The 102,916-nt window shown below is 62.4% G+C and carries 96 protein-coding genes and 1 pseudogene; 46 read left to right on the top strand and 51 right to left on the bottom strand.

Annotated features, from left to right (window positions below):
- Both hutU and DBZ45_RS09255 read left to right on the top strand, forming a co-directional pair.
- The coding region (gene hutU, locus DBZ45_RS09260) for a urocanate hydratase (protein ID WP_111903622.1) at positions 1 to 1,689 on the top strand (1,689 nt) is incomplete at its 5' end.
- 44 nt (positions 1,690 to 1,733) lie between these two features.
- On the top strand, positions 1,734 to 3,203 hold the full coding sequence (locus tag DBZ45_RS09255) for an aromatic amino acid lyase (RefSeq protein ID WP_111903621.1): 1,470 nt from the start codon (positions 1,734 to 1,736) through the stop codon (positions 3,201 to 3,203).
- A 500-nt stretch (positions 3,204 to 3,703) separates the two neighbouring features.
- Here the strand turns inward: DBZ45_RS09255 and DBZ45_RS09250 are convergent, their stop codons facing one another.
- From DBZ45_RS09250 to DBZ45_RS09240, 3 genes are all read right to left on the bottom strand, one after another.
- Positions 3,704 to 4,006 carry a DUF4193 domain-containing protein gene (locus tag DBZ45_RS09250; protein ID WP_111903620.1) on the bottom strand — a complete coding sequence of 101 codons (303 nt, stop codon included), beginning with the start codon at positions 4,004 to 4,006 and terminating at the stop codon, positions 3,704 to 3,706.
- A 179-nt stretch (positions 4,007 to 4,185) separates the two neighbouring features.
- On the bottom strand, positions 4,186 to 4,512 hold the full coding sequence (locus tag DBZ45_RS09245) for a hypothetical protein (RefSeq protein WP_190243069.1): 327 nt from the start codon (positions 4,510 to 4,512) through the stop codon (positions 4,186 to 4,188).
- A 565-nt stretch (positions 4,513 to 5,077) separates the two neighbouring features.
- Entirely contained in the window at positions 5,078 to 5,620 is a 543-nt protein-coding gene (locus DBZ45_RS09240) for a DUF2306 domain-containing protein (RefSeq protein ID WP_223256995.1), read from the bottom strand.
- A gap of 658 nt (positions 5,621 to 6,278) precedes the next feature.
- On the opposite strand from DBZ45_RS09240, the gene DBZ45_RS09235 reads away from it, so the two are divergent.
- The gene (locus tag DBZ45_RS09235; RefSeq protein ID WP_111903619.1) at positions 6,279 to 6,845 is read left to right on the top strand and encodes a TetR/AcrR family transcriptional regulator; all 567 of its coding nucleotides are present in this window, start codon (positions 6,279 to 6,281) and stop codon (positions 6,843 to 6,845) included.
- Between the two features lie 970 nt (positions 6,846 to 7,815).
- Here the strand turns inward: DBZ45_RS09235 and DBZ45_RS09230 are convergent.
- Together DBZ45_RS09230 and DBZ45_RS09225 are read right to left on the bottom strand one after the other, a co-directional pair.
- Positions 7,816 to 8,367 (bottom strand): AMIN-like domain-containing (lipo)protein, encoded by a 552-nt coding sequence (locus DBZ45_RS09230; RefSeq protein WP_111903618.1) that lies wholly within the window; start codon positions 8,365 to 8,367, stop codon positions 7,816 to 7,818.
- Positions 8,368 to 9,130: 763 nt separating this feature from the next.
- Entirely contained in the window at positions 9,131 to 9,973 is an 843-nt protein-coding gene (locus DBZ45_RS09225; RefSeq protein WP_111903617.1) for a spherulation-specific family 4 protein, read from the bottom strand.
- A gap of 748 nt (positions 9,974 to 10,721) precedes the next feature.
- Here DBZ45_RS09225 and DBZ45_RS09220 point away from each other — a divergent pair.
- On the top strand, positions 10,722 to 11,600 hold the full coding sequence (locus DBZ45_RS09220) for a lytic transglycosylase (protein WP_111903616.1): 879 nt from the start codon (positions 10,722 to 10,724) through the stop codon (positions 11,598 to 11,600).
- A 488-nt stretch (positions 11,601 to 12,088) separates the two neighbouring features.
- Here DBZ45_RS09220 and istB (DBZ45_RS09215) read toward each other — a convergent pair.
- The 11 genes and pseudogenes from istB (DBZ45_RS09215) to glnT form a co-directional block, all read right to left on the bottom strand.
- A pseudogene (istB, locus tag DBZ45_RS09215) lies at positions 12,089 to 12,603 on the bottom strand (IS21-like element helper ATPase IstB); the annotation flags it as partial.
- Between the two features lie 260 nt (positions 12,604 to 12,863).
- The gene (locus tag DBZ45_RS09205; protein WP_223256993.1) at positions 12,864 to 13,238 is read right to left on the bottom strand and encodes a hypothetical protein; all 375 of its coding nucleotides are present in this window, start codon (positions 13,236 to 13,238) and stop codon (positions 12,864 to 12,866) included.
- Positions 13,239 to 14,318: 1,080 nt separating this feature from the next.
- Entirely contained in the window at positions 14,319 to 14,717 is a 399-nt protein-coding gene (locus DBZ45_RS09195; RefSeq protein WP_223256992.1) for a hypothetical protein, read from the bottom strand.
- Between the two features lie 21 nt (positions 14,718 to 14,738).
- A complete protein-coding gene (locus DBZ45_RS09190) occupies positions 14,739 to 15,329 on the bottom strand; it encodes a hypothetical protein (RefSeq protein WP_190243068.1) in 591 nt (196 codons plus the stop codon).
- Between the two features lie 739 nt (positions 15,330 to 16,068).
- Positions 16,069 to 16,689: a helix-turn-helix domain-containing protein gene (locus DBZ45_RS09185; protein ID WP_111903612.1), complete on the bottom strand. Its 621-nt coding sequence runs from the start codon at positions 16,687 to 16,689 to the stop codon at positions 16,069 to 16,071.
- A complete protein-coding gene (locus DBZ45_RS09180; RefSeq protein WP_111903611.1) occupies positions 16,689 to 17,975 on the bottom strand; it encodes an allantoate amidohydrolase in 1,287 nt (428 codons plus the stop codon). The genes DBZ45_RS09185 and DBZ45_RS09180 overlap by 1 nt, the downstream gene beginning before the upstream one ends.
- Before the next feature lie 42 nt (positions 17,976 to 18,017).
- Positions 18,018 to 19,172, bottom strand: a complete 1,155-nt coding sequence (locus DBZ45_RS09175; protein WP_111903610.1) for an FAD-dependent oxidoreductase — start codon at positions 19,170 to 19,172, stop codon at positions 18,018 to 18,020.
- The gene (locus DBZ45_RS09170) at positions 19,169 to 20,530 is read right to left on the bottom strand and encodes an FMN-binding glutamate synthase family protein (protein ID WP_111903609.1); all 1,362 of its coding nucleotides are present in this window, start codon (positions 20,528 to 20,530) and stop codon (positions 19,169 to 19,171) included. The genes DBZ45_RS09175 and DBZ45_RS09170 overlap by 4 nt, the downstream gene beginning before the upstream one ends.
- A gap of 12 nt (positions 20,531 to 20,542) precedes the next feature.
- Positions 20,543 to 21,268 (bottom strand): protein glxC, encoded by a 726-nt coding sequence (locus DBZ45_RS09165; protein ID WP_111903608.1) that lies wholly within the window; start codon positions 21,266 to 21,268, stop codon positions 20,543 to 20,545.
- Positions 21,256 to 22,164: a glutamine amidotransferase gene (locus DBZ45_RS09160; RefSeq protein WP_111903607.1), complete on the bottom strand. Its 909-nt coding sequence runs from the start codon at positions 22,162 to 22,164 to the stop codon at positions 21,256 to 21,258. Before DBZ45_RS09160 ends, DBZ45_RS09165 begins: the two co-directional genes overlap by 13 nt.
- Before the next feature lie 59 nt (positions 22,165 to 22,223).
- Positions 22,224 to 23,597, bottom strand: coding sequence for a type III glutamate--ammonia ligase (glnT, locus tag DBZ45_RS09155; protein WP_111903606.1), 1,374 nt, complete (start codon positions 23,595 to 23,597; stop codon positions 22,224 to 22,226).
- Between the two features lie 207 nt (positions 23,598 to 23,804).
- On the opposite strand from glnT, the gene DBZ45_RS09150 reads away from it, so the two are divergent.
- The 9 genes from DBZ45_RS09150 (at position 23,805) to DBZ45_RS09110 (ending at position 30,961) form a co-directional block, all read left to right on the top strand.
- Positions 23,805 to 24,182 carry a cupin domain-containing protein gene (locus tag DBZ45_RS09150; RefSeq protein ID WP_223256991.1) on the top strand — a complete coding sequence of 126 codons (378 nt, stop codon included), beginning with the start codon at positions 23,805 to 23,807 and terminating at the stop codon, positions 24,180 to 24,182.
- A gap of 7 nt (positions 24,183 to 24,189) precedes the next feature.
- The gene (locus DBZ45_RS23450; protein WP_111903604.1) at positions 24,190 to 24,675 is read left to right on the top strand and encodes a dimethylamine monooxygenase subunit DmmA family protein; all 486 of its coding nucleotides are present in this window, start codon (positions 24,190 to 24,192) and stop codon (positions 24,673 to 24,675) included.
- A complete protein-coding gene (locus DBZ45_RS09140) occupies positions 24,672 to 25,649 on the top strand; it encodes a PDR/VanB family oxidoreductase (protein WP_111903603.1) in 978 nt (325 codons plus the stop codon). Before DBZ45_RS23450 ends, DBZ45_RS09140 begins: the two co-directional genes overlap by 4 nt.
- Positions 25,646 to 26,647 carry a heme-dependent oxidative N-demethylase family protein gene (locus DBZ45_RS09135; RefSeq protein ID WP_223256990.1) on the top strand — a complete coding sequence of 334 codons (1,002 nt, stop codon included), beginning with the start codon at positions 25,646 to 25,648 and terminating at the stop codon, positions 26,645 to 26,647. The genes DBZ45_RS09140 and DBZ45_RS09135 overlap by 4 nt, the downstream gene beginning before the upstream one ends.
- A 124-nt stretch (positions 26,648 to 26,771) precedes the next feature.
- Positions 26,772 to 27,278, top strand: coding sequence for a dimethylamine monooxygenase subunit DmmA family protein (locus DBZ45_RS09130; protein ID WP_146617475.1), 507 nt, complete (start codon positions 26,772 to 26,774; stop codon positions 27,276 to 27,278).
- The gene (locus tag DBZ45_RS09125; RefSeq protein WP_111903601.1) at positions 27,275 to 28,273 is read left to right on the top strand and encodes a PDR/VanB family oxidoreductase; all 999 of its coding nucleotides are present in this window, start codon (positions 27,275 to 27,277) and stop codon (positions 28,271 to 28,273) included. Before DBZ45_RS09130 ends, DBZ45_RS09125 begins: the two co-directional genes overlap by 4 nt.
- Positions 28,270 to 29,259: a heme-dependent oxidative N-demethylase family protein gene (locus DBZ45_RS09120; RefSeq protein ID WP_111903600.1), complete on the top strand. Its 990-nt coding sequence runs from the start codon at positions 28,270 to 28,272 to the stop codon at positions 29,257 to 29,259. Before DBZ45_RS09125 ends, DBZ45_RS09120 begins: the two co-directional genes overlap by 4 nt.
- Positions 29,260 to 29,336: 77 nt before the next feature.
- Positions 29,337 to 30,581 (top strand): ammonium transporter, encoded by a 1,245-nt coding sequence (locus DBZ45_RS09115; protein WP_111903599.1) that lies wholly within the window; start codon positions 29,337 to 29,339, stop codon positions 30,579 to 30,581.
- A 41-nt stretch (positions 30,582 to 30,622) separates the two neighbouring features.
- Complete coding sequence (locus DBZ45_RS09110; protein ID WP_111903598.1) at positions 30,623 to 30,961, top strand: P-II family nitrogen regulator; 339 nt, start codon at positions 30,623 to 30,625, stop codon at positions 30,959 to 30,961.
- A gap of 431 nt (positions 30,962 to 31,392) precedes the next feature.
- Here DBZ45_RS09110 and DBZ45_RS09105 read toward each other — a convergent pair whose 3' ends face one another.
- Genes DBZ45_RS09105 through DBZ45_RS09075 form a run of 7 tightly spaced genes read right to left on the bottom strand, consistent with a single transcriptional unit; the run spans position 31,393 to position 36,925 of the window.
- Positions 31,393 to 32,460, bottom strand: coding sequence for an LLM class flavin-dependent oxidoreductase (locus DBZ45_RS09105; RefSeq protein WP_111903597.1), 1,068 nt, complete (start codon positions 32,458 to 32,460; stop codon positions 31,393 to 31,395).
- 60 nt (positions 32,461 to 32,520) lie between these two features.
- Positions 32,521 to 32,721 (bottom strand): tautomerase family protein, encoded by a 201-nt coding sequence (locus DBZ45_RS09100; protein ID WP_111903596.1) that lies wholly within the window; start codon positions 32,719 to 32,721, stop codon positions 32,521 to 32,523.
- An 11-nt stretch (positions 32,722 to 32,732) separates the two neighbouring features.
- Complete coding sequence (locus tag DBZ45_RS09095; RefSeq protein ID WP_111903595.1) at positions 32,733 to 34,214, bottom strand: aldehyde dehydrogenase; 1,482 nt, start codon at positions 34,212 to 34,214, stop codon at positions 32,733 to 32,735.
- On the bottom strand, positions 34,211 to 34,951 hold the full coding sequence (locus DBZ45_RS09090) for an alpha/beta fold hydrolase (protein ID WP_190243067.1): 741 nt from the start codon (positions 34,949 to 34,951) through the stop codon (positions 34,211 to 34,213). Before DBZ45_RS09090 ends, DBZ45_RS09095 begins: the two co-directional genes overlap by 4 nt.
- Positions 34,948 to 35,499 (bottom strand): amino acid synthesis family protein, encoded by a 552-nt coding sequence (locus DBZ45_RS09085; protein ID WP_111903594.1) that lies wholly within the window; start codon positions 35,497 to 35,499, stop codon positions 34,948 to 34,950. Before DBZ45_RS09085 ends, DBZ45_RS09090 begins: the two co-directional genes overlap by 4 nt.
- Positions 35,496 to 36,164, bottom strand: a complete 669-nt coding sequence (locus DBZ45_RS09080; protein WP_111903593.1) for an amino acid synthesis family protein — start codon at positions 36,162 to 36,164, stop codon at positions 35,496 to 35,498. Before DBZ45_RS09080 ends, DBZ45_RS09085 begins: the two co-directional genes overlap by 4 nt.
- Positions 36,165 to 36,217: 53 nt before the next feature.
- Positions 36,218 to 36,925: a GntR family transcriptional regulator gene (locus tag DBZ45_RS09075; RefSeq protein WP_111903592.1), complete on the bottom strand. Its 708-nt coding sequence runs from the start codon at positions 36,923 to 36,925 to the stop codon at positions 36,218 to 36,220.
- Between the two features lie 118 nt (positions 36,926 to 37,043).
- Between DBZ45_RS09075 and DBZ45_RS09070 the strand changes: the two genes are divergently transcribed.
- The 9 genes from DBZ45_RS09070 (at position 37,044) to DBZ45_RS09040 (ending at position 45,280) form a co-directional block, all read left to right on the top strand.
- Positions 37,044 to 37,994 carry a flavin reductase gene (locus DBZ45_RS09070; RefSeq protein ID WP_111903591.1) on the top strand — a complete coding sequence of 317 codons (951 nt, stop codon included), beginning with the start codon at positions 37,044 to 37,046 and terminating at the stop codon, positions 37,992 to 37,994.
- Positions 37,995 to 38,112: 118 nt separating this feature from the next.
- Positions 38,113 to 39,792 carry a BCCT family transporter gene (locus tag DBZ45_RS09065; RefSeq protein WP_111903590.1) on the top strand — a complete coding sequence of 560 codons (1,680 nt, stop codon included), beginning with the start codon at positions 38,113 to 38,115 and terminating at the stop codon, positions 39,790 to 39,792.
- Between the two features lie 86 nt (positions 39,793 to 39,878).
- A complete protein-coding gene (locus DBZ45_RS09060; protein ID WP_111903589.1) occupies positions 39,879 to 41,384 on the top strand; it encodes an NAD-dependent succinate-semialdehyde dehydrogenase in 1,506 nt (501 codons plus the stop codon).
- A 46-nt stretch (positions 41,385 to 41,430) separates the two neighbouring features.
- The gene (locus tag DBZ45_RS23380; RefSeq protein WP_262982849.1) at positions 41,431 to 41,553 is read left to right on the top strand and encodes a hypothetical protein; all 123 of its coding nucleotides are present in this window, start codon (positions 41,431 to 41,433) and stop codon (positions 41,551 to 41,553) included.
- A gap of 76 nt (positions 41,554 to 41,629) precedes the next feature.
- The gene (locus DBZ45_RS22920; RefSeq protein WP_190243066.1) at positions 41,630 to 41,803 is read left to right on the top strand and encodes a hypothetical protein; all 174 of its coding nucleotides are present in this window, start codon (positions 41,630 to 41,632) and stop codon (positions 41,801 to 41,803) included.
- 476 nt (positions 41,804 to 42,279) lie between these two features.
- On the top strand, positions 42,280 to 42,789 hold the full coding sequence (locus tag DBZ45_RS09055; RefSeq protein WP_111903588.1) for an SRPBCC family protein: 510 nt from the start codon (positions 42,280 to 42,282) through the stop codon (positions 42,787 to 42,789).
- Between the two features lie 124 nt (positions 42,790 to 42,913).
- On the top strand, positions 42,914 to 43,807 hold the full coding sequence (locus DBZ45_RS09050) for an oxygenase MpaB family protein (protein ID WP_111903587.1): 894 nt from the start codon (positions 42,914 to 42,916) through the stop codon (positions 43,805 to 43,807).
- An 85-nt stretch (positions 43,808 to 43,892) separates the two neighbouring features.
- Entirely contained in the window at positions 43,893 to 44,276 is a 384-nt protein-coding gene (locus DBZ45_RS09045; protein WP_146617474.1) for a hypothetical protein, read from the top strand.
- Positions 44,276 to 45,280, top strand: coding sequence for a hypothetical protein (locus DBZ45_RS09040; protein WP_146617473.1), 1,005 nt, complete (start codon positions 44,276 to 44,278; stop codon positions 45,278 to 45,280). The genes DBZ45_RS09045 and DBZ45_RS09040 overlap by 1 nt, the downstream gene beginning before the upstream one ends.
- A gap of 320 nt (positions 45,281 to 45,600) precedes the next feature.
- On the opposite strand, the gene istB (DBZ45_RS09035) is transcribed toward DBZ45_RS09040, so the two are convergent.
- Both istB (DBZ45_RS09035) and istA read right to left on the bottom strand, forming a co-directional pair.
- The gene (istB, locus tag DBZ45_RS09035) at positions 45,601 to 46,389 is read right to left on the bottom strand and encodes an IS21-like element helper ATPase IstB (protein ID WP_111903584.1); all 789 of its coding nucleotides are present in this window, start codon (positions 46,387 to 46,389) and stop codon (positions 45,601 to 45,603) included.
- Positions 46,389 to 47,606, bottom strand: coding sequence for an IS21 family transposase (istA, locus tag DBZ45_RS09030; RefSeq protein ID WP_111903583.1), 1,218 nt, complete (start codon positions 47,604 to 47,606; stop codon positions 46,389 to 46,391). The genes istB (DBZ45_RS09035) and istA overlap by 1 nt, the downstream gene beginning before the upstream one ends.
- Before the next feature lie 106 nt (positions 47,607 to 47,712).
- Between istA and DBZ45_RS09025 the strand changes: the two genes are divergently transcribed.
- From DBZ45_RS09025 to DBZ45_RS09010, 3 genes are all read left to right on the top strand, one after another.
- Positions 47,713 to 48,741, top strand: coding sequence for a DUF4192 domain-containing protein (locus tag DBZ45_RS09025; protein WP_111903582.1), 1,029 nt, complete (start codon positions 47,713 to 47,715; stop codon positions 48,739 to 48,741).
- A 1,398-nt stretch (positions 48,742 to 50,139) separates the two neighbouring features.
- A complete protein-coding gene (locus DBZ45_RS09015; RefSeq protein ID WP_111903581.1) occupies positions 50,140 to 51,315 on the top strand; it encodes a hypothetical protein in 1,176 nt (391 codons plus the stop codon).
- On the top strand, positions 51,312 to 51,776 hold the full coding sequence (locus tag DBZ45_RS09010) for a hypothetical protein (RefSeq protein WP_111903580.1): 465 nt from the start codon (positions 51,312 to 51,314) through the stop codon (positions 51,774 to 51,776). The genes DBZ45_RS09015 and DBZ45_RS09010 overlap by 4 nt, the downstream gene beginning before the upstream one ends.
- Positions 51,777 to 51,852: 76 nt before the next feature.
- Here DBZ45_RS09010 and DBZ45_RS09005 read toward each other — a convergent pair whose 3' ends face one another.
- Positions 51,853 to 52,767, bottom strand: a complete 915-nt coding sequence (locus tag DBZ45_RS09005) for a hypothetical protein (RefSeq protein ID WP_223256989.1) — start codon at positions 52,765 to 52,767, stop codon at positions 51,853 to 51,855.
- Positions 52,768 to 54,452: 1,685 nt separating this feature from the next.
- Here DBZ45_RS09005 and DBZ45_RS09000 point away from each other — a divergent pair.
- The 4 genes from DBZ45_RS09000 (at position 54,453) to mcrC (ending at position 61,647) form a co-directional block, all read left to right on the top strand.
- Positions 54,453 to 54,746, top strand: a complete 294-nt coding sequence (locus tag DBZ45_RS09000; protein ID WP_190243065.1) for a helix-turn-helix domain-containing protein — start codon at positions 54,453 to 54,455, stop codon at positions 54,744 to 54,746.
- Between the two features lie 2 nt (positions 54,747 to 54,748).
- Positions 54,749 to 56,518 (top strand): phage/plasmid primase, P4 family, encoded by a 1,770-nt coding sequence (locus tag DBZ45_RS08995; RefSeq protein ID WP_111903577.1) that lies wholly within the window; start codon positions 54,749 to 54,751, stop codon positions 56,516 to 56,518.
- Positions 56,519 to 58,354: 1,836 nt separating this feature from the next.
- Positions 58,355 to 60,598, top strand: coding sequence for an AAA family ATPase (locus tag DBZ45_RS08985; RefSeq protein WP_223256988.1), 2,244 nt, complete (start codon positions 58,355 to 58,357; stop codon positions 60,596 to 60,598).
- Positions 60,595 to 61,647 carry a 5-methylcytosine-specific restriction endonuclease system specificity protein McrC gene (gene mcrC / locus DBZ45_RS08980; protein WP_111903575.1) on the top strand — a complete coding sequence of 351 codons (1,053 nt, stop codon included), beginning with the start codon at positions 60,595 to 60,597 and terminating at the stop codon, positions 61,645 to 61,647. The genes DBZ45_RS08985 and mcrC overlap by 4 nt, the downstream gene beginning before the upstream one ends.
- Before the next feature lie 183 nt (positions 61,648 to 61,830).
- Here the strand turns inward: mcrC and DBZ45_RS08975 are convergent, their stop codons facing one another.
- The 9 genes from DBZ45_RS08975 to DBZ45_RS08935 form a co-directional block, all read right to left on the bottom strand.
- The gene (locus DBZ45_RS08975; protein WP_111903574.1) at positions 61,831 to 62,115 is read right to left on the bottom strand and encodes a hypothetical protein; all 285 of its coding nucleotides are present in this window, start codon (positions 62,113 to 62,115) and stop codon (positions 61,831 to 61,833) included.
- Positions 62,116 to 62,254: 139 nt separating this feature from the next.
- Entirely contained in the window at positions 62,255 to 63,442 is a 1,188-nt protein-coding gene (locus DBZ45_RS08970; protein WP_111903573.1) for a Wadjet anti-phage system protein JetD domain-containing protein, read from the bottom strand.
- The gene (locus DBZ45_RS08965) at positions 63,439 to 66,831 is read right to left on the bottom strand and encodes an ATP-binding protein (protein ID WP_111903572.1); all 3,393 of its coding nucleotides are present in this window, start codon (positions 66,829 to 66,831) and stop codon (positions 63,439 to 63,441) included. The genes DBZ45_RS08970 and DBZ45_RS08965 overlap by 4 nt, the downstream gene beginning before the upstream one ends.
- A complete protein-coding gene (locus DBZ45_RS08960; RefSeq protein ID WP_111903571.1) occupies positions 66,828 to 67,601 on the bottom strand; it encodes a DUF4194 domain-containing protein in 774 nt (257 codons plus the stop codon). The genes DBZ45_RS08965 and DBZ45_RS08960 overlap by 4 nt, the downstream gene beginning before the upstream one ends.
- Positions 67,598 to 69,094: a DUF3375 family protein gene (locus DBZ45_RS08955; protein WP_111903570.1), complete on the bottom strand. Its 1,497-nt coding sequence runs from the start codon at positions 69,092 to 69,094 to the stop codon at positions 67,598 to 67,600. The genes DBZ45_RS08960 and DBZ45_RS08955 overlap by 4 nt, the downstream gene beginning before the upstream one ends.
- Before the next feature lie 43 nt (positions 69,095 to 69,137).
- Positions 69,138 to 69,695, bottom strand: coding sequence for a DNA-binding protein (locus DBZ45_RS08950; RefSeq protein ID WP_190243064.1), 558 nt, complete (start codon positions 69,693 to 69,695; stop codon positions 69,138 to 69,140).
- A 490-nt stretch (positions 69,696 to 70,185) separates the two neighbouring features.
- A complete protein-coding gene (locus tag DBZ45_RS08945) occupies positions 70,186 to 71,004 on the bottom strand; it encodes a hypothetical protein (protein WP_111903568.1) in 819 nt (272 codons plus the stop codon).
- Positions 71,005 to 71,212: 208 nt separating this feature from the next.
- Complete coding sequence (locus DBZ45_RS23640) at positions 71,213 to 71,518, bottom strand: tyrosine-type recombinase/integrase (protein WP_111903567.1); 306 nt, start codon at positions 71,516 to 71,518, stop codon at positions 71,213 to 71,215.
- Positions 71,519 to 71,959: 441 nt separating this feature from the next.
- Positions 71,960 to 72,205, bottom strand: a complete 246-nt coding sequence (locus tag DBZ45_RS08935; RefSeq protein WP_146617472.1) for a hypothetical protein — start codon at positions 72,203 to 72,205, stop codon at positions 71,960 to 71,962.
- Positions 72,206 to 72,321: 116 nt separating this feature from the next.
- Here DBZ45_RS08935 and mobF point away from each other — a divergent pair, with 116 nt between their 5' ends.
- The 5 genes from mobF (at position 72,322) to DBZ45_RS08915 (ending at position 77,656) form a co-directional block, all read left to right on the top strand.
- The gene (gene mobF, locus DBZ45_RS08930; RefSeq protein ID WP_111903565.1) at positions 72,322 to 75,891 is read left to right on the top strand and encodes a MobF family relaxase; all 3,570 of its coding nucleotides are present in this window, start codon (positions 72,322 to 72,324) and stop codon (positions 75,889 to 75,891) included.
- 19 nt (positions 75,892 to 75,910) lie between these two features.
- Positions 75,911 to 76,438, top strand: coding sequence for a hypothetical protein (locus tag DBZ45_RS08925; RefSeq protein WP_146617471.1), 528 nt, complete (start codon positions 75,911 to 75,913; stop codon positions 76,436 to 76,438).
- Positions 76,439 to 76,547: 109 nt separating this feature from the next.
- On the top strand, positions 76,548 to 76,676 hold the full coding sequence (locus tag DBZ45_RS23190) for a phage major capsid protein (protein WP_146617470.1): 129 nt from the start codon (positions 76,548 to 76,550) through the stop codon (positions 76,674 to 76,676).
- Positions 76,673 to 76,900: a hypothetical protein gene (locus DBZ45_RS08920; protein WP_111903562.1), complete on the top strand. Its 228-nt coding sequence runs from the start codon at positions 76,673 to 76,675 to the stop codon at positions 76,898 to 76,900. Before DBZ45_RS23190 ends, DBZ45_RS08920 begins: the two co-directional genes overlap by 4 nt.
- A gap of 354 nt (positions 76,901 to 77,254) precedes the next feature.
- Entirely contained in the window at positions 77,255 to 77,656 is a 402-nt protein-coding gene (locus tag DBZ45_RS08915) for a hypothetical protein (protein WP_111903561.1), read from the top strand.
- Between the two features lie 62 nt (positions 77,657 to 77,718).
- Here DBZ45_RS08915 and DBZ45_RS08910 read toward each other — a convergent pair whose 3' ends face one another.
- Positions 77,719 to 78,369, bottom strand: coding sequence for a hypothetical protein (locus DBZ45_RS08910; protein ID WP_111903560.1), 651 nt, complete (start codon positions 78,367 to 78,369; stop codon positions 77,719 to 77,721).
- A gap of 238 nt (positions 78,370 to 78,607) precedes the next feature.
- On the opposite strand from DBZ45_RS08910, the gene DBZ45_RS08905 reads away from it, so the two are divergent.
- Together DBZ45_RS08905 and DBZ45_RS08900 are read left to right on the top strand one after the other, a co-directional pair.
- Entirely contained in the window at positions 78,608 to 78,949 is a 342-nt protein-coding gene (locus DBZ45_RS08905) for a hypothetical protein (protein WP_111903559.1), read from the top strand.
- Positions 78,950 to 79,191: 242 nt separating this feature from the next.
- Positions 79,192 to 79,851, top strand: coding sequence for a hypothetical protein (locus DBZ45_RS08900; protein WP_111903558.1), 660 nt, complete (start codon positions 79,192 to 79,194; stop codon positions 79,849 to 79,851).
- Positions 79,852 to 80,515: 664 nt separating this feature from the next.
- On the opposite strand, the gene DBZ45_RS08895 is transcribed toward DBZ45_RS08900, so the two are convergent.
- The 8 genes from DBZ45_RS08895 to DBZ45_RS08860 form a co-directional block, all read right to left on the bottom strand.
- On the bottom strand, positions 80,516 to 81,025 hold the full coding sequence (locus tag DBZ45_RS08895; RefSeq protein ID WP_111903557.1) for a single-stranded DNA-binding protein: 510 nt from the start codon (positions 81,023 to 81,025) through the stop codon (positions 80,516 to 80,518).
- Between the two features lie 60 nt (positions 81,026 to 81,085).
- Positions 81,086 to 82,240, bottom strand: a complete 1,155-nt coding sequence (locus DBZ45_RS08890) for an ArdC-like ssDNA-binding domain-containing protein (RefSeq protein ID WP_146617469.1) — start codon at positions 82,238 to 82,240, stop codon at positions 81,086 to 81,088.
- Positions 82,241 to 82,328: 88 nt separating this feature from the next.
- A complete protein-coding gene (locus tag DBZ45_RS08885; protein ID WP_111903555.1) occupies positions 82,329 to 82,838 on the bottom strand; it encodes a hypothetical protein in 510 nt (169 codons plus the stop codon).
- On the bottom strand, positions 82,828 to 84,636 hold the full coding sequence (locus tag DBZ45_RS08880; protein ID WP_111903554.1) for a TraM recognition domain-containing protein: 1,809 nt from the start codon (positions 84,634 to 84,636) through the stop codon (positions 82,828 to 82,830). The genes DBZ45_RS08885 and DBZ45_RS08880 overlap by 11 nt, the downstream gene beginning before the upstream one ends.
- Positions 84,637 to 84,645: 9 nt before the next feature.
- On the bottom strand, positions 84,646 to 85,860 hold the full coding sequence (locus DBZ45_RS08875; protein WP_083706195.1) for a hypothetical protein: 1,215 nt from the start codon (positions 85,858 to 85,860) through the stop codon (positions 84,646 to 84,648).
- Positions 85,861 to 86,093: 233 nt separating this feature from the next.
- The gene (locus tag DBZ45_RS08870) at positions 86,094 to 87,599 is read right to left on the bottom strand and encodes an SCO6880 family protein (protein WP_111903553.1); all 1,506 of its coding nucleotides are present in this window, start codon (positions 87,597 to 87,599) and stop codon (positions 86,094 to 86,096) included.
- Positions 87,592 to 88,989, bottom strand: coding sequence for a hypothetical protein (locus DBZ45_RS08865; protein ID WP_111903552.1), 1,398 nt, complete (start codon positions 88,987 to 88,989; stop codon positions 87,592 to 87,594). Before DBZ45_RS08865 ends, DBZ45_RS08870 begins: the two co-directional genes overlap by 8 nt.
- 12 nt (positions 88,990 to 89,001) lie before the next feature.
- Positions 89,002 to 89,289 (bottom strand): hypothetical protein, encoded by a 288-nt coding sequence (locus DBZ45_RS08860; RefSeq protein ID WP_056345693.1) that lies wholly within the window; start codon positions 89,287 to 89,289, stop codon positions 89,002 to 89,004.
- Positions 89,290 to 89,960: 671 nt separating this feature from the next.
- Here DBZ45_RS08860 and DBZ45_RS08855 point away from each other — a divergent pair.
- The 5 genes from DBZ45_RS08855 (at position 89,961) to DBZ45_RS08835 (ending at position 93,268) form a co-directional block, all read left to right on the top strand.
- The gene (locus DBZ45_RS08855) at positions 89,961 to 90,503 is read left to right on the top strand and encodes a hypothetical protein (protein WP_111903551.1); all 543 of its coding nucleotides are present in this window, start codon (positions 89,961 to 89,963) and stop codon (positions 90,501 to 90,503) included.
- Positions 90,504 to 90,532: 29 nt separating this feature from the next.
- Positions 90,533 to 91,204, top strand: coding sequence for a hypothetical protein (locus tag DBZ45_RS08850; RefSeq protein WP_111903550.1), 672 nt, complete (start codon positions 90,533 to 90,535; stop codon positions 91,202 to 91,204).
- A 459-nt stretch (positions 91,205 to 91,663) separates the two neighbouring features.
- Positions 91,664 to 91,948 carry a hypothetical protein gene (locus tag DBZ45_RS08845; RefSeq protein ID WP_111903549.1) on the top strand — a complete coding sequence of 95 codons (285 nt, stop codon included), beginning with the start codon at positions 91,664 to 91,666 and terminating at the stop codon, positions 91,946 to 91,948.
- Positions 91,949 to 91,994: 46 nt separating this feature from the next.
- A complete protein-coding gene (locus DBZ45_RS08840) occupies positions 91,995 to 92,717 on the top strand; it encodes an adenylate/guanylate cyclase domain-containing protein (RefSeq protein ID WP_111903548.1) in 723 nt (240 codons plus the stop codon).
- Positions 92,717 to 93,268, top strand: coding sequence for a Pycsar system effector family protein (locus DBZ45_RS08835; protein WP_111903547.1), 552 nt, complete (start codon positions 92,717 to 92,719; stop codon positions 93,266 to 93,268). Before DBZ45_RS08840 ends, DBZ45_RS08835 begins: the two co-directional genes overlap by 1 nt.
- Positions 93,269 to 93,275: 7 nt before the next feature.
- Here DBZ45_RS08835 and DBZ45_RS08830 read toward each other — a convergent pair whose 3' ends face one another.
- Positions 93,276 to 94,226, bottom strand: a complete 951-nt coding sequence (locus DBZ45_RS08830) for a hypothetical protein (protein ID WP_146617468.1) — start codon at positions 94,224 to 94,226, stop codon at positions 93,276 to 93,278.
- Positions 94,227 to 94,681: 455 nt separating this feature from the next.
- Between DBZ45_RS08830 and DBZ45_RS08825 the strand changes: the two genes are divergently transcribed.
- The gene (locus DBZ45_RS08825) at positions 94,682 to 95,209 is read left to right on the top strand and encodes a hypothetical protein (RefSeq protein WP_111903545.1); all 528 of its coding nucleotides are present in this window, start codon (positions 94,682 to 94,684) and stop codon (positions 95,207 to 95,209) included.
- 14 nt (positions 95,210 to 95,223) lie between these two features.
- On the top strand, positions 95,224 to 95,829 hold the full coding sequence (locus tag DBZ45_RS08820) for a hypothetical protein (RefSeq protein WP_146617467.1): 606 nt from the start codon (positions 95,224 to 95,226) through the stop codon (positions 95,827 to 95,829).
- Positions 95,830 to 96,468: 639 nt separating this feature from the next.
- Here DBZ45_RS08820 and DBZ45_RS08815 read toward each other — a convergent pair.
- From DBZ45_RS08815 to DBZ45_RS23635, 3 genes are all read right to left on the bottom strand, one after another.
- Positions 96,469 to 97,281, bottom strand: coding sequence for a C40 family peptidase (locus tag DBZ45_RS08815; RefSeq protein ID WP_111903543.1), 813 nt, complete (start codon positions 97,279 to 97,281; stop codon positions 96,469 to 96,471).
- Positions 97,282 to 97,373: 92 nt separating this feature from the next.
- The gene (locus DBZ45_RS08810) at positions 97,374 to 97,586 is read right to left on the bottom strand and encodes a hypothetical protein (protein WP_111903542.1); all 213 of its coding nucleotides are present in this window, start codon (positions 97,584 to 97,586) and stop codon (positions 97,374 to 97,376) included.
- Positions 97,587 to 98,347: 761 nt separating this feature from the next.
- On the bottom strand, positions 98,348 to 99,133 hold the full coding sequence (locus tag DBZ45_RS23635) for a sigma factor (protein WP_223256994.1): 786 nt from the start codon (positions 99,131 to 99,133) through the stop codon (positions 98,348 to 98,350).
- Between the two features lie 313 nt (positions 99,134 to 99,446).
- Here DBZ45_RS23635 and DBZ45_RS23630 point away from each other — a divergent pair, with 313 nt between their 5' ends.
- Complete coding sequence (locus tag DBZ45_RS23630) at positions 99,447 to 99,770, top strand: ArsR/SmtB family transcription factor (protein WP_111903539.1); 324 nt, start codon at positions 99,447 to 99,449, stop codon at positions 99,768 to 99,770.
- On the opposite strand, the gene DBZ45_RS08790 is transcribed toward DBZ45_RS23630, so the two are convergent.
- Complete coding sequence (locus DBZ45_RS08790) at positions 99,724 to 100,227, bottom strand: hypothetical protein (protein ID WP_111903538.1); 504 nt, start codon at positions 100,225 to 100,227, stop codon at positions 99,724 to 99,726. The two genes, DBZ45_RS23630 and DBZ45_RS08790, sit on opposite strands and share 47 nt — an antisense overlap.
- A 39-nt stretch (positions 100,228 to 100,266) precedes the next feature.
- On the bottom strand, positions 100,267 to 100,608 hold the full coding sequence (locus tag DBZ45_RS08785) for a hypothetical protein (RefSeq protein ID WP_146617465.1): 342 nt from the start codon (positions 100,606 to 100,608) through the stop codon (positions 100,267 to 100,269).
- Positions 100,609 to 100,695: 87 nt separating this feature from the next.
- Here DBZ45_RS08785 and DBZ45_RS23625 point away from each other — a divergent pair, with 87 nt between their 5' ends.
- A complete protein-coding gene (locus DBZ45_RS23625) occupies positions 100,696 to 101,100 on the top strand; it encodes a winged helix-turn-helix domain-containing protein (RefSeq protein WP_111903536.1) in 405 nt (134 codons plus the stop codon).
- Positions 101,097 to 101,312 (top strand): helix-turn-helix domain-containing protein, encoded by a 216-nt coding sequence (locus DBZ45_RS08775; protein ID WP_111903535.1) that lies wholly within the window; start codon positions 101,097 to 101,099, stop codon positions 101,310 to 101,312. Before DBZ45_RS23625 ends, DBZ45_RS08775 begins: the two co-directional genes overlap by 4 nt.
- Positions 101,313 to 101,769: 457 nt before the next feature.
- Here the strand turns inward: DBZ45_RS08775 and DBZ45_RS08770 are convergent, their stop codons facing one another.
- Complete coding sequence (locus DBZ45_RS08770) at positions 101,770 to 102,900, bottom strand: tyrosine-type recombinase/integrase (protein ID WP_111903534.1); 1,131 nt, start codon at positions 102,898 to 102,900, stop codon at positions 101,770 to 101,772.
- Positions 102,901 to 102,916: the final 16 nt, after the last annotated feature.

The raw sequence follows: 102,916 nt of genomic DNA, 5'->3' as shown, positions 1-102,916 counted from the left end.
GCCGATTTCACCACCGGTGCCCGCCCGGTCAAAGCAGCCCGCGGCACCGAGCTCACCGCCAAGTCCTGGCAGACCGAGGCGCCGCTGCGCATGCTCATGAACAACCTCGATCCCGAGGTCGCCGAACGCCCGGATGACCTGGTGGTCTACGGCGGTACCGGCCGGGCGGTGCGCTCGTGGGCCGCGTTCGATGCCATCACCCACACCCTGGAAACCATGGAGAAGGACGAGACCCTGCTGGTCCAGTCCGGCAAGCCGGTGGGTGTTTTCCGCACCAACGAGTGGGCGCCGCGGGTGCTTTTGGCCAACTCCAACCTCGTGGGCGACTGGGCCACGTGGCCCGAGTTCCGCCGGCTCGAGGCCGAGGGCCTGATGATGTACGGGCAGATGACGGCCGGGTCCTGGATCTACATCGGCACGCAGGGCATCCTGCAGGGCACGTTCGAAACCTTCGCCGCGATCGCCCGGAAGCTCACCGGGGACAGCAACGGCACGCTCGCCGGCACCCTGACGCTGACCGGCGGCTGCGGCGGCATGGGCGGCGCCCAGCCCCTCGCCGTCACCCTGAACGAGGGCGCCTGCCTGATCATCGACGTCGACGAGACCCGCCTGCGCCGCCGGGCCGGCAAGCGCTACCTGGACGAGGTGGAGACCGACCTCGACGCCGCGATCGCCAAGGTCCTCAAGGCCAAGGAGGAGCGCCGCGGCTGGTCCGTGGGCTATGTGGGCAACGCCGCCGAGGTCTTCCCCGAACTCCTTCGCCGGCACAAGGCCGGTGAGCTGACCATCGACATCGTCACCGACCAGACCTCCGCCCACGACCCCCTGTCCTACCTGCCCGAAGGCATCTCCGTGGACGAATGGCACCGCGAAGCCGAGGCTGACCCGGAGGGCTTCACCAAAAAGGCCCAGGCATCGATGGCCCGCCACGTCCAGGCCATGGTCGAGTTCCAGGACGCCGGCGCCGAGGTGTTCGACTACGGAAACTCCATCCGCGACGAGGCCCGCAAGGGCGGGTACAGCCGGGCCTTCGAATTCCCCGGCTTCGTCCCGGCCTACATCCGCCCGCTGTTCTGCGAGGGCCTGGGCCCGTTCCGCTGGGTCGCCCTCTCCGGTGACCCCGAGGACATCGCCGTCACCGACAAAGCCATCAAGGAGCTCTTCCCGCAGAACCAGCACCTGCACCGCTGGATCGACGCCGCCGCCGAGCGCGTCGAATTCGAAGGCCTGCCGGCCCGCATTTGCTGGCTGGGCTACGGCGAACGCGCCAAGGCCGGGCTGCTCTTCAACCAACTGGTCAAGGAAGGCAAGGTCAAGGCCCCCATCGTGATCGGCCGCGACCACCTGGACTCCGGCTCCGTTGCCTCACCGTACCGGGAGACCGAAGCCATGGCCGACGGCTCGGACGCGATCGCCGACTGGCCCATGCTCAACGCCCTCCTCAACACCGCCTCCGGCGCCACCTGGGTCTCCCTCCACCACGGCGGCGGAGTAGGCATCGGCCGCTCCATCCACGCCGGCCAGGTCTCCGTTGCCGACGGCACCGATCTCGCCGCGCAGAAGCTCGAGCGGCTCCTCACCAACGACCCCGGCATGGGCGTGATCCGACATGTCGACGCCGGCTATGACCGCGCCCTCGACGTCGCCAAGGAACGCGGCGTCCGCATCCCCATGAACGAATCCCGCTGACGGCGGTCTCGCTTTCCACCAAGGACACCAGAAGGGATCATTCCGTGATCGAGATCGACGGACGCCAGCTTGACCTGCCCGCACTGGCAGCAGCAACCACCGCGGCAGCACAGGTGCGGCTGGCTCCGTCGGCCCTTGATCGAATGGCAGAATCACAGCGCTCCGCTCAGGCCACCGCAAAGACCCGGCCGGTCTATGGCCGCTCCACCGGCGTCGGCGCGAACCGCTCTGTGACCCTGAACCGGATGGGTGCGGGAGTCGACGTTCACGGGCTCAACCTGCTGCGAAGCCACGCGGTTGATGCCGGCAGAGCCCTGGATCGGGAAACCGTCCGGGCCATGCTGATCATCAGGCTCTCGCAGCTCGCCGCAGGTTCGTCAGGAATTAGCCCTGCAGTGGCCGAGGCTCTGGCGGGGTTGATAAACGCCGATGCCCTGCCCGAGGTGCGGGAGTTCGGGGGCATCGGAACTGCAGACCTTCCCGCACTGTCCGGGACGGCGCTCACAATGCTGGGCGAGCGGCCCACGATGGACGGAGAGAAGATCCCTGCTCCGCTGGCCAGCTGGGAAACGGAGGATGCCCTGCCGTTCATCAGCTCTAATGCGCTTACTATCGCGCAGGCTGTCGTAGCCCAGCAAAAGCTGGCGACACTGCTGGAGAACCTCACAGCCGTCAGCGCTCTGTCTTTCAATGCAATGGCCGGAAACCCGGAGGCGTTCGGCCCCGAGGTGGGCCGGGCCGCCGACACGCCTGCCGTGGCCGACATGGCCCGCGTGCTCCATGAACTCGTTGACGGTCACCACAGCCCGGCGCGAATCCAGGACCCCTACTGTTTGCGCACCCTCCCCCAGGTCCTTGGCTCCTTGCTGGAGGAAGTCAAGGCGCTTCAAGCCCTTCTTGAACGCCTCGTCGTCGCAGGCCATGAGAACCCGTTGGTGTTCGGCTCTGCCCGCGATGGCAGCAACGGCGTCGCCCACCATGGCCTTTTCCAGATGACCACCCTTGCCAGGCGGGTCGATGCGCTGCACCTCGCGCTCGGAGCGGCCTGCCCCACCATCCTTCGCAGGATTGATCTGCTTTGCGATCCGTCTCATACAGGCCTCAACCGGTTCCTCGCCGCCGACGACGCGGGCCAGTCCGGGGTCATGATGCTGGAGTATGTGGCAGCGGCGGCGGCGGGTCGGATTCGGGCTAACACCCAACCGGTAAGCCTGCAGACGGTGGTCCTGTCCCTGGGTGCCGAAGAGGATGCGAGCTTCGCAAGCGTCGGGACGTCCCAACTTTCATCCACAGTCGAGGCTTTTGCGACCATCATTGGCATCGAGTTCCTGTGCGCCACGCGCGCGCTCAGGCTGCAGGGCCGCACTGCCGCCTGGTTCCGCAGTGAGCGCCTCCGTGCAGCCTTCGACGCCGGACTGGAGTTGCCCTCCGATGTCCAGGACCGGGACCTCCGGGACGACGTAGACCGGGCAGTCCGGACGGTTCTCCGCCCGGGTTTCGGATGCTCGAGGTAGCCGGTTCCAAAATCACCGCGGCGCGCCCGGGGCAGACATCTCCATGAACACATCCACAGCCAACGAAACCGCTTACACCATCGGTCTGGATCTCCTCGGGGAGAGTACGGCGTCTGTATGTTCAATCCCGAATTCGGCCGGCGTGCACTCTAGGTCAAGGGCCATCCTGTCCGGACTCACAGGAGTCGTGGCCGGGATAACCTCAGCCGTTGCCGACGCTTTGCCAACCAAAATTTCAAATGCGTCCACGCTCGTCTGGATCGGGGCTTGGAAAATTAGAGGACATCGACACCCTCAGGGCTTTGGAGGTTGACACTCATCAGCCACCGGGCACGCGATGGCGCAAGCCCAACACAGAACGCCCAGCCAGTTATGGTTATGCCAGCGCACACCTTGAAGCTCCCTGAGAAGACGGGCCGGGAACTTACGCGACCGCCCAGCGTCGGCACCGGAGGATTGACTGCCTCCGCCAGTTTCACTGCACGCCGCTGGCAGCGGCCTTAGCCCTCGCACTCAATGCAGTATGAGTGGCCGTTGCTCTCGCGCACGAGTTGGGACCGGTGCCGGACCAGGAAGCAGGAATAGCAGGTGAATTCATCCGCGGCCTCTGGGATGACCTGGACGATGAGCTCCTCGGAGACGATCTCTCCACCGGGGGTCAGTCCTTCATCGAGTGCATCGGCTTCGTCCAGTTCCTTGACGACGCTGCGGGCGTCCGGAGCGTTCGCAGACTGCAATGCCTCCAGCGAACGGTCCTGGGATTCCTTGACGTCGGAACGGACTTCGTCGTAATCGGTTGCCACTTAGGTGATTCTCATTTCTGATGTTTTCGTTGATGTTCTTTTCTGACGACACTGCAACGCCTTCCAATGCGTCGTTGTTCCCATATCCAGGACCGTGAGGCAGTGCCGCCCCACACGGGAGTGCCGATGGAACCTCTGCCTCGTGTCGAAAGCAGGACACCGTGCCGGGCGCCCATAGGTCATGCGGTCAGGTTCAAGCTCCGCATCGGATCATGACTCGGCGAATAGTCTTGTATCGAATGATGCGCGTCAGCGGCCAGCATGGCGTCGAGCTGGGCCGTCTGGTGCGCCCGAAAGGCCTTATCAGCGTTGGCGTTCGTGCTGGCGAGGGGCGGTATGTCGAGGCCCGCATTGCATCCTCTGCAGCGAATCTCATCGGTGCCCACCCAGCTGTATGCCGGGTGCAGTTCTCGCACCTGTTGCATTGCTGCGGTGACAGCTTCGGTCTGGGCTGCAAAGTTCGCTTCGTCCTCATGACTGAGGATGAGCCCGATGTCGATGGTCATGGTGCCTCTTACTTCGTTCCCGATGGTCCATTGACAGTAATGGGTGCTGCGCCACCGAGGAACGCCCCGAGGGTCACGGTTGCCTAACCCTTTCTGGGCTCCTCGGGACGCGGCGTCCGCAGGAAGCTCGCTATGAAGCAAATGGTCAGCGGCGAGGATCCGCGGTCGGTCGCGGACGCGTCCTCCTGATCGGTGATGAATGACGCGTAGGTGTCCCCGTCGATGACGCGATGCAGGCTGATGGGACAGGGAGGGACGGGCTTCCTCCGAAGCACGCGCCGGGCAGACTTCCCGTGCCAACGGTCAGGACGACCAGCGGCTCACCGTGAAATTCGTCAGGGCCGAAGCCTGCTGCGTAGAGCCGCCGAATAAATGTCCAGCAAGTACATGAGGCCCCGGAACGTCCCGCGCTGTAGCAGTGTGTGGAGGTCGGTCGCGATCAGCGCGCCATCCTGCATGACGTTCGTTGTGTCGCGTCGGGGTGGTCTTCACCATGGGCCCAATTCCACGCGTTGCTGGTGACACGCTGGGACAACTGACCGTCCGCGAGTCACCTCGCAGTAACTCAACTCAACGGTACGCCTTCCTGGAAGTGGGAAGACGATTCAGTGTGCTTCTGTGGGCCGGGCCGGCAGGGCACGGGGTTCGCGCGGGCGCTTGGCCGCGCCGGTAAATGAAGTATTCGCCCACGACCCAGGCTAAGTACCCATGATGGCCCGATCAGCAGCTCCCTTGTCAGCACGTCAACCGGTCCCACGAGAAGAATCCAAGGGATGGTTACGACGACAATGGTTCCTTGGGCAATGCCGATGGCGTGCGCCCGGAACATCCATTCACTGTGACGAACGTAGTTCCGGCGCCGTACCGCGATGAATCCCAAGACAATGAAGGCAACCATGGCCGAGCCGAAGACCAGCCGAAGGACGAGCAGGAGCAACCCGTCCAGGGGCGGGAGGTCGTAGAAGACCGCCGTCCATAAACCGGAGAGAGCGGCGAGCAGTCCGGCGGGGACGATGATCCGTCCGGCGACTTTGTGCCAACTGAGCCTTCCGCATTTACCGCGGCGAAGCGAGGGCACGAACTGGAACGCCCCGAGCACCAGGTACACAGCCAAAAGCCGAGTTCGAAGTGACGCACGGCCCCAAGGGCCCGCAAGCCGAAAATATGCGCCCACTGTAAATTGGCCTGCCAGGGGCACTCGCTCCTTTGAGACTGCGGAGGTCAGTACCTGACTTCGATGTCGAAGTCAGGTCTGGGGCGGCCGGTCAATCTTGCTGCAGCACCCTTAACGGCATCAGGAATCTCGTCGACCCCTCGGGCCTGAACTACAAGCTCTGGCGCTTCGAGGACCCGCAGGTCTAACCTGCCATCGATGGCCTGAGCGGATGTTCAGTGAGCTTCAATGTTTCCCCTTCGGCTTCGACGGAGCTTACTTGCAGGAGGACTCGCGTGATTGTGTCAGCGTCCTTCAGGACCACTTAGGCGGCCCATCGGTCACTTGCTGAGACGCCTCGTAAGTCTAGCGTTTCGAGCCGCAAAGGTTTGTAAACACCAGAGGCGGGCTCTGCTTCCCCGGCAAAAAAGGAGCCTACGGTGCAGCGTCACCAGTGTGGGTCTTCTGATTTAGCCGGGATGTTTCCAAGAGTGTGTCCACGACAAACCAGTCGTGGGGCATGGCAAGCCCGCGGCAGGCCCAGACAGAACGGTCATTCTCGTGCTCGTGTATTATCCGGTTTGTGGACACCTCAGAGGGGACCGAACAGCCAATGCGACCTGCAACGGGCAGTCCCCCGGAGAAGATCCTTGCCGTCGCCTACGAACTGTTCGCCAGGCGGGGGATCCGCGATGTCGGAGTCGACGAACTGATACGTGCGTCAGGGGTGGCTAAGGCGACGTTCTACCGGCACTTTCACTCCAAGGACGACGTCGTCTTGGCCTTCCTCGAGCAGTGGTACCAGGAACGCACGGCAGCGATCGAGGACGCCATAGCCCGGAACGGGACCCGCGGCGAGGCGGCCATGCTGACCATCTTCGATGTCTTTGACGACTGGTTCCGCCAAGGCGCCGTCCAGGTCAGTTCCTTCCTGCACGTGATGATGGAAATGGGCCCGGACCACCCTCTCGGGAAGGCGAGCATCCAGTACTTGGAAAAGACGCGGGAGCAGATCGCCGATCTCGCAAGATCCGCCAGCCTCGATAACCCGTGCGATTTCTCCTGGTCCATCCACATCCTGATCAAGGGAGCAATCGTTGCCGCGGCGGAAGGCGACCCCCGCGCCGCTGCCCGCGCCAAGGACATGGCCACCCTGCTCATGGACAGCCACCGGCCCTGAACAACGCCGACATCCGCCGGCAAACCCTTCCTAAAGCCAAACGCCAAAGCGGCTCGAATTAAACCGCGGAGGGTTCTCCAACATTACTAATCTGGAGGAACTCTGGCCATGGGAGCCTGATGCCGCTGACCCGTTCCACCACTACCGAGGGCCAATCACACAGAAACCTCGGCCGGTTCGAATCCCAGGCGTCCGCATCGGGAATGATAGTGGATTGGTACGGTAGCCGCGGCTATCGCTGTAACGACATCGGCACCAACTCAAACTTCAATAAATTGGTCGTCCGAGTGGAAGTACGCTGAGCATCCACTAGAGGTTCCGTCTCCCCTGCGCCTGCGGCCAGGGCGCGGGGGCGCGGGGCCAGTAGGCGAGCCCTGCAGGGTTCGGAGATAATGGCGCTTTTCTTGATCCCCGTCCCGGTCAATTAACTTGACTTCATGGATGGTGATGAATCGTCGGTCGAACGCGCCCCCGGCAGCAGATATTCACGAGTTGATCAAGGTGGGCAGACTTCAACCGCGGCGAAACCTAGCGCGAAGTCTCTGCCACTGGCAGTGACCAGGCTCGGGAGGTCGCTCGCTCGCGGCCGAAACTGGCTGGTGGGCCAGCCTCTGCGACACCCCAATCCGATATGGACTCCCCAGGTTTACGGAAGGCAGGTTATCGGCTTAAGGCTGGACCAGAAAATGCAGGAGGCTGGCCTGTTCCGTGGCGTTCACCGAAGGTTCCGGTGGGACGACGTACAGGTCGTTCTGGGGTTCGCCTCGGCTCAGCGCTGGAGTGCGGAGGGCAGGGGCCCTGGAGTGGCGGACGCTTCCGACCCCACCCTCTCCGGGACAGGTGCGAGCGTCGGTCATAGACTTTGGAAAAACGCACGGTGCGCGCAAAGCGGTGCCCCGCCTCCGGTGGGAGCGGGCACCGCCATGCCTGAATTTTCGAGGCCGGGTTTTGTCGGCATTCACATCTGGTGTCACCAATGGTGGGCGACGTCGATCACGAGCTTGGATCCGTTGCCAGGGCCGGGAATGGTGTGGACGTTGAAGGGCAGCCGGGCGCGGACGCCGAGGCCTAGGGTAGTGTAACCCTCGTAGCTGCCGGCCCAGGCGACCTGCCGGAATGTCTGGTACTTCGAAACGTTGGTCACCTCGGAGCGGTTAGCCGGAGCGAAGGTGGCCCTGCCGGTAGCGTTGTCGTAGCTGGCTGAGTTGGCGGTGACCTGCAGGAAGGCGCCGCCCCTCAGTTTGATGGGCTGTCCGGATCCGTCCTGCACGACCTTGGAGACGTAGCGGACGTTGTAGCCGGCTGCCTTTCCCTTGATGTCGATGACCAACCGGTCAAAGCAGGTGTGTCGTCCTGAGCGTATGTTGGTTACTGATGCGCCGCTCATGGACTGGTTGGACTTGGACAGGGAGCTCCAGACCAGTCCGCAGTAGGAAGGGGTTGCGGAGGCGGGGCCGGGAGCCAGCAGGCCCAGCACGAGAGCCACAATGATGACCGTCAGCCAGGCGCTTAGTTTTTTCATATGGGGTACACCTTTCGGGTGTGTGTGATGGGATGACTCCAGAGTAGGAGCGCCACAAGCCCGAAACGAGGGGTGTTTCCGGTTCTTGGTGCAACCGTTAAGCGGCCAGGAATCCGGTCACGGGACCGTGATTCCGTTGTGCGTTTCGGGGCCGTCGAAAGACGTTCGTAGCCCTTTCTCCACACGGCCGTTACCGCCGGTAACGGCCGTTGCCGGTGGGCAAGGGTACGGCAAGTCCGGCTCCGTCATCGGCGAAGGTAGAACGAACAACGGTGGTCCTTGCCCTCCGATTCCCCGTCCCGGCAGCGCCGCCCGCCCCACGTGCTCCTGCGCCCGGGAGATGGCCGTCGGGAACGCAGAAGCGGCGATAAGGGTGCGGACAGGCGAGGCGAGAAGCGGGATCCCGAGGTCGCCGCGCTAAACCATCGGGTGAACGGCGCAGCTGAGAGGGGCTTCCTAGGCTTGTTGGTTCTACACGACGAAGTCGCCCGAGGCGACCCCGGTTTAGGCGTTCCCTCTAGCACATGGAGGAATACAAGCCCGGTAAGGTCGGGGCCGGATTAGGGGAGGTCGCCATCTACAGCAACGGGACTAAGATATCGGTCGTCTTTGCTCGAACGGAGCGGCAGCTGCGATGGTCTGGCTTCGCACCATGGATGGTCCGGGTCCGGGCGGGGGGTTAATGCAGACAATAACCGCAAATTATTGCGCCGCCCTAGTTGTCCTCCAGATGCTCACCGGCTCACAAGACTCCTCGTTGCTGTCAGATTGGGTTCGGCCAGGGCACCGGTAGCCGGGTCCACAACACGCCGTCACTCTCGCTCTGGTCAGTGACATAGACCCATCCGGCGTTACGGGATCTGGCCAGCGAGACCACATGCGCCGTGGCAGCGGCATCACAGCCGTAGACCAGGTGCCCGAACCGATGTGCCGGGTGCTTGGCGACCCAGGGCGGCTGCCTCCATGTTTCGTAGGTGGCGGCCGAGCCTTCGAAGATGACCAGCACATCGGCTACCGGAGCGTCGACCTGCCAGGCAGTAGCGGCGGCGTTTCCGGGATTGCCCGCCACAATTCCCCTCCTGTCATCATCAGTGTTTCTTACAGCAGCGTAGAGCTGCTTGTAGTAGGCCAACGCCGTCAAACCCCCGGCGGCAGCCATGGCTGGGTCATTCGGCATTTCGTCGAAGAAGATTCCATCCAGGGCGGGATACCAGCTGCGATAGGAGGCAACGTCCGTCTTGACGGCAGCCAAGGGACGTTCGCCGTAACGGGTCGAGACGTAGCCGATAACCTTGTGATGCCGGGCATGGCATTCAGAAATGGCCCTGGCATAGTCAGGATTTCCTGACGTTCCAGGTCCGCTGCCCGGGTTCATGATGGCTATTGACCCTTTTTTCATGGCGAGCACTTGGACCCAGTAATTCAGGGAACTGCTCCACGCGGGATAAAAGTAGCCGGGAACCAACTGCCGCTGGTTGACCGCGGCCGATTCCTCGGCTGAGGAGATGTTGCCGTTCTCAGCCAACGTGTCTAAGGGGTGTTCCACAATCTGCTCCCGGTTCCCTCCAACGCGTTTTTGATCATCATCCCTCAACAGATCGAGCATGTCATCGTAGGGCTGCTGCGCCGAAACCCAGACCGATCTCGCACACTGTCTCAGCGTTCATTTACGGGCTGCCCTTAGTCCAAACGATTCCCATCAGGGATTTCACGCTACGCACCTCCCTCCCCGGCAAACTCGGAAGGGACTGCTTCCAGTATGCGGCGCCCGACCTTGTCGAGGTCAGAGGCAGCAACCGACACGCCTTCTGACCCGCCCACGCGGACCCGTCGCCGCTGGGTGCCCAGGACAAGGAAAACGCGGGCCCAGCTTAAGCGATTGGCCGGGATCGGCCCGGTGCAGACCCGGCAGGTGGCGATAAGATCGGTCTTAGGCCGGGATGGAAACGCAATCGGTCCGGCCTCTGATCCTCACCCTGCCGCTGATGGCGATTATCGACCCATACGGTGGCAATCTGACAGCACCGCTGGCGTTTCTGTCTGGCCGCTCCCTGCAGTGGACTTTCCGTGCCCTTTGGTGTGCGTACAACTGCATGATTCCAAGTGATCCGTGCCGGCTGCGCCCTTCCGGAAGAGGGGCTCCGATCTCATCCATGCAGACGGCATATGCACCTATCGGGCTGCGTCCACTTAGAAGCCAGCACGCGGTGGAGCGGTTGTTCTCAGGGTGAGTGTCCGGTCCCGAGGACCGAAGTCAAAGTCGACGGTTCCGTAGCCCTGCGCTGCGGCCTGGCTTTGCCGCGCCCAAAAGCCAATGCCTGGCGGGCGGCAGCCACCACTGTGAGAAGAAAATCATGACCATAGCTAGACGGCGCACCAGCGCCACTCTGACCGCGGGAGCAATATCCGCAGCCATCCTTTCCACCCTGCTCAGCGGCCCAGCCGCGCAAACAGCCACCCCCTCGCAAATCCCGGCACCGGCACAAGTCCAGGCTCCGGTAAGGGTCCCGGCATCCGGCGTATACGTCATCAGAAGAGGTGACACCCTCAGCGGAATCGCCGCCCGCCACGGCGTCAGCCTGAGGACCATCCTGGCCCTCAACCGAATGCACATGCGCACCATCATCTATCCGGGCCAGAGGATCCGGATCGGCACCGGCACGCGTGTCGCAGTGCATGTTGTGAGGCGTGGGGATACCCTCAGCGGAATCGCGGCGCGGTATGGGATCAGCCTCAGGACGATTCTTGCCGTCAACCGGATGAACATTCGCACGATCATCTATCCGGGTCAGCGGATCATTATTAACCGGTCGGGCCAGGCATGGGCCCCGGCAACGAACCCGAGTGTTGCGCAGCTGAAGTCAATGGTTGCCAACACGGCCCGCCGGATGGGTGTCAGGCCGTCCCTGGTCCTGGCAATCGCCCTGCAGGAGTCCAGCTTCCGGCAAAACGTCACCTCCTGGGCAGGCGCGATCGGCACCATGCAGGTCATGCCAAGCTCGGGTGTCTGGGCGTCCCGGCTCGTCGGCCGGCCGCTGAACCTTCGCAACGCCCAGGACAACATCACCGCCGGGGTCGCCATCATCCGGGCATTGATTTGGACCAGCCCAAACCTGCGGATCGCGATCGCTTCCTATTACCAGGGACAGCGATCCGTCATGACCCGTGGCATGTACCGGGACACCCGCGCCTACGTCGCCTCCGTGCTAAACCACGAGAGGAGATTCCGCTAATCGGATAACCGAAGACCCGGACAGGGCCGCGATGACCCTTTGCTCACGAGACGAAACCTGCAGGACCTCATCCCCGCAACTGAGATTCCACGAGGAGAAAAGCCATAACTGATATTTGGCGGCTTTCATTTTCACCCATGGATTCCCCCAATGCAGCCGCTACGTCGAGGCTGAGAGTAGTTTCTAGAGACGAGGATCCGCAGATGGTCGCGTTGTGTCAATCATCGCCTTCACAATCGCGAAATCGAGGAAATGCTCCCACCCCCGCTAGGAACATCAGTTGGAAAGTCAATCCGTGCTGCGGACCATAGACCGGCTGGCACAGAACCTTGAGAAGTTCTGAGCCTTGGTGCAACGACTGGTCGGCGAAGGGGTGTCGCTGGAGGTTGCCAAGGAGGCCTTAATAACGGTGAACGTCTGAGGCTGTTAACGCCAACCGAAAATAGGGCCAGTTTTGCCAACTGAAAACAGGGCCACGGGTTGCTGTTCTATTGTGCCTTGAGCTGGGTTCTTGTCTTGTTCCGGAGCCGGTAGCTGCTGCCGGTGAGGTTCAGGACTTCTGCGTGGTGAACGATCCGGTCGATCATCGCCAAGGCCACTGTCGCGTCACTGAAGACCTCACCCCACCTACTGAAGGCGAGGTTGCTGGTAAGCACCAGGGATGCGTGTTCATAGCGGGATGAGACCAGCTGGAAGAACAGGTTGGCCGAGTCCTGGTCGAAAGGGATGTAACCGACTTCGTCAACGATGAGCAGCTTAAAACGGCGCAACTTGGCCAGTTCCTGGGGTATCCGTCCGCGGTCGTGGGCTTCGGCCAGTCTCGATACCCACCCGGTCGCTGTATCGAACAGGACGCGATGCCCGGCGCGTGCGGCCCGGATTCCGATCCCGACAGCCAGATGGGTTTTCCGGTGCAGGGCGGGCCGAGTAGGACTACGTTCTTTGCTTCTTCCAGAAAGACCCCAGTGCCCAGATGAGCGACGAGGTTCCGGTCAGCGGCAGGCGACCCTGTACGTCCTCTGGGGCCTGCCCAGAAGCCTGAAAGAGATCTCCGAGGCTCAGTTCGCCCGAGTTGCCGCTGTCCATGTCCTGCCTTCGTTTCGTTCATCTACACCGGGTGCCGGAACGCGGAGGACCTGGGCCACGGCCCGAGCATAGGGCTTCAGTGCCAGCCGCCGCTGGGGTTCCCTTTTCGGATTCAGGTCGGCGGAATGGCGTGGATGACATGGTCCCGCCCAGTGCCGTGCCCCCGGGACGCGTCGGTTAGTACTCCTCGCCGTATTCGTACTCCGGGAAGTCGAAGCAGGCACTGTAGCCCGCGACCCGCAGCTCTTCCGGGCCATCCCGAAAGGACACGAACAGGTGCGTGCCGTCGCTGTGCAGGAGGTCGATGCGCCGCGCCCCGTTCGGGGTCGTTCCGTCTTCCACCTTCCAGCCGTCCCTGGCCTCCATCAGCTCCACGACCTCATCGAGGATGGCATCGCGGTCCACGCCTGCCCCGACTTCGGCTACAGCGTTCCCGGTCCACTTGCGCCGGTCCCCGCCAGCGCAGGGCATCAGGCTGGAAGTATCGCGGGCGAACGTGGACAAGACCGCATTCTCAGGCAGCAGCCCCAGGATTTCCTGCTCCAAGGACATGACTTTGGACTTAGCTGATTCGAGGCTGACGTCCGTATTCTGTCCGGTTCCAGGCTGGCTGCAGGAAACCACCATCGCCAGAAGTGCTGCTGGTCCGGCCAGACGCCACGCCGGCGCGGGTCTGGACCTACTGTTCACGGACACTCGCTTCCCCAATTTTCAGCCCGGTGTTCCTTGACCGAATATACAAGACGGGGACGCAGAAAGTGGTGGGGAGAACTCCCACTTCACGGTTCCGGAGACGCCGGGCGCCTATCTCTGAGCGGATTCTAGCCCGTCCAGCCAGGATGAGATTGCCTCCATGGCCTTCTGGGGCTGGGGAGCAGCGGAGTACACGCGAACCTCAAGCTAGCGGCCGCTGGTGAACTCCAGCGGCGGCAGGTCATCTGCCCCGCAGCCGGACCACCGCCAGCAGGTGCATGCCCCCGTCAAACGGGGCACGCGTAGACTCACAGCAGGCGACTATTGGGGGAAACATGGACTCGTTGAAAGCACATGAGTGCGCGATGTGTGGGCGGCAGACGTCGGACCACGACAGAGACGTGCGCTTCCGACTGCCCGACCCGGTCCTGGTCAGCCCCGAACAGCACCGCGGCGAAGGTAGTTGGCAACCCTGGCCGACCTCAACCTTCGGGGCTGCCTTCTCGGCTTCGGGCTTCTTGCGGCCCTTGGCGGCACTGCGGCGGCGGCTGGCCTCCTCCCAGGCTTTCCAGTCCGCGGATGCCACGACGTTCTCGACGCGTTCGGTGAGGAACATGCGCATCTGCGGACCGTTCCGGTACATCGGGTTGCGAATCAGCTTGTCCGGCTCCCCGAGGAACTTCCTGATAGCCGCCGGTGTCCAGGCGGGGCTCCGATCTGCCAGTGTCCCGGGTCCGAGCAGCTCCCGCTTGCCTATCTGGGGCGTCCGGGCGCTTGGGCGGGTGTCAACGACAGGCGTCAGGGTCGCAGTCGGTTCAGAACGCGCACTGGCACTGAACTGACCGCCGACCCTAACCCCTTTGGGCTGGCGTAAAGCGTGTGTCTCCACACCTGCTTTGTGTGCGGCTGGTCAGCCGTCTTGGAGCTCGACCGGGGAACTTACCAGTCGAACTGCTTGGCGGTCGGCTCAGGCACGCCGCGCTCCTTGCGCAAGCGCCTCGCCTTGGCTGCTGTGCTGGCCATTCGTGCGCTGTAGGCCACGCCTCCGGCCGATGCTGCTGTCAGAAAAAGGGCGCCCCAAAGCGGGTCTTGGCCGCGGCCCGTCGGGGCAAACACCAGCAGGACCGAGCCCACCGCGAAGGCCACAAAGAAGACAGCCATCACGGTGAAGCCGACAGCCGAGCGCACTTGGGGCTGGGAGCTGGCGGTGACGATACCGATCTCGTCCTTGGCGTAGCTGTGAAGCCTGCCGTCCACGGCGCGGCTCAACACACGCTTCTCTCCCCGCGCCAGCGCCTCCTCGTGCGCGCCGCGGACCTGATCGTCAGTGCTTGGCATGTGTCCCCCCATGAAATCCAGTCAGCAGCCGTCCTCAGGCTGCCCGATCAAGTCTAATGTCGGCCATCCAGGCATTACCAGGCCGGCCTGGCCCTGATTGGGGTGCTCAGGCAGGGTCTCGATGGCGACGAAGTCCATGCCGGCGTTGGATGGCAGGTAGCGGCTGATGTCCATGAACAGTTCGTTGTGGCCGGACAGGATCGCGAGCACTATCGGGACGACGAGCAGCAGCCCGAGGGTCGTCATGATGGCGCCGGGGCTGTTGCGGAGCATGGCTCCGATGCCCAGGCCAAGGATGGCGATCATGGTCAGGAAGGCGCCGGTTCTGAGGATGCTTGGGATGACGCCGTCGGCCGTGATCGCGTAGTCGAGGTCCTTGGGCTCCAGCATCGGCTGGACGGCCACGTACAAGATGAGAGCCGCGACGACGCCGACAATGAAGGATGTCCCGGCGATGACGAGGGTCTTGGCCAGGATGGCGGTGATCCGGCGAGGCACGACAGTGAGGGTCGTGGAGATCATGCGGATGCCGTATTCGGACCCGATCTGCATGACGGCCAGGCAGGCGATCAGGAACTGGGCGATGGCGATGCCAGCCGCCCGCCCGGGCAATTTGCGGAAAACCCTGTGTCCCTGGGGCGGTCGCCGACTCTTCACCACTTGCAGGTCTCACTACAATCGGACCCATGATTACTTCAATCAGGGCCGCTTCATAGGCAAAGTGTTACAAAAGTGTTTATTCAGGGGATCGACTAATACAGAATGCCCTGCAATTTGTGGAGCTAAGGGGACTCGAACCAGCCGCTCCCCCTGAAAATCCGCCCCTCCCCCAAAAACATCCCCAATCCGGCCCAGTCCACACCCTCTTTTGTGAGCACTTTGCGCCCCAACCCATACAATCGTGACGATCCTTTTGCGGCACTGGGGATCCCTCTCCACCACCAGCAGCCGCGCAGGCCAGCTGCGACGAGAGGACGTTCCCGGGCTCAACCCAACTCACGAAATGCGCCGAGCAGTGATGTGCGGACCAAGCCGAGGACTCGGATTCATTGAACCTCATAGCGTTGCGGCCTCCCTTCGACCATCACATGGTGCAGACAGTGGAAGAGAGCATGACCAAGACTTCGCTCCACCGAGCACAGAACATCCAGCCAGTCCCGGACCAGCCACGACAATCCTCACAGGCGTTCAGAACGGGTCCGTGAGGAGGGGCAGGAGCTGCGGCGTCGGTCCCGTTTTTGTCTCCGCGGCCCCCCAACTGGCCCGCTGCACTCACCAGCGCCTTACCGGCACTCTGAAGGCGTCCCGCCAGGTTCGTGCCGACAAGCGGTGTCGCGCAAGGGAGATTCAATTACTTTGCTGCCACAGCCAGGAACCGGATGGGCAGCTCCAGCAGTTCGAGGGGACCGTGCGGCCCTTCCCCGTCCAGGAGCAGGGAGTCGCCGGGTTCCATCGAGTATTCGTACGCGCCGTGGCCGTAGGTCATTTTGCCGGCGAGCATGTAGATGAATTCCGTGCCGGGGTGCTGGAACAGCGGGAAGACGTCGGACGCGTCGGTCAGTGTCACCAGCGTCGGCTCCAAGGCGTCGGTCCGGCCCTTGAGCGTCCCGAGCACCCGGTATTCGTGCCCGTGCTGCGTTCCGCTGCGAACCGTCAGGCTGCCCTGGCCGTTCTTGGTGAAGGTGGCGTCCCGGTCTGTGTCCGCGCCGCGGAACAGCGCGGTGACCGGAATCTTGAGCCCGTCCGCCAGGCGCTGGAGCGTGGTGAGGGAACACGATGTGCTGGCGGTTTCAATCTTGGAGATCATCGCCTTGGACATGCCGGTCCGGGAGGCCAGCTCCGACGCGGAGAGCCCGTTCGCGGTCCGGTAGTGCCGGACCTGGCCGGCAATGATCCGCTCCAGCTTGCCGGCCACGCCGTCGTCGGTGTCCTCAGCGGCCATGTCCCTCACTTCACCAGCCTGATCCGTCATCAAGCCATCATAGGCGGAGCCTGCAGATCGGATCCGAGCACCCTGGCTGCTCTCAGCAGGCCCGCGAGGGTATCCGCCAGCGCCGCCGCGCCCGCCTCGGCATCAGTGTCCTCCACCAGTTCCTCGGGCGAATGCGAGATCCCGGTCGGGTTCCGGACGAACAGCATGGCCGTGGGAATGTGACTGGCGAGTACGCCCGCGTCGTGGCCCGCCCCGGTGTCCAGGACCGGCGCCTCCGGGAGCAGCATCTCGAGCTGGTCCCGTAGTCCGGCGTCGAAATGCACCGTGGGGCTGAGGGATTCGACGCCGAACGTCACCGTGCAGCTTTCCTCCGCCGCCATCACCTGGGCGTTGAGGTGGATGGATTCCACCAGGGCAGCGGTGACCTCATCACGCGGGTGCCGGACGTCGATCCACATATCAACCCGGGAGGCAATGACGTTGGTGCCGCCGGGGACTGGCCGGAGCCTGCCCACGGTGGCCCGTGCGTCCCGGTACTTCGCGGCGGTGTCCCGGATGCCCACCATGATCTTGGCGGCGGCAATCATGGGATCCCTGCGGTCCTTCATGAGCGTGGTTCCGGCGTGGTTACCCTGGCCGTGGACCGACAGTTTCCACCTGCCGTGGCCCAGGATCGAGGAGCCGATGGCCACCGGCTGGCCGAGATCGGCCAGCCCCCTCCCCTGCTCGACGTGCAGTTCGACGAACAGGCCCAGCTGGCTAAGCGCTTTGTGGTCGGCGCCGATGAACCGCGGGTCCTGGCCGTTGGCTGCAGCCACGTCGGCGTATGTGTTGCCGTCCACGTCCTTCAGGTTGCGGGCCTTGTTCGGGTCCAGCGCGCCGGTGAGCAGCCGCGACCCCAGACAGGCGACGCCGAAGCGGGAGCCTTCCTCCTCCGGGAAGACAGCAATGGCCAGGGGCCGCCGGGGACGGAACCCGCGGTTTTTCAGGAGGTCCACGGCGACAAGCGCTGAGGCCACCCCCAGCGGCCCGTCATACTCGCCGCCGCCGGGCACCGAGTCCAGGTGGCTGCCAGTGACGACGGCGTCCCGGCGGGTGCCGGTGGCCGTGTCCCACCAAGCCCAGATGATGCCGTTCTCATCGGTATTGACATCCAGCCCACGCCGTTCGGCCTGCTCCGTGAACCACGCCCGAAGCTCGGTTTCGGCTGTGGAGAAGACCGGCCTGGAGTAGCCGCCACGGTGGGCGTCGGTTCCGATGCCGGAGATGTCCCGCATGAGGCCGGTTACGGTGTCAGTTGCGGGTTTGGTCGCCCAGGAGGTCACTGGCTGGTCCGTTTCTCTTGGAGTGTTCGTGGATGTCAGGAATCAGCGGGTGCCTGCGCTGGCGCCGGCTTTGACGCCGCTCCCCGCCGGGCGGAACCGGCCGGGCAGGTCTGCCGCACGGGTGGCAAGATCCGCCGCCCACTGCCCGATCAGCGGCGCAAATTTGGCGCCGTGGCCTGAGCACGGCGAGACCACTGTGACGCCCCCCGCCCTGTCAATGATGAAATCCTCGTTGGGCGTGTTGGTGAAGAGGCACGTGGTTTCGGCGTAAGGCTCAGGGTCCAGTCCCGGGAGGTACTTCCGCACGTACTCCACCACCCGCCGGCGATTGGCCGGCTCCACGACGCCGGTCTGCCGGGCGGCGGAGGGAATGAGGCCGCCACCGTTGTACTCGGCCACTTTCTGGCCGGCGAAGCCCGCGTCCCGACCTCCGGGCAGTCCGTATGTCTGGATTTCCGGGCCCTTGTGTATGAACGTCGGCCAGGGACTGTCGTCGCGGTACCGGAAGTGGAAGGCCTGCTCCTGCCGGACGGTGATCTCCGGCATCCCCGCGAGGAACCCGGCCGGCAGCGAAAGGCGTCCCAGCAGATGCGGAAGCCAGCCGCCGGCGGTGACCACGACATTCCCGGCGAGTACCGACTCGCCGCCGTCGGACAGCACACGGTAGCCGGCGCCCTCCTCCTCCACGCCCGTGACGTTCCAGCCGGTCTTCAACACGGCCCCCTGCCCCACGGCTAGGTCGACCATGGCGCGAACCGAGGTCTCGGCGTCGATCACCCCGGCACCGGGGTGCCAGAGCACGGGGGTGTCGAAGGCGATGTGCGGCCACCGCGCCCGGGCCCCGGCCGCGGTAAGGAGTTCGTGTTCAACCCCGGCACCGGCGAGGACTCCGGCCAGCTGCTCCGGCTGCCGTCGGGACCCGTAGTCCACGGCGCCGAACGGCGTGATCAGGCTCAGGTCGCTGGCGCGGTCCAGCTCATCCCACAGCGTCTTGGACTCGAGGACTGCCCGCGTATAAAACGCATCGGGATAGGCGTAGCGGAAGATCCGCGCCGAGCCGTGGGAGCTGCCGTCGTGGCTGGCCGGAACGTTGCGCTCCACCAGGGTTACCTCGTGGCCGCGGGATGCGAGGTGCCAAGCGGTGGCGGCGCCGGCCAGGCCGGCGCCCACCACCACATACTCGGAGGATTCCGTCATTGCTTCGCTCCGGGGATCCAGCTGGTGCCGGCGAGCGGAACGCGGGCCATGGCCGACGCCTCGATGGTGAGGGCCACCAGGTCTTCCGGCTCGAGGTTGCGCAGGTGCGACTTTCCGCAGGCCCGGGCGATGGTCTGCGCTTCCATGGTCAGAACGCGCAGGTAGTTGGCCAGGCGTCGGCCGCCCGCGATGGGGTCAAGCCGCGAGGAGAGCTCAGGATCCTGGGTGGTGATGCCGGCGGGATCCCGGCCGTCCTGGAAGTCGTCGTAGAAGCCCGCGGCCGATCCCATTGCAGCGTATTCGGCGGCGTACCGGGGGTCGTTATCGCCCAGTGCGATCAGCGCTGCCGTGCCGATGGCTACAGCGTCGGCGCCGAGGGCCATGGCCTTGGCGACGTCGGCCCCGGTGCGGATGCCGCCGGAGACGATGAGCTGGACCTTGCGGTGCAGACCGAGTTCCTGCAGTGCCTGGACGGCCTGCGGGATGGCGGCTAGCGTGGGGATCCCGACGTTTTCGATGAAGACCTGCTGCGTGGCCGCGGTGCCGCCCTGCATGCCATCGACGACGACGACGTCGGCGCCGGCCTTCACGGCCAGGGCGGTGTCGTAGTAGGGCCGGGAGGCGCCGATCTTGACGTAAATGGGCGTTTTCCAGTCGGTGATTTCACGGAGTTCGCCGATTTTGATCTCCAGGTCGTCCGGCCCGGTCCAGTCGGGGTGCCGGCTGGCCGAACGCTGGTCGATTCCCACCGGCAGGGTGCGCATGCGGGCTACGCGCTCCGTGATCTTCTGGCCGAGGAGCATGCCGCCGCCTCCGGGCTTGGCGCCCTGGCCGAGGACCACTTCGATCGCGTCTGCCTTGCGGAGGTCGTCCGGGTTCATTCCGTAGCGCGACGGCAGGTACTGGTACACGAGGTGCTTGGACTGTCCCCGCTCCTCGGGGGTCATGCCGCCGTCACCAGTGGTGGTGGAGGTCCCCACCTCGCTGGCGCCGCGGCCCAGTGCCTCCTTGGCGTTGGCGGACAATGCACCGAAGCTCATGCCGGCGATGGTCACCGGAGTCTGCAGGTGCAGCGGCCGCGAGGCGTAGCGGTCACCGAGGACGACGTCGGTATCGCACTTTTCGCGGTAGCCCTCCAGCGGGTAGCGGGACATGGAGGCGCCGAGGAACAGCAGGTCATCGAAGTGCGGGACCTTGCGCTTCGCTCCCCAGCCGCGGATGTCGTAGACGCCGGTCGCGGCGGCCCGCTGGATGTCGGCGATGGTGGCGCGGTCGAACGTGGCCGATTCGCGCAGGCCCAGTTCTTCGACCTGCCGTGCGGGGAGGGTTGACGGGGCGCCCAGGGAGGTGATGGTCATGGCGTTGTCCTTCTAGTAAGACGTCGAGTTGTGGACGCTGAAGTGGTAGAGGTTCCGTGCCGAGCCGTAGCGCTTGAAGTCCGCAGGGTTGTCGGTGCGGCCGGCGGCGGCCAGCAGTTCGGCGAGTTCGTCCAGGTGCTCGATGCTCATTGGCTTCTCGATGCAGTCCGCGCCCAGGGAAGCAACGGTTCCCTTCACGTAGATGCGGGCTTCGTAGATGGAGTCTCCGAGCGCGTCCCCGGCGTCGCCGCAGACCACGAGCCGGCCGGCCTGGGCCATGAATGCGGACATGTGGCCGATGTTGCCGCCCACCACGATGTCCACGCCTTTCATAGAGATCCCGCAGCGGGCTCCGGCGTTCCCGTCGATCACCACGAGGCCGCCGTGGCCGGTGGCCGCGGCCGACTGGGAGGCATCCCCCTTCACATGGACCTTTCCGGACATGATGTTCTCGGCGAGTCCGACGCCGGCATTGCCGTAGATGGTCACCTCGCCTTTTTGGTGCATCCCGGCAGCGTAGTAGCCGGCATGGCCGTTGATGGTGACGGACACCTCGGCATCGATGCCGACCGCGAGGTTGTGCTTTCCGCCCGGGTTCTCGACGGTCCAGAACTGGCCGTGCGCTGCTCCGTGCAGAGCCTGGTTGAGGTTGCGGACCGGGCTGTCGGCAAGGTCCACGGTGGCCTCATCGGCGGCCGTGGGGTAGTCCTGCGTTTGGGATTGGATCAGAGTGACCATGTGTAGACCTTTCCGGGTTCCGGTTCAAAGATGCGGGCTGTTTCGATGCCGGGCAGGGATGCCAGGGCGCGGTATTCCGAGGCCATGGCCACGTAGTCGTCGGTTTCGGCGATGATGGCCGGCTTGCAGGCGATGGGATCGCGGACCACGGCCATGCTGTCGGCCGTGGTGACGACGAGCGTGTAGAAGCCGTCGAAGACCTTGCCCAGATTGGTCAGGGCTTCCTCCAGGGTGTCGCCCTGCTTCAGGCGGGAGGCGATGTAGCGGGCGCCTACCTCGGTGTCGTTGTCGGAGTCGAACACCACGCCTTCGCGCAGCAGGTCCCGCCGGATGGTGGCGTGGTTGGAGAACGAGCCGTTGTGGACCAGGCACAGGTCGTCGGCAACGGAGAACGGGTGGGATCCGCCGGCGGTGACGGCCGACTCGGTGGCCATCCTGGTGTGGGCCAGGCCCTGGCTGCCGGACATGGCCTCCAGCCCGTGCTCGGCGGCGATGTCCATCGGATGGCCCACGCTCTTCATCACGGCCACGTGTTCCCCGCGGCCGATGATGGTGGAGTCCGGGAGGGTCTCTCGGACCGCTTTGGCGAGCAGCCCGGTATCGACGGCGGAACTGACGAAGGTGGTATCGCCCACCACCTTCACTGCCGTCCCGGCGAAGGCCGGCAGCAGGCTTTCCAGCGCGGCGGCGATTCCCGCCGTCGGCAGGCCCTGATCTTTGCCGAGCAGGCTGAGCGTGGAGGTGTTGCCGGAAACGAGGCCCGGGGTGTCGTAGACGGCGAGGCCGGCCGAGTCCGGGCCGCGGTCCACGATCTGGCACATCATCGAGGACAGGAGGCTGCCCATTTGGGAATGCAGCAGGGGGTTGCGCAGCTGCAGCGCGGCGATTCCGCACATTTCAGGGTCCTTTGCTAGGTGGGCTGGTTGGTTGGGGCCGGTTCCTGATGGGAGCCGGTTCAGACCGAGGTCAGGTAGGTACGGATTTCCCAGTCACTCACCTGGTTGTGCCAGGTCAGGAACTCCTCTTCCTTGGCGTCGGCGTAGTAGTGGCCGATCGACTCGTCGCCGCTGAGGCTGGAGAGGATGACCGGGTCCCGGCGCAGGGCTTCGACGGCGTGAAGGAGCGTTGCCGGCAGCAGGTGGGCGTCGGGCCGCGCCTCGCCCGGCCCGGACGGGGCTCCCGGGTCTGTTCCCTTGCTGATGCCGTCCAGCCCGGCCTCGATGGCGGTGGCGATGGCGAGGTAGGGGTTGGCTGAGCCGTCCCCGGACCGCAGCTCGATCCGCTTTTCGTCCGGCACGCGGACCATGTGGGTGCGGTCATTTCCTCCGAAGGAGGCCTTCCGGGGTGACCACGTTGCCCCGGAGGAACTTGTGGTGGCACCGCTGCGCTTGTAGGAGTTAACCGTCGGCGCCAGGAAGGCCTGGAGCGCCGGGGCGTGTTGGAGGAGGCCGCCGATAAAGGAGTAGGCGAGCTCTGACAGCCCAAGGCCGCGGTCGCCGTCGTCCCCGGGGAAAAGGGCCTCCGAGCCTGACCACAGGGACAGGTGGAAGTGCAGGCCCGTGCCGGTGCGGTCGGTGAAGGGCTTGGGCATGAAGGTTGCCGTCATGCCGCGCTGCTCGGCGAGGATGTTCAGGATGTAGCGCAGGGAGACCACGCGATCGGCCGTGGTCAGCGCGTCGGCGTAGTTGAAGTTTTGCTCGAACTGGCCGGCGGCGTCCTCGTGGTCGCTGGCGTAGTTGCCCCAGCCCAGGCTGTTCATGGCCGTGGAGATCGCGGTGAGGTGCTCATACATGCGGGTGACGCCGCGCGCGTCATAGCAGGGACGGGTCGAGTCGTCGCGGGTGTCGGCGGTGCTGAGGGTGCCGTCGTCGTTCTTGTTGACGAGGAAGTATTCCACCTCGGCGCCGATCTTGGCCTGCATCCCCTGCTCAGCCAGGCGGGCGAGGGTGTTTTTGAGGATGACGCGCGGCGCGTAGGGCCAGGGCTTGCCGTCGACGTGGGGATCGCAGTGGATCAGCGCCAGGCCCTCTTTGATGAACGGCACGGGGGTGAAGGAGGCGAGGTCGGGAACGGCAATGAGGTCTGAATCCTGCGGCTTCTGGCCGATGAGGCCGGCCGCGTAGCCGGCAAATCCCATGGCCCCGGCCTCGAGTTCGTCGGCGGCTTCGACCGGCACCAGCTTGGCGCACGGCTTGCCGGTCATGTCCACGAAGGTGGCCAGCAGGAAACGGACATTGTGCGCCTTGGCGATGTCTGCAAGGGAAATACGATCGGCGCTCGCCGCCGCACGTGCATCTGTTGGTACTTCAGGTGTCGCGACACTTGTCATCGGAGCTGTCCTGTTCGCTTGCTGTTGCTTGTGGTGAAACTTTGTTGAACCACAGTAGTCAAAACTGTGTTTCGGATCTTCGCTTGGATTGTTAAATCTGGGTGACGGCAGTGCCGAAAGATGGCAACAGCAACTTAACGCGACGGTAACCCACCCTGGTTCACTCTCATGAATCATGGTTTCACGCCACTACCAACAGGAGGAACCGTGGAAGCACTGACAGGAACCGTAACCAAGGCTGGATCGATCCAGAAAGTGGAAGGCGGTTATACGGGCCTTCCCTCGATGAATGAGCCGGGCGTGGACGCCGCAATTGGTGATTCGTTCTCCAACCCCGGTGGCTCGGCGATCAGCGCTGGCTTCTTCGAACTCAGGGCCTCCGAGCCCCTGGTTTACGAGTACACCTACGACGAAATGAAGGTCGTAGTGCAGGGAGAGTTCATCCTGACTGACCAGGGAACCGGCGACGTTGTGCGGGCCAAGGAACGCGACGTGCTGTTCTTTCCTAAGGGCACCACAGTGAAGTTCGAGACGCCCGACTACGCCCTGGGGTTCTACACCGGTCACCGCTCCTTTGCACCGTAGGACCTTGATGAAACCCGCATCCGTAGATCCTTCAGCAGCGGCCGGCCGCGCCACGGGCTACCGGGGGGTTGTCTTGGTGTCCTTCGGACATGCAGAATCCCTTGCGGCTGAAAGCACGGACGGGCGACCGCGGCAAAACCTTCACTTCGAGTCAGCTGATCACGAAAGCCTCAGGCAGCTGAAGTCGGTGCTTGCATCAACGTTCGTGGGGGTTCGCCTCGTGCTCGCCGGGCCGCAATCCGACATTTGTGCAGCGGCCGCGGCCGCTGCACAATGCGGGCTTGTCCAGGAGGAGATCAGGCTGCTGAGCGAAGGAGCCGGAACATGGAGGGTGTTTTGCGGACATTGCCACGCAACGACTTCATCCGCTCGGGGGCCGGGATCGGAAGTTGATTGCCAGGGCTGCGCCACCACCCTGGCAATCACCGGCCACTTCTCCCGACGACAAGCCGCCTACCTTGGATTCGCAGCCCACGCCGAGGAGGCAGCATGACCACAACGGCACTCGAAGCGGGAGTCCACCCGGCAGTCCAGCAGGGCCTCCACCTCGAAGTCACCGATGTCTGCATTCAAACGGCGTCGGTCACCGGCATCACGTTCAGCGATCCGACCGGGGCCCCGCTGCCCCGTTACGTTCCTGGAAGCCACTTGGTGGTCCAGTACGGGGACGGTGCAAACGCGTACTCCCTGACCGGTTCAGGCAGCGTGCCCTCTGAATACACGATATCTGTACTCCGGGTTGAGGACGGTGCAGGCGGCTCTTTGGCGATGCACCGCCTCCGGATCGGTGACCGTGTCCGGACATCCCGGCCGCGCAGCGCCTTTTCGCCAGTAGCGACCGCCACCCATCATCTGCTCATTGCAGCAGGGATCGGCATCACACCCATGCTTTCGCATGCACGGGCGGCTGCCGAAAAAGGGGAAGCGGTGTCGCTGCTCTATGTCTACCGCCCAGGAGCGGGAGCACACGTTGGGGAGGCCCGCGAGCTGCTTGGACCTGCTCTGACGGAATGCACCGACCGCTATTCCTTCCATGAGGAATTACGGGAAAAGCTCAGCAGCCAGCAGATCGGTACACACCTTTACGTGTGCGGCCCGGCCGCCTTTATGGACACCGTCCTGGACGCGGCCGCGGAGCAAGGTTGGCCAAAGAGCCGCCTGCACTCGGAACCCTTCGGCGCCACCGAGCTGGACCCGGGCAAACCCTTCACGGCGCGCCTGGCGCGCAGCGGCACCACCGTGGACGTCCCGGAAGGAGTTTCGCTGCTGGAAGCCCTTGAAAAAACAGGAATAGGCATCCGCAACATGTGCCGCAAGGGCGTATGTGGCGAGTGCTCCCTTTCGGTTTTGAGGGGGGCACCAGAGCACCGGGATCTCTACCTGACCGACGCGGAGACAGCCGCAAACACCACCATCATGTGCTGCGTCTCGCGCAGCCTGGACCAGGAATTGGAGCTGGATCTTTGAGCACCGACATCATGCACGACCAACCCGGCTCCGCCGTCCTCCCCGCGCGAATCGCCCGGTTCCCTTTTCCTTTTCCCGCTGACAGCTACCGGTACAGCACCAATGTGGAGCCTGCCCCGAACCCTGTGCAGACAGAGGCCGGTACCTGGGGCACCTGCATCCTGGACATCGATGAACATTACCTGGAGGAATTGCAGGAGCGCGAAAAGGTACTGAACTTGGATCCATCCCGCGCGCAAGTGCTGCCCCATATGCGGTTCGCTGTCTGGGACGCCATTGCCACCCTGCTCCCCCTCTTGGCCGAGGAACATCCGGAAAGTTTCTCCTTCACAAGGAATGGAAACGCCTGCACCTGGCGGAACACTGTGCAGGACCTTGAACTGGAATTCACCTATGGAGATGACGCAACCCTGCCTGAAGGCCCCTTACGGTTCCTGGGCAGCCAAATACAGGACGACATCGCGCTCCTTGACCAGCGAGAGGACGCTCTCTGGCTTGACGCCGGCCTGGTCACATTCGCCGCAGACTGGTCCTTGGGGTTTGACGTGGGAATGAAATTCCTCGAAGTCCATGGCCCCGTCCCCCGCGTTCATGAAGAGCAGATCATGGCGCGTGCCCAGCAGTTCCTCATGCGCCTCCAGCCGGGGGAAAAGTACCGCAGAACCAACTGGACCATGACCGTAGACCGGCGCCTGGACACCTCCACCGAGACCTACGCTGAGTGGGCCAGCGACCGCAGCACCGTTTCAGCAGACCCCAGCCTGCCGGAGCGGCTGCACCTTCGTGTGGAAGTCCAGCACCTCATTCGCCTCCCCCACTCGGGCGCGGTTCTGTTCCTGGTCCGCACCCACCTCCTGCCCCTGTCGGACATTGCCCAGGTCCCGGCCTGGCGGGAACGCCTTGGCCGTGTCCTGGCAGAACTCCCCGAGGACATGGCCGACTACAAAGGCATCAACCGCTACCGCAGGGCCGCATCGGACTGGCTGCTCGCCGGATGACAACCGCCTTCCCATCAAGCCAACCCGGAACAGGAAGAGCCCAATGAAAACCATCATGAAGGTGGACATTCGGACCAGGATTGCCAGCGCCCCATCCCCGGCCCTCCGGCAAGCTGAAACAGCTGTGCAGAACCTGAACACCCGCACGGGCCGCCCGGACACAGCTGTCGACCGGAGCGGCAATTCATTTCTCATCGTTTCTTTTGGCTCCGGCGAGAATGCAGCCCTTGCCAGAGCGTGGATTGCCGAGGCTGCAGAACTAGGGCAGGTTCAATGGTTAACCTTCAGCGAAATCAACGCAGAAACCCGACGCCAGCTTCGCCAGGCCCTGGCTTCCAGCCTGAACGGCGTACGCATCATGATTGTGGGCCGGCAATTCGATGTGCTGCAAACCGTCGCCCTTGCCCGCGCCGCTGGAGCGCTGGAAAAGGAGGTCCTCAGTCTTGTCACCAACGCTGTCGACCTTCCCATCTACTGCGCACACTGCCGCGCGACGAGCAGTGTCGTCGGTGGCGTGGGTGATGTGGTGACCTGTCCGGCCTGCGACAGGACCGTCGAAATCCATGCCCACCTGTCCGGCGTGCGGGGAAGCTACCTCGCCTCAGATGCCCTGGCACGGGAACTGCCATGAGTACGGTGGTCGATACCTCAAGCCGGGCGTCGGGGCACCTGCACCACTCCTACCAAACGCACCCCCGGCAACTGGTCGTCCTGGCTGTTGAAACCCTTACCGCGGATATAACCCATTTCGTTTTTGGCGATCCCGCCGGGCGTGTTCTCACCAGTTATGAGCCGGGAAGCCACCTCATCATCCAAGCTGGCGGGAAGCGAAACGCGTACTCGCTCGTTGGAGACGGCGTCAATCCCCGCCATTATGGGATCTCGGTCCTCCGGCACGGCACAGGTGGAGGGTCGCAGTGGCTGCACGCCAACCTTGGCGTCGGCAGTACCGTCCTGGTTGAAGGGCCCCGGTCCCTGTTTTCACCGGATCCAGCAGCCAGGAAAGTGCTGCTCGTTGCTGCAGGCATCGGGGTCACGCCCGTGCTTTCCCACGCGCGCGCCGCCGCAAGGTGGGGGCGGGCCGCAGAGGCGATATACATTTATCGATCCGGGGCAGCGGCCCATTTGGACGATCTCAGGATTCTGGCTGCCGAAGGCCACTTGGACCTTCATGAAGCGGTGGGGAAACAGGCGGGCATAGAGCTGCTCCGCCAGCGACTGCACCTGCAACCCCTGGGGACCCACGCCTACGCCTGCGGTCCCGTGGACATGCTCGAGACCTATGGCGCGGAAGGCCTGCGTGCAGGATGGCCCTCAAACCGCCTGCACGTGGAGCGATTTGAGGCACCGAAACAGGACGCAGGCAGCGCGTTCCGGGTCAAAATCGCTTCCACCGGAGAATTCCTCTCGGTGGGGCCGGGGGTGAGCCTGCTGCAAAAGCTCCTTGACGCAGGGCACAACGTGGCCAACCTCTGCCGCCAAGGCGTGTGCGGCGAGTGCAGGATAGCCGTCCGATCCGGAACGATCGAACATCGTGACCTGGTCCTGAGCGAAGAAGAAAAGAGCACCAACACCACCATGCTCTGCTGCGTTTCGCGGGGCGAAGAAATTGAGGTCGACATATGAGCACCAACATTTCCGAAGGCACGAAATACACCACGACTTTGCCGTGGCCCTTCGCCGAAGACCAGCAGGACTTCCAGTACAGCGTCAACGTCGAGCCTGCGCGCATGCGCAAAAAGACCGCTGGAGGCGAATGGGGTGCCAACATCGTCGACCTTGGCGGAGATGACTACGCGCACATCATGAAGGAACGCCGCCGCATCCTTGCCGCCGACCCCGACAGGGTCCAAATCCTGCCCGGCATGATGCCGGCCTGCTGGGACCTGCTGATGTACTACCTCAGAGACCTGGCCATCACCCATCCGGAGCACATGCAACTGCACGAGGACGGCGACCTCGTCCGGTGGCAAAACCACCTCCTCGGCACGGACCAAACCTTCGTCGTAGGCGATGAATCGTCGCTGCAGCACGACCCGATGACCTTCCTGGGAAGGGAGATTCCGGACGATCTGCTCCTGGTCAAGGAGCGCGGCGGGCAAATGCACTTCGACGCAGGTCTTGTCACCTTTGCTGCCGCCTGGTCGGTCACCTTCGACGCCGGCATGAGTTTCACCGAAATCCACCAACCGGTGCCAAGACTCACCCGCGAGGGCATCACCTCGAGGGCGGAACAGTTCCTCATGCGGCTACCGGCAGACCAGGTGTTCCGCAGAGTCAACTGGACGCTCTCCGCCTCAGGCTCCCGCAAGCTGGACATCAGTCTCGAAGAGCTGCCGGAATGGGGCCAGGACATCCCGCGGCTCGTCGCGGAACGCAACTTCGGGAACTTGCAGCTCCGCATCGAATTGGAGCACTTCATTCGTCTTCCGATGTCAGGAGCGGTGACGTTCAGCATCCGCACCTACATGGCTTCACTTGAGGAGATCAAGGCCATTCCCGCATGGCGGGACCAGCTGGCCCAAATACTGATGTCCACTCCGGAAGACATTGCAGCCTACAAGGGAGTAAGCGACTACCGGGCCGCCGCTGCCGCCTGGTTGCTCAACTGACCAGGCCTCCGTGCCCGGGATTTGGACAACACCAAGGGCCCTGTCCCAACACTTCAACTTTCTGATCGGAGTACTCCATGCCACAGGCAGACCTCGCGTGGCTTCTGGCCGCCTTCGCCCTTGTAGCGCTCATGTTCCCCGGGCTTGCCTTCTATTACGGCGGGCTGCTCGGGAAAAACAACATTCTCAACATGTTCATGATGGTGCTGAGCACCCTCGCTGTCACTGCCATCCTCTACGTTCTGTACGGATACGGCATGGTTTCGGGAAACTCCGTTGCCGGCCTGGGCATTGTCGGCAACCCATTCGAATTTTTCGGGATGATCGGCTTTGAGAGTGACGACGGAAGCGGCGGTCCACAGTCGATATACTGGGCCGCCTTCTTCGTCCTGTTTGCCGCGATAACCGTAGCCATCGTTGCCAGCGGAGCCGCAGGGCGGATGAGATTCGGCGCGTGGATAATTTTCAGCGCCATTTGGCTGACGGTCGTCTACTTTCCCATCGCCCACTGGGTGTTCACCTACACGGACGAAGAGACCGGTTACGTCGGCGGGTGGCTGCGCAACGTCGTTCACCTCCACGACTTCGCTGGCGGCACTGCGGTGCACATGACGGCAGGTGTAGGCGCCCTCGCACTTGCCCTCGTCCTAGGAAAAAGCAAGGCCCCCCAAGCGAAGCCTCATAACCTTCCCTTCGCCATCCTGGGAGCAGGAATCCTGTGGTTTGGGTGGTTCGGATTCAATGGCGGGTCGGCTGCAGGAGCCAACTTCTTGTCCCAATACGTCGTGATGACCACACTCCTGGCAGGCTGCGCCGGCATAATCGGATACCTCGCAATCGAGCGGGTGCGGGATGGACGCCCGTCTGCTCTCGGACTCGCAACCGGCGCCATTGCCGGCTTGGTCGGCATCACTCCATCCGCCGATGCCGTAAATCCTCTCGGCGCACTCGCTGTTGGTGCCGCATCCGGGGCAGTTGTCTGCTGGGCCATTACATGGAAGCAGAAGTGGGGAGTCGATGACACCCTCGACGCCTTCGCAGTCCACGGCATCGGCGGCATCGTAGGGACACTGTGCGTAGTGCTGATTGGAGCAAAGTCAGCACCCGCAGGCGTGACAGGTCTCGTTTTCGGAGGGGACTGGAGCATTCTGTGGAGAGAACTGATCGCTATTGCAGCAACGTGTCTTTATGCGTTCATCGCCACGTACGCGATCGCCTGGACTTTAAACAAAGTTATGAACATCCGGGTCGATGAAGAAACCGAACACCGCGGCCTGGATCTGACACTACATGCTGAATCGGCTTACGCCGAGGTGGAATAGCCCCTGCAGTTCAAAACCCTGAGGATCATCCGAGGAGCACCATGAAGATCGTCACAGCAGTCATCCAGCCCTACAGGTTAGAGCAAGTCAAGAACGCTCTGGCCGACACCCTGCACACGGGCCTCACGGTCAGTGACGTAAAAGGCTACGGAGTGCAAAAGGGGCACACAGAAATGTACAGAGGCACGGAGTTTCAGGTGGACTTCCGCCCCAAGGTTCGTATCGACCTAATCGTCACGGACGAAGACGCAGAAGGAGTCATTCAAACCATTGTGATGGCAGCACGAACTGGAAGCCTTGGGGACGGGAAAATCTGGACACAGGACATCTCCAACGTCATTCGTGTCCGCACGGGAGAACGCGGTGTCGAGGCGATCTGACATCTCCGATCCGCACGGCAAAAGGATCCCTGCCTGGTGGAATTATCAACAGGCGGGGATCCTTTTGCTTGATATCTGATGATAGGGGATGCCGCCGAAGTCCAGGCCTTAGGTGCCCAGCAATTGATGCTGCTCACGCCACAGATCGGAGTCGGGCGCAGTTCGGGTTTTCGATCGCTTGGTGCATCGCTTTTAGACAAATCGCCAGCTTGGACAGAGGCGTCTGGTTACGATTCCGGCGGAAACGAGATCCTCATTTCCGCCGGTACCACCAGCCGAGAGAGGGAGTAAAAGTATCACACGGTCCAAAGACCGGGGTGTTAGTAATGACGGTGTTACTAATGACTCGGTTGGTTCAGCATGAAGGTTGTACCGACTCTCCGCAGCCTGGGGGGCGAAGGAATTAGCTCCTTACGGCTGTGTACGTAGTGTCAGATGGAAACGGCGGCGGGTTGTTCCTGGAAGGCCGGTACCACATGTTCGATGAAGAGCTCGAGTGAGCGCTTCTTTTCTTCGTGGGTGAGGCTGTTGTCAGACCAGACGCTGAATTCAGTGACGCCAAGTGCCTCGTAGCGACGGAGGCGTTCGATGACTTCGTCGGGCGTCCCGATCATGGCGGTCTTGTGGAGGGATTCGGGACTGAATTCCGGACGCTCGGCGAACTTTTCTTCGGGGCTGGGCTCGAGGAAGCCGTTGACGGGGGTGGTCTTGTTGCCGAACCAGGCGTCGAAGGTGCGGTAGAACTTGTTGATGCCTTCGGCGGGGCGGCGCCAGCCTTCGGGCTCGTCGGCGGAGTGGACGTGGGTGTGCCGGAGGACCATGAGGTCGGGGCGGGGGACGCCGGGGTTGTTCTCCACGGCGGTGTCGAACTTGCGTGCCAGGTCTTCGACTTCCTCGTCGCCCTTCATCAGGGGCGTGACCATGACGTTGCACCCGTTAGCGACGGCGAACTCGTGGGAGGAGATGTCGCGGGCTGCGATCCACATGGGCGGGGTCGGCTTTTGGACGGGCTTGGGGATGCTGGTGGAGGTGGGGAACTGCCAGACCTCGCCGTCGTGAGCGTAGTCGCCTTCCCAGAGGGCGCGGACTGCCGGGACGAGCTCGCGGAGGTGCTTGCCGCCGTCGACCGCTGACATGCCGCCCAGCATCCGGTCAAATTCGAACTGGTAGGCGCCGCGGGCCAGGCCCACTTCCATCCGGCCGTTGCTGATGACGTCCAGGAGCGCGCACTCGCCCGCTACCCGGAGCGGGTTCCAGAACGGCGCGATGATGGTCCCGGCGCCCAGACGGATTTTCGAGGTCCGCGCCGCCAGGTAGGCGAGCTGGGGCATGGGGCTCGGTGAGATGGTGTATTCCATGGAGTGGTGCTCGCCGATCCAGACGGTACTGAAGCCGCCGGCCTCCGCGATGAGGCTGAGTTCCGTCAGGTTCTCGAAGCATTCCTGGTAGGAGACGGAATCGTCCCATCGTTCCATGTGGACGAAGAGGGAAAAGCGCATTGTTACTCCTTCGTTCTGCGGCGATTTTCGCCTGCGCGTAAATTGGTGGCTGCAGCCTGCCTAGGTGGCAGCCGCGTTGCGTTCGGCGATGGTTTGGTTGCCGCGGGACCAGTGCTCGTGTTCGATTTCGCGGACGATGACGGTGGTGTTTTCAGGGACCGCCCCGACAGCTTTTTCTGCGGCCAGGTGCAGCTCGTTGATGAGCGAGCGGAGCTGCTCGGGGGTCCGGCCCCGGGCGATGGACACTTCGATGAGAGGCATTTCGGGTTCCTTTAGCTGCGCAGGACGAACGGGTCGGAGACGGGACCTTCGTCGGTGTTGATCCAGACGCTCTTGAGCCGGGTGTAGTCGTGCATGGACTCGAGTCCGTGCTCGATGCCAACACCGGAGTTCTTGAACCCCTGCCGCGGCGACATCGGGGACATGGCGCGGTAAGTGTTGACCCACACCGTGCCTGCTTCCAGCCGGCGGGCCATCCTGTGGGCCCGGGCCAGGTTCTGCGTCCATATGCCGGCAGCGAGCCCGTACTCGGTGTCGTTGGCGAGGCCGACAACCTCGTCCTCGGAGTCGAAGGGCATGATTGCGGCGACCGGTCCAAAAATCTCTTCCCGTACGACGCGCATGGAGTTGTCGACGTCGGTCAGGACGGTGGGTGCGAAGAAGTAACCCGGGAGTTCGATGTCTGGGCGCTTGCCTCCGGTCCGGACTGTCGCGCCCTCGCTGACGCCGATGTCCACGTAGGAGCTCACTTTGTCCAGCTGGGCGCCGAAGGCGAGGGGTCCGAGTTCGGTGGTGGCCAGCCGCGGGTCACCGATGATGATAGACGCCGCGCGTTCGGCGACGCGTTCGACGAGTTCGTCGTAGACGCTGCGGTGGGCGAAGACGCGGCTGCCGGCGATGCAGGTCTGGCCCGCTGCTGCGAAGATCCCGGCGATGACGCCCATCGCCGCGTTGGACACGTCGGCGTCCTCGAACACGATGTTGGGGCTCTTGCCGCCGAGCTCAAGGGTTGAACCGATAAAGCGCGACGCCGTTTCCGCGGCAATGCGGGCACCGGTCGCCGTAGATCCGGTGAAGGAGATCTTTGCCAGGTCGCGGTGGCTTACCAGCGCGGCGCCGGCTTCCTGCCCGAAGCCGGTGACGACGTTCACGACGCCGTCGGGGAACCCTGCTTGGGATGCCAGCTCGGCGACCCGCAGGATGGTCCGCGAGGTGTACTCGCTGGGCTTGATGACCACGGTGTTGCCGGCGGCCAGGGCCGGGGCCAGCTTGGACGTGGTCAGTGTCAGGGGCGAGTTCCAGGGGGTGATGGCCCCGACGACGCCGAGGGGTTCGCGCTGGGTGTAGTTCAGCATGGTGATCGAGTTGGTGGGGATCTGGCTGCCCTGGACCTTGTCCGCCAGCCCGGCGTAGTAGTAGAGGTACTCGGGCAGAGAGGCGAGCTGGCCGCGCATCTCGCGCAGCAGCTTGCCGTTGTCCAGGGTTTCCAGCTCCGCGAGCTCGTCTGCGTGCTCGCCGATCAGGTCGCCGAGGCGTCGGAGGAGGTGGCCTCGCTTGGTGGCCGTGAGGTCGCGCCACAGCGGGGATTCGAACGCTTCCTTGGCTGCTGCCACGGCGCGGCGGACGTCCTCTTCGGTTCCCCGTGCCGCTTCATACAGCAGCTCGAGCGTTGCCGGGTTGGTACTGGGGAAGTATTCCCCGCCGGCGGGAGCAGACCAGGTACCCCCGATGAAGTGGTCGAGTCGGAGCGTCATGCCCGTTCTCCTTCCGATTCTTGGATGAAGTCATTAATTGCCCCGGCCAAAACGTCAGCGTTCTGGACCGGCAGCATGTGCCGTGCGCCAGGAACCACGAGGCTCTTGGCACCCGGGATCGCTGCTGCCAGGCGCCGGGTCATCTCCGGCGTTGATCCGGGGTCCAGCTCACCGGTGACAGCGAGGGTGGGCACCTGGACGCTGCCAAGCTCCGGACCGATGACCGCGTCACCGACCGCGAACACGCGGTAGGCGTGCACAAAGGATTCGACGTCGTTCGCTTCCAGGGTGCGGCGCGTTGCTTCCACAACGCTTTCAGGCACGGACGTGCCGGTGTACCAGCGGTCGATGGAGGCTTCGACGGTGGCCGGGAAATCCGACTCTGCCGCCTCCAGCCTCTTGAGGACGGCCTTTGATTCGTCCTCGGTGCGCTGGCAGACGGAGTTCACGCAGGTCATAGTCGCGATCCGGTCGGGGTGGAACCTGGCGATGTACTGCGCGATCAGTGCTCCGAGCGAAAAGCCCACCAGGTGGCTTCGCTCCGGGAGGCGGCCCAGCACGTCTTCGGCAAGTTCGGCCAGGGTGGTTGGTTCCGCCAGGGCTGGCTGCCGTCCGTGGCCCGGCAGGTCGATGGCCACTGAGTCACGCTTGAGGGCATCCCTAACCGGGGCCCACATGCTGGCGTCAAGGCCGACGCCGTGCAGAAGGGCAATGGGCGTTTCAGACACTTGGGTCATTGCTCCGTGGACAGGGGCGCCAGGCGCTCCTGCGGCCGTCCCTGCGCGGACGCGGCCAGGGCGATGAGGATCTCGCCGGGGTGGGGTGCGTCGGCCACCCGGACCTCCACGCTTTGGTGGTGCGAGCGGATGGTTGCGTCGGTGATGTGCTTCATGGGGATGTCGAAGACCGTGCCGGCGGGTGCGCGCTTTTCGACGGCGGGCAGCAGCGTGGTGGCGGAAGCGGCCTTGCGGTAGTGGTCACCGAACTTCAGCGTGTGGATCAGCGCCGAGCCGTGCTCGATCTCGCCTTCGATGCCGACGATGGCGGCCTTGCCGTAAGCCTCTACGGGAGCGCCGAGCACCTCGATGACTTTGGGGGCGAGGAGCGCGCCGAGGTCCGAGGCGATGGCATCGATGCCTTCGGTCAGGTCCTCTACAAAGCCCTGGCCGGCCCACGGGTTTTCCACGACTGCAACGGCGATCGCGACCCGGGCTCCGGGGGTTACGGGGCGACCGCCCTCGGTCAGGATTTCTTCGGACAGGGTAACGATTTTGCGGATTTTCACGGCAGGATTCCCTCCAGGATTTCAGCGGTTACGGGTCGGTCGGTGGTTCGGTCACCGATGCGGGGATGCGGGCGCGAACCGGTTGAGGCGGCGGCGATGACAACTATCTCGTCGGGGTGGGGTGCATCGCTCAGGTTCAGCGTCAGGGTCTGGTAGTGGCTTCGTGTGGAGGCGGCTTCCTTGTGCCACATCGGCACGGCGATCGTGGTTCCGGGCTCTGCCCGTTCGTCCGAGAAGGAGAGGATTGATGTGCCTTCGAGGAACTCACGGACCAGGTTTCCGAAGTAGGGCGTGTGGATGAGCGCTGCGGCGTGTTCAACTTCGCCCTTCAGCCCGACAACGGCGGATTTGCCGAACGCCTCGATCTCGCCGGCGCCTCCGAGGGCTGCTGTGAGGCGGTCGGTGAGAACTTTGGCGAGAACGGGAGCTATGCGTTCGGTTTCGGGTGCCAGGTCAGTGGAGACAGCCGAGCCGCTCCATGGGTTGCGGATGACGGCGGCGGCGGCAGCCCTGGTCACGCTGGTGGCCAGGGCTCCCGACCCGTCACGGAGGATTTCCTCCGTCAGCACGGTGACCTTGCGGACCCCGACTTCCCGGGCGAGTTCTTCAATCGCCGACGCGAGGTTGGTTCCTTCGGCCACGGGGATGATTGTTGTCTCGGACACGGTTCAACCCTTCTTTGGGGAGCTAGTGGCAGTCATGGGGTTCCCTTCGGTGACTAAGCTTGTGTTTTTTCGCCGGCGGCGTTGCCGGTGTCTGCGCCCCGTGCCGCGGCCAAGCTGGAGGCGCTGACGTGGCCCCGCATGGCGAGCTCGGCGCCAACAGGGTCTTTTTCCATGAGGGCATCGACCACAGACTGGTGTTCGCGGATGGAAGCGCGCATCCGGGCCGGACGCTCAACGGTTTCGAGGACAATCCGGTGGTAGGCAAGCTGGTTCATGAGGCGCCCGTAGTGCTCGGCGAGCTTGGAGTTATCCGAACCCTTGACAATCGTCCAGTGGAACTCGTGGACGAGTTCGGCGTATGTCGCGGCGTCAGCACGTCGCTCAGCACGCTCTGATTCCTCGATGTTGCGCTTGAGGATGTCAAGCTCCGGCACCGTACCGCGCCGGGCGAGGAGGCTGGCGGCCAGACCTTCGAGGCTCTCCTTGAGCTGGAAGAGCTCAACGATCTCGCGCCGGGTCGGGATTCGGACGAAGGTCCCTACCTTGGGCCTGATCTCCACCAGGCCCTCGTTTTCCAGCTGCTTCAAGGCTTCACGCACCGGTGTCCGGCTCACCTCGAACTGGTCGGCAAGGAAGAGCTCCGGCAGAGGCGCTCCCGGAGGATACTCGCCGCTGAGGACCAGCTTCCGGAGCTTGTCCAAAATGCTGGCCTGGTTCGCGGACGCCGGAACGCCCTTTCGCAACTGAATGACTTCTTGCATGCATCAAACCTACGTTGCATACAACACGGCCGTCAAGAGACTGCTGTCTTTTAGGGGTCTAGTGGCGTTTTCGGGTGTAGCTATTGACGTAGATCACACCCGGCCTTACCGTTGTGGCATGCAAGAGACACTCAACGACGCCGTAACCGCCGCTTGGACCGCAGCTTGGGACGAGGGTGATGTCACCGCGTTCGACGCGATCGTGACCGCCGACTACCAGCGTGAGAGCACCGGCACGAAGAAGGTGTGCGGACTGAAGGAACTGCAGCAGGAAATCCTCGATGTCCGGGCCGCTTTTCCCGACCTGACCACCCGCATCGAGAAAGTCATCGCCAGCGGTGATGACATGGCCATCTTCTGGAAGTCGACTGGAACCTTCACCCACCCCCTTCGGGGTGTCCCGCCCACAGGCCGCGTCGTGGAAACCCGCGGCTCCAATGCGCTGACTCTCCGGGACGGGCGCATCGCCTACGAACAGGTGACCTGGGACGCCGTCGAACTTCTCGCCCACGTGGGCATCCCGTCCCTCGGCTCCGCCTTCGAGGATGAAACCCCGGATGTCATCGTTGACAACCTGTCCGGCAACCTTCCGCAGGACATCATGAAGGGATTCAACCGGCAGTTCATCACCGGCGTCACTGTCGTGACCACCGTTGACGAGGAGGGCACCCCCAAGGGTCTTGCCGCCAACTCCTACGCGTCCATTTCCCTGGACCCGCCGCTGGTTCTCGTCTGCGTCCAGAAGACGTCGTCGACGTACCCCGCGCTGTTCCAGTCCTCGCACTTTGGAATCAACATCCTCAGCAACAACCAGCTTGGGACGGTCAAGACCTTCGCTTCGAAGACCCAGGACAAGTTCGCCGATCTGGAATGGCATGCCGGCCCCAACGGCGTACCGCTCATCGACGGGTCTGCAGCATCGCTGGAGGCGGAAATAAAGGAGCGCTTCCAGGCCAAAACCCACACGATCTTCGTCGGCCGGGTCCGGCACGCCGAAGTCGCCGACGTGGACCCCATGATCTACAAGGCAGGCCTCTTCTTCGACGGTGCGCAGCTCGAGGAACTCTGACCCTCAGGTGCCATCATCGTCCTGACCCGGCCAGCAGCCGGCGGGCCAGACACCCGGGTCCCCCCCGCCCGGGAATCACCAACTTCAACCCCATGCAACCTTGCATCTGGAGTACGCCATGACCCACACACAAAATGCCGAGGACCTGATGGAAACGAAAAGCCCAGGCACGGACGAAAGCCCAACCATCCTTGCCTCCCCCAACGGCACCCGACCAATAACCGAAACATCCCTGGCCGAGGCGGACCGCCTTCGAAACAGGCCCGGGGCCGTCTTTTGGACGTCAGTCGGACTCATCGGCGCCTTCACGGCCTGGGCATCCCTCTCCTCCACAAGCCTCAATGGCGTGATGACCGCAGCCATGGACTGGGTAGCTCAGAGCGTCGGCTGGAGCTACCTGGTGGTTACCCTCGGCTGCATCGGACTGCTCATCTACGTCGCCGTCAGCCGGTTCGGACGCCTCCGCCTCGGCGCCCAGGACGCCAAGCCCGAGTTCAGCACCTGGGCATGGCTGGCAATGATCCTCTCAGCAGTCATGGGAATCGGACTCATCAGCTACGGCGTCGCCGAACCCATCTCCCACTTCGCTTCCCCGCCGCACGGCCTCGCCCAAGCCGGCACCATGGACGCCGCGATCCGCGCCATGCAGTTCTCCTACTTCGACTGGGGCCCGCACGCCTGGGCAGTCTTCGGGGTCTTCGGCCTCGCAATCGCTTACTCCACACACTGCCGCAACAACCCCGGCCTGGTGTCCCCCATGCTCCGCCCGATTTTCGGCAAGCTGGTCGATGGCTGGTTCGGCAAGATGATCGACGTCTTCGCCATCATCGCCACGCTGTTCGGAACCACCACGTCCCTGGGACTCGGCGCCTCGCAGATCGGCGAAGGAGTAAACCGTGTATTCGGCATTCCCTCCAGCCTGCTGGGACAGATCCTCATCATCGCCGTCATCACCGTGATCTTCACACTGTCAGCCCTGTCCGGCGTCAACCGCGGCGTCAAGTACCTCAGCCAGGGCACCATGGTTCTGTCCGTCGGGCTCGGACTCTATGTGCTATTCACCGGACCCACCAACTTCATCTCCAACCTCTTCTTCCGCTCCCTCGGCACATACCTCAGCGACTTCTTCGCCGTCAGCCTGCTCACCCCAGGCACACCCGAGGATGTCCAGTGGATGCAGTGGTGGACTTACTTCATGATGGCCTGGTGGCTGAGCTGGGGCGCCTTCGTCGGCGTATTCCTCGCCAAGATCTCCAAGGGACGAACCATCCGCGAATTCGTCGCAGGCGTCATGATCGTCCCCAGCGTCGTCTTCTTCGTCTGGTTCACCATCTTTGGCGGCACGGCCATCAAGTTCGACATGGAAAACGGCGGGAAGATCGGCGCCGCCGCCCTCGACGACGTCAACTCCGCCTTCTTCGCCACGCTCGCCGAACTTCCCCTGTCCGGCCTCACCTCCATCGTCGCCATCATCCTGGTAGTGATGTACTTCGTCTCCGGCGCGGACGCGAACACCTTCGTCCTGAGCATGATGTCCTCCCGCGGAACACTAAACCCCACCAAGCCTGTCCTGACTATCTGGGGGCTCTTGACCGGCCTGTGCGCCGTGGTGCTCCTCATCGTCGGCGGTCTGGGCGCCCTCCAGCAGGCCGCCATGCTCTCGGCCCTGCCGTTCACCGTGATCGTCGCCCTCCTAGGCGTGGGCCTGGTCAAGGAACTCAGGAACGACCCCCGGTTCGACCGGACTAAGTCCGTCACCCAAGGCGACCTCAACCGGATCCTCACACCCCAGCCATAACACCTCATTCCCCAGCGGGTGGTTGAGCCTCCGAAGTCATTCGGCAGGCTCAACCACCTGTTCACGACCATTCCCAATGGAGCACCATGTCTCTGACCCTTGCCCTTTCCCCTGCCATTACCCCCGAGCGTGAGTCATCCCTGCTGGCATCGGTGCCGACCGGCCTGCTCATCAACGGCCAGTGGCGGGATGCGTCCGACGGCGGCACGTTTGACGTGCACGATCCCGCCACCGGGGAGGTACTCGCCACCCTCGCCTCGGCCACCAGCGAGGACGCCGTCGCCGCGCTCGACGCGGCCGATGCGGTTCAGGCCTCCTGGGCCCGGACCGCACCCAGGGAACGCGCCGAGATTCTGCGCCGCGCCTTTGACCTGGTCACCGAACGCGCCGAGGACTTCGCGCTGCTGATGACCCTGGAGATGGGCAAGCCGCTCGCCGAGGCCCGCGGCGAAGTCACCTACGGGGCCGAATTCCTGCGCTGGTTCTCCGAAGAAACCGTCCGCGACTACGGCCGCTACCTCACCACCCCCGAGGGCAAGAACAAGATCCTCGTCCAGCACAAGCCCGTCGGCCCCTGCCTGCTCATCACCCCCTGGAACTTCCCGCTCGCCATGGCCACCCGCAAGGTCGCACCAGCTGTGGCGGCTGGCTGCACCATGGTCCTCAAACCCGCCAAACTCACCCCGCTCACCGCCCAGTACTTCGCGCAGACCATGCTCGACGCCGGCCTGCCCGCCGGCGTCCTGAACGTCGTCTCTTCCTCCAGCGCTTCGGGGATCTCCGGGCCGCTGCTGGCCGACCCGCGGCTCCGGAAAGTCTCGTTCACCGGCTCCACCCCCGTGGGCAAGCGCCTCATGGCCGACGCCGCCCAGAACGTCCTGCGCACCTCCATGGAACTCGGCGGCAACGCACCCTTCATCGTGTTCGAAGACGCCGACCTGGACAAGGCGGTCGAAGGGGCCATGGCCGCCAAGATGCGGAACATGGGCGAAGCCTGCACCGCCGCCAACCGCTTCCTCGTCCACGAAACCGTCGCCGCCGAGTTCACAGCCAAGTTCGCCGCCGCCATGGGCGCCCTGGCCACCGGCCGCGGAACCGAACCCGAAACCCAGGTCGGCCCCCTCATCGATGCCGGCGCCCGGGATGACGTGCACGCCCTGGTGAGTGCCGCCGTCGGCGCCGGAGCCACCGCCATCACCGGCGGCTCCCCCGTGGACGGACCTGGCTACTTCTACCAGCCCACCGTGCTGGGCGACGTCCCCAACGACGCCGAGATCCTCCGCCAGGAAATCTTCGGCCCCGTCGCCCCGGTCACCACGTTCAGCACCGAGGAAGACGCCATCCGGCAGGCCAACGCCACCGAATACGGCCTCGCCTCCTACCTCTACAGCCGCGACTTCAACCGCCTCCTGCGCGTGGCCGAACAAATCGAATTCGGCATGGTCGGCCTCAACGCCGGCATCATCTCCAACGCCGCAGCACCCTTCGGCGGCGTCAAACAATCCGGCCTCGGCCGCGAAGGCGGCACCGAAGGCATCGCCGAATACACCACCACCCAATACATCGGCATCAACGACCCCTACGCCAGTTAGCCGCACCGGTCGGAGCCGGTGCGTTGGGATGTACAAGGAGAGTTCCATGGCTAAAAATGCTTCCGATTGGAACACACTGGTCGGGCAAACTGTCGAGCTGCGGCAACAAGGACGCGTGGTTCGGCAGGGAAAGGTCGACATAGCCTCTGATGATTCGTCGATGATGTGACTTGAACCAGACGCTTCGCATGGCAGGCAGCTTTTCATGCATGCTGACGGCTACGTCATCACGATCCTGGGCCGCCATGACTAACGCGCCAAAGCTGCCCAAGTGGGCCCTGCAGCGGGTGTCCGCCTATCTGGATGACCAAAGCAGGGGCGGCGAGGGCAAGACCGACCCGCTGCATCTCGCTCAACGAACGGGAATGAGCAAGAGCCTAGCTCGCCTCTGCCTTCGCGAACTGCAGCAGCGCCCCTAGCGGTAACTTCTCCAGCTCAGACGCATGCTGTTGCGATGAAGACGACGACAGCCGGTGCCCCGGAACGCTAGGGGTACCGGCTGTTAAGTTGAAGCACACCCCAACCTGACGTCAGTTACATTGCCGAACGTCTGTGAGGATAGGCTCCGATTCGTCTTTTCTGACAGTGGGTCGGGCAAACTCTCAGACCAGAACCTGACACCACCGGCTCGGTCCCTGGCAGCAGGGGCAGCAGTGTGGCATCTGGTTCCTTTTTGCCTCTCCAGCGAATTGAGGTCAGCACACCCACCGACAGGGAATCTCTCGAACGACCATGCGAGCACAGAGACTGTGCACAAGCTGCTGATATTGGAACGCGATGCTTCTTCCGATGCCAGGGAGGTGGCGCCTTGTCTCGGGTCAGCGTCCTGCAATCCTCGGCACATGGAAGACCACGGTGCAGCCTGCCCGCATACACCTCGTGCCAAAATATCTACATGCCCGCGCGCCTCTTCGACCTCAGTTCCACCTGGCACCTCCCCATGCCGCCGGAGAAGGTGTGGGCCATCATTGCCGACATCAACATGAGCTGGCCCAGTTGGTGGCCACACTGCAGCTTCGCCGGGCCGCTGGTTCGCACTAAGCCCATGAGCAATTCCCAGGAAGACATCCTCAAGGCGACCACCGCCCACCTCAACTTCAAGGCATCGTTAGGTTACACGCTCACCATCAGCATTCACCCCACAGATGTCGTTGCGCCTCGGGAGATAGACTTCGACGCCGGCGGACATTTGAGTGGCACCGGGCGAGTAGTGCTCACCCCCGAAAAGCAAGGTGAAGCGACGCGTATGGACATCGAATGGCGCGTCCGCCCCACTCAACGCTGGATGAATCTCCTGACACCGATCGCCGCCCCTGCCTTCACGACCGCCCATGCGCTGATGATGCGTCAGGGAGAAAAGGGCTTGGTCAAGACGCTGGCAAAGCAGGCAACAGCGAACGCATAGTAGACCCGTCTACAATCGACTAGCCACGCGGATTCAACAGTCCTACCATGGAGGTGGTCAGCCGAGCTGGGGAGCTGAGGCCCCTCCTTCGAGCGCGGACTGTCAGGCACGGGAAAGGGGCACGATGAATCTTCATGAGTCGCCCGCCGCGAGCCTACGCCGTCAGGAAGATGCCCAGCCGCAGGACTGGGAAGCCACCTTCCGCAACATGGCTCTCTTCGATCTCGCCGCGGACATGGAACTCGGCTTCTTCCTCTCCTACTACCGCAATTTCGCCATCCCGACCATCGCGTCAACACTGCACAGCAACGCTGAGATCCAGCAGCGCCCCATGAAGCGCTCCTACGACACCGCCATCGTCATCTACGAGCTCATCGCCAGCGGACTGGACAGCGACCGCGGCCGCGACATGGTTGCCCTACTCAACAGGGTTCACCGCAATGTCCCAGGCAACAAAGACGATTTCCTCTACGTACTCCTCACGCTGCTCTTGGTTCCGATCCGCTGGACCCAGAAGCACTCCTGGCGCGAGCCCACAGCTGCGGAGCTCGCGGCCGCCGCACGCTTCTTCACCGAACTAGGCTCCCGGATGAACATCGACGGCATGCCTGCTACCTACGCTGAAGCCGAAGCCTTCTTTGACGCCTACGAGGCCGCGCATGTCGCGCCATCCCCCGAAGGCCAGCATCTCATGGACGCCACGGTCCAGGTCTTCCAAAGTCGGCTGCCCGCTCCGCTGCGCCCTTTGGCCAAACACATCATCAGCACAATGCTCGACGACGACCGCCTCACCGCGGCGCTCGGCCTCCCCAACTCGAGCCGGACTTCCCGAGCCGCCCTCAAAACTGGACTGATAATTCGCAACGCGATATGCCGTCGTCGGCCGCTAAAGGAGCAGCCCCATTTCACGCCCGGCAAAGCCGGTTCGTCCCTCTACCCGAACGGGTATTCTCTGGACCAAATCGGTCCCGTCAATGTTCCCCACTCCCCGGCGGCCCGAAGCAATGAACTATCGTGACGCCCGAAAGATAGCCCGGCGAGCGGAGCACGGCTTCGGTCTGCCCGACGACGCGACTCTTCTGTACATCCAAAACAAACTGGAAGTGCAACGCGGCCGGCCCATCATCGTTGACGAACTCCCTGGCATGTGCGGATCCGAATTGTGCGGCGTCTGGCTCATCTGTGCCGACCGCGACATAGTCCTGCATGCAACGGTGAAATCCAGCTGGCACCGGCAACAGATCATCCTGCACGAGTTCAGCCACATGATCCTTCAGCATGACCTCGCGGAACCGAGCGAAGACTTGGTCACCGCATTCCTTCCGGACCTCGGCGTCGAGGTCCTCCGGGCTCTCGGCCGCAGAAGCTACACAGACGACGCCGAATTCACAGCCGAGGCCCTCGCCGACCAACTTGCCATGCGGATCATCAACAGCGAGGTCTCCAGCCTGCCCGAGCCTCTGGCCTTTCGCCGGGTGTTTGGCTGATGGAAGCCGTGCCCGCAGCTGCGCTGTGGGTGCTTACTGTCCTTCGGCTGCCCATCGCCCAAGATCCTGACCGCGGCAGCGTATTTCGCGCGACTATCCTGGCCGCAATTGCCTGCACGCTGTATGTCCCCGCCGTCTACTACGGCATCGATTCGCTGCTCGGTGGCCAGAACCGCGTAGGGCTTGCCACTCTCCTGTCTCTACTTCTTGGGTTTTGGCAGTTCCGAACTGCCATCCTGCTGGCTGCGGTCGCGGATAAAGAAGTACGACGGCGGCAACTCACCTTGGGACGATGGGCTGTGGGGGCCACCTGTGCGGCAGTTACAGCAGGATTTCTCACCAGCCGCGTAGATGTCACCGATCCCAACCTGCCACTGACATACGGTGATCAGCCCGGGATGGCAGTCTTCCTCTGGACCGGCTCTTCCTTCATTATGTGGATCTGCGTCGACATAGCCCGGGTATGCAGGAGCAACGTTCCGCACATGCATACCCCGGCGTTTCGATCGGCGTTCACCCTCATCGCCGTCGGTTGTGTCTTGTTCGCTCTGGTCCTGCTCGACCGGCTGCTCTACGGGGCGGTCATCAAGGTTGAAGGCACTGCCAGCCCGACGGCTGCTGTCCTTACCAGCTTCTACTGGGCGGGTGAAACGTGCGCCGTTCTCCTCGTCAGTCTCGGGCTACTTCTCCCCCGGCTGGCAGGCCATTTCAAGCATGGCACCTTCGGGCTCCGCGCTAGGTTGTTGCTCTGGGAGACCACTCCGATATGGAACCGCATAGCCTTTGGCCAGTACGAGTTAGTCCTGCAGGACAGACGCGCCAGCCGACTGTCCTTCTTCTGCCGGCACGCCGAAAACCAGCTTCACCGGCGTCTCGTAGAAATACGTGACTGTGAAATGGCAAACCCCGAAACTTCGGGGCGCCTGGGCGCCCACGATCGGTCCGTCGTCGAACGCGCCGAACATGCGCTCGAAACGCGATCAGGCGCGCAGCTGACCCACTAATCCTCGCCAACGGAACTGCGGCCTTTAACGTCATGCCGCGGTGCCTGCACCTACACATGAATGAGCAAAAGCAACTTCGCTGTTTGTCATTCTGATCCCGATCATCGCTGGGCAGGTCCTTCGTACAACTGGGGGCAGCGTGCCGTTCACGAACCAAGAGTTCGTTCGATACTCCTCCGTCGCTTCGTCCGGAATCAAAAGCCCAGCAATGGCTCTCCTATCAGAATGACGCCGAAATCTGACGGGCGCATCCGCAGTGTCAGCGCTGGTCGAAAAGTGAGCCATTTCGTGGGTTGAAAAGTGAGCCACGTTGACGTTGGTTATTCTGCCGTATTTTCCGGTCTTGTCGAGGGCAGCGAGCCGACCTGGGTGTGTTTGAGCCGGTAGCTGGAGCCCTTGAGAGTGACGACTTCGGCGTGGTGGACGATGCGGTCGATCATCGCCGAGGCGACGACCTGGTCTCCGAACACATCGCCCCAGCGGGCGAACGGCAGGTTCGAGGTCAGGATCAGCGAGGCATGCTCGTAGCGTGAGGAGACGAGCTGGAAGAACAGGTTCGCGGCGTCCTGCTCGAACGGGATGTAGCCGACCTCATCGACGATGATCAGCCCGTAGCGGCGCAGCCGAACCAGGTCCTGCGGCAACCGCCCGCCCTGGTGCGCAGCCTGGAGGCGGGCGACCCAATCGATCGCGGTCGCGAACAGGACCCGGTGGCCCAGCTGGGTGGCCCGTAAGCCCAGTCCGGTTGCGAGGTGGGTTTTACCGGTTCCGGGCGGCCCGAGCAGTACGATGTTGGACGCTTCGGTGAGGAACGCGCCGGTGGCCAGATGCGCGATGGTGTCGCGCCTGAGCCCGGGCTGGTGGTCGAAACTGAACTCCTCCAGCGACTTGCGGGCAGGAAACCCGGCAGCCCGGGCCCGCATCTCAGCGCCGGAAGCTTCGCGGGCGGCCACTTCCCGGGACAGGACCGCAGCGAGGTATTCCTCATGGGTCCAGCCAGCCTCACGGGCCTGGTCCGCGAGCCTGGCCGCGGCTTTCCGGATCCGGGGTGCCTTCATCGCCCGGGAGTAGTACTCGATCTGGCCGGCGGTTTCCTTGGCCTCGGTCATCAGGCGACCTGCCCATCATCAAGCACGACACCGAAAGCCCGGTCGTAGTCCGCGAGGTCCCGCAACCCCGCCGTGTTCGCTACAGGTGCCGGGTTTTGGAAGGCTTTCCGCATCGTTCGGGCGGCCTCGACGTGGTCCGGGTCGGTAATCGTCAGACCGGCGCCCCAAGACCTCTTGTGATTTCCGACGCATCGGCCGTCCAGGCTGATCGTGACGGTTTCCAGGTCTGCGGTGACGTCAACGAACCGGCCGATCGCCTGCGGATACACGGAGTAGTCGTTGGATCCCATCCGCACGTAGTAGTCCCGCGGGAGCCGAACCCTGGCCGCGAACCCGGTCACGGGCGGAACCGGCGGCAACCCCAGCATCGCCGCCTTGTCCTGGCGGATCAGCTCCGAAGGCCTGGCCCCGGTCCGCCGGACCAGCCGCGCATTGGCCCGGGGCAGCCACTGACCGAGCTGGGCATTGAAATCCTCCGGAGAGGTGAAGGTCCTACCGGGCAGGAACGAGGTCTCCAGGAACTGGTTCGCCCGCTCCACCACGCCCTTGCTCTCCGGATCGTAGGGCTTGACCTGCACGATCCTCGTCGCGAGGACCCCGGCGAACGCCGCCACCCCGGCGGCATAACTGTTCCGCCGCCCGATGCCGGATTCGTTGTCCCAGATCAGCCGCCGCGGCACCGCACCCAGGGACCCGAGCAGCTCCCACATCCCGGCCAGCAGGTCCCCGGTCATCCGGGACGGGATCATCCTGGCCATGATGAACCTCGAATGTGAGGACACCATCACCAACACCGGCAAAACCCTCGGCTTCCCGCCACCGACCGGTATCCGCACCTCGGGAAACCACAGGTCACACTGCGCCTGATCCCCGGGTTCGTAACTGATCCGGTCCGCGGGATCGGCAGGGGCATACTCCGGCCGGATCCTGGCCACGTTCTCCCGGAACCAGGCCGGTGACCCGGACCAGCCCACACGCTCCGCCAGCACCGTCGCCGGCATCCGCGGGTTCTCCCTCAACAGCGCACGAATCGCAGGCTCGACGGCCTTGATCCCGGAGTCCTGCGGCGCACGCACATAGGTCGGCGGCCCCTCAGCACTGACCGCTTTCGCGACCGTGTTCCGGGAGATCCCCAGCCGCGCCGCTATCGACCTCATCGACTCACCCTCGGCAAGGTGCAACCGCCGAATAAGCGCCCAATCCTCCACTGTGATCACCCACCCAATCGTTTGGAACGGGTGGCTCAGTTTTCAACCGTCACAATGGCTCACTTTTCGACCGTCACCGACACCGCAGTCCGCCGGCCGATGAAGGAGAAGGATCATGGAAGAGCTCACCATCCGCACCCCAGCCGACGTTCTCAGTTTCGTTGGCCACACCTTGGGGTTTTGGCCTCGCGAAAGCCTGGTCTGTATCACTTTGTCGGACAAGCACGTTGGCGCGACCCTACGCGTTGATCTGCCGAAGCCAGGCACCGAAATCAGCTACGCGCAGACGGTCGCGGGTTACCTGGCCCATGACACCAATGCCGAAAGTGTGCTCTTTGCCGTGTATACCTCCCAAGACGAGCAGGCCGGGCCGGTCAAACCCCAGGCGACAACCATCGCCGCGTTGACTGGTGCTCTCGCCGAACGGGGCCTCTCCATCCGTGATGGGCTCCTGGTCGGGAACGAAAGGGTCTCCCAATACGATGGAAGCCCGGGGGAAGGTCGGTCAATCCCGTTGACTGCGACACAGTCCAGCCAAATCAACGCTGAATTCATCTACCGGGGCAGCACCATCGAACCGACAAACCGGATCACTCTGCCGGCTTCAACCAAGGAAACCGAAACCACGGATGCTGTCCGCGATCGTGTAAAGGCGCTCGGAGGCCTCAAGGTTGGGGAAGCACTCGAGCAGGCCAGGGCACGCTGGATGGACATGCTCGACGCCCACAGCTACCCGGATCGGGAAGAAATCGTGAACCTGATTGCGGATCTACAATTCCCCGTCATCCGGGACAGGCTGATGGCTGACATCCCAGGCATTGACGAACGTATGGACCGGATCCTCCTCGCCCAGACCCACGACAAACCGCAGTGGTCTCGAGTCGAATGGGCACAGCAGCTGCTCCTCCACGCCTACACGGACAGCAGCACCAAGCACTCGGCTCCTATCCTCACCGCAGTGGGCTTCATCAATTGGTGGGAAGGCAGGGGCAGCAAGGCGCACCAGTTCCTGCAGCTCGCCCTCGAGGCTGACCCCGCTTACCACTTGGCCAAGGTCAGCGACATCATGATCGGGTCCGGAGTGGTTGCCGGCTGGAACATGGACAAGGGCACGGCGTACCGGAATCCAGGCTTGAGTGCCTGACGTGGATTCTTCGGCTGCGTCCCAGCACAATGAACCGCAGTGTCGCCCGGACTGAGAGCAGGAACCCGAAACTCACACCCAGTTCGGGCCCGAGCAGCAGGGCGGTCAAGTTGAGACTGAGGAGGCTCAAGCCCCGCCGGGCAAAGGAGGCGACGGTCACCGCACTCATCAGCATCCAGGCCTTGTGCATGCTTGCGTCTGGTCCCACTAAGGGAACGAACAGGCCAAGGCCTGCAAGGGCGTAGCTGAGGCTGAGATCCTGCCCAGCACAAGTGAACGCGCCGCCATAAGCAGCTCGCCAAGGACCAGACTGCAGTTGGCCCCCGACAAATGTGCCGAAGGGGGTGGGTGGTGATCAGCTATTGACTAACAGGTCCTTCGGAGCGGCGTTGGTGACGGCTGCTCCGAGTCCGATAGGCATAATTGCGCCCATCGGACGCATAGGCTCTACGGCCCCAACCGAACTCCTCAAATTCTTGTTCAAGGGCGTCCGTGGTTTTGGGCGCAATGCTGTGGTGTCATGCTTTCATATGGCGGGCTAGGGTTACCGGAAGGCTCGGACTCGACTCTGACGATGTCGATGCGGGCTTGCCCCCGGTCGTCTGATGAAAGAAATAATCAGGACTCGTCTCATGCTGTTTTGGGCGTCCGAAAAATCCTCTCTTACAGCGGACGGTTGTGGTCAGAACGGTGATGGCTCCTGCCCATTTTGTCCCGCATTCAGGGCATTGCTCGCCGCGAGCGAAAGTCTGCTGACTCGTGTCGTTGAGGTGCGGCTCCGAGATCCATAAGTTTTGCGGAGAGGGACGTGTAGTGACCGTTAGTATTGCGACGAGCCCGGTCATCGGGGACCGTGCAGCAGCCCGCGCCCAGCAACAGGCGCGATAACCAAGAGTCGCGGCAAGTGACCCCGCAAGGCGGCTGGAGCTCTCCAGATGCGGATGCAGTCAGCACTGCTGCGCGCCTGGAATAATTTCCAAGATCGTGGTTCTGTGACAGACGCTCATGAATAGGCACTTTCCTCACCGGTTGCTTATGCGATACATCGTGGCGCTCCCCAGCGGCAGTTCGTACCGGTGTTTGAATATCAGCTGTACGTCGTTTAGTAGGGAGCGAAATTTTCGCTTCAAGGGGCTGAGGGGGGCAGACCGACTATGTATGTGTCTGGGACAGGCAAGTACAGTGACTTTGAAAACCGGTCTGATGCATGCGGGCGCAGGCTTCAAGCCGGGTTCTGTATTGTCATCAAATACGCGGTCCTGCTAATGCGGATTCACCACTACTGCCGATTGCACGGGCCCTGTCTTCGATTACCGCTTGGAGACCGTGCGTTCCAGCAACTGTTCAGAGATACATGGTCAAGGCGGTTGACACGATCGGTGGCAGGGGGCGGCGGGAATGTGGATTGATGTTCTCTTGAACGGGACGCGCACTCCCATAGATGAGGCAGTGTTCACTGCTCTTCTGGACAACTCAGTGGCCAGTACCTATAAGGCATACGACCACGCAATGGAATCCGGCTCCATCAGTTTCACCGACCTCGTTTTTCTCGCGAGAAAAGGAGAACTGCCGTACTCGCTCTTTTTCGCGCCGTTGCCTTATGTGGAGGCGCAGATCAAGGCCAAGACCGATAAACTTCTGAGCGGTCTAACAAAGGACACCTTTTCCCTGAATTCCCGGGACAAGGTGCACCTCCGGGATATCGAATTGATCGTGAAGGATCTTCTGCGGAAACAGGAGCTGCTCAAGAAAAACGACAGCACGTTAAAGAAGAACCCCATCGTTGGCCTGCTGGGAAAACCGGGCCATTCAACGGAAGACGACGCTGCCAAGTTGATGGATGCCCTCAAGCTCTCCCACAGTTCGATATCGTCTGTGCGCAGGAAAGAGGACGCGCTCGAACTGATGATCTCGCGACTTGAAGAGAATCAGGTCCTCGTCTCCCGCAGTGTAAACAACTTCATGCCCCAGCGACTCACGGGTGTGAAGTTCAGCGGCCTGGCGATTAAGGACACGAAGGTACCGTATATCTTCCTCGCGGGCGGGGACCACGGTGACTATCAGGAGCCCGTCGGGCGGATGGTGTTTACTCTCGCGCTGATGAGCGTCCTGGTCGCGCGGAAGATTTTCGCGCCAGTAACGTACGACGGGTCGAGCACGGGCTCGGACGTGAAGCGGGAGTACGACATTGTTGGCTCCATGTTGATGCCTAAGCGCGAGCTTGGCAGCCTGTCGCTCACGTCACTGGATGACCTGAAGTCTGCGGCCGATATGTTCAAGGTGACGCCCAGTGCCGTGGCTGTCCGGGCGATGAGGCTCGGCATGATCGGGCAGAACGCGGCCGTATCCCACCTGAGCCAGCTTAGGAGCGAGTATGCGCAGCGCGAGAAGAAGCCGATGCAACAGCCCAAAGCAGTAAACGCGGTGCGCAAGTACAACGGGCGGGAGTTTTCACGGCGCATGCTCGGCGTTCTCGACAACGGAGGCATATCTACGGGCGAATTCTGCCGCGTGGTATGTCTGCGCCACATCCGACCCCAGCAGCTCGTCGACTTCCGGGAGGCAGTGGGGTGAATGCATATGGGCGAATTTACGTCATTGACAATAATGCGCTGGTATTCATCAAACGGGAACACAGGGCCAGCAACTTCTTCAAGCAGTACTGCCGGATACCCAATGAAGTCCTCCATGAGGCTGATGGCTTCCCCGATATTGATGACTTGAGACAACTCGAATACCCCGTCACGGCAGGGGTGCTTGCGTGGCTCACGGCGGTCATGGATACGGTCCCCGTAAACGACACAGCTCTGGTGAATCTGTACCACAACCAAGGCAATGCCGACCCGCTGGTTGTTGCCACTGCCTTGGACGGTCATCACTGCAGCAATGACGGAGCCTTGTTCGGACCGACGTGGACCGTCGTTTCAGGCGACGAGGCCGTACAGAACAAGGCCCGGGAGTTTGGGCTGGACGCGATGACCAACCCCGAGTTCCTTTCCGTATTGGAAGGCGAAAGCCAGCAAAGGCCTTGCTGACGGGTTCTGTTTCACAGCAGGATACGGAACTGCTCGCAGTTCTTCGAAGTGCAGGACCCGGCCAGGTAGAATCTGGCTACAGTTGAGACGCGGCCTTCATGATCGCAGCGTCAGCATCGGCGGGAAGCCTTTTGCACAGGAAGGGCTCTGTGCCATCCACGAGCCGCTGTTCTTCACCGGGAAGACGTTTATAGATCCTGACCGCGTCATCACCGTGCGCCCTGAAACGCGAACGGTCCGAGTCAGTGTGCAGCAGATATGTGACCTGGCACCCGCAGGTTCGTAGGAACGCGTAGAACCGGCCTCTCATGGCCTCCATAAGCAAGGTTGCCGGGTAAGAAACGACATGCTTTCGGCACATCGCCGGCACCGCCACCTGGTCCCCCGCATGAACGCTTTCAGGCATGTGAGCCGCTTGCCGCCAGGGCTGTAGCGCCACTTGCCCGTCCACGCCCCTGAGCCTCTTTCCGTCTGCGAAGCCTAGAAAGGACTCACGTGTGCACGGTGTGCCGCCGGGCCATTGAAGCGTTCCTTGGCCTGGCCAAAGCTGCGGCATATCCATCGTCGATTTCACGTCTACCTCAGCGTCCGCCGAGGTGAACCGAATCCCCTGAACGACGACCCGCCCCAGCACGATCGTGAGCGCATATCCGCAGGGCACATCCGGTTCCGGGTTGCGGGGTGAATGCAGGACCAGGGGGGTCACGCGTACGGCTGAGAAGCCGTCGTCCTCCGCGTACTCGCCAATCCAAAACCGGCTGCAATCAAGCGGTTGCATTCGTTCCCGATGTAGGTAGAAAGCTTTGTACTCGGAGCGGGCCAGGCCGTATCCCCCCTCGCGCTGCTCGTCACTGGAGACGAGCATGGCCGTCAGGGCGGTCTTCTGCGCCCACATGGCAAGGATGCCCTGGTCCTCGAGGGCAATCTTTCCCGGGTTGCCAAGGATCAAAGGAGTAAGTACACGCTGGGCAGCTTTCTCCATCTTGCTCATCCACCCGTTATTGCAGGCGGCGCAGAAGTTCTTTACCTGCAGCCGGTAGGGTGGCTGCACCCCCAGGTCCCGCGGCAACCCATTCAAGGCACTCGAGTGATGGGACGCCGGGCTCAGGTCAAGACCGATCTTGCTGACCCACTTTCCGAAGAGGTGCTCACGGGTCAGTGGCTGCGTTGAGCCGCAGAAGGCACACGAATTAGGCATGAAACGATTATGTGGGTGACGGACAGGAAGAACAGCATCGCTGCATCCGTCGAGCGCCACATTCAGAGCGAAGCTCTCTCCGGCGTTCCTGACAGGGTTCACTGTGTGCCGTTGGAATGGCTATGGCCTGGACTGCCTGTGGCGCTGAAGCTGTTGCGGGTATTCCATGGCAATGACCAGGGTCAGCCATATCTGCCATAAGGGACCGGTACCCAAATCACGCCATGGGATCGTGCCCAGGCATAGACCTGTAACCAGCCCCAGTCCGAGCCAGAGAACGGATGGGACCGGCTGATCTGTTCCGTATTCGCTGCCCAGGCCGACAAGAGCAGAATGCCCTTTGTCAGACTTGAATTTGAAGATTCTGGCGCTCGTAGTGACGCGGCGGATCGCAGTTGAGCTGAAGGACCGCCAACAGATTGCAGAGGCGGGCGTGACCACCGGCCTTTCCCTTCCCCTGATCCAGAGCTGGACGCCCATCCGCGGCGAGGGGAAAGGCCGCCACTTCATGGCGGAAGTGCGCTGGAAGCAAAACAAACCCGAAGGTGAGCTGCGGTTTGGTGTGGACTTCTCTTCAAGAACCGACGGAGCTGGGGATGGAGACTTCCGCCGCGCGGCCGGAGAGAGGCAACTCGTCCGGGGGCGGCTCGTCGCACACCCAAGGCTCGAAGTCGTGTGCAACGGTATGTGCGACACCAAGTGCGACAGGAAAATCGCTGATATAGGAGCATTTTCAATCAAAGTGTCGCACAGTAGCACTGAAATCAGACTTACTTCTTGGGGAACCTTTATTCGTCACATCGCAGAAGAAAGAAAGTTCAAGAGGTGTGCGACAGTGCGACACGAAAGGATATTCATTGATTTACCAGTGCACACTGCGTCGCACACACCTTGGCTGAATTGTGCGACAGGGCCATGCCCCCACTCCCCTGACAGCGCTTGTGCGGGTCCCGGTGCCAACACTATTGGATGCAGCCCCTGAACCTTCCGAATTAGGGCCTTGTGGGCGCTGAACTTATCAACCATGATCGACAGCGTGATATGGTGCGGATATCTGGAATTCCCAGATGCGCAACTGAACATCAGGTCACGCTCGTCGGCAGGCGGCGTGGCTGAGAAAAAGTGCAGGCCCCTTGAGGGCTAGGCTAACCGCGCCGGCAGGCGCGTTGGCTGAAGATCATAGTGCAGATGGCCGTTTCATAGACGAGCATCACGTCACAATCGCTGGCAGGCATCGTGACGGGACGATCATCCAGGCCCTCGTGGCCACGTGCAGGCGCCGGCAGGTGCGTGCACTTTAACAACAGTGCAGACGTTCCCTTTCGAGTGGACGTCACGTTACGATCGCTGGCAGGTATCGTGACGGAAAGATCATGCAGGCCCCCGTGGCCCGGGCAGACGCCGGCAGGCGCGTGCACCGAGAATCCCGTGCAGATAGCTTCGCGTTGTGCTCCCTATCTTCATCCAGGAGCATCGATATGCCTGCCACTACCCGACTCGATCTGGACGCCGGCGCTGAATTCAGCGGCCGCAGCGTCATCACCCTCCGCCGTTACATTAGGACCGGTCGTCTCCCCGCCGTCAAAGATGGACGCAAGATCTATGTCACCCAGGCGGATCTTGAAGCCGCCGTCAGACCCGTTCCCGTCGTAGCATCCGACGGCGATCTGAAGAGCTGGGCGCGCCGTATGGCCGCCGCTGCCCCGCCGTTTAGGCCTGAGCAGCGGGACCTCATTGTCTCGACATTCACCTCAGCCCTCGGTCGTGCGTAGACATGACGGCAAAGGAAAACCGCCCCGTCAGTGACGAGGCGGCTCAAATAGCGTTTGGCGGCGCTGACCACCATATTAACAGCTTGCTACTCACATTTGACGAGATTTTCGTCGAAAGTGCCATTTCGACGTGCCAAAGTGTCGGCAAGATCGCGTTAGACAAACTGGGCTCACTATGCGTCCAGAAAACCGAGGAATTGCTGAATAGGCAAAATGCTGCCCGCAAGGTGGCCGGGATGAAAGCGCTGCGGTCCTTCCAGACTCTGCAGCCAGTACAGGCCGCTATCTTGCTCGAAGCCGCTTTCTCGATCCGCAATGTGGTTCCTGGCGGTACAGCATCGGATGATGGTCTGGGCCTGCTCTCGTTCTATCAGGACGAAGGTGATTACGCTGGCGCTTACCGACGCTCCGATTTAGGTCTCCTTGACCAGCTGGCGGGCAAACTGCGCCCGACCGGTGATCGTAATTGGCACAAGGAAGTCGAACTGGCATTGTGTCGCCGAGTGCCAAAGGAACCTGAACTGGTAGACCCGGATGAGCTGCCGATGAATGACTGCTCGTACAACTACCGCAGCGGCGTGCGGACCCCCTTCAGTCCTGAGCACGTGACGCTGTCGAAGTTTGCAACACGTCTGCCCCTTACAGCGCCGCCCGTCCCCCAGTTCGTGAACGAAGACGGCACCGTCTGGAACGCCTGGCACTGGTTTTGTGAGGTCATCCCGGATAAGGACACACGCATTTTGGTCATACAGGTCATCGGGATGTGCCTCCGCCCTGCAGTTGACTGGCGTGTGCTCGTTTACTTCATCGGAGAAGGCTTGAACGGAAAGGGCACGGTCATTGAGCTGATCCGGGCGATCGTCGGCGTGCACCTGGTGACCAGTATCCCGCCGAGTCGGTTCGCCGAACAGTTCGCCCTCAGTGCAGCGGTCAGCAAGCGGCTCAACTTGGTGGATGAAGATGACGTGGGCAAGTTCATCGAAAACGCTGCGGTACTCAAACAGGTGATCTCGAGAGACCCCATACTGCTCGATCGCAAACACAAGGATCCGATTTCTGTGCAATTGATCATGAGCACCCTGGTAAGTCTGAACGATTGGCCGAAGCACAAGGACAAGACGGAGGCCATGTACGACCGCCAGGTGTTTATTGAGTTCCCCGAGCGGTTCGCGGACGCGAAGAAAAACCCGGCCGTCAAAAACGACTACGTCAAGCGCGCCGAAGTGCGCGAGTGGTTCGCATACATGGCGCTCATGGAGCTGCCGGCATACAACAAGCTCAGCGAGCCCGAGAGTGTCGCGAAGGCAAAGGCAGAGTTTCGTGCTGACTCGGACAAATCTTTTGCATTCTGGGAAGAGCACGGCAGCAACTTCGAACGGGATTTTCTCCCCTTCGACATGCTCTACCAGCTCTGCAGTGCACACGAAGCGCGCGTGAACCCGAGAGGTTCGGTCGAAGCGATGAAGGTCTTCACCGGGCGCCTGAAGAAGCATGTGAATTCCGACGAGTGGATCGTACCCCTTGGCGGCAACGGCAAGGACAAGGAACTCAGCATTAACCAGTGGATCATTGGCCCCGAACCCGTGCTCGCCGAGTTCGACTACGTGCCCGGAGTGGCCAACTGGAACTGGGACGAGTACGCCTGCAACAGCGCCGGAGGCATCACTCGTTGGATGACAACGAAGCGTAAGGCCCGGGGCTTCGTCCGCCGCTCGGCGTGGGAGGCACATGAAAGCGTCGGAACTACCCCATATCTGGCACGCCACCCGTAGGCGGAGCACGTATTAACAGCAACTGATGGCCCGGTCGATTCCTTGCCTGGAAGCGGCCGGGCCATCTGCGCGTGGTGTGTTTCGTTATGCCTGTAGGGGCTGTCTGGCTGCGCCTTCGCAGGGTGCAACCGTCGCCGAACGGGAGCTCCGAACTGTGCAAACATTCCTAGTCAAAGTCTGCACACCGGGAGTCAGTGCTGCAGGGTGCAGCACAATATGAAATGCGTGCAAACGGCCACAGGCCCATGCGGTAGTAGCTCAGATGGGCAGAGCGGCGGATTCCAAACCCGCAGGCCGCCTGTTCGAATCCTGTCCACTGTGCAAGTCGTTAAACACAAATCGCCGCCTGCAGAGAAAGGCATCTGCGGCGGCGAGTCGGGATTGGCCTATGGCTTATTGCCTCGGGGTTCAAGGTTGCCGGCCTTCCACTCCGGACGGGTGAACGTATCGCCACAGGACAGGCAACGCCTGTCCCCCGAGTCCATGCTCAGATGGTATTCCTTGTCGACCTGGGGGTGCTCGCACCAAGGGCTGCCAGCGGCGATCCAGGCTTCTTCAATCTTATTTGCTGCTGCGAATTGAACCATTATCTTCTTTCTTTAAGGGGTTTTATTTCTACCCTCATATTATACCAGAAATTGCATCGCAAAACAAGCTCGGTGCGTTTATCGAACACTATTGGAGTTTGCTTTGTCATGCGCAAAACAGGGCATCGAGAAAGAATCAAACACTTTCATTAAAAGGGGACTCTTGACCACTGAATCTCGTACCATCGAGTTCCACCGCACGTTCGGCCACCGGTCTAGGTACTGCGCGTCGATTCCGTTAGCGCGTTCGGGATGCCCCGCTTCGACCAGATGGTCGCGGAGTACGGCCAGAAGGAGCGTCGGCGTCGTCAGGCGCTATCGACGACGAAGAACTTGTTGACGCCGACGGCGCCAAAATCAGGACTGCTCGCCAGAACGAGAGAGCCGATGTAGTGCGAGGCCTTCGGGTCCTCTCCCATAGAGCACTCCAGCTCGACCAGAACATGGTCTTTTGGATGACATCCCGACGTCGTTGTTCGCGGACCATTGCCGCCCCGTCGACCACCTGGATGAACCCGCCGCAGTCATCGCCGCATTCACGGACGCCGCTGGCGGCCAATAGTGATCACGACCGACTAGTCGTCCGCCGACCTACCTTTGCCTTCACCGCCGCCGACAACATAACTGTCATTATGTTGTTGAATTATTCGCTTGCTGAACCCGTCTCGGGCCAAGCAAGCTGGTAGATCCACGCGAGGGGCTCCCGTGGACCAGCCCGTGGGCTCGCGCCCACAGCCGTCCGGTCCGACTCTTGCTCCTTTGGTCTGCATAGGGCTCATTCAAGGCATCTCCAGAATCTTGAAGCGAGGCGGAGGCAGACTCCCCCGCGAACGCTCGGACGACAAGGAGGAACGGTCGATGGCCCGGTGGTTCTCAGCCCGCCGGCGCGAGGCAGCGCAAGGCACGCTTCACCCAGCCTACGGCGAGGTCCTGTCCCAAGTCCCCGGATGGGACTGGAACCCCAGAAAAGCGGCCGAGGAAGCCCAATGGCACCGACGGCTGGCCCAGCTCGTGGACTTCCGCGAACAAGGCAACGATTGGCCCCGACACAAGAAGTGCGATTCTGAGCGGGGGGGACACACCCTCGGCCTGTGGGCGCATGCCTCCGCGAAAGTCTACGAAGCGGCCATCAAGAAGGCCGGCGGAGAGCTCCCCGCATCGGTACGGAAGTTGGCCCGAAGGGACAATTGACGAGCGCTAGCCGCCGGGCCTGCACGCGGGACGGGCACCAATCCGGCAGAATGCAGGTATGCCCGAAAATCACTTCGACACCGACGCAGAGCCTCGGGTCACGACATCACGGCCGGCACCTGACATGGCGATCGCTAGCGAGGCCGGTGAGGTGATCGGGCACATGCTCGGCGACGGACGGTCTGTAATCGACCCGACGGCTACAATCTGGACGGCCGAGGCGGCCGAGGACCTGCGCTCGAGGATCGGGGACAACCCGATCCTCGGGGCCGATCAACGCCAGTGGGACAAGTTCGACCAGCAGCTTGAGGGCGCCTCCCAAGAGGTGGTGCTCCTCGCAGCCGAGCTCGTGTTCCTGCGCGAGCACCCGCTATCCTCGGCCCGGCCCCAGACCCGGCGCGCCCACGTCGAGGGAGTGCTCGCCCACCTCCGCTCCCCCGTGACGATCCCGGAGCCGATGTCGGCTTGGCTGGCCCGCCCCGCCGGGACTGCAGGGTTCGAAGGGGGTATGGGGTACAACGGGGCGCTGTGGCGGCACATCATCTGGGCCGCCACCTTCGTGCGCCACTGGAACGGGCTGGCGGAGACGGAGCGCGAGGCTGCACGCGCCGATCCGTGGGAGCTGCAGCGCGTCATGCTCGCTTCCGGCAGCGACCGGCCCGACATTCGCAACGCGCTGCAGTTTCTCGCCCGCCCGGACACATTCGAACCGATCTCATCGGCCCCGATGAAGTCGAGGATCCGCGATGGCCTGGCCGATCGGATTGGCGGGGCGACGGGGAACGACCCGGCCTCGATCGATCGCGACCTCCTCGCGATCCGCTCGTCCCTCACCGTCGAGGTTGAGGGGCCGTTCCACTTCTGGACGCCGGCGGTGGCGCAGCTCTGGGACCCATCCCGGGCTGAACCCACCTCGACAGATACCGGGACTGCTGACCTGGGCGATCCCCGTCCACGGCACTACTGGCTCTACTCCCCCGGCGCGCAGGCATCGGAATGGGAGAGGTTCTCATCCGAAGGCATCATGGCGATCGGCTGGGACGAGCTCGACGACCTCAACACCTACCCGAGCCGTGAAGCGATCCGCCAAGCGCTCGACCCCGAGGGGACCGGCGGGTCGCTGAGGAACGACGTCCTCGCGGTGTGGCAGTTCCAGCATGATATCGCCGAGGGCGACATCGTCTTCGCAAAGCGCGGACGAAAGGAGATCCTGGGGCGCGGCGAGGTCACCTCCGCCGCCCGATTCGAGCCCGACCGTGGCTCGTACATTCATGTCCGTTCTGTGGAGTGGACGCACACGGGGTCCTGGGAGCACCCCGGAAACGCCGCCCTCAAGACGCTCACCGACATCACTCCTTATCAGGACTATGTCGAGCAGCTCGAAGCGCTCGTCACCGGCGAGGACGAGCCCGCCCTGCCCGCCACGACGGTGCCGCTGCCACAATACGACCGGGCCGCATTCCTACGGGAGGTCTACCTGCCCGAGGAACGGTACGAGCGTCTCCGCTCCCTGCTGGCGCGCAAGAAGAACGTCATCCTCGCGGGCCCGCCGGGCGTCGGGAAGACCTTCGCCGCCAAGAGACTGGCGTATTCCATCATGGGCGAGAAGGACCCGAGCCGCGTCCAGATGGTCCAGTTCCACCAAAGCTACTCGTACGAGGACTTTATGATGGGGTACCGCCCCACGGAGACGGGCGGCTTCGTCCTCGCCGAAGGACCGTTCTACCGGTTCTGCGAAGAAGCCCGCGCCGACGACGCCGACCGGCCGTACTTCTTCATCGTCGACGAGATAAATCGCGGCAACATCTCCAAGATCTTCGGCGAGCTGCTTATGCTCATCGAAGCCGACAAGCGCGGGCACGACCTCCGCCTCCTGTACAAGAACGAAACATTCTCCGTGCCCTCCAACGTGCACATCATCGGCATGATGAACACCGCCGACCGCAGCCTCGCCGTACTTGACTACGCGCTGCGCCGTCGCTTCGGCTTTTTTGAGATGGGGCCGGGCTTCGACTCGGAGGGGTTCACCCGCTGGCAGCAGGACGCGGGCAGCCCTTCGCTCGACAGCGTCGTCGCGGCGGTCGTCGACCTCAACAAGGCGATCGCCGCCGACCCCGCACTCGGCCAGGGCTTCGCGATCGGGCACAGCTACCTCTCCAGACCCCCGGCCGGCGACAGCGAGGAGACCTGGCTCCACTCGGTCGTCGAGGACGAACTCATCCCCCTCCTCGACGAGTACTGGTTCGACGAACCGGCCACGGCCGAGGAATGGGCAGTCAGGCTCCGGGCCGCGCTCATATGACCGACCGCTCGATCGCCATCCGCAATGTGTACGTGATGATGGCTTACGCCTTCCGGACGATCCGAAGCGACGGCAGCGACCGGATCGCGGCCGAGACCTTCGACCACCTCCACGACTTACTCGCGGAGATTCTCGTGCACGGCGTCGGTGCACAGGTCAAACGCGGCCTCCACCGCGACTACCTGCGGCGCAGCGACGACTTAGCCACCGTGCGCGGCCGCATCGACGTTGCCCGGACCGTGGCCACCCGCTCCAAGGTCCGGGGCAGGCTGGTGTGCGAGTTCGACGAGTACGAACCCGACACGCCCTACAACCAGGCACTGAAGTCGGTCATGGTCCTCCTCATCCGCCACGGGGAAGTCTCCACGCAGCGCAGAGACGCGCTACGTCGGCTCCTGCCATACCTGGACGCGGTGACGCTGATCCCACCGACTTCGATCCGCTGGGACGGGCTCACCTACCACCGTGCGAACTCCGCGTACCGGCTGCTGCTCGGTGTCTGCGAACTGATCGTGCGCGGGCTCCTGCCCACCCAGGCCGCCGGTGCAGCAAAGCTCGCTTCATGGGTATCGGACGACGCGATGAGCAGTCTGTACGAGCGCTTCCTGCGCGGCTACTACGCCACCCACCACCCCGAGTTCTCCCCCGCCGCGTCCACCGTTTCCTGGGACTTCGATGAGACGAGGGCGCTCGGAGCCGAACAGCTCCCGGCAATGCGCACCGATGTCACGCTCCGGCGTGGGCGGCGGACGCTGATCATCGATGCAAAGTACTACAGCCGATCGATGCAGGTCGGCATGTGGGGGAAGGCGACCATACACTCTGCGAACCTCTACCAGGTGCTGACCTATGTGAAGAACGCCGACGTGGACCGCGACGGATCGGTCAGCGGCCTGCTGCTATACGCACGCACAGACGCTCCTTTACAGCCAGACCTGGATGTAACGATCCAGGGCAACCGGATCGGCGCTCGGACGCTCGACCTCGACCGGCCGTGGGCCGATCTCAGAGCCCAGCTCGAAGACACAGCCAGATGGCTTGAGGACTGACTTCGGCCACTCGCCAGAGTTTCTATTGGCCGGGATTCGCGAAGGTGTACGGCGGAGTTCCGATCGCATCCCGGTGCAGTCCTTCGCGGCACGCTAGTACTGGCTGCGTCGATTAGCACCTGCCTTCGACGCCTCAGTGGGAGCTGACTCTCTGACATGTCTGCGGCCCGTCGCCAGCACCCCCTATAACCCGCTGCTGCCCTTCCACTCCTCCGCCGTCACGCGTTTAATGCTGGATGACTGCGCCCATCCCAGGTGGTATGCACCGGAGACATCCAGCCACTCGATCAGGCCGTAGCGGCGTGACCAGGCGACGGCCTTGCCGTAGATGCTGCCGACCTGCACCAGGGGACGGCCGTACTTAGGGAAGTCCCGGATCGGCGAAGTGTCATCCATCGGACGGCTCTTGTCGGCGTCCAGGCGCGCCATCATCCGGTCCACGTCCTCTTGAGAGCCTGCCTTGATCACGCCCCAATTTTAGGACGAATTCTGGGGTTTATCGAACATACGTTCTCCACAGACCCCTCCACATTCGAACAAATTTTCGCTTTGCCCGCGGTGCCGCGATCTATCATGGCTCGTCGGGCACCGTAATACACCGCAGAGCTCAATGAGCGTCGCGGTCGGCCACCCTCTGGCGGACCAACTCGACTTGTTCCAGCGCCCTGGCAAGAGGAATCCGTTCCTGCTCGACGCGCCGGTGGCCGGTGTGCCGCGCATCAAGGAGACGCAGGTAGACCGCACGCTCTTCCGCGCGGAGCCTGTCCACCGGCCTCGGGACGCCGGGCAGGAGCACTCTGCCTGTCTGGTCCAGTTCGGTGCCGAAGGCCTCGTAGGTCTCGTAGTCCTCCGGGCCCATGAGAATCGAGTCGATGTCGCGGTCGAAGTCGGCCCGGTATCCGTCCAGGATCTCGTAGCCGTCGCGGTCCATGTCGCCCCAGTAGACCAACACCGGGGAATCCCTGATCCACGGGAATGATGCGGGCGTCTTTCCGCCCTTGCCAACCCCCTCGACAGAGATGCCGCCAGCCAGGGGCGGAAAGTGGATTGCGGTGTCCTTGTTCTCAGAGATGACGACGGTCTCCGGCACGTAGGCCGGTGTGAATCTGTCGCCGGCTGTCGCCGAGTCGTGGACGCGGCCGCCGGCGGCGAGGTGGCCGGGGTCGAGATACGTGAAGTGGATCCGGGGCGGGTGGCCTGGCAGCAGGCCGAGGTCGTCGAGCCCGGTGAGCGCCTGAACCCCGCGGCGGTGGGATTGCAGCCACTTCGCGTGCACCCCCGGGATCGGGACCTGGCGTGGAGTGACCCCAAGGTTGGCGCGGGCCGGGTCCTCCCGGTACCAGTCGGCGACGGAGAGGAGCAGCCCGAAGTCAACGTCCCGGTACGCGTCGAGGGTACGGAGAGTCTTCCCGACCTCGACCAGGTGCGGATGCCTATCGCGCAAGACGTCGAGCCGCTGGCGTGCCCGGGCAAGCCTGTCGGGCCAGACTCCGCCGGCGATAGATGCGGCATGGTCGATGGATGCCACCCGCGCGTGAGTAGGAACTGGCTGCGTGGTCCTGCCCTTTGCCGCGCGGTTCTCGTAGTCGAGGACTACCTCGTGCGCCCTCGCCCAGTCCTGCCACTGCACGGTCTGCGCGTGCACAGCGGAGTAGTCGGCCCGGAGCTCAGATGTTGCCGGGCGGCCCAGGGCGAAGGCGTGCGGAAACGCCCTCTCCTCCCCGGTCAGGTGGGCATGCCACCTGCCGCTCAGTCGACGGCGGATGTCTTCGGTGACGGCCGGCGGTGTTTTCATGCGCTGTCCCGGGTGTCCTGCTCGTCGGGGAGGTCGCTGACGTAGGAGTAGCCCCGCGCGTTTTTGGTGACGGTCAGGAGCAGGTCCATGTGCGGCTCAAGCGACGTCACCTTGTCCAGCGGGGCGCCGATAATGAGTTGGAACCCCAGGTTCTGCCAGGCCCGGACGGACCGGCCCGCGAACTCGCTGTCCGATAATACGAACCCCTCGTCGAGAAACACCGGTGCGAACGTGGGCCGGGAGCGGGTCTCGTCCCCCAGCTGATAGCGCAGTGCCGACCCGACGACGAAGGCCACCAGTTCCTGGGTTTCGCCGCCGGACTTATCACCCAGGTAGTCGTAGGTGGCGATCTCACGGCGGGTGTCCTTGTCGAGGCAGGCCGCGGTGATGACGACGTGCTGGCGCACATCGAGGTAGCGATCGCGCTGGGACGTCGAGGATTTGGTGTGGCCCTCCGGGATGCGGATGCGGGCCATGAACTCGCTCAATTTCTTGAACCTCGCCTCGATCTGGTCTTCGGTGAGCTCCAGCGCCAGTCCCGAGGACAGCTCACGCAGGCCGCGGCGGAACCTGCCCAGGTCTTCGCTCTGAAGTCGGCGGAGGGTGATCTGAAGGACACCGCCCTTGTCCCCGAACGGCAGCGTTTCGAGAATCCTGTTGATCGGCAGGAGACGGTCTTCGATGTCTGCCAGGGCGGTGTCGAAGGCGTCGTTGAGCCGCAGCAGGTCATCGCTGGACCACGCAGCCAGTTCGCGCCGCCACTTGTTGCGGCGTTCGTAGAGCCCCTCGGACTGGATCCGGTCGAGGATCTCGCGGTAGCCGTCCGCCGAGTCGGCGGTGGTGCCCAGATTGTTCTCGGTCCAGCTGCTCTGATACGCCTCGAACATGCTCACCATCGCGTTGGTGGCGCTCTTTGCGTTGCGCCGCGCGGCCTCGGATTCCTCCCTGAGCCGCTTGCGCAGCGCCGTGATGTTCGGCTCGAATGACTTCAGGCTCGTGGCCTCCCAGTTGCTGGTGAACAGCTCATCCAGGTACGCCTGCTGAGCCTCGGTAACCGTTGCCGTCTGCCGGTCGACAATGTCGTCAGTCGCAGCCTGCACGGTGTCCTGCTGCGTGACGAGGCCGCCCCACAGGGACTGCAGCTTCTCCATGTCGCGTTCTGCCAGGACCCGGGCCCGGTTCGCCTGCCCGTGAAGGGGCCTGATCTGCTCGTCCTCGGCCTCCAGCGCATCGAGGATCTCATTGGTGCTCCGCAGCCTGCTGATGGCGTCCTGCAGCTCCGTGATCTCCCGGTCGATCCCGAGGTGGTCGATGGCGGCCCAGTTGCTGTCCTGGACGAACAGGTGGGCGTCACGCTGCCGCCTGAGGTCAGCCCGGCGCTGCATTATGTCCCGGATGCGGTCGTTCGCCTTGGCGATCTCCGGCTCCAGCTCTGCCAGCAGCTCCGCGACGTCCTTGAGCCGGCGTTCATTGGAGAACCCGATGATGTTGCCCTCGCCTGATTCCCCGTGGGCGCCGCGGTCACCCGAGCGGGTCTGCCCGGACTTGGTCACCCGCGATCCGGAACCGGCAAGTCCGGCTGCGTCGGACACGCACAGGTGGTCGACACCGCTTCCCGCTACCCTGTCCTGGACCCAGCGCGAGAACGGGGAGTCCAGGAACGCGAGCTTGCCGGAGACCATTGCCGGGTCGCCCTGCCAGTCCTCGTGTTCGGCCAGGGTCACTGCCTGGTAGTTGATGCGCGGCCTGATCGTGACCCCGTCAATGGCCGCAGAGAGCCGGTCACGGGTGCTGCGGTCGACCAGCACGGTCCGTGCGAGGCCGCCGAGCGTCGTTTCAATGGCCTTACGCCAGGTCTCCTCGCCCGGCAGGAGGTCAATGAGCTCCGCGACGAACGGCAGATCACGCATAGGATCCAAGTCCGCGGCTTCTGCCATCCGCAGCCGGGCGTTGTGCAGCCCCCGCGGGACCATTCCGGCCCTGTCCTTGAGGGACGCGGCCTCCTCCGTGAGGTCCTTCCGCCGTGCTGTGAGCGGTGCCAGGTCCTCACGGGCGCGCCCTTCCTGCTCGTCCAATGCACTTTCGCGGGCACCGAAACCGGACAGGAAGTCGGCGGCGGCAGATTGCGCCTCGGCGAACTGCCCGGCCGTCTCGGGCACGACGAGGTTGATGGCCTCGGTCTTCATCTGGAACTTGAGATTCGCCTGGTAGACCGCGTCGCGGCTGCCCTCAAGGCTTGCGATCTTCTGACGGCGTTCCTCGATCGCGCTGCCGCCATTCGCGTCTTTGTCCCGGGCGATCTGGGCGAGGCGTGCGCCGTACTCGGCTTCGTCCGCCTTGACCTGGGCGAAGGTACGGCTGGCCGCGCCGTGGTCGCGGCGGTTCGCCAGCACCGCGTCGTCAAGAAGGCCACGTTCGGTGCGAAGCTTCCACAGGCGGAACGACGAGGGCCCATCGTCGTCGGCACCGAACTGGCGGATCAGCAACTCCTTCGCTTCGGCGTCCGCAAGCTCCGTCTGAAGTGCAGGAAGGCGCTGCAGGACCTTGACCTTGTTGGCTTCGTCGACCATCTTCGAGTACGACGCCTCCAGATTGGCGAAGTGCAGAATCGCCTGATCGGCGGCCTGGTACGTGACGGGTTCTTCCAGCACCATCGTCTTGTACAGCCCGTCCACGCGTTTGACCTCCATCCCGGCCTGGAGCCGAGCGAGAAGCCGCATGGCTTTGCGGCCCCCGTCGGCCCCGCCGATGCCGAGGCGGGTGTGGAGGGTCCCCTCGAACTCCCAGAAGGTGTTGAACGTGGTGAGTCCGGGCACGGCTGCCTTCAGTGTCCGCTTGTCGAAGCGGCTGGCGGCCAGCGGCGCGAGCCTGGACGTGTCGAAATAGCCCTCGTAGGCAGCGAACGTCGTCGTGACGTCGCCGTTGACGGAGCCGCCGGCCTTGACGAAATAGATTCGCATCGCCGTGTAGCGCCGGCCCTGATCGTTGACGAAGGTCGCGGCCAGAGCACCCCAGACCGGCGTCATGCCGGCACCGCGCAGCACCTGATCGCGCATCTCGTCCGAGCCGTCGACCCGGCTGGTGTCCATCTTGCCGCGGAGATAGGTCAGCAGGTTCCGCTGCTCCGCCGACCGGGCTCGACCACCGGCGTCGTTGGACGCACCGTTGAACGGCGTGTTGGAGGGCATCATCAGCGCGATGTAGGCATCCAGGACGGTCGACTTCCCGGTGCCGCTCGCCCCTGAGAGCAGGGTGGAGCCAGGCGAGAACGGCACCTCGGTGCGGCCGTGGAAGCCACCCCAGTTCACCAGCTGGAGCGCCTCAACCCGCCATTGGGCGTGCTCCGTCGCGACTACCTGCAGATCGGGTATTTCCAGTTCGAGGGTCATGCGTTGTCCTTCCCCAGCTCGGTCAACAGGTCTGGTTCATCGTCGTCTTCGTCGTCGGTATCGGCGCCGTCGCCGTCACCCTCCGGCGCGGTGCCGTTCTGCTCCATCAGCCACGTCCACAGGGTGCGCAGCTTCTCGACCGGCATGAGGATCTCAATGATGGGAGAGATCCGGAACCTGTCGGGATCGGCGGTTTTCAGGAGCAGGCCGGCCGTTGCCAGCCCGTCAATCGCCTTCAGCGCCCGTTTCTGGTCCATGGCGCGGTGGGTCGTATGCTCGGGGCGCTGGTCGGCCACTTCATCGAGGAGCGTCTGACGGTCCACAAAGACGACGTCTTCACCCTCCTGGCGCTGGGAGAAGAGCCTTTGCCGCAGGTAGACCATCATGATGGTCTCCTCTTTCGTGTGGGACACGTCCCGCAGCAGTGACGGCAGCGGATCTCCCGTCTCCGAAACCGCCTGCCGTTTGAACGCGATCTGGTGGTCCCGGTCGATGAAGAGCTCGAAGAACAGCTCGTTGAGCCGGCCACGGATAGTCTCGGCGTTGGCAAGGAGAACCTGCCAGTGGTCGGGGTGACGCTCCGCCGAGAGATACCGGTGCTTCAGGAGTGCATGGAGGCATCTGCGCTGGTCCGGGAACAGGGTCGAGGCATCGCTCTCGAACATGGACAGCGAGCTCTCCGCACCGTCCTCGTCCCCGGCCGGCGAGTCCTCCGACAGAAAGTCCAGGGGGTCCACGGAGTCTTCGTGGATCGCGGCGACGTCTGTCATTGGCGTGCTCCTTCTGTATCGGTGGCCTGCGCATCCCCTGCGGGCCGGATCGTGGCGGACGGCATCAGAAATGTGCGCGTACTCCCGTCGGGCCGCACCGCCGACACAGCCTCGCGCTGGTCGGGATCGGTATGGGCTCCGAGCCGGGTGAACAGGTGCAGGAGCCCGAGGATCTCGACGGGCCGGCGGAGGTCGCCTGGCAGCGAGTTGAACAGCGCCGCGGCGGACTCAAGATCCCCGTTGGCGGATTTCTCCTCGATCCGGCGGCGCAGCTGATCCAGCGACGGGCCGCCCTGCCTGCGGATGTCCTCCAGGGACAGCGCCGCCGGCGCCTCATCCGAGACGTCAGCGAGTGGTTCGGGCGCACGCTGGCTGTCCGGGTCGTAGGTCTTGAAGCGCAAGGCCGCGATGTCCAGGCCAGGCGGGATCAACTGGACAGCGACGTGGTCCCGGGCGCGTGCCGACTGCATCCAGGCCCGCATTTCCCGGTCGATGCCGCGCAGTACCGTGTCGAGCTCGCGGTTGCGGATGTGGTCGTAGTTCTCGATGTGTTCCCGGAGCGTGGCGGTGAGGCGCTGGCGCTGATCCAGGACGTCGGCGATGCCGCGGCGGATGATGTCCACCGCCGTGCGCATCTGGCGCTGTTCATCGGCAGGGAGTCGGCCGGCCCCGGGGTGGGCCAGGATGGCTTCCAGATCGGAGCGCAGTCTTGTCAGCCAGTCAGGTTTGCGCAGGAGCTCCAGGGCGCCGGCAAAGGCCCTGCCCTCCGCAGTGCCGGTCAGCAGGCTGGACGCCTGGGCAAGGTAGTCGTCGACCACTTCCCCGACGGGGCGCTCCTCCTCACGGAACCTCTTGGTGATTCCCCGGTGCATCTCCCGTACCGCCTCTTCAACCCGGCGGAAGTCGGACGGCAGGCCATCGAGCTCGCGGAGCACGTTGGAGAACTGCTCGGACAACTCCGCCTCCGAGGATTCCCGCAGCTCGCCGCCGGCGGCCAAGTGGTCGTACTCTTCCTGCAGGATCGCGATTTCTTCGGCGAGCCTGCGCTTACGCTCCTCGCGGTCCGGGTTGGCCGCCTGGGCGGCGTCCGAGATGACCCGCCGCATGGTTTCGATGCGCGACACGGAGACGTTGAGCTGGGAACGGCTTGCCCGGAGCACATAGTCCAGGGCCTGCCTCGCGTCGCCGGTGAGCTGGTAGGTTTCCTGCCCGCGCCCCGGGTCCCGGTACAGCCACCGCTCACGCACCCACTGCATGGCGAGAGCTTTGCCGCCTGTCGACGGCACTGTGTACCCACCGGCCCGGAGGTCGTCCAGAAGGGCTTCAACCCGGGTGTGCAACTGTTCGACCGGAACCGGCTGCGAATCGTCGGGGAAGACAGCCGACAGCAACGGCATGGCAATGACGGCGGATTTGCGGTCGAGGAGCTTCAGGGTGGGCGTATTGAGCGCAGCTTCAATGCGCGCGACACCGCCTTCGATGTCAGTTGCCATGCCGCACTCCTATCGTCGATGAAGCCTTGGGTCTGCTCCGCCGTCAGCCGGCTGCCGGAGGGCGGGCTGCTTCTATTTGCCTCAGTAGCCGGTCACGCTCCGTTGTCACCGCGCCCAGGGCACCTTCTGCCCGGTCTCCGCGTGACCGCTCTGCGGACAGTTCAGCGGCGTGGGCGGCCGCCGCTGAGGCGGCAGCTTGCTCGGCGTCGGTTCGGACCCGCTCCAGTTCAGCTTCGAGTTCCGCCACCCGGCCGTCTGAGGTTGTGAGGTCCGCTGTGAGGGACCTGTTGTCCTCCTCGACCACCCGGAGGCGGCCGGTCAGGGTCTCGCGCTCGGAAGCGAACAGGTCACGCGCGGCTGAGTACGCTTCCCGCCAGATGCCGCTAAAGCGGGCCGTAACGGACTCCGGCGCCTCGGGGATGTGCGCTTGGGCCGCCTCGCGTTCATTCCACGTCGTTGCAGCCTCGGTCGCGACCGCCATGGAGACCCCTGCCCGTGCGCGTACGGCACGGCTGGTGACGGGCAGGCCTTCGGCGGCCAGAGCCTCGGCGGCCACGGCTGCGCGGCGTTCAGGAGCGGAAGCAGATTCTGGGGTGCTCATACGTGATAGTAACGCTAGTAACGAGTAACGGCAAGATATGCTACTACCGATACTAAAACCCAGTCGGCTTCGCGCCGGCGGTCCACTTCGGATCCGGCCACCGCGAGCCGCTTCCAGTGAATGCGCGCGCGGACCTGGTCTGCGACAACGAATGTGCTGAGGGTTCATAGCATCAGCATGCCAAGCAGCACCGACAATGGCGGGCGGGCCCACCTGTCGCCGGGTCAATGGGCTGCGTGGCGGACCCCTTCCAGGGACATTGAATCGCGATTTTCGTACCTCTTGTATACGGGGGCGAAAACAGCCCTCTCCGGGTGCTCCCCCAGGACCTCCCGCTGACCGCTCAGAACCGCCCGATTGCTCTGGCCACTTGCGGCAACACCGGGCGCCAGGGCGCACGGACACCACCGGCCCCCAGCGCTGCGAGAGTCCGCAGGTCTGCCGGACCTCTTCCGTATCCCGCGTCAATCTACGCCAGCAACCGCGCGGCTCAATCTGCCGACGCCGATGAACCCTTCACCCGTGGTGCGGTTAGCAGGAATTCGCCGGCCACGCACAGCAATGCGGAGGTTTCAAGCGCGCCAGGTGCTTGCGCGCGGTGCACGGCGTCGTTCCGGGCGCTGTTCAGTTCCTTGAGTTTCTCGTAGGGCACGTCGAATTTGATGCCGGACACTTCGGCAATATTGATGGAAGCGCCCAGCGTCGGACGGCCCTCCAAGCGCTTACGCTGCTTGCCAGGAAGATCGCCAATCCTGCTTTTCAGGATCCCCGCGAGTGCGAGCTCAAGCGCCGCGGCGGCGTCGATGATTGCCCGCCGGAAGAAGCCGCGGGCGTAGGCGGCCCTGGCGTCACGGTAGAGGAGCAGACCCAGGGGCGGCTCAATGTCGTCCCGGACAGCAGCGAGGATCAACTGCCAGCCCGACGCGGTGACCGGCTCTACGGGAGGAGACGAGAGTCGAAAGCCCAGGACGTCCTCGTGCTTTGGGGCAATGAACGTCAGCCCGGCTCCAACCGTTTCCGCGGTGTAGACCCGATGATTCGGGTCGAGGTCCTGTCCCGTCTCAATCTCGGCCCAGGTGCGCACGCCGTCAAACCAGAATTGGATGTATTCTCCGAGCTGCTGGTCGGCACCCCACGAGCGAGTGGTATCCGGGGGAGCTTCCACGGCAGTGATGACGATTCGGCGTATGGCAGTCGCCGGCTGGAACTCCTTGGCAATCGTGGCTGCGTACTTTGTTGTCCATTCGACCAGCTTCCCGTCCACGGATTCCGGCAGGACAACGCCGTCGACAACCGGGGGTCCACCCACGGGACATGGTCCTCCGGCATCACGACGTCGAATCGGACCGGGCCCACGCCGGACGGATAGGTCCGGCCCAAGGCCTCGGCGCTGACCCAGATCGGAACGGGGAGTTCGTAGATCGCGGTCATGGTCTCGGCATCCGGCGGAGTCGCTTCCTCCGCAGTCAAATCGTTCACGACACCAAACTACTTGGTGCCCGAGGCGAGGCCTGTCTCTACGCCAGCGCCCTGGCGACGTCGTAGCCGGCGGACTTCTGGAGGTTGTTCCGGGCTCTGTCGTACCGCCTGGTTGTGCGCGGATCCGCGTGTCCCATGCTGTCCTGCAGGTCGTGTAACGCGGTCCCCGAGTCTAGGGCAATCGTGGCGAATGTGTGCCGCAGGCTGTGAGGGCTGATCTGTCCGTCGATGCCCACCCTACGCGCGAGGCGCTGAACCGGCCCACTCCAGTTCCTCGCTAAACCCTCCTGTGTCTCCGGCGGACCATGCCTAGAAGCAGGCCGCTGGCATCGAGGGAGAGCCACGAGAAAGCGGCGGCAAACCGCCTACCGAAGGTGGACATGGCCTGCGGCCGGTCTTGCGCTGCCGGCACCCGCACGGTCGCTGCCTTCCGTTCCTGGCCAATCTGCCGAAGCCATGCCTTCACAGCAGCGGTCCCCGAGACCCCACCCGACCCCGGTCTACTGGATTGCCCGACGGTCCGGCTCTGTTGCCAGCGAATCAACTGCCTCACACCTCTGGCATCCAAGGCGGTCGCCGTGAGATCGACTCACGGCAGGTCATGTCGCAAGGTGGGTCCCCGCTGATGAACCAACGTGGGCAAGAGAATTTGTGTCGAATGTCGGGAGGGCTTCGAACCGAGCCGCGCCTCCCAACGCTTCTGCTCGACTCGCTGCGCTAACAGACACCGCGATCGTCGACGTCGGCAGCGCCTCTCGGGGTCAACACCGATGCCCTCCGCGGCATCACGAGACGGCTCCGAACCCGCCACGCCCACGCGTCGTAACCGAGCAACAGGCGGACTGTCTCGCATCCAAGGCCCCAGCAGCAGAGGCGTGGATTCGCTCCACGCCCAACTCCGACTTCAAGCCGTAGACATCGATCGCCTCGAAGCCGAGGCCGCGGAACAACGGGCCACCGCCCAAAACCTTCGCCGAGAGCTTGACCGGCTCCTGGCTATTCAGAAAGCGGATGCCCACGACCTGGTCCATGTGGCCGGGAGGCTACTGGCAAGTAGTCGGGCGACCGACGTCGAACTGGACCCCAAATCCAAGGAGTTGTTCCGCCGCCGAGGATGGAATAACCCCGCCCGCCAAGGACAGCAGCCATGACCATGTCCATCGCCCGGCTTTCGGCTCAGTCCGGCCTGAAGTACCTGTTCAAGACCATCATGATGGATGACGCAAGGGTCGCTCCCACGGACGCCACGACCTACTACATGAAGTCGGGAACGCCACTCGGCCGCTGGATAGGCTCCGGCCTGCCAGGAATCACTCGTGAAGCTGGGGACATCGTCACGGACACGGACGCCAAGGCCGTCTTCGACCAGGCCGCCCACCCAGACAATGGCACTCCCCTCGGCCGACCCCATGGCCAGCCGACGCTCGTCCAAAAGAGCGGGGGAAGAACCGAAACGCGCCTCGCCGTCGTCGGATTCGACCTCACTTTTAGCGTGCCCAAATCCGTCTCGGTCCTCTGGGCCCTCAGCCCACGAAGCATCCAGGACCAGATCCTCCAGACCCACCACCAGGCCGTCAGCGCCACCCTGCAATGGCTCGAGGAGTCCGTCATCCACACGAGGGCTGGCCGCAACGGCGTCGCCCACATCGGCACCCGTGGGGCTATCGCCGCCGCCTTCGACCACTGGGAGTCACGTGCAGGCGATCCTCAGCTGCACACGCACATGGTCATCGCCAACCGGATCCAGCGCATCACCGACGGTGCCTGGGTGACACTGGATTCTCGGACGCTGTACAAGACGGCAGTCGCGGCCAGCGAGCGGTACAACGGCCTCCTCTTCGACGCCCTCAGCCGCAACCTCGGCACCGAGACGGACTTCCGCAAGCCGGCCGCGACCACACACAACCCCAGCCCGCAACTCGCCGGCGTCGACGATGCGCTGATTCGCGAGTTCTCCAACCGCTCCCGCCTTATCGATCTCGAAACCGACCGGCTCGTTGCCGAATGGACCGCCGGCCACGGCACTCCCCCATCCGCGACAACCATCATCAAGCTCCGGCAGCAGGCCACCCTTTCAACCCGAACAGCCAAATCGGAAACGGTCGCACCACTGCACGAACTCTCAGCGCAGTGGCAGAAGCGGGCAACCAACAAAGGCTTTAGCCCAAGTCATGTTCTCGCCGCAACGGTTCGGCGCAGCCAAAGAACCCCATTCCGCTCCCGTGACTTCGCTCCGTCCTGGAACGACGCCGTCGGGTCACTGGCACGGGAGCGTGTGGCCATGAAACGTGCCACCTGGAACCGGTGGAACCTCATCGCGGAAGCGGAACGTGTCTGCGCCGAAATTCGCTGCAAAACAGCGGAGGACCGTAACGCCATGATCGATGCCGTGGCCAGGGCCGCGGAAAACCAGTCCGTGGCGCTCAACGAGCGCCGTTACACCGTCCCGGTCGATGCGCATTCTGATCTTCATTTCGCAGGACATTCGGTCTTCGAGTTCCAGGGCTCCCGCCTGTTCACGGATGCAGGAACCCTTGCCGCCGAGGATGCCGTCATGGACGCAAGGAACGACGACGGCGGTCCGGTCGTGGGCGCAGAAGTCACCATGGAATCGCTCTCCCTTTACAAGCACCATGGCCGTCTGGAATTGCACTCTGATCAACGCGCGGCTGCAGCCACTGTCTTGCTCAGCGGCAACCAGCTCGATGCCATCGTAGGTCCCGCCGGTACTGGCAAGACCACCACACTCGGTGCGGTTAAGGCAGCTTGGGAAGCAGGATTCGGCACGGGTACCGTGGTTGGCCTGGCACCGGCAGCAGCAAGCGCCGAGGTTCTGGGGCGAGAGCTTGCAATGACCACTGAGAATGTCGCCAAATGGCTCTACGAGTCCGCTGGTCAGGGAGCCGGTAACCGGGCGGCCCAGCTCTTCGATGCGGAGCAGCGTCTTACTCTTCACCAGGGCGACAGGAACCCACACACCGTCCGGCTGGCACAGAAGGCCGCATGGCTCGCTGCCGAACAGGACAGGTGGCGTTTTCATCGGAACCAGCTGGTCGTCGTCGACGAGGCCTCGATGGTGTCCACTCTTCAGCTGGCCGCCTTGGTACAGCAGGCGCGAGACGCCGGGGCGAAGGTCCTGCTGGTGGGCGACCCGGGACAACTGGACGCCATTGATGCTGGCGGCATCCTTGGCTGGCTGGACCGTCAAGGCAAGACGTCCCGGCTGACAACTATTTGGCGGTTCGAGCAGGTCTGGGAGCAAGGCGCATCACTGAAGCTCCGGTCTGGTGATTTCTCTGCAGTTGCCGAGTACAACCGGCACGGACGCCTCCGACACGGTTCATACCTGGACATGGTCGATCAGGCCTATCTCAATTGGCAGGCGGACATTAAGGCCAGCAAGTCCTCCATTCTCATTGCAGCCGAGAATGACACCGTGAGCATGCTCAATCAGCGTGCCCAGGCCGACCGGGTTATCCAAGGTGACGTAGACGCCGAGCAAGCGGTACCGATCAGTGAGGGATCACGTGCAGGCCGCGGTGACGCCGTCATCGCCCGCCAGAATGACCGCACAATCATGGACAGCAATGGAGACTTCATCCGGAACGGAACCATGCTCGACGTCGTCCGTGCAGACCGGCGTAACGGTTCCCTCACCGCCGTGCGCCGGGATACCGGTGCAACCATTTCCTTGACCCGCGACTACGTAGCGAATTCAGTTGAGCTCGGATATGCGACAACTGCCCACCGTTCGCAGGGCCTGACGGTGGACACAGGACATACCGTCGTGACGCAGGGTCGTCTCACACGAGAGCTGCTGTATGTGAGCATGACCCGTGGACGCGTGGGAAACCATGCCTATGTCAGTGAGAGCGATCCGCTGGAGGACGAACCTCTGGATCCCGCCCTGCAAGCCACATGGCAGCAGATCCTAGGCGAAGTCCTTGCTGCCGAGGGCGCTGAACGGACGGCCCACGAAGTCCGCGACGCGGAGAGGACGAAAGCGGATAGCTTGCAGCGCCTCAGTGCTGAGTTCGATTATCTCGCGCAAATCGCCGCTGCCGAGGACCTGTCGGCATTCCTCGAGACGTACTCCGCCGGCTCAGTGGCTGAGCTGCAGCAGTCTCCAGCCTGGGGCGCGACTGTTGCGGCCTGGCGCCGCTCTGTTCAGGTCAGCCGTCCAAGCGCCCAGCGCGTGGTGAAGGCCACCCTGGGAACCAGCGAATCGGCCAAAGAGGTGGCAGCCGTGGTCCATTCCCGGCTCCGGCGCTTCCTCACTGAGATGCCCGCAGTTGCAGAGGATCCGCTAGCCCCAGTGCAGTCCCCACGCCCTGATCTGACAAACCTAATTAGCCAAGTTCAGGAACGGATGCGACACAGGATGGATCACATCATCAGAGGCGCCCTCACTCATGATGCGGTATGGAAACGGAACCTTGTGGACAGTTTGGACCCGGACACCCGGTCAGATCACGCACACGACGTCGTAGGCCGGGTCGCGATTTTCAGGGACAGATGGGGCATTGAAGATTCACCGCTTCCTTTGGGACCCGTTCCAGCAGCGTACGAGTGGGAGCAACGGGAGCAGCGCGCGGCCATTGACCAGCTCATCGGCCGGCTGGCTCTCCCGCTTACCGGACGGCCGCAGGGGCACGGCTGGGTTGGAGAACCGGTCACTCAAGCAGACAGCCTTATCAATGTCGGCTGGCAGCTCTAAACTGGCACGGGGGTAACCAGTGGAAGCTAACCCAGTCCTGAAGCCGAAGCTTGCGACGCCTGCGCTGATCCTCGTCAGCCTGGTGACGGTGATCTGTGCCGCCTCTCTTCTAGCATCTATTGCCGCGAGCTGGCCGTCTCAATGGCCATCAATGATGGCGGCTATTGCATTCCTTCTCGCTGCGCCCATCGTTGGTGCGATCTGGCTGGCCCGGGTACGTCGGCGGCGTAGTTGGACGGCGGCAGCAAGGGAGAGGTGGAAGTACTTCGATGAGGCGAAGCGCCTACACGGCACGACGGCGGAGGTCACCGTGCTGAGCGTCGATGCCCTTGAGCCCACAGGATCTTGGATCACCATCAAGTGGAACCGCTTTGACCACGTGCAGCCCGCTTGGCTTGAGTCCCTGCACGAACCAATCTGGCCCGGCTCCGTGCTACTTATTTCACCGGATCCTGCTCAAGTCATGCCGGGTTTGCCGTGGCCGGCAACATACTACCTGCCTGCTTCAGACTGCCTTGCCTGGGCGCCGGCGGCGGCCAACGCGTGAGCAAGCCAAGGAGTGCTGGAGGAGCGCTAGGACTGTGGCGACGAGCGTAAGTAGGCGATGAGTCGGCTGGCCCAGGTATGGCTCCCACTTTCCCACAAGAGGTTTGTTATTGAAGATGCAAACCAACAACGCCCACAACGACGCATTCCAACTGAACCAGACAGCGTTCGTGGCTGAGGAACGGCTGCAGCTGGGCGTGACCCGCCCGGCCGCCATCGTGAAAGTGACAGGACTATGACCCGGGCAGCAGCACGAAAGGCCGACGATGCACCGGCAGACACCGAGGCACCCACAGCTGCGGGCCCGGCACCGGCCGACGTCACGGTAAGAGTCGCGGCCCCGTACCAAGTCAGCCACGACGGCAAGGTCTACGGCAGCGGCGAAAGCGTCACTGTGCCGGCCGACGTCGCCGAACCCTGGCCGCCGGTCGGCTGGGTCAACACCGGCAACAAAGCCAAGTAATCCGCGAAGAATCCGGCCGCAGGGTGGTGGGGTAGGTCGCGTCGCTGGCCGAAAGCCGGCGACCGCCCCTCCACCGGGTTGCGGTGTTCTCTCCCGCAGAAAAAAGACCCACAACTCGGGCCCGCTGAACGGCTTTTATGTTGAGGATTCAACGACTTCCGGGTCTGTTGCTTACTATCGGGTGTCACTCATACAGCACTCGCACCCACTGGGGGAAATGAATTGAAGAAGATATGTGCCGTCTTGGCATTGGGCGCCTTGGCCCTCACAGGCTGCAGCGGCGGGGCGCCAGCCAGCGGCGCTCCGACTGAGACGGCAGTAGCAACGGCAACGCCGTCACCGACTCCAACCGTCATGACGAAAGCCGAAGCTGGGAAGTTTTACCTAGCCACGATCTGCCCAAGCAATATCCTCGCGGATAAGGCAAGCACGGTTGTACAAGCTGAACCGTTCAACCTCAAGGCAGCAAAGTCGGCGACGGCGGCACTGCGCGACGGGTACAGAAAGGCAATCGAAACCCTGTCGGACGAGAAGGTACTTTGGCCCGAAAACGTCAAGGCGGACGTTGCTGCCCTCGCCGAAAGCATGTACGGGGACCTGAGCGGCACAGAAGCCGCAGCAAACCAAGTCAACGACGAGGGGTTCTTGACGGCGTGGAACGACTGGGCCAGCGGGCCAGCCAAACCCACCGCCCAGAAGATCCGGCTTAAGCTCGGGCTTTCGTCCGACACGGACGCCAGCTGCAAGACCAAGTAGGCACCCGGTTGGGGCGCAACTCTGCCTGGAGTTGCGCCCCAACCATCGGCACGCTGGCGAGTCTAGGGGCGGTTGACCTTAGCGAGTGGATCGGCTGGAAGGATTATGACCCCACCCGGCGGCAGTTTCAGATCCGCCAAGATTTCGGCGCGTTTCGCGGCATCCGCTGTCGGCCACGCTTCCATTGCCGTCGCAAATTTGCCTACGCGGGCCCGGAGTTCACCGTGGGCCTCAATTCGATCCGACTGAATTGGGCTATCCAGTGCATACCGCGCTTTGTTGTGAATGTAGTGGGGCCACGCGGAAATCACGGCGAACAGATCTGGGTTGCGCGTTTCAAACTTCCAAACAGTTACGGTGGCCGCCATACGGCGCCGAACGGCCTCAACGGCCTCGCGGCCCTCCCATAGGGCATCGAGCATGTCGCCCGTGGCGACAATGAGGTCGGCAACCAAGCTGTTTTCTCTTATGCGGGCCGCCTCAGCTTTCTGCTGTTCGGCCTGCTCAGCGGCCAGTCGCCCTTGCAGTTCGCCCTGTTGTCGGGCTAGCCGTTCTTGATAGTCATTGCTCAGCCGGACAACCACCAGCGCCACGACGCCGCCAATGATCGCGGCGAAAAACGTGCCGAACACCCCAACGACAGCACCGCCCAGGGAACCAAGGGCGCCGCTCCACAATTGCAACCAGTCTTTTTGATCGATACCCCAGAACATGAATCGCAGTCTAGCTGCGGTGTCCGGCCTGCCCGTTCACCTCCACTTACCATTTGAGCTATGACCGACTTGACTGCCATCCTGCCCACCCTCCTTGCAAGCGCGTTCGGCGGCGGACTCGTGGCTGGGGCGTTCAGCATCTATAACAGAGTGGCAACAAAAAAAGGAGCACGAAAAGTGGCTCCGCGACCAAAAAATAGAGGCGTATAGCGCGTTCCTCAACTCGTCCCACTCTCTTATGTTTGCGGCGACCGCATACCGTGCCCAACAAACTACAGAGGAAGATCTGAAGGAGAAGTTTGCTGCAGCCCAGCTGGGAGCCCTTGAGCTAATGGCACCTACTTCCGTCAGGGAGGCTGCCGTAGATATGGAAAACTTCACGGACAAGATTTTTCATGACGTACTTTTTGGACCGGGTATGCAAGACGGGTATAACTTTCGGGGCGCCCTACGGGACTACCACCGGCTGAAAGGCGAGTACGTGAAGGCCGTCAAGCGCGATCTCAACATTCCGTTTGACCAGTACGCCGTCGGCGGGAGCCAGCTGACCCAAAAAGCGGAAAGCACAGGACCCGTCTGAGACCCTGGTCGTCCTTGTCGCATCTCACAGCGCTTTGCGGCGCCCCCGCGGCTGTCAGCATTCGGCGACATAGGTTTTCGCGTAAGCGGCCCGAGTCTGGATAATTGGCATCCGAGCGGCTACTTGCTCGATTCGCCTACCGGCGAATTATTGATATCTAGGGGGGCCAAATTCCAGCAGAAGAATTCACCGGACAGTCATCCACACTACCCGCCGAAGCAAAGAGCGGTGTATGGGGAAGCGTGGCTGGTGTAGTTGTTTGCGGCGTCATCATCAACTGGTTGTCGGGCATCTGGGCGCCCGCAGCGCCAGTCGTCATTCTCTTAGCGCTCGCCAGCCTGCCACTTTTCGCCATGAGTGAGGGCAGTCGACTGGAACACTCCCCGGGTTTGGCGTGGATCGCTAGCGTCAAACGCGATGGCCTCCTTGAACTTTGCCTTGCAGCCTTGGTTCTGGGTTTTGTGATCGCAAGCATCTCAATCATTCCGGTCTGGCCAACAGTGCACCTAGAGGCCCCTTCCCCTGCGGAACCGTTTGGATTCGGCGGCGACCTGACGACGACAAATTATGAAGTCGGCGCGGTAACTGCAATCGTACTTATGGTTACGGTGGCGGCGTATAGGGCCCGCAGCCCTCTTCGACAGACCGCTTTCCTCGTTTGCGCTCTCTATGGTGTAGCCGTCTCCTACACTTATTTCCGGCCCAAGGAGAACTCCTTCCTTCCCACTTTTGGTGGCGGCCTCCTCATTGCGGCAACTTTGACCGTGATCCTGACTGCTATGCCGAGAATGTACGCCGTCGTCAAGTCCTTTTGGGGGTTTGGGGAGAAAATGCCGTCGCCTGCATCCGATGAATCCGCACACGAAGGTACGGTCCCGCCCTCCCGGGAAACTGAAAGCTAGTTGGCAGGACTAGAAAGAGTAATTCGTCGCATTTGTCACCATCATCGCGTTTTCCTTCTTACCGGCAGACTCCATCAGCTCGCGCTTGGCAGGGTCCCGAACGTCTTGGGCCCATGCTAGAACGGAGAGCACGGCCTCTCGCAGAAATTCGGCTAGGTGCTCCCAACACTCGCGTGCAAACTTCAAGAGTAGGCGCTGTAGGTATTGGGGGCCGGCGGCGATCTCGGGATGCTTGTCCGCTCCGTTACGGCATCAGAGCGATGGAAGTCGCCGGAGGTGCTTTCCCCGGCCCCCACTGCGCCGCTCGTGTCCTCTTCCAGTTCGGGCCACTGGTGTCCTCGGTACTCCGTCCGTACAGGCGGGGGCGCCAGGTCAGGCGGCATCGAACAGCAACTTTCGGCTGTGCCCGCCCCGCCCCGCCCATAAGCATGCCGAGCGCACCTGCCGGAGGGTCGGTGTCGCGCGGCGCCCGGACGTAGGCAGTCTCCCGAGTCCGAAGCCCCCTCTTCTGCCTACGGGATCAGTTCGCATCCGAATCATCTGCTGTTCCAGGGCAGGTTGAACAGGTGCCGCTTAAACGAGGAATCGGAAGGCAGCCAAGCTTGCCTTCCGATTCCTCGTATTATCAGGCCACGAGCGCCACTGCGCGACTCACCGGCGGTGGCTAGAAGCTGATCTGATTCCCGGCCGCTTGGCTTTTACGAGGCAGAAACACCGGAGGCTTCAACGAGACGTTGTACGCCGGCGCCACAGATTCGACAGCTGCCGCCTCGACACCGGTTTGAACCTCGGGAGAGGCCACCACGCCCGCCGCATGCGACGAACGCTGGTATGCCGCCGTGCCGAACCGCAGATCCGGTCCGATGGTGTCGGCAACAATGCGACGGGCTTCGCGGCGTTCGCCATCCTTCTCGTACGAACGGAACTCCAGCTCACCCGCCACGGTGACCGGGTCCCCCTTCTTCAGCGAAGTCGCGGCGTTCTCTGCGAGCGCCCGGAACGCGGATACGTTGTGAAAGACGGGTTCGCCGTCCTGCCACGTGCCGTCCGCCCCCTGGATTCGCTGATTGACAGCGACCCTTAGCTTGGCGTGGGCCACCCCGCTTTCACCAACGGTGAGCTCGGGGTCGGCAACTAGGTTGCCCGCGATGTTGATCGGGATCTTGGTGCCCATTTACTTCTCCTTTCAGGAACCAGCGGGACTCTCCCGCCGGACAGATAAACGCAGTCGACGTCAGGGTCCAGCCATCACCGGCCCATCGGTCGACGCCGGCCGGCCCATCCCGACGTAAGTCGCCGTCGGGTCCAGCCGAGGATCCGCCTCGACGGTCGTGATCTTTCCGCCGAATCCCGGCGGAAGCGTGATTTCGAGAATTCCCTTGCTGGCAGCAGTAACGCGGCCCAATACCGACTTCGCGATGTCCGCACGGGACCCAGGAAGCTTGGTGCCCGACTCTTGGGACATCGCATCCTTCTCCGCACCGAGGACGGCATCAGCCCAGCCGGCCAGGTAAGTTGCGGATTGTGGTCCCCGATCAATGCCATGAGCTCGAAGCACCGTGTACGCCACAGATTCGGCCTCAACCTCAGCCAATCCACGGTGGTCTGCACTGCTCCCGTAGAGGCGTCCCAGCCTGTCATCGGGTCCATGGAGCAGGACGTGCCCGAGCTCGTGGGCAAGGACCGCTGTCCGCTCTTCAAGGCCGAGCCAGGCGCCAACCTGTACCCGATGTTCAGCGAAATCCGTGAAGCCACTGGTCAGCCCATACTGGGCATCCGTGACGTCAACGTTGAATCCGTGACTCCTCGCTACGCCTTCAAGAGAACGCCATAGTTCAGCGGAATCGACCACTGAGCCGCCACCCCGCGGTACGAGCAGCGGAGTACCCTGCGTCTGCGAGACATCGAAGACTGCCTGGCCACGCCATCCCGTGATTACGGTCTTTTTTCCATCGTCGACGGCGCCGTGTGGCAACTGACCGCCCACAGGCACGCGCTGCCGGCTACCGTCGGGAAGCGCCACCTGTTGGACTCGCGCCGTGCGCGGAGCGATCACCCAGAGTGCATGTTCACCTTTTGTCACCGTACGGCCGTGGCGGGCCCACTCCTTATACCCAGCGACAAGGGTGGGTTCCTCGGTGCCGCGTTGGGCCATCTGCATCACGAGCAATGCGACGTTGCCGCCAGAGTATCGCCACAAGGTTGACGAGGCGTCCAGCAGTACCTGCCAGTGCGACGGCGACTCCACAGCCTTCTCCAGGATCTTATGGAGGCCCTCGGTCAAAGTAGCGATGCGCTCTTCCGGCGTCATGCGCGTACCGCCCATATTCGTGCCAGCCGGGACATCGGCCGTAACCGCGCTCCATGCGTCTTCAGGTTTAGGGGCCACGACAGCCGCCTTCCTTGCTCCTCGGGAATCTGGCGGAACCTCTTTGCGGATACCAATTCATGTCCTCGGCTGCGCCAGCAGCATGACTTCAGAACTCGTCGACGAGCTGGTGGGCGGCCGCCTGCCACTCGATAAACTCCGGCGTGTCCGTCGGGAGGATTCTCGGCGTCGGGTCCTTATGAGCCTGCAGCCCGACACAACCGGCAGTCCTGGTATGAGTTCGCAGACGTTCGACGGCGTGGGGCAGCCTTTCGTGAAAGGCGAGGGGTCCGAAACCAGAATCGTCGCTGGCGTACGAGGCCAGTTCCGCGCGTTGCAGGGCATAGAGCTCAGCGACGATCTCAGAGTGGCGCCACCAGCAATCCGGGACTACCGACGTTGTCAGCTGATAGGTGGCCACCAGCCAGCGGACCCATGCTGCCAGAGCAGTCCACACGCTTCGGGCTTGCTCGCCGGTCAATTCACGCCAGCGATATGTCACACCGGCGGTCCGGCCAGGTGGACGCAACGCAGAGCGAAATAGCTCCGCGGTCAGCTCGTCGTCTTCCCCTCCAGCTGAGGGGATCTCAAAGCGTTCGACGTCGTCACTACTGATCATCGTTCACCTCACCCGCCGCTTGCTGTCTCAAGATATGACCGTCTGCCAGGGCCTGTTCGACCTCCCGTTTGGAGCGGCCAAGCTCGGCGGCGTCTTTGCGCTTGTGCCATTCCCGCAGATCCAAGAGGATCGGGCGGCTTCGTCGCCCGAGCATGAGGGCGGTGCCGGCCGGCAGACGACGAATCTCATGGAGCGGCAGGACCGGGCTTTCTCGGATTTGTTCTCCGTCCTGACGGCCCTGCGCAGACCAGGACCGGGTGTTGAGAACGATGCTCCGCTCCCCCAGCAGTCCAGCGAGGGACCGCAGATCACGTTCGTCGGAGCCCCCTCCGAAAATCACCTTGATGATGGCGGAATCCCAGATGGTGGCCGCCTCATCGACGGACCAGCCGGTCCGTGCCTGGGAAAGGGACTGCAGGACAACAAGAGTGGAGATCCCGATGCCACCGCCATCAGAAAGTACGATGGGCAGCCCCGGCCACGGAGCCAGGTTGGCAATCTCGTCAAGGATGAGGGACAGCGGTGGGTCGAGCCTGCCTCCCGGCGCCACAAAGGCCATCTCCCGGGCAGCGTTGTCGATGTCATCGATCAAGGCTGAAAGATATGGCCCCGCCGCTGCGGCTCCCGCCCGGGTGCCGATCAGATAGAGGGTGCCGCGGTCCCGAATGAACTCCTTGGGCTCGAATTCCTCAGACTCGTCCTGGGGATCCAGGGCGGCAAGCACTTTGGGCGACGACAGGGGCGCAACCGCCGCCGAGACACCAATCCACGAGTTCGAGGTATTTCTCGGGTCGTCCTCGAGGATGCCCATAAGATCGGCCTGCCAACCCAGCGCTGCTTCCTTGCGACTGAGGATTTCGAGTGCTTCCCGTGCCAGCACCGGGCTGGACGACCAGCGCCGAAATGCCCGGACTCCTTCCCCGGACAAAGCGGCGGCGTGGAGAAGGCACTGCAGGATGATCAGCGAGCGCTTCTGCCACGCGGCATTCTCGCCTTTCATCTCGGTGTCCGCGGTGATGACGAGGGCGCGGCGGGTGGCGATGTCGGGGTTTTCGCATCCGCGGACAGGTGACCAGCGGAGGGTTGACGGCAACCCGGACATACCCTGCGGGTCGAACACAGTAACTGGCCGGCCACCGGTAGAGCGGGCTCTCATGGTGACGGCCAGGTTGTCCGCGCGTGTGGAGGTCGTCACCACAGCGCCGGGCGCATCGAGGATCGCGTTAATAATCACGTAAAGACCCTTGCCTGAGCGGGGAGCTCCCTGGATGACCATCGACTCCTCGGTGGAGACATGGATCGTAACGCCGCGAGAGCGACCCAGCGTCCAGGCCACGTCCTGAATCCGTGGTTTGGCCAGTCCTGGCCTTGTGACCCTTCCCCGTCGTCGAACAGCCCTGCTTCCGAAGTCCTGTTGAATTTCCGCGCGTCGGGCGATTCCTTCCCGGTTCAGGATGTCCAGACGTAGCCATGCGCCTGATTGCTTCCACCTTCGCCATAGCACCACGGATCCAACGGCGAGCGCGGCCAAGGTGAGCAGCACCGGTGCAACGATGCACCAGATGGCGCCCGTCCCGACGTCGCACTGCTTCGCCTCTCGGATGATCCAATCCATTCGGCCGGCAAAGAGCCCGACGACGGCGGCAGGGTTGAACGGCGACGGCCTACTACCGCCGCAGCGCCAAGTTATCGCCAGGTTTGCAGCACCCTGGACCAGGAAGCAGAGACAGATGTAGCCGGCCGCAGCAACAAGTCCGGCGGTGAGCAGTGGGTTTTCGGTACCGCGATGGGAACTCATGGGATGGACTCAGAGCATCCGGGCGTCGGTGCCGAATACTTTCAACTCATCGGTCGTGACCCGGTTAGCCACAATGAAGGACCTGTTTCCGACTTTCCAGAGTCCAACGCCCTTGGGAAGGTTCTCCACGTGCTCGCATTCGGCCTCCGATAACCCAAGTGCCTCCTTGGTCAGGCGCATGGCATCATGCTTTTGCCGGTAGATGATCCTGGTATCTGCTTCAGTGAGCAGGCCGAGGGCCTTCTGTCGGTGGCCGCTCGTGCTGTCGCCGATTTCATTGAGGTCAGCCACTTTGTGCATGATGAGCAGATTCGCAATGCCATACGTGCGCGCGAGGCGCCACTGTTCGCTCATCTTGGCGAGCATGTAGGGGTCGGCCAGCATGCGCCAGCCTTCGTCGTACACCACCAGGCGTTTGCCGCCGTCGGGATTGGTGACGGCTGCTTCAAGCCAGGTTGCACCGCACGCAGCGGCGAGCGCCAGCGCCTGCTCTGAGGCGCCGATAAGCGCTGACGTGTCCATGACCATCATGGGCGCGTCGGCGTCGAAGGCAACGGTGGAGGGAGCGTCAAACATTCCCTCCAAGTCGCCGGAGACGGTCCGCCGGAGAGAGTGTGCAACCGCCAGTCCGCCATCCTTGCCAACCAGCCCGACTGTTTCCTTGGACGGATTCAGGAGATGGTCCAGCACCATGGGCAACGTCGGGTTCGAGTTCTCGGCAACGGTCTCTGTCAGCGCCATGTCCAAGGCCGTGTGCTCCACGGGCCGTAACGGCATGCCCTGCCGCATCAGAGAGACCAGCGCCACCAGCAGGTAGCGACGGCGCTGGCGGACCACCGCCTGCCACTGGGCCTCACTAAGGGCACTTGAGCGCGGACCGGCATCGAGCGGGTTGACGCGGGCTGGCCGGCCTGGGCCTACGGAAATGACCTTGCCGCCGACCGCGTTGGCGACTGCAACCCATTCACCCTTGGGATCGGAAGCGACGGCGGCCTTCCGCCCAAGGGTTATGGACCTGGCCACCAAGGATTTTCCGCACATGGACTTCCCGGTCCCAACCGTGCCGATCACAACGATAGAGGGCCCACTGATGACGCCCTTGTCGTAGAGAATCCATGGGTCGTAGGAAAACGCCCCCGAGCCGAAAACGTCTGTACCGATGTACGTTCCCTCGTGCCCGAGTCCAGATTCGGTGATAAAGGGGTAGGCCGCTGCGAAAGTCATTGTGGATGCCCGGTGTGGTGCGGGGCGGAGGCGGTGTGGACCGCGGAGGGACTTCGGTTCTCGGCTCCCCCAGTCGCCACCGCGCTCCGTTCTGTCCAGCCGGGCGCCAAGCTTCTGGCTGAGATTCTGAATCAGGGACCCTGAGACCTGACTTGCGTTGGCCTCCTTTAGCCGCGGTCCCTTCTGCCGCTTCGCGCCCGATGGCATGTACTGAACAGCCTGCGTTGCGCGCTTCATCGTAGACCTCGCCCGAACGGGAGCGCCCCGGCCACGAACGCTGCCCACTGCTGGCCAGCCAGCAGCCGCAGTTCAACGAAGGCTCCCGCGGCGGCCGACTCCAGTTCTTGCCTGTACCGCGCGAGATCTTCGATCGTCGGTCCGGTGATCGTCACGTACGCGGCTGGCCGCACATCCCCGTGGCCCGCGACGATCTCTTCTTCGCGCTGTGCGACTTCTTCCTCCTCTGCCTTCTGCTCGCGGGTAAGGGGCCTGTCGAAGCGCGTGTTGATCCGTCTCCGGGTCTCATGGGCTTCCTGGGCAGAACGAATATCGCGGAGCGCTTCGGTTGTCGGCACAGTCCGGATTACTTCGGTCACCGTATGGCGGAATTCACCGACATAAATAAGCGGGTGGAGAAAGCCGGGGAAGACCTTCTGCCGCGGCCATTCGGCTATCCAGAACGTCTGGTGAAAGCCGGTGTCCGTCCGCACATACGTCCAGTGCTCCTCCACCGCCATGGGCGCGGCGAGGGCGGTGGAGGACGCGGGCTCCGACTCGTTCGGACACTCCAGTTCCGTTAGAGCGCCGGCTTGTTGCCTGTCCGTGGTTGCCGCGGATGCTGGATCAAAGGCAGCACGAACGATGTTGAGCAGGCCTGCCTCCGGCAGCCACTCTTCGACGCTGACGCTGTGTGTTCCGAGTGCTGTGGTCATAGCCTCGACCTCCAGCCGCAGTACCCGTTCGACGCCGCGGACTCCCCCGCCTGCCTCCCGTATCCGACGTCGGGCCTTGGCAGTGTCCACAACAATCGTTAGCAACAGCTCATGACTCATGGCGGAACCAGCCGCAGCGATCAAATCCTCGTAAGAGCGCTCGCCCCAGCTTCGTTCGTCGGAGTCACCGGATTGCCGACGGACTGTGCCTTCGTAGAAGTCACGAAGGGCCGTGGACGGATACGGGACCGTGTAGTCCTGAACGGCGATCCTGGCTACGCAGCCCCGCTGGGCCAGTCCTGCCTGCACCCTGGACCATGCCTGCACGGCCCAGGCTTTGTCGTCGCCGTCCATGAGTGCGAATGACTTGGTGCTGCAGCGCAGCACGGCTATTGCCTCCTTGCCGCGGCAGTCCACTATGAACGACTCCCCGCGGGAAGCGCTGCGCAGCTCCAGGTTCCCCAACCCGCCCGGAAGTGCCAGGCGTCCGGCAAGGACAGGACGCTCCGGCCGCACAAGATAGCGGGTCTGTTTTGCGGCCAACCTGTAGAAGAACAGGACGGCATGGCTGATCCACACTGGGTAGGGAATCCTCGAGTACTGCAGCAATCCGAGCAGTATCAGAACCATCCACAGCGGCCCGGAGGTAAAGAGGCCAATAGGTCCGCGCACTGCCGAAGCCACACTGCCCACGAGAACACCGGCCGCGAGCAGGAGCAATTGGTACCAGTTCAGGCCCATGAACAGGCCTCGGCGCTCGTACCGGGGGAACTTGACGGGTTCAAGAGTTCGAGAGTTTTCAGACATGGGTATCACTGTCAATGGGAGGCTTGGCCGTGGTTTGGGGGCGGATTGGGGAAGGCGGCGCAGCCGCCTCTGGCGAGGCAGCGGCGGCGACAGGGGCCTTCGAAGCCGGGGACTGCGGAGATTCCCTTATGGCACCAGCCGGCGTTCCATTGCCTGACGGTTCCGGGCTCCAGCCCGGCTCACTAACCCCGGTTCGCGCTCGCGGAAACGATGCACGGTGAGGCGACGTATCGCCGTCGAGCATCAGAGCCGAGGTGTTCCCGCCGGAAGTGCGGGAAGGCGAAGCGCCCATCAGCTGTCCCGGCAGCGGCACTCTTGGCGGCAGCGCCCGGGTGGGAAACTGCGGCCGGCTCGACTGAACCGGCCGGGTTATGGCCGAGTGGCTGGCCAACGCAGCCAGCGTGAAGCGACCGCCTGTTTGGCGGCTGATCTGCCGGGCAGCAAAACCGGAGCTTCGGGAAAGGACGTGGCCGCCACCGGCAGTTTGCGCAGCAGCTGCCAACTCGCCACCAGCGAAACACACGAGGCGCAGAGCCATTAGCGGTGCGCCGCAGGCCAGGGCCATGCCAACAACGCCGGCGGCAAGTCCGGCGAAAGACTTTGATTCGGCAAAAAGCTTGATGGCCACAGCTAGCACCGTCGCGGCGAGCGGCTTGGCAATGAGCAACGCCACCACAATCTCGCCCCACCGCCTGGCCCACGATTGCGTCTTCTCCCAGGGCATCAGCATGAGAGCCACGGGTGCGACGGCGGCGAGCAAGATGAGGGCGAAAGACCGAAAGATCATCGAACACATCAGGATGAAGGCCAGAATCCAGACAACGACAACGGCCATCGCCGTCACGACCACGGCACCCCCTGCGCCCCCACTTGTCCCCGGGGCCAACGAGACAACGTTCCACTCCCGGCCCGAGTCCGCCGGAGCTTTCTCGAAGCCGAAGAGCCGCATGAACAGGACATAGGGGTCCGTCACCAGGGAGTCCAAGAGGGCCGTGGCAGCAGAATCCCCGACTTTGGTGAGTTCCCGGACCAGGTAAACAGCGCCGGCCACCATGGGAACCGCGGCGGCACCGCCAACCAGGGCCCGGATCAGACGGCGGGGTTGCTGGCTGATGAGGCCGGACAGCAGCTGGAGGATCATGGCAATGACGAGCGGGGTCATCATGACGACCACCCACCAGTTCGTCAGGCCTTTGACGGAGTCCCACTGGGAATCGTCGATGTCGGAGGCGCCAAATGCGCCTGTGATGAAAGACCAGATCCAAGAAGCGACGTTCTCGAGAATGTCCGCAAAGAACGCCGTGATGGAACTCTGGACACCGTCGTTCGCCTGCGAGACGAGACCGCAGCCGGGCGGCCACCAACCGTTCAGATCGCACTCAACCGGCATGACCGAGTGGGCCTAGAATCCGAGCGGGAACGCCGTCTGGGACCAGAGAATGTAGCCGTTGATACCTCCCAGAATGGCGGCCACAGGTCCGGTCCAGAGCAAGATCATGCCGCCGCCGGAAGCCAATCGGGAGGACTGGCTCAGCTTGCCAGCCAGGAGCATTGCGGCTCCGATGATGGCCACGATCGCGATGACGACGAAGGCTCCAACCAGGATGCCACCGCCGATCTGTTTGAGTGACTCAAGGAAGGGAAAATCCGCGTTTGGGGTGATGCCAGGATCCACCGCTGCGAGAAACATTGCACGCTCCGTCTGTCGACTTCCATGGGAATGAGCAGATTGGCTCACGACTTCATGGAGAAGTTGGGACGAGGCAGCATGACCAATCTGATGCCTACCGAGAAATTGAGCCTGCGGAGGTGCCGACAGCGACGGCGGAGAAGTTGTGGTCGAGGACCAACTGGAGCCGTCGCGGCTCCTGAAGTTGCCGAATACCGCAGTCGCGGCCCTGACCCTGTCTTGGCCGCACCCAGCCTAGGCACACACCTGCCCCGAACTGAACCGAGCGACCACTGATCATCGTTTGGAACCCGCCCATCAAGATTCGGGCACGGTGGATATGGATCGAGTCACCAAGTACGGCTGTGACGGGCTCATAGCGCGCGTGTGGCAGCTTGAGGGCTTCAGACAGGCGGATAGTCGTCTCATAAACTACAGACTCAATGACGGCCGACTCACAGCCTTCACGAGAAAGTTGGCCGACATATAGAGACTGGCCGACGAAGAGACCTTCAATGCTACGAACCAGAAGAGTTTCAGCGTCATCGACATAATCTGCACTTAGTTCAGTGCGCTCTAGGACGTTTATATCTTGTAGTGAATCTATTCGTAGGGTTGTACTATATACCACTATTTAAGCACTCGGTGCATTCAATTAAAAGGCCAAGACATTCGCGTGATAATCTTCGGACGTGGACCCGAATGGCTTTTTTGATCTCTTTGACCAAGTTACAGCAGACGCACAAGCCTGGTTCGTGCCATCAATCGCAGGACTTTTTGCACTTGTAGGTGCCTTCATCGCATTCCTTAGCACGAAAGCAAGCGACGGGCGGAAGCAGCGGGCTGATGATAGGCGGCAGTGGGACAAGGAGATTCGGGAAAGTTACAGTAAGACTCTCGAAGCCTCTCAACTTTTCAGCAGCGTCAAGCTGACAAAGGTCTCAGACAGAGAGGGCATGCGAAAGCTTGCCGACCAGATGATCGAGTCGCTTACCGACATGCGCCGCAGCAACGCGATTATCGCTCCAATCACAACGGAGGGGCATCGACAGGCCCTAGACGATCTACTCAGCAAGTGCTGGGCCGTGTTTGGTAAGGTGCGTGACTACGAGGGCTTCGGTGATGCCAAAGCCGTTCGAGACGCTCAGGCCAAGCTCTTTTCCGCGACACGCAAAGCTCTACGGCTCCCTGCAGAGCGGCGGAAGCGGCGCTGGTATCTTCTCTGGTTGCGATAAGCGCGTCGGCTTGATTCGAAAGACACACAATGGATGGCTTCCTGAACTTCATGACCGGTGCCGAAGCTCCTTGGTGGTCTGCACTACTCGGCATCATCGCTGGTGGCTTGCTCACCTACTTCACGACACGGCGAACGATGAAAGCTCAGGCTGCTATCGACCGTACGAAGGCCCAAGATGAACGCGAGCACAAGGACGAAGAACAGTGGCGGCTGACCGCGACATCGCACGTTGCAGATCTTATTGCGGCAAACTTTCGCTACCTCGAATACGTGACGGTCACTAGGCGAGAGATAAACAGTAAGTACCCAAGAGATCAAAGGACCCTGGGGAACCGCGACTACACAAAGGACCTAGCCGACGCCTTGAGCGCCAAGGGCCTTTCGCACACGTCGGAGATGCAGCGGATCTATTCGATGATTGTGATCAGCACGGGCGGCGCTGTGGCTCAAGCTGCTCGAAACCTGATCCTGCGGGACCATGACCACGTGCCAGAACTCACGGACGAGGAGTACACCCGCACGAGGGAGGAAGCTTCAGTTGCATCTTCCATCCTTATGCTGGTCGCACAGCAGCGTCTTTCAAAGAAGCAAGAGGGAGACGACCCGCAAGTGGCGCACTTGATAAGGACTGCCAAGAGTGTCGATCTCAGTCAGGTGGATAAGCATGGCTACCTCAAGGATCATTCAGCCAACACTTAGTACCAATCGAAAAGAGAGGCCTCATTGCCTCTCTTTTCGATTGGTTTACTGATGACTATTTATCAGCAGCTTTTTTCGCAGCCTCTGCCATAGCTTTCGCCTCAGCGGAGGCTTTGGTCTTAGCCCCATTTTCCGCAAGCGCCTTAGCTTCGGCAGCCTTCTGATCCGCGAGCTTCTTCTCATCACCAGCCTTCTGTGCGGCGGCTTTGGCCTTGGCCTGTACTTCAGCTTCAGCCTGTTCCTTGGCAGCTACCTGCCAAGCCTTGTCAGCTGAGCTCTTTTTAAAGCACCTAGTTCGACTCGCTCCTGCAGTCGATTCTCATCAGCGTCTACCGTTGACGTGGCGGCATGCGATTCACCTTCGGCGTTGTTCAGTTTGGACCAGCCGCTCAGTTGCAAGCACGGTTCCATGCTTACTGCAGTAAGATTGGTTCGAACATATATTCTAAGATTGATCGCATGATTAAGGGTGGAGCTCCGGAGGACATCGAGCGCATGATAGCTCGCATGGCCGCCGACGAACGCCGTCCGTTTGATGATCCCGCTGCGATCCGAGAGTTCCCGAAGTATGGCCGGCCCTTGGTGAAGGTGGCAGGTATCTATGGCAAGGCGGTCGGCTGGACCAGCATGTACGGCCTCATCGAATGGCTGGATTCTTCAGGCAAGTACCACCTCGGTTGGGCGCACTCTTCAAGCATCAAGAGGGTGAGCCCGGACGAATGGAAGGGTGCGAGCGGGCTTTGAGCACCTACTCTTAGTTTCATCAATCAATAGCAGAACAAGGGGCAGCATGACGCTCAAGTCAGACATCGAGGGCGACATCGTAAAGACTGTCAACACCAGTCTCACGACGACGGAACGGAATGACGGAACGATTGAGTCCGTTCCTGATTCGGACAAGATGGGATACTCAGAAGGTCTCTACCTACCCTCGACGTACCTTTACGCTGACATGCGCGACTCGTCAGGGCTCGTAGGCATCGCACCACCGGACACTGTGGCGAGGGTCATGAAGGCGTATCTGTCGGTGAGCACACGCATCATACGGTCGAATAATGGGCATATCCGTAGTTTCGACGGTGACAGAGTCATGGGTATCTATGCGGGACCTAACCGCTTCACACGCGCCGTGAAGTCTGCCATGCAGATCAAGTGGGCAATGGCCGAGCTCGTGCAGCCCGCGATCGACAAGCAATTCAAGTCGATCCGCGAAAACGTCTGGGAGCTGAAGCACGGCTGTGGAGTGGCCAGTGGTAAGTCTCTCCTAGTCCGCGCTGGCTTCCGGGGCAACGACGACATGATCTCAATTGGGACGGCACCTAACCTTGCTGCCAAGCTCAGCGATCTGCGCGAACACCCCTACAACACCATCATTGGCGGCGGCACCTACAAGCAGTTGACCAGGGATGCCATTGTCCACAAAGAGAAGAACATGTGGACTGGGCCGTACGACTTCAAGATGGGCGGCAAGAACTACACCTATTACAAGACCAATTACCGTTGGCTCCTCTGATGAGGTGGGACAAGAAACCCGAGCCGCCCGCAGATACTTCAGCCAAAGACGCCCTGGATACAGCGTGGAGAATCCATGGAGCGCTTGTTGACTGGACCGGCAAAGTAGATGCTAAGGCTTCCTTCGCCTTTGCTCTTGAGTCCGCCGGCCTCGGAGTAATTGTCACTCTTTCAGGGAAGGACCGGCTGTTCGGAGCGTTAGAGGGGCCATGGCAGAACATCTCCTACATAGTTGCAGCAGTGGCCTTAGTACTTGGTGCTGGGTGCGCCATGTGGGTGGTAATTCCTCGTCTACGAGCTACAAAGGTGGGGAAAGAATGGCAGGATAACTTCATCTACTTTGGGCACTTGAAGTACTGGAAGCCGGAGAACCTGCCAGCCAAAATCAAGTCAACGGAGCTCCTCCCAGTTATTACCAATCAAATGGTACGGATGAGCAAGATCGCCTGGATGAAGCATGTCCTAGTCGTGATCTCTTTGACTCTTGCCTCCGCTGCGGGCATAAGCCTGTTCATATGTACCGCACTAGTACGAATGGGTTGGACGCCGTAATAGCCCTCTAGAGTCCCTCGATGGCTTTCTCAGCCAGTGATATGACAGCTCCAACTGCTCCCTCGGCCGTACCGAGGACAGCTAGTTCAACGACCTTGTTCAGGAGTGACTTGAGCCTGCCCGGTTGAGGAGCTGCGGCTGTCGTTTCCTCTTCCAACTCTGTAATGACCTGTTTGGCCTCAGCCTGGCGTTCCTCAGGTATGCCGAGAATAGGGAGAGTCTGACTAAAGGCAGAGGTTGCCATCCTGGCGTCGTTTATCTGGGTGGTCGTGAGAGTGATTGATTGTTGCGCGCCAGGACTGTTGTTAGCGAGGTTCACAGGCCCGTCGTTGTTGAAGTGGTAGTTGTACGTCACTGATGCCCTCTCGCTCGCTACGACTGCCGCTGGCTTATCCTCGTGCTCAATTCTCTGTATGCCGTACGGCGAAATCTGAGGCCGAACGATGGGACCACCCATAGCCGCCTTGCCTTGGATGAGCTGCTGGTCCCTAAGGTGGCGGGTCGCCTGCACGATCTCGCCCTCGGTAAACTCAGAGCCATAAAACGCTCCGTACGTACTGGTGGAGAATCGGCTTATGTTCGGTGAGTTCGATCCCTGGAGATACTCGTCATAGAGCCACTGAAGCACTGAGCTCCTGGCTGCTTGAGCACGCTTACGGGGATCGGATCGATAATGTTCGAACTCTTCCGCCACATCCAGACCAACACGTGTAATGGTCACGTCCGTAACGGGGCCGGAGGCCTTTTCGTAGAAGATCCACTTTCTATCCAGCAGCGCTTCCAGATCGTTGTCCAAGAAGCGGTCGCCGTCATCTGTAGCCCTCATTGCTTCTGCGCGTAGCCACAGAACATCCGCCGAGTTGTGCCTGTTCTCGCTCGCATGACGCCGGATCTCAAGCAAGAGATGGAGACGACGAACAGTGAGCGGAGAGTTTAGCTCGTCTTCAAAATCACCCATTTGACGATGCTAACAGCGCCCTTTCAACCGTTACCCTCATGACATGGAAGAACCCGAAGCAAAGCTCAAGCCGTCACAATGGCGAGTAATGGCACGATGGAAAGTTCTGGAAGGACGTCGCGTCTAGGACTGTGGCCGGCGCTCTCGTTGTCTTCCTGGGTTACCTTGGCGGCCTTGGCTGGAGGCCATGTCGCACAGCCAACCATCTACCTGCCGCTTCTAGTTGGCATCCTTGGGTTCGTCCAGTACCTACGAGGCAAGATCGGCTCAGATAGCCCGCAGGCCGTCATACGGCAGCGTAACGGTTTCGGATACGTAGTCGGCAGTCCTCCCGAGGTCAAAGCTCACAGGGAGACAGCCTCATTAACGAGCAACTAGACATCTGTGAATCCCTAGATGAGTTCTTGTAAACCGCGCTCGTCAGGAGCGGTAGTCGCCAGCCGCTAGCATGAACCATGGGGATTTTTGAATGGTGGATTGCGCTCCAAGACGGCAGCAAAGCCGATTGGCTTGCAGGCACAGCTACTGCACTCGCGTTTCTTTTCGCCGTCGTTCAACTGGCCATCGAGCTCCGTCGCCGGAAGCTGGCCGAGATTCAAGAACAGGCGATCCAAGTCAGCGGCTGGTTTGATGCTTACCATCACCACTTCGTCGTGCGTAACTCTTCCAACGCCTTGATCTACGACGTGTTCATCTATCTTGTTGATGACGACTTCAAAGAGCACTACCGGAGATCCCCCAACGACTTCTCACTGAAGATGCGCCTGGTAGCTCCAGGGACGCAAGTCACGGTTCCTTGCAACGTCGATTACACGAAGCTGACCAAGGTGCCTCTGGTTGATCTCATATTCCGTGATTCGGCTGGCCGTGTCTGGATGAGAGACAGGTATGGAAACCTAGTGCCGCAGTCAAAGGCCCTAGAAGAACTCCGTCCTGAAACGAAGGACATCGACTACTACGAGCCTGCACCACAGATTTTCTAGCTTATGGTCATTACATGGCTGGGGAAATAACTCAAGAAGCAATCGCACTCGCACTAGGTTCAGCCGGCCTCGCCGCGACCGGAGCAGTGGCCGCACAGATTGTGGCTGCCATTTTCACCTCGAAGCGCGAGGCAAAGAAGGCCATTGCTGACGAAGAGCGGTGGCGCCTTGAGAACGAGGCAAAGCGCCGCGACCGCAACCTGGACCACAAGACGGATCTCTTTGTTCGCTTCCTAGCGATAGCCGAGAGCCTCTACCAAGACATGGCTTGGGAAGGCAACTCCATCACCGACGAGGAGTTCCACGCTTACCAGCCACGCCTCCAAGAACTGCGGGAAAAGGTCGAAGAGATCGGTCTGATCGCTCCCGAGGTCTTACGCCACGCACAAGTCACTCTCAGGACGATCGGCAAGATGCTTGAAGTCAAGACGCCGTTCCTGAGTTTCGGCCAAGCGAGGGCTTCCAAGGACTCAGTCCGGGAGAAGGAGGAGTGGGTCCGTAGATGGATCGCTATGACCAGGGACGCTATGACCTTCTACATCAACCACGAGCCCGTGGTATTCCCTGTAGATGAGTTCACGGTTTTTGAAGGGGAGCTCTATCCGCAGGCGCGCCCGTAACGGACGACCACGACTTATCCACACCTGCCTAAAAATACCCTCGACTATTTTTAGCAATTCTTTATAGTCATTGGCAGTACATATAAGTGAATCGTTCAGATATCTGCCGAACAAAAATATACTTTGAGAAGACCAGTGCTGAATGGCTTCAACCTCGCAAACTGTGTACGTAAATCCCCGCGATCTAGTGGCGTTCCTACGTATGTCGAATACAAAACTATTCTCTCGGCAGCCGCTACCCCCGTAAGCAAGAAATAGGGGGACTTACGCGATCGGCTAGCCGTTGCGATAACTTGCGCCGCACGTCTATTCGCCTCTAATCCTGTTCACTCTAAGGAAAACTACTACGAACACGACAGTCGATATAAAAAGCACGGAAACCGCAACCTCAGCACAGGGCGGTAGCCGTGACGTTGGAGCTGCAATCAGTAGGGTGTAAACGACGAAAACGGCAATGATTCCAAGAGCCATAAAGGAGGCTATCGCACGAATAGCCAGCTATTTCGATAGGCAATATTCTTGGGGGGTGCTTTCGTGATTGACAAGTCGTCTAGGAACAGATCACCCGGGTAAGACGGTGACGCCCAGGCTGCTGACAGTAACTGCGCTTCCACTAGCTGCGGTAGGTCGGAAGCATAGTCACGTCAGTAGATCGAAGTATGCCGTATCGGTGTTCCAGGAAACTGGATGGAGCAGAGTTCCCACCGCGGGATTCAGGGCGCTGTACATCTTGCCGTCGCCAGCGTAAATCCCTACGTGTCCCCAATTGTTCGGCCCTTGGGCGTTCTGTACAACCAGGTCCCCCGGCTGTGGCCTCCGGGTGCGTACACCCACCCTCCATTGTTCAACACGTGGCAGGTTAATTCCTGCCTGCCTATAGATCCACTGGACGTATCCGGAACAATCCCACGCCTTAAACGCGGTCCCGCCCCAGACGTAATTGCCGCCGAGACCTTCCCTGGTGAACCGCAGGATGTCTTTTCTGACCTGGCTGAGATTCAGATCGGGAAATGTCGACGACGAGGCGAGCGCCGACCCTACACAACCACTTGCAACCACACTGCTGGCGAGCGCATCGACTATTGCGGCGGCTTCCGGCTCCCACCGGGCGTACAGTTCAGGGAAGGCTGAGACTTGGACGGCCTGCGCAGCCTGGCCCTTACTCATGAACTGCCATCCATGGATATCGAGTAACCCGGGAGGGCTGCCATGGTTGGGTCCGCTCGGACCGCCATAGAAAGCCCGAACGTTGTATTCAGGGTCCATCAGCTGCTCGATTGTCCCCCAGCCGAATGCAGGACGCTGTTGGGCGGAACCGAGTGAATCATGGTCACTGCCTACGCCGTCATGAGGAAAGCGCAGCGACGCCGGTACGTTGGAGTTGGCCAGCACCCTCAAGCTGGATTCCTGCAGTGCCATCATGATCGCAATGATCTGGCCATCGCGAGGCACGCCCAACTGCTTTCCGACCGTGACGTACTTCCCCGCTACGGCAGCTTGCCGAGGAGACAGTCCGGCCGGAGCCTGGCCGTCAGAGCGAATGTTCACGGGTCGGCGTCGTCGCTGGTGGTCAGGCCGTCACTAAGGCCTCCTGGCGGGCATACAGACGCGGCACTCACACTGCCCACACCAAGCACCGCCACGCAGGCGGAAAACGCAAGCGCACCCACCATAACAAGGGCTGTAGCTGCGGCCACCGACGCCTGCAGAATCACGCGGCGCTTGGCCAAGGCCGCGAGAATGGCCGGCGACGGCATCAGTAGACGATCCTGCTCGCAGCAACGTAGAAGCCCACCACAACGCAGTGATCTACGGGAGCTGTGTCAGCCGGCGGACAATTCATCATGACGCTGACTGGCGCCGTGTACACGTTGAGGGAAGAGCTCGTTTGGTCCAGAACACGTAGGGAAACAGTGCACACATGCAGTCCAGCCCACGGCGCCGGCCGTTCCCGTACTTTGGCCAGCTCGACGTCGCAGCGAAGAGACTGCATCACCGCACTCCGGCGCGCCTGCTGCCCAGCCAAAGAGGCATAGCTTCCAGCATTTATCCCAGTCGCTTCGAACTCCTGCACAAATACCGCAAGTGGGTTGGATCCGTCCGGCAGGACGTTCCACCAGTTGCGAAGCCTGGAGTAGACCTCTGAGTACGACGCCGTTCGCGTATCCCATGTATAGACCGCCTTCGCGGCCGCGGAAGCGAGCTTGCGATAGTCGACAGTCCTGGGCGTTTGCGGCATTTCGCTGTTCCTGGAAGGAGGATTAGTCGCCGGAGCCTCTGCCTGCAAGGGTTTCGTCGGTGCTGGGGATGCCGCCACCGTCGGCGAGGACGAGGCGGGCTGGGTTGCAGGCGCCTCCGTAGGACGCGAAAGAACGAATACGACCGCCGCTAGTGTCATGAGGGCGATGACAACGAACCACCATCGACGCCTACCGGGTCCGGGGAGCGAGCTTATCCGCGATAACCACATTCCTGCCTCCTCACCTACTCATGGCAAGACGACTTCCCACGGACATGATCAGCCAACTCCCTGCATCCCAGCCCGGATGATCCTCCAGGAGGCCTGATACAGCCGACGTGCGAAACCGATCTGTACCGCCACATAGCGCTGAGTTACGCCTAGCTCCGCGGCCACCGCTTCCAAAGCCCTGGCTCGCTCTGGCCCACACACTCCCGGGCGAACAATCACGGTGGCAGTTCGGCGGAGCACCACTGTGGGCAGGCACGCTGCTGCCTGCTCGCACAGTTCGCTGACGTTGCAGACCGCCTCCGGCTCAACCTCCAGTGCCCTTTCGACGGTCCTGGCAGTCTCGCGCACCACCGTGGCTGCATGCCACCGTCGGCGATCTTGCGGCGACGGCGGACCGTATCGGCGTCGTCCACCAAGGCTACCGAGGGCGAGTTCCCAATCCCTCGCTGACACGCTAGCCCGGGTCAGTTCAATAACCGTTCGCGCCCACTCCTGGTCGACGATCTTTTCACAACTACGCCCTCCGGCCCGGTCCATGCCAAGGAGCACCGCGGCGTCCAGAGACGCCGTCCCGTCGCAGTCGGCAGGTTCCCCGAGTAGAGGGTAGGTCTTATGGCTCATCTCCCAGCGGATGTGAGCGGCGCACACGTTCGTGCAGATTCCCTGGACCCATGCGCCGAAGGGAACGCCGGGGAGTTGGCGATAGCGGCCCCGCGCTACTCCGTCCCACACGGCGACTCTAATGTCTTGCAGTACGTCATCCGCGTCGGAGGCTCGGCCTATGCGACCTAGGTGCGAAACGACATACCCACGCACGCTTTCGACGGCGACCATTATCTGATCCACCGGGATTGAAGCTGCAGTGGCTTCTGGGGCGCTGCGCAGGGAAACATCGACGTCAATCTTGATTTCGTGATCTTGCCGGGCTTGATCTGCCCTGGTTTCGACTCGCATGGTCTTCACCGCTTTGCGTAGACGATCCAATAAGTTCCGGCGCCCAGCGAGTCCGGCGCCTCTGGTGTGGTGGCAAATGATCAGGGCCAACCACGACTACAAAGAGACTACGGAAACTATTGTCAAAGACAACTAAAGTATCGTCAAGACTGCGCGACTTACTTTTCCAGCGGCCTTCGATAAGAATGGTCCTATGCCTAGGATTACGCAGCCTCACGACGATGCCTGGTCCGCCGACGTCGAGGCTGCCGTGGCCACTTTCGGCAACAGAGCACGGAATGAGATCCTGCGCTATCTTTCAGCGCATGGCCCGGCAACCAGAGGGGATATCGTGGCGGCGGTCAGCGCCGGCGAGCCAAGCGTCGCGAAGCACTTGCTTGCGCTTGAGGACGCTGGCGCCGTTGTAGTCGACGTAGAACCCGGAAGACGGCACGGCAGGTCACCCCGATATTCGGCAAACCCAGCACGGATCAGGGAACTTCTGGCTGCCCACCTTGAGTATCTTCTGGAGGACTAGCGGCAGCTTGCTCGACCTCGGGATGCCGCCCAATGTCCATGTTCAGATATTCAGAGATAGCCCTCAAGGTCTCAGGCGACACGTCCCCAAGGGTCCGGGCGGCGAAGGACTTCACTCGGGCCGCCCTCAGGGACTTAACGAATTCAAGCTGCGAATCAATGCGCTCGGGCAGCTCGGTGTCGTTCCCGAGCAGATACGAGGGATCGACCTTGAAGATGCTGCACAACCCCGCGAGCAAAGCCGGGTCCCTGACCAGGCGGCCCGTTCCCTCTTTCATATAAAACCAGCGTGCACGGGACAACTTGATGCCCTTATCCGCGAGCTCGGCCTGAACTTCCCTGAACGTCAAGGGCTTGCCCCGTTCGGCAACCGCAGCATCGAGCAGCAGATTCAGTCGACGTGCCAGCTGGGCCTGTGGGGACGGTGCATCACCACGCCCAGACTCGGCACCCCACATTGGCCCTCCTCGATCAGCATCCGGAGCCGGCGGTCCCTGTCAGTACCCGCGGCTCCCCTCCGCCCCAGTATTCCCTGAGTCGTTCGAGTCGGCAATCAAATGCTCGATCCGGGCATCCAGGTAAGACATCAGCATGAAGCCGGCCGACGGCGCGGCTGGTACGTCGCGGATTCCCGGACCAGCCAGATCCTGGCAAATCTGTAGAACAGCCTGCGGCGGCACGCGGTGAACATCCAGCTGGAAGCAAACTTCCGTAAGGACGTCCCTCAGTGCCCGCAGCAGCTCCACCTGCTCTCCAAATGAACCGCACTGCCAGTAGCGATCGGCATGGAGGATTCTGGCCGCCTCCAGGAAGGCTGTGATTTGCGGATGGTCGTGCATGTCGTACCCCCCACCCGTCAGGAGGCATGCCGCCACCTGACTATCCGATTCTGTTGAGGATCATTTCCCCGGCGCGCCTCTTCCAACATGAGCGCGTCGAGAGTAACCTGCTGCTGTAGACCCGTCTACAGCAGCAGTTCCCACATAGTCTTGGGTTGTGGTCTCTCCATGTCGAACATCCTGATGAACCGAACGCGAAGCCAAATTATCCGATTCCTACTACGGAACGGCCCCTCAACCTGCGGTCAGATCGGCACTGGGCTTCGCGCCTCACCATCCACAATTCGCCGACAGCTGGTGCTCCTGCGGCAAGCCGGCTTGGTGCAACACTCGTCCAGCCAGTTCGATGCCTCCGCCGAGCAAGTCCAGCGGCAGGTTGAAGCCCTTGCGGAAAGCTTGGCCGGCACCGTCATGCCGCCCGCTGGCTCTTCCCCCATGAACTTGGAACCGAGCTGGCCATCGTGCTGGCAAGCACGACGGAGACCTTTATGAACTCACTTCCAGAACGCCGTCACAACGCCGAAGCCGCGGATGAAACATGGCTGACTCCCAAGGAAATCTGCGCGCAGCTACAGATCCCTGAGCAGACTTTCTACCAGTGGCGTGCCAAGCATGTAGGGCCACGGGCATACAGAATTGGCCGACATCTCCGAATCAACCGCAGCGACTTTGTCGCCTGGCTCGCCCTGCACGCCGAGGAATAGAGCTCGAACCCTGGACGATGAACAGCAGTCCGATGCCCCGAGGAGCATGGGTCGTACTTCATGGTGCCGCCCAAGAGACCGTAACCAACCCTCACCTCGACAAGTCGGTCATGCAGCCGGCGGGAACTGATTCCATGAGCTAGTACTGGACCATACACGGGGAACGTCGCCATCGACGAAGGGACCGAAGCAGAATGAAACTCGAATTCTTTGAACCGGCCGAGGCTGCTTCAGTTCTCAAGTGTTCTGAGGCATGGCTCCGCGACGGGGCCACAAAGGGCGAGTTCCCCCATTCAGTCTGGGGCAAGGGAAAGATCGTGTTTACGTCGGTCCACCTGAAAGAGATTGCCCAGTTGCGCGAAGTCCGACGCACTGCGCAGTCACCAACATCAGTCCGAGTAATTGGGAGCCGAGCGCAGGCTCGCCAGAAATCCTCGTAGCTGCCGAACGTGCCGGACTAATTGCGCCAGATCACGGCGGATCTCTCTACAGCATCCGCAGCATCCTGGAGGGCTTGCGGCATCAAGTGGCCGTAGACCTGCTCCGTGGTACGGGTGGACGCGTGCCCCAGCCGTCTGGAAACGGTGAACAGGGAAACGCCGTCCTGAATCAGCCAGGACGCATGGGTATGGCGCAGATCGTGAATGCGCGGAGACTTGGTCAGTCCGCGGGCCTGCGCAGCCTCCACTGCAGGGATCCAATAGTGATGCCAGTAGAGCTTGTGAATGATCCGCTCGCCCTTGGGCGTCGTGAACAGCAGGTCCGTCCCGGGGCGGCTGGCAACCAGTGGGACGAGGATGTCCACCAGCTGAGGATTGAGCGATACCGTCCGCTTCCCTGCACCCGTCTTGGTCGCGCCGATGTAGTATTCCGAATTCGCGCCGCGTTTCCATGCTTTATTGATCCGGATCGTCGCAGGCTTGGACATGAGATCGACGTCCGCCACAGTTACGGCAGTTGCCTCTCCAAAGCGGAGTCCCGTCATCACCAGGAACTCTGTAAATGCCTTGTACCGTTCACCCATGCACTCAAGGATGAGCCCGAATTCAGCATGCGTCAGGAAGCGGGCCTCGTCCTCCGCCTTCTCGCTAGACGGAAGCTGAACACGCTGGCACGGATTGTCCTTCCGGTAGCGCAGCATCACAGCCGTCTCCATGGCCCCATAGATCAGGGCATGGTTGTTCTTGATCGTCTTGGGCGACCTGCCCTTAGCCTGCATCGACTTGATCCAGTGAGTCACGTGCCGATAGTCAAGCTTGTCGACCGGGATGTGCCCTATGACGTCGGCGATATGCAGCTTCAGCATCGTTTGATACGTGTGGACCGTCCCTACAGACGGTCGCACCAGCAAATCGATGTGTTCTTGAATGACGGCCGCGACAGTTGGGGCTTTGGTGTGGTTCTTGACCATCGCGTGCTGCGCGATTTCGAAGGATTGCTCGTTCGCGTCCAGGAGCCGTTTCAGGGTTTGGGCTTCAGCGGCGGTCGAGAAGGTGATTCCTTCTTGCTTCTTCGTTTTCGGGTTGCGCCAACGGACTGTGAACGAGGTCGATCCGTCTGCTTTTTTGCGCTCCCAAATGCTGGCCATGGGCAAAATTTTAGGC

This window comes from Arthrobacter globiformis, assembly GCF_003261175.1.
GTDB lineage: Bacteria > Actinomycetota > Actinomycetes > Actinomycetales > Micrococcaceae > Arthrobacter > Arthrobacter globiformis_A.
This window is presented reverse-complemented; position numbering and strand designations above follow the sequence as displayed.

What these genes read in the sequence shown, in the direction of transcription:
- DBZ45_RS09060 (WP_111903589.1), top strand. Translation starts at nt 39,879, where the DNA reads ATGTCTCTGACCCTTGCCCTTTCCCCTGCCATTACCCCCGAGCGTGAG.
- DBZ45_RS08960 (WP_111903571.1), bottom strand. Translation starts at nt 67,601, where the DNA reads ATGACAGACGTCGCCGCGATCCACGAAGACTCCGTGGACCCCCTGGAC.
- DBZ45_RS09170 (WP_111903609.1), bottom strand. Translation starts at nt 20,530, where the DNA reads ATGACCATCACCTCCCTGGGCGCCCCGTCAACCCTCCCCGCACGGCAG.
- DBZ45_RS08860 (WP_056345693.1), bottom strand. Translation starts at nt 89,289, where the DNA reads ATGTTTCTCGCAGCGGTGGATCCTGGCATCACCCCAAACGCGGATTTT.
- DBZ45_RS09115 (WP_111903599.1), top strand. Translation starts at nt 29,337, where the DNA reads ATGCCACAGGCAGACCTCGCGTGGCTTCTGGCCGCCTTCGCCCTTGTA.
- DBZ45_RS09110 (WP_111903598.1), top strand. Translation starts at nt 30,623, where the DNA reads ATGAAGATCGTCACAGCAGTCATCCAGCCCTACAGGTTAGAGCAAGTC.
- DBZ45_RS08920 (WP_111903562.1), top strand. Translation starts at nt 76,673, where the DNA reads ATGACCCGGGCAGCAGCACGAAAGGCCGACGATGCACCGGCAGACACC.
- DBZ45_RS09025 (WP_111903582.1), top strand. Translation starts at nt 47,713, where the DNA reads ATGGAAGAGCTCACCATCCGCACCCCAGCCGACGTTCTCAGTTTCGTT.
- DBZ45_RS09005 (WP_223256989.1), bottom strand. Translation starts at nt 52,767, where the DNA reads ATGAGCAAGATGGAGAAAGCTGCCCAGCGTGTACTTACTCCTTTGATC.
- DBZ45_RS09125 (WP_111903601.1), top strand. Translation starts at nt 27,275, where the DNA reads ATGAGTACGGTGGTCGATACCTCAAGCCGGGCGTCGGGGCACCTGCAC.
- DBZ45_RS08830 (WP_146617468.1), bottom strand. Translation starts at nt 94,226, where the DNA reads ATGGGTGATTTTGAAGACGAGCTAAACTCTCCGCTCACTGTTCGTCGT.
- DBZ45_RS08915 (WP_111903561.1), top strand. Translation starts at nt 77,255, where the DNA reads ATGACGAAAGCCGAAGCTGGGAAGTTTTACCTAGCCACGATCTGCCCA.
- DBZ45_RS22920 (WP_190243066.1), top strand. Translation starts at nt 41,630, where the DNA reads ATGACTAACGCGCCAAAGCTGCCCAAGTGGGCCCTGCAGCGGGTGTCC.
- DBZ45_RS08835 (WP_111903547.1), top strand. Translation starts at nt 92,717, where the DNA reads ATGAGGTGGGACAAGAAACCCGAGCCGCCCGCAGATACTTCAGCCAAA.
- DBZ45_RS23630 (WP_111903539.1), top strand. Translation starts at nt 99,447, where the DNA reads ATGCCTAGGATTACGCAGCCTCACGACGATGCCTGGTCCGCCGACGTC.
- DBZ45_RS08970 (WP_111903573.1), bottom strand. Translation starts at nt 63,442, where the DNA reads ATGAAAACACCGCCGGCCGTCACCGAAGACATCCGCCGTCGACTGAGC.
- DBZ45_RS08810 (WP_111903542.1), bottom strand. Translation starts at nt 97,586, where the DNA reads ATGCCGTCGCCGGCCATTCTCGCGGCCTTGGCCAAGCGCCGCGTGATT.
- DBZ45_RS09140 (WP_111903603.1), top strand. Translation starts at nt 24,672, where the DNA reads ATGACCACAACGGCACTCGAAGCGGGAGTCCACCCGGCAGTCCAGCAG.
- DBZ45_RS09065 (WP_111903590.1), top strand. Translation starts at nt 38,113, where the DNA reads ATGACCCACACACAAAATGCCGAGGACCTGATGGAAACGAAAAGCCCA.
- mcrC (WP_111903575.1), top strand. Translation starts at nt 60,595, where the DNA reads ATGACCGACCGCTCGATCGCCATCCGCAATGTGTACGTGATGATGGCT.
- DBZ45_RS09205 (WP_223256993.1), bottom strand. Translation starts at nt 13,238, where the DNA reads ATGTCCTTGGAGCAGGAAATCCTGGGGCTGCTGCCTGAGAATGCGGTC.
- DBZ45_RS09090 (WP_190243067.1), bottom strand. Translation starts at nt 34,951, where the DNA reads ATGACCCAAGTGTCTGAAACGCCCATTGCCCTTCTGCACGGCGTCGGC.
- DBZ45_RS08935 (WP_146617472.1), bottom strand. Translation starts at nt 72,205, where the DNA reads ATGGACCAGGTCGTGGGCATCCGCTTTCTGAATAGCCAGGAGCCGGTC.
- DBZ45_RS09040 (WP_146617473.1), top strand. Translation starts at nt 44,276, where the DNA reads ATGGAAGCCGTGCCCGCAGCTGCGCTGTGGGTGCTTACTGTCCTTCGG.
- DBZ45_RS09055 (WP_111903588.1), top strand. Translation starts at nt 42,280, where the DNA reads ATGCCCGCGCGCCTCTTCGACCTCAGTTCCACCTGGCACCTCCCCATG.
- DBZ45_RS09100 (WP_111903596.1), bottom strand. Translation starts at nt 32,721, where the DNA reads ATGCCTCTCATCGAAGTGTCCATCGCCCGGGGCCGGACCCCCGAGCAG.
- DBZ45_RS23380 (WP_262982849.1), top strand. Translation starts at nt 41,431, where the DNA reads ATGGCTAAAAATGCTTCCGATTGGAACACACTGGTCGGGCAAACTGTC.
- DBZ45_RS08850 (WP_111903550.1), top strand. Translation starts at nt 90,533, where the DNA reads ATGGATGGCTTCCTGAACTTCATGACCGGTGCCGAAGCTCCTTGGTGG.
- DBZ45_RS08910 (WP_111903560.1), bottom strand. Translation starts at nt 78,369, where the DNA reads ATGTTCTGGGGTATCGATCAAAAAGACTGGTTGCAATTGTGGAGCGGC.
- DBZ45_RS09185 (WP_111903612.1), bottom strand. Translation starts at nt 16,689, where the DNA reads ATGACGGATCAGGCTGGTGAAGTGAGGGACATGGCCGCTGAGGACACC.
- DBZ45_RS08825 (WP_111903545.1), top strand. Translation starts at nt 94,682, where the DNA reads ATGGGGATTTTTGAATGGTGGATTGCGCTCCAAGACGGCAGCAAAGCC.
- DBZ45_RS23450 (WP_111903604.1), top strand. Translation starts at nt 24,190, where the DNA reads ATGAAACCCGCATCCGTAGATCCTTCAGCAGCGGCCGGCCGCGCCACG.
- DBZ45_RS08875 (WP_083706195.1), bottom strand. Translation starts at nt 85,860, where the DNA reads ATGACTTTCGCAGCGGCCTACCCCTTTATCACCGAATCTGGACTCGGG.
- DBZ45_RS09015 (WP_111903581.1), top strand. Translation starts at nt 50,140, where the DNA reads ATGTGGATTGATGTTCTCTTGAACGGGACGCGCACTCCCATAGATGAG.
- DBZ45_RS09160 (WP_111903607.1), bottom strand. Translation starts at nt 22,164, where the DNA reads ATGTGCGGAATCGCCGCGCTGCAGCTGCGCAACCCCCTGCTGCATTCC.
- DBZ45_RS09245 (WP_190243069.1), bottom strand. Translation starts at nt 4,512, where the DNA reads ATGACCATCGACATCGGGCTCATCCTCAGTCATGAGGACGAAGCGAAC.
- DBZ45_RS08965 (WP_111903572.1), bottom strand. Translation starts at nt 66,831, where the DNA reads ATGACCCTCGAACTGGAAATACCCGATCTGCAGGTAGTCGCGACGGAG.
- DBZ45_RS08865 (WP_111903552.1), bottom strand. Translation starts at nt 88,989, where the DNA reads ATGCCGGTTGAGTGCGATCTGAACGGTTGGTGGCCGCCCGGCTGCGGT.
- DBZ45_RS09225 (WP_111903617.1), bottom strand. Translation starts at nt 9,973, where the DNA reads ATGCTCGATCTGTTGAGGGATGATGATCAAAAACGCGTTGGAGGGAAC.
- DBZ45_RS09165 (WP_111903608.1), bottom strand. Translation starts at nt 21,268, where the DNA reads ATGGTCACTCTGATCCAATCCCAAACGCAGGACTACCCCACGGCCGCC.
- DBZ45_RS08995 (WP_111903577.1), top strand. Translation starts at nt 54,749, where the DNA reads ATGACGGCAAAGGAAAACCGCCCCGTCAGTGACGAGGCGGCTCAAATA.
- DBZ45_RS08840 (WP_111903548.1), top strand. Translation starts at nt 91,995, where the DNA reads ATGACGCTCAAGTCAGACATCGAGGGCGACATCGTAAAGACTGTCAAC.
- DBZ45_RS08885 (WP_111903555.1), bottom strand. Translation starts at nt 82,838, where the DNA reads ATGATCAGTAGTGACGACGTCGAACGCTTTGAGATCCCCTCAGCTGGA.
- DBZ45_RS09120 (WP_111903600.1), top strand. Translation starts at nt 28,270, where the DNA reads ATGAGCACCAACATTTCCGAAGGCACGAAATACACCACGACTTTGCCG.
- istB (WP_111903584.1), bottom strand. Translation starts at nt 46,389, where the DNA reads ATGACCGAGGCCAAGGAAACCGCCGGCCAGATCGAGTACTACTCCCGG.
- DBZ45_RS08790 (WP_111903538.1), bottom strand. Translation starts at nt 100,227, where the DNA reads ATGTGGGGTGCCGAGTCTGGGCGTGGTGATGCACCGTCCCCACAGGCC.
- DBZ45_RS08895 (WP_111903557.1), bottom strand. Translation starts at nt 81,025, where the DNA reads ATGGGCACCAAGATCCCGATCAACATCGCGGGCAACCTAGTTGCCGAC.
- DBZ45_RS09195 (WP_223256992.1), bottom strand. Translation starts at nt 14,717, where the DNA reads ATGCCAAGCACTGACGATCAGGTCCGCGGCGCGCACGAGGAGGCGCTG.
- DBZ45_RS08955 (WP_111903570.1), bottom strand. Translation starts at nt 69,094, where the DNA reads ATGGCAACTGACATCGAAGGCGGTGTCGCGCGCATTGAAGCTGCGCTC.
- glnT (WP_111903606.1), bottom strand. Translation starts at nt 23,597, where the DNA reads ATGACAAGTGTCGCGACACCTGAAGTACCAACAGATGCACGTGCGGCG.
- DBZ45_RS08985 (WP_223256988.1), top strand. Translation starts at nt 58,355, where the DNA reads ATGCCCGAAAATCACTTCGACACCGACGCAGAGCCTCGGGTCACGACA.
- mobF (WP_111903565.1), top strand. Translation starts at nt 72,322, where the DNA reads ATGACCATGTCCATCGCCCGGCTTTCGGCTCAGTCCGGCCTGAAGTAC.
- DBZ45_RS08785 (WP_146617465.1), bottom strand. Translation starts at nt 100,608, where the DNA reads ATGCACGACCATCCGCAAATCACAGCCTTCCTGGAGGCGGCCAGAATC.
- DBZ45_RS09000 (WP_190243065.1), top strand. Translation starts at nt 54,453, where the DNA reads ATGCCTGCCACTACCCGACTCGATCTGGACGCCGGCGCTGAATTCAGC.
- DBZ45_RS08775 (WP_111903535.1), top strand. Translation starts at nt 101,097, where the DNA reads ATGAACTCACTTCCAGAACGCCGTCACAACGCCGAAGCCGCGGATGAA.
- DBZ45_RS08905 (WP_111903559.1), top strand. Translation starts at nt 78,608, where the DNA reads ATGTTTGCGGCGACCGCATACCGTGCCCAACAAACTACAGAGGAAGAT.
- DBZ45_RS08950 (WP_190243064.1), bottom strand. Translation starts at nt 69,695, where the DNA reads ATGAGCACCCCAGAATCTGCTTCCGCTCCTGAACGCCGCGCAGCCGTG.
- DBZ45_RS08770 (WP_111903534.1), bottom strand. Translation starts at nt 102,900, where the DNA reads ATGGCCAGCATTTGGGAGCGCAAAAAAGCAGACGGATCGACCTCGTTC.
- DBZ45_RS08820 (WP_146617467.1), top strand. Translation starts at nt 95,224, where the DNA reads ATGGCTGGGGAAATAACTCAAGAAGCAATCGCACTCGCACTAGGTTCA.
- DBZ45_RS08880 (WP_111903554.1), bottom strand. Translation starts at nt 84,636, where the DNA reads ATGAGTTCCCATCGCGGTACCGAAAACCCACTGCTCACCGCCGGACTT.
- DBZ45_RS23625 (WP_111903536.1), top strand. Translation starts at nt 100,696, where the DNA reads ATGAGCGCGTCGAGAGTAACCTGCTGCTGTAGACCCGTCTACAGCAGC.
- DBZ45_RS09050 (WP_111903587.1), top strand. Translation starts at nt 42,914, where the DNA reads ATGAATCTTCATGAGTCGCCCGCCGCGAGCCTACGCCGTCAGGAAGAT.
- DBZ45_RS09105 (WP_111903597.1), bottom strand. Translation starts at nt 32,460, where the DNA reads ATGCGCTTTTCCCTCTTCGTCCACATGGAACGATGGGACGATTCCGTC.
- DBZ45_RS09175 (WP_111903610.1), bottom strand. Translation starts at nt 19,172, where the DNA reads ATGACGGAATCCTCCGAGTATGTGGTGGTGGGCGCCGGCCTGGCCGGC.
- DBZ45_RS08845 (WP_111903549.1), top strand. Translation starts at nt 91,664, where the DNA reads ATGATTAAGGGTGGAGCTCCGGAGGACATCGAGCGCATGATAGCTCGC.
- DBZ45_RS09230 (WP_111903618.1), bottom strand. Translation starts at nt 8,367, where the DNA reads ATGAAAAAACTAAGCGCCTGGCTGACGGTCATCATTGTGGCTCTCGTG.
- DBZ45_RS23635 (WP_223256994.1), bottom strand. Translation starts at nt 99,133, where the DNA reads ATGGTCGCCGTCGAAAGCGTGCGTGGGTATGTCGTTTCGCACCTAGGT.
- DBZ45_RS09095 (WP_111903595.1), bottom strand. Translation starts at nt 34,214, where the DNA reads ATGACGCTCCGACTCGACCACTTCATCGGGGGTACCTGGTCTGCTCCC.
- DBZ45_RS08870 (WP_111903553.1), bottom strand. Translation starts at nt 87,599, where the DNA reads ATGTCTGAAAACTCTCGAACTCTTGAACCCGTCAAGTTCCCCCGGTAC.
- DBZ45_RS09075 (WP_111903592.1), bottom strand. Translation starts at nt 36,925, where the DNA reads ATGCAAGAAGTCATTCAGTTGCGAAAGGGCGTTCCGGCGTCCGCGAAC.
- DBZ45_RS09235 (WP_111903619.1), top strand. Translation starts at nt 6,279, where the DNA reads ATGCGACCTGCAACGGGCAGTCCCCCGGAGAAGATCCTTGCCGTCGCC.
- DBZ45_RS09070 (WP_111903591.1), top strand. Translation starts at nt 37,044, where the DNA reads ATGCAAGAGACACTCAACGACGCCGTAACCGCCGCTTGGACCGCAGCT.
- DBZ45_RS09220 (WP_111903616.1), top strand. Translation starts at nt 10,722, where the DNA reads ATGACCATAGCTAGACGGCGCACCAGCGCCACTCTGACCGCGGGAGCA.